The organism is Solibacillus sp. R5-41 (assembly GCF_002736105.1).
Classification (GTDB): Bacteria; Bacillota; Bacilli; order Bacillales_A; family Planococcaceae; genus Solibacillus.
The window spans coordinates 3,814,178-3,905,000 of record NZ_CP024123.1 but is presented as its reverse complement, the minus strand read 5'-3'; the positions used below and the strand labels follow the sequence as shown (position 1 = coordinate 3,905,000).

Genomic DNA, 90,823 nt, shown 5'->3' with positions numbered 1-90,823 from the left:
CTGTGGATGCATCCGTATGGATGCGTGGTAGGAGAGCGTTCTAAGGGCGTTGAAGTCAGACCGGAAGGACTGGTGGAGCGCTTAGAAGTGAGAATGCCGGTATGAGTAGCGAAAGACGGGTGAGAATCCCGTCCACCGTATGACTAAGGTTTCCTGAGGAAGGCTCGTCCGCTCAGGGTTAGTCGGGACCTAAGCCGAGGCCGATAGGCGTAGGCGATGGACAACAGGTTGATATTCCTGTACCACCTCCTCACCGTTTGAGAAATGGGGGGACGCAGTAGGATAGGGTAAGCAGAGCGTTGGTTGTCTCTGTTCAAGCAGTAAGGCGTGTGTGTAGGCAAATCCGCACACTGATACGTTGAGCTGTGATGACGAGTCCGTATGGACGAAGTTCCTGATTTCACACTGCCAAGAAAAGCCTCTATCGAGGTGAGAGGTGCCCGTACCGCAAACCGACACAGGTAGTCGAGGAGAGAATCCTAAGGTGTGCGAGAGAACTCTCGTTAAGGAACTCGGCAAAATGACCCCGTAACTTCGGGAGAAGGGGTGCTCTTGAGCGTGCAAGCGCACGAGAGCCGCAGTGAATAGGCCCAGGCGACTGTTTAGCAAAAACACAGGTCTCTGCAAAACCGTAAGGTGAAGTATAGGGGCTGACGCCTGCCCGGTGCTGGAAGGTTAAGAGGAGTGGTTAGCGCAAGCGAAGCTACGAATTGAAGCCCCAGTAAACGGCGGCCGTAACTATAACGGTCCTAAGGTAGCGAAATTCCTTGTCGGGTAAGTTCCGACCCGCACGAAAGGCGTAACGATCTGGGCACTGTCTCAACGAGAGACTCGGTGAAATTATAGTACCTGTGAAGATGCAGGTTACCCGCGACAGGACGGAAAGACCCCGTGGAGCTTTACTGTAGCCTGATATTGAATTTTGGTACAACTTGTACAGGATAGGTAGGAGCCAGAGATCTCGGAGCGCCAGCTTCGAAGGAGGCGTCAGTGGGATACTACCCTGGTTGTATTGAACTTCTAACCCATGCCCCTTAACGGGGTAGGAGACAGTGTCAGGCGGACAGTTTGACTGGGGCGGTCGCCTCCTAAAGAGTAACGGAGGCGCCCAAAGGTTCCCTCAGAATGGTTGGAAATCATTCGTAGAGTGTAAAGGCATAAGGGAGCTTGACTGCGAGACCTACAAGTCGAGCAGGGTCGAAAGACGGGCTTAGTGATCCGGTGGTTCCGCATGGAAGGGCCATCGCTCAACGGATAAAAGCTACCCCGGGGATAACAGGCTTATCTCCCCCAAGAGTCCACATCGACGGGGAGGTTTGGCACCTCGATGTCGGCTCATCGCATCCTGGGGCTGTAGTCGGTCCCAAGGGTTGGGCTGTTCGCCCATTAAAGCGGTACGCGAGCTGGGTTCAGAACGTCGTGAGACAGTTCGGTCCCTATCCGTCGTGGGCGTAGGAAATTTGAGAGGAGCTGTCCTTAGTACGAGAGGACCGGGATGGACACACCGCTGGTGTACCAGTTGTCTTGCCAAAGGCATCGCTGGGTAGCTATGTGTGGACGGGATAAGTGCTGAAAGCATCTAAGCATGAAGCCCCCCTCAAGATGAGATTTCCCATTACGCAAGTAAGTAAGACCCCTGAAAGACGATCAGGTAGATAGGTTCGAGGTGGAAGTGTGGCGACATATGGAGCTGACGAATACTAATCGGTCGAGGACTTAACCACAATTTATTGCACAATTTCAATGAAACGTTTATCCAGTTTTGAAAGAACAATCTTTCATAGTGAAGTGATGATGGCAAAGAGGTCACACCCGTTCCCATACCGAACACGGAAGTTAAGCTCTTTAGCGCCGATGGTAGTTGGGGGCTTCCCCCTGTGAGAGTAGGACATCGCTTCGCAAAAATAAAAAGACTCAAAGCATAACGCTTTGGGTCTTTTTTTATTGTAAAAAAAAATGTTTATGGAAAAATAAAGAAAGTATAAACTTTGAAAATTCATAAAAATAACCTGTTATATTGATAATGGAGGGAATAAAGATGTTGCAACAAATATTATTAATAGAAGATGACTTTGAAATAGCAAGAATAATAAAAGATACGCTAAATAAAGAAGGTTATCATGTTGTCTTGGCGACAACAGGTTTAGAAGGACTACATGATTTTAAACAGGATCATTTTGACTTAGTGCTAGTAGACTGGATGATGCCAGAAATGGATGGTCTCACATTAATCGAGCATATACGTTTCGAAAGTGACGTCCCAATTATTATGATTAGTGCTCGCAATGCAGATGCTGATAAAGTACAAGGTTTGCAGGGGGCTGATGATTATTTAGCCAAACCATTTTCGTTAGAGGAGTTAAAGGCACGAGTTACTTCCCAATTACGTAGGTGGCAACGGTACAATAAAGTACAACAAATAGCAGAGATGGATGTTTATGTACAAGGATTAAAAATTAACTGGGCAACCGACTTGGTAGAGTTGAATGATTTCGAATTAGCGTTGACACAAAAGGAATTTGCGCTTCTAAAAGTATTAGCTCAAAATGCTGGGCAAATACTCACAAAAGAACAATTGTATCTACATGTGTGGCAACAATCAAGCTTTATGGATACGAACACTGTGACAGTCCATATTAAATCTTTACGAGAAAAATTGCAGGATCCTGTGAAAACACCGCATTTCATTCAGACGGTGTGGGGAAAAGGTTATCGGTTCATTGGTGAGATTTTATGAAAATAAAAACGTGGTTACTGCTTACGTATTTACTCGTAATGCTACTGCCTTTAGCTGGAGTGTATGGACTTTATTTATCAATTAATGATTATTACAAGGATAAACAGGTCACGGAATATTTTGAAAAACATTCGACACTCAATAAAATAAAAAAGGTTGTTAGTCAATATGAACTGTATCAGCGAGATGCAGATTTTACTGAACTAGAGGTACTAGTATCGAATGAAGTACAAATTACTCTTTATGGAGGAAATGGCCAAATTTTTTATACATCTAATCCAATAATTTCACAAGTTGGAAGTTATGAAAGTAAAAAGATATTGTTTCAAGGTTTATATGAGTTTAAGCAAAATTATCGTACCTTTACATACAAGGAACCCATTTATGTAAAAGGGAGAATAGTGGGCATTTATGAAGTCGTCTTGCTACGTACAGAATGGGTTGAACAGGTAAATAAGCAAACCTATTTAGTTGCAGGCGGCATTGTCCTATTTCTTGTAGTAATCTATGGAGGGGTAATTTTCTTTTTAAACCGTCGATTAAATCGCCCAGTGAAGGAGCTCATCCTTCAAATGAAGGCATTTGCTAAAGGTGAGAAAGTCCCTTCGAAATTGCATGAAAAGAAAGATGAGCTAGGTGAACTCGCGTGGAGCTTCCTTGTGATGCAGCAGGAAATTGAACTGGCACGTAAGCAAATTCAAGAGGAACAAGGACAAAAGGAATTTATGATTGCGAGCCTTTCGCATGATTTAAAAACGCCACTAACATCAATTCAAGCATATGCAGAAAGCTTGAAAAATGGACAGCTATCAAATGAGGAGAAACACGACTATTTAAAAGTAATTTTAACTAAATCGGATTTCATGAAACAAATGTTAGATGATTTAATGATGTATACATTGTTACAATCGCCTTCTTATGAATTGCATCTAGTGGAAGTAGAAGGTGAAGAGTATTTTGACATGCTACTCTCCGACTATGAGCAGGTAAGTAGGGAGAAGGGATTCTCGGCAAGTACGCTCATACAAATCGAGGGCATGTATGAAGTGAATCCAAAGCAATTGATGCGGGTAGTGGATAATCTATTAGCAAATGCTTGGAGATATACAGAAACGGGTGGTCGGATTGAAATTTATGCCTTTGAGCCACCTTTCATACCGACTGATTGTAAAAAATGGGTAAGATCTCATCTGACAAAACAAGAAGGCTTATATATGATTGTTCAAAATAGTGGAAAAGGGATTCCGGCAGAACAATGCCAGCAATTATTTGAGCCGTTGTATCAGCTCGATCAGGCACGTAGTCAAAATGGACAGCGAGGAGCAGGGTTAGGGTTAAGCATCGCACAGCAAATTATCGAGAAGCATGGTGGGAAAGTAGGAGTTGCTTCGCATGAAAAACAAGGAACAGCCATTATCTGTTGGATACCAAAAAAGGAGGAATAAACGAATGAAAAAATTAATATGCGCTGGTACGTTAGCAATGGGGTTATTATTAGGTGCTTGTAGTGAGGAAATGAGTAATTTATCGCCTCAGGAAATTTTAGATCAAGCTGTACAGGAAACAACAACACTACAAACCTACTATGGTGAGTATGTGATGGATATAGGAGATGGGCAGTCATCGACGGTTAAAGAATGGGTGAAGGATGGTAAACGTCGTGTGGAATTACAAGGCAGCGATAATGAACATATTATTACAGTGAATGATGGTCAGAAAATAATGATGCTAGATGTAGATAAAAATATTGTAAATCAATTTGATTTTTCAGATGAATCTAAACCTTTCGTAACCCCATCACTAAAAGAACAAGCTACAATGATGCTAAATATGATAGAAGACACGCATGACATTAAAGTTGCTGGTGAGGAAAAAATTGCAGGGCGTGATACCTATCATATTGTAGCAACAACAGAAGAAAAAAGTTTAATTGGTGATTTAGAAGTTTGGGTGGATAAAGAAAATTGGATGGTCTTAAAATCAATTACTAAAAGTGCAGACTTGGAGATGGTGTCGGAATATAAAGTAATTGATCTTTCACCTACCTTAGAGGATGAATTGTTTGTGCTGGACATTCCTGAAGGTGCTGTGGTAGAGCATCAAGATACGGATATTACTTTTGAACAAGTAGAGCTAGAGAAGGTAATTGAAAAGCTTGGCACATTTTTAATATTTACGGATGAGGATTTGACACTTGAAACAATTCAGGATTATGGCTCTGAAAAACGTCCGGAATTTGCATTTAATTATAGTAAAGATGGATCGAATTGGCTGGTGTTATCAATTTTACCTAAAGTACAAGTCGATGATGAAGGATCGCTAGGTGAAGAAAAGATAACGGTGCGAAATATAGAAGGTGAACAAATAGAGATGGGTAATTTCCGCTTAATTCAATGGTCAGAAGATAACTTAACATACAATGTTATGATCGAGAACCCAGATACTACATTTGAAGAAATATATGCGTACATTGAAAAGATGGAGCTTGTGCAATAGGAAAAAGCGTATTTGTCATTTTATAAATGATAAATGCGCTCTTTTTGTTTTGTCTATTTCTTGTTCTTTAGTTGAGGGCGGGGGAAAAATAGATAGACGCATGTTATAGTAAAGAAAATAAAAGAAAGACGGAAGGAATGAGTCATATTGTCTAAAAAACAGATTTGGTATGAAGTGCAAGAAAACGAGACAATTGAGCAATGTTTGGAAAGAATGAAGAAAGATGGTTATTTGCCATTTGGACGAAAAGAAGAACCTGTTTTTCATCTAGTAGATGGTGAACCGACTTATTTACGTCAAAAGATTATGTTTAAAGGCATTTTAAGCGAATAATTTAAAACATGTTACCAAAATCCGAACAATATCATTACCGAAAATTGTAACGTTCGCATTTTATCGTTGCTTTTCTTGTGAACCCTTGTTAAAATGACTAAAGGAAAAACATTAAACCCCACATATATGCTAGATAATATGGCTCTAGCGTTTCTACCCGAAACCTTAAATTTCGGACTATGAGGGAAAGCAACTTTTGGAAAAATTAGCAAAGGGTGTGTCTTCGAATGAAGTTATGTGCATATTCTTTCATCTTTAGGTCCTCAAGTGATTTGCTTTCTTTCAAATAGAGAGTAGATTATTTGGGGATTTTTTTTCAGTATAATACTGAATAAAGAAAGTTGTTTTAAAGGAGAGCAAAATGATGAATCCGAAAATCGGTGTTATTATGGGCAGTTCTAGTGACTGGGAAACAATGAAACATGCATGTGATATTTTAGATGAATTAGCAGTTCCTTATGAAAAGAAAGTTGTATCAGCACATCGTACACCAGACTTAATGTTTGAGTATGCAGAAGCAGCTCGTGGGCGCGGTATTCAAGTTATTATTGCGGGTGCGGGTGGCGCAGCACACTTACCAGGAATGGTCGCTGCGAAAACGACATTACCTGTCATCGGAGTTCCTGTACAATCACGTGCGTTAAATGGACTTGATTCATTATTATCAATTGTTCAAATGCCAGGTGGTGTGCCGGTAGCGACAGTCGCAATTGGTAAAGCAGGTGCAACAAACGCAGGTTTACTTGCAGCACAAATTTTAGGAGCGACGGATCAAGAACTAGCAAATAAGCTAGATGCTCGTCGTGAAGCAACGAAGGCACAAGTTTTAGAAAGCACAGGTGACCTAGTGTGACGAAGATGATCTATCCTGGGCAGACAATCGGCATTATTGGTGGCGGTCAGCTTGGTCGAATGATGGCAGTTGCTGCAAAAGAGGCAGGCTATAAAGTTGCTGTACTAGAGCCTACTATGGATTCACCATGTGGACAAGTTGCAGATATTCGTATAGTAGCACCATATGATGATGAAGCCGCATTAGAAGAATTAGCAGAAGTAAGTGATGTTATTACTTATGAATTTGAAAATATTGATTATGAAGGTTTAAAGCGTTTAACGGAAATTGCTTATGTTCCTCAAGGGGCTGAGTTAGTACGCATTACGCAAAACCGTGTAACAGAAAAAGCTGCGATAGTCGAAGCAGGCTGTCCAGTAGCACCTTATGTAGTAGCAGACACTTATGAGCAACTATGTGAGTCAATTGAACAAATTGGCTTCCCTTGCATCATTAAAACAGCTCGAGGTGGCTATGATGGTAAAGGACAGCAACTTTTAAAAAGTAACGATGATTTACCATTTGCCAAAAGTCTATTTGACCATTCACAATGTATTGCTGAAGGCTTTGTACCATTTACGAAAGAAATTTCGGTCATTGTTCAGCGTAACGGGCATGGCGAAACATACTGCTTACCAGTTGGAGAAAATATTCATGTAAATCATATTTTACATGAAACGATTGTGCCAGCTCGTATTACACATGACACAGCGACATTAGCCGAAGAGGCAGCGATGAAAATTGCGGATTATTTAAAGCTTGTCGGAACATTAGCAGTCGAAATATTTGTATTAGAAGATGGCAACATTGTTATTAATGAATGTGCACCGCGACCACATAATTCTGGTCATTACTCGATTGAGGCGTGCAATATTTCACAATTCACACAGCATATTCGTGCTGTATGCGGATGGCCATTACGTAAACCAAGACTGTGGGCACCATCGATTATGGTAAATGTACTCGGGCAACATGTTGTAGCATTAACAAACTCTATTTCAAAATATCCTGATTGGTCCATTCATCTTTATGGAAAAACTGAAGCAAAAGTAAATCGTAAAATGGGACATGTCACAATCATGACAGATGATTTAAATACTGCATTACAAAAAATCAAAGAATCTGGTATTTGGCCAGAATAGAAGGAGAATAATACGATGATTGAACGCTATACACGTCAGGAAATGGGTGCCATTTGGACAGAGGAAAATAAATATCGAGCTTGGTTAGAAGTAGAAATTTTAGCTTGTGAAGCATGGGCTGAAATTGGCGATATACCAAAAGAAGATGTTATTAAATTACGTGCGAATGCCGATTTTGATATTGAGCGTATTTACGAAATCGAAAAGGAAACGCGCCATGACGTAGTAGCGTTCACTCGCGCTGTATCAGAAACGAAAGCCTTAGGTGAAGAACGTAAATGGGTTCATTATGGCTTAACTTCAACAGATGTTGTCGATACAGCTCTTTCATATTTAATAAAGCAAGCTAATGAAATTCTTCGTAAAGATTTAAACAAGTTTATACAAATTATTGCCAAAAAAGCAAAAGAACATAAGAAGACCGTGTGCATGGGACGCACTCATGGCGTGCACGCTGAACCGACAACTTTTGGTTTGAAGCTAGCATTATGGCATGAAGAAATGAAGCGAAATATTGAGCGTTTCGAAGCGGCAGCAGCTGTGATTGAAGTGGGTAAAATGAGTGGTGCTGTTGGCACATATGCGAATATCGACCCTCGTGTTGAAGCATATGTATGTGAAAATTTAGGTTTAGCAGCAGCGCCAATTTCAACACAAACATTACAGCGAGATCGTCATGCACAGTACTTCTCGACATTAGCATTAATCGCAACTTCGATTGAGAAGTTTGCAACAGAAGTGCGTGGCTTACAAAAGTCAGAAACTCGTGAAGTTGAAGAAGGCTTTGCAAAAGGTCAAAAAGGTTCTTCAGCAATGCCACATAAACGTAACCCAATCGGTTCTGAGAACATGACAGGTATGGCTAGGCTGATGCGCGGTTACATGGTCACAGCATTTGAAAACGTGTCGTTATGGCATGAACGTGATATTTCACATTCATCTGCAGAGCGCGTCATTATCCCAGATGCAACGATTACACTGAACTATATGTTAAATCGTTTTAGCAATATTATTGAAAACTTATCAGTATTCCCAGAAAATATGAAGCGTAATATGGAGCGTACTTTCGGGTTAATTTACTCGCAACGTATCCTACTTGCACTTATTGGTAAAGGTTTAGTTCGTGAAGAAGCGTACGATACGGTTCAACCGTTAACAGCACGCTCATGGGATGAACAAATTCAGTTCCGCCTATTAGTAGAAGCAGATGAAAAGATTACTTCTTATTTATCACCAGAAGAAATTAATGATTGCTTCGATTACAACTATCACATTCAAAACGTCGATTTAATATTTGAACGTTTAGGTCTTAACTAATCAACTACTAACTTTTTGGAGGAATACGTCATGAATAAAGGTCAACTTTTGTACGAGGGTAAAGCGAAACGATTATATCAAACGGAGGATCCAGAAATCCTTTTCGTTGAATATAAAGACAGTGCGACTGCGTTTAATGGTGAGAAAAAAGCCGAAATCTCTGGAAAAGGGAATTTAAATAATCAAATTACGACATTAATTTTCGAAAAATTACAAGCAAACGGAATTGCGTCACATTTCGTGAAACGTATTTCAAGTAACGAGCAGCTTGTACGAAAAGTCGATATTATTCCAATTGAAGTTGTTACGCGCAATGTTGCTGCAGGTAGTTTAGCGAAACGTCTTGGCAGTGAAGAAGGTACACCATTAAAACGTCCAATCATTGAATTTTATTTTAAAGATGATGCGTTAGGTGATCCGCTGATTACAACAGAACATATTGAAATTTTAGAAATCGCTACACCAGAAGAAGTACAAGATTTATATGACAAAGCCTTACATGTGAATGAAGTGCTACGTCCAATCTTTACAGAAGTTGGTGTAACATTAGTCGATTTTAAATTGGAATTCGGTCGTGATGCAGAGGGCAATATCCTACTAGCAGATGAAATTTCACCGGACACTTGTCGTTTATGGGACGCAGAATCAAATCAAAAGCTGGATAAAGATGTATTCCGCCGTGATCTAGGCAGTATTACTGAAGTATACGAAATTATTTTAAACAAACTTGGAGGCAAATAAGTCATGAAGAAAGTTAAAATTTACGTAACATTAAAAGAAAGTATTTTAGATCCACAAGGTTCAGCAGTACAAGGTTCATTAACGAAAATTGGTTTCGGTGAAGTAACGGATTTACGTATTGGTAAATATTTAGAAGTAACAATCGCAGATACAGACCGTGATATCGATACAATTGTAAAAGAAATGTGTGAAAAAGTGTTAACAAACACTGTAATCGAAAACTACCGTTACGAAATCGAGGAGGCATAAGCAATGAAATTTGCAGTACTCGTTTTCCCAGGGTCTAACTGTGATATCGATATGTATCATGCAATTAAAGATGAACTGGGCGAAGAAGTAGAATATGTTTGGCATACTGAAACAGACTTAAGTGGTTTTGACGGAATTTTAGTTCCAGGTGGCTTCTCTTATGGAGATTACTTACGCTGTGGTGCTATGGCCAATCAATCTAATATCATGGTAGAAGTGAAGAAAGCAGCTGAAGCGGGCAAACCAGTGCTTGGTGTATGTAATGGATTCCAGATTTTAACGGAAGCGGGATTACTTCCAGGTGCCCTTTTACGTAACAAAAACTTAAAATTCATGTGCCGTACTGTTACTTTAAAAGTTGAAAATAACAACACGTTATTTACAAATCAATATGAAGCAGGCGAAGAAATTCAAGTGCCAATCGCTCACGGTGAAGGGAACTACTACTGTGACGAAGAGACATTAGCAAAATTAAAAGCGAATAACCAAATCGTATTCACATATGCAGGTGACAATCCTAATGGTTCTTTAGAAGATATCGCAGGAATTACAAACGAGCGCGGTAATGTACTTGGAATGATGCCTCACCCAGAGCGTGCAGTTGATGCACTTGTAGGTGGCGCGGACGGATTAAAGGTATTTAAATCAATTGTTAAGCAGTGGAGGGAACAACATGTCAACAACTAATTTTGAGCCATCACCAGAGCAAATTAAAGAGCAACGTCTTTATGCGGACATGGGGATGTCAGATGCAGAGTTTGATTTAGCAATAGAAAAATTAGGTGGACGCCTACCGAACTGGACTGAAACTGGTCTTTTCTCAGTAATGTGGTCAGAACACTGCTCTTACAAAAAATCAAAGCCAGTATTGCGTAAATTCCCAACAAAAGGTCCTCAAGTTCTACAAGGACCTGGTGAAGGTGCTGGTATTGTTGACATCGGTGACGAGCAAGCTGTTGTATTCAAAATGGAATCACATAACCATCCATCTGCAATCGAGCCATACCAAGGTGCAGCAACAGGTGTTGGTGGTATTATCCGTGACGTATTCTCAATGGGTGCACGTCCAATCGCAATGCTTAACTCACTACGTTTTGGAGAACTAAAAACAGCGCGTGGTAAGTATTTATTTGAAGAAGTTGTTGCAGGTATCGCAGGCTATGGTAACTGTATCGGTATTCCAACAGTAGGCGGCGAAATTCAGTTCGACCCTTGCTATGAAGGAAATCCACTTGTTAACGCTATGTGCGTGGGCTTAATCGACCATAAGGATATTCAAAAAGGGATTGCCGCTGGTGTAGGTAACACAGTAATGTATGTTGGTGCAAAAACTGGTCGTGACGGGATCCACGGCGCGACATTCTCTTCTGAAGAATTATCTGAAGATACAGAAGAAAGCCGCTCAGCAGTACAAGTTGGTGACCCATTCATGGAAAAACTTCTTCTTGAAGCGTGCCTAGAAGTGGTTAAATCTGACGCATTAGTTGGGATTCAAGATATGGGTGCTGCGGGTCTTACATCATCTTCAGCAGAGATGGCTTCTAAAGCTGGTACTGGTGTAGAGATGAACTTAAACTTAATCCCGCAACGTGAAACGAACATGACAGCATACGAGATGATGTTATCTGAATCTCAAGAGCGTATGTTAATCGTTGTAAAAGCAGGTCGCGAGGAAGAGATTAAAGAGATTTTTGAGAAATATGATTTAGATGCTGTAGCAGTTGGTCATGTGACGGATGATAAAATGTTACGCTTAATCCACAACGGTGAGGTAGTAGCGGAAATTCTTGCTGATGCACTTGCTGAAGATGCACCGGTGTACAATATGCCAGATGCAGAACCAGCTTACTTTGCTGAGTTCCAAGCAATGGAAAATGTTGAACCAACTGTAGCAGATTACAAAGAAACATTAACGGCACTACTTAAAGCACCAACTGTTGCTTCTAAAGAGTGGGTTTATGACCAATATGATTACCAAGTACGTACAAGTACGGTGGTAGCACCAGGTTCTGATGCAGCAGTGGTTCGTGTACGTGGCACAAATAAAGGTCTAGCGATGACAACAGATTGTAACTCTCGCTACATCTATTTAGATCCAACTACAGGCGGGAAAATCGCGGTTGCTGAAGCAGCACGTAATATCGTATGTTCTGGTGGACAACCACTTGCAATTACAGACTGTTTAAACTTCGGTAACCCAGAGAAACCAGAAATTTTCTGGCAAATTCAAAAGTCAGCTGATGGTATTTCAGAAGCATGTTTAGCATTAGATGCACCAGTAATAGGTGGTAACGTATCAATGTATAACGAGCGTTCTGGTGAAGCAGTTTACCCAACACCAACAATTGGTATGGTTGGTTTAATAAAAGATTTAGCACACGTAACAACACAAGAAGTGAAAGCTGCTGGTGACGTTGTGTATGTAATTGGTGAAACAACAACAGAGTTTGGTGGTTCTGAATTACAAAAATTAATTAACAACGGTAAAATTTCTGGGAAAGCACCTGCAATTGATTTAACAGTAGAAGCAGCTCGCCAAAAAGCAATCTTAGAAGCAATTCAAGCTGGTTTAGTTCAATCTGCACATGATGTTTCTGAAGGTGGCGTAGCCGTGGCTTTAGCTGAAAAAACATTTAGCGCAAAAGGCTTAGGTATTCAAGCAACAATTGAAGGTTCAGCAGTTACCGCTTTATTCGCTGAGTCACAATCTCGTTTCATCTTAACGGTTAAAGAAGAAAATGCAGAAGCATTTGAAAAAATCATTACAGATGCGAAAAAGGTTGGCGTTGTAACAGAAGACGCAAGCATTAAAATCAATGGTAACCAAGGAGTATTAGTTGAAGGTACTGTGGATGAATTCCGTTCGGCTTGGAAAGGAGCAATTCCATGCTTGCTGAAATCAGAGGCTTAAATGAAGAATGTGGTGTATTTGGTATTTGGGGTAATCAAAGTGCAGCTCACTTAAGCTACTATGGCTTACATGCGTTGCAACATCGTGGACAAGAAGGAGCTGGTATCGTCACAACTGACGGTAAACAGCTTCAGGCTGTACGCGGAGAAGGACTTGTTAATGATGTATTTAATGAAGATAAATTATCTAAAGTTACGGGTCATGCAGCAATTGCCCATGTACGTTATGCAACAGCAGGTGGTAAAGGAATAGAAAACGTTCAACCGTTGTTATTTCGTTCATCAACAGGTTCATTAGCGATTGCACATAACGGTAATCTGGTAAACGCAACGCACTTAAAGCAATATCTGGAGCGCTCTGGTAGTATTTTCAACTCGACTTCAGATACGGAAGTAGTCGTGCATTTGATTAAAAAATCATCGCATTCACCGTTCCGTTCAAAAGTGAAAAATGCTCTATCTTTATTAAAAGGTGCCTTTGCAATTATTTTATTAACAAATGATAGCATGATTGTGGCGCGTGACCGTAACGGATTACGACCGTTATCATTAGGTAAATTAGGCGATGCATACGTGGTAGCTTCTGAAACATGTGCATTTGACTTAATCGGAGCTGAATATGTTCGTGAAGTAGAGCCTGGTGAATTATTAATCATTTCAAACAATGGCTTAGAAGTAGATAGCTTTGTTGAAAAAGATAAACGTACTATGTGTGCAATGGAGTATGTCTACTTTGCACGTCCTGATTCAAATATTGACGGCATTAATATTCATATGGCACGTAAACGTATGGGCAAAGAGCTTGCAAAAGAATGCGCACATATTGAAGCAGATGTTATAACGGGTGTTCCGGATTCATCGATTTCAGCAGCAATTGGTTTTTCTGAAGAGAGCGGAATTCCATATGAGCTTGGACTTATTAAAAACCGTTATGTTGGCCGTACATTTATTCAGCCAACGCAAGAGCTGCGCGAGCGTGGAGTGAAAATGAAGCTTTCACCAGTTGTTCAAGTTGTAAAAGGCAAGCGCGTAATCATGGTAGATGATTCAATCGTACGTGGGACAACTTCTAAGCGTATTGTCCGTATGTTAAAAGAAGCGGGTGCAACAGAAGTACATGTTGTCATTTCATCTCCACCAATGACAGATCCTTGTTTTTACGGAATCGATACGTCAACACATGAGGAGCTAATCGCTTCAAGTCATTCGGTTGAAGACATAAGAGTAGCAATTGAAGCGGATTCATTAACATTTTTATCAGCTGATGGCTTAGTTCGTGCAACAGAACGACCATTTGAAGACGAGAATGCTGGTCTATGTATGGCATGCTTCACAGGAAAATATCCAACAGAAATTTTTCCAGATACAGTTTTACCACACGAAAAAGAATTTTAAGAAGGTTACCTAGTTGACAAAAAGTGTTAATCGACCTTAGTCGACATAAGTAAGAATATCGTCTTGTGCTAATTGGTACAAGACGTGTCTTTCTAAAGGAGGAGCAAGTACATTATGTCAAAAGCATATGAACAAGCAGGCGTAAATATTGAAGCAGGTTATGAAGCAGTAAAGCGAATGAAATCACACGTTGATCGTACGAATCGATTAGGTGTGATGGGGACATTTGGTGGTTTTGGCGGCATGTTCGATTTGTCTGTACTGAACTTAAAAGAGCCGGTTCTTATTTCAGGTACTGATGGTGTTGGAACAAAGCTAAAGCTTGCTTTTATGGTGGATAAGCATGACACAATCGGTGTTGATTGTGTAGCTATGTGTGTAAACGATATTGTTGCACAAGGTGCAGAGCCACTATACTTCCTTGACTATGTTGCGGTAGGTAAAGCAGTGCCTGCAAAAATCGAGCAAATCGTAAAAGGTGTAGCAGATGGCTGTGTACAATCTGGTGCAGCACTAATCGGTGGCGAAACAGCAGAAATGCCAGGTCTTTATGAAGAAGATGAGTATGATTTAGCTGGCTTTGCAGTAGGTGCTTGTGAAAAGTCAGATATCGTTACAGGTGAAAAGATTGTAGAAGGAGACGTACTAATTGGTCTTGCTTCAAGTGGCGTTCACTCAAACGGTTACTCATTAGTGCGTAAAGTTGTATTTGCAGATAATGAGTATGCAGTAGATGCAGTTGTAGAAGGTTATGAAGATCTTGGTCCAATCGGCGAAGCGCTTTTAGTACCTACTAAGCTTTACGCAAAACCTGTATTAGCAGCTTTAAAAGCAGCAGACGTTCATGGTTGTGCACACGTAACAGGTGGTGGTTTCTATGAAAACTTACCACGCATGATGCCAAAAGGTTTAGCAACAGAAATTGACTTAGGTTCTTGGCCAGTATTACGTATCTTTGACTTTTTAAAGGAAAAAGGTGCTTTAGCAGACAAGGATTTATATAACGTTTTTAATATGGGAATTGGATTTGTAATGGCTGTTCCTGCAAGTGAAGTGGATAAGGTGATCGCAGCAGCTGAAGCAAATGGCGAAAAAGCTTATACAATTGGTCGCGTAGTAAAAGGTGAAGGCGTTATTTTCAACGGTGACCACGACGGGAGTTTAGTATAATGGTAGCCAAAATCGCAGTATTTGCTTCAGGCAGTGGCAGTAACTTTCAAGCAATTGCCGAAAGCATTGAGCGCGGCGAATTAACAGCAAACATCGGGCTTGTTATTACAGACAAGCCAGGTGCCTTCGTCGTAACGCGTGCCGAAAAAATGGGCATTCCAGTATTGGAATTAGTGCCAAAAACATTTGAATCAAAGGCCGCTTACGAAGAGAAGATTATTGAAGTGCTACAAGAAAAGAATATTGAATGGGTTATTTTGGCGGGGTACATGCGTCTTGTTGGTGAGACATTATTGTCCGCGTTTGAAAATCGTATCATAAATATTCACCCATCTTTACTACCATCATTTCCAGGCAAAGATGCAATTGGACAAGCAATGGAGCATGGTGTGAAAATTACGGGTGTAACAGTACATTATGTAGATGCTGGTATGGATACAGGGAAGATTATTGCACAAGGCGTTGTCGATGTTGTAGAAGACGACCGCGTTGCAACGGAATCTCGTATTCACCAACTAGAGCATGAACTGTACACAAATACATTACAGCAGTTATTCAACAGCTAATTTTCGTTTGAGCCGCTCTTGTGTGGGATGTGCTCACGGAAAAGATTATTGAAATTGAAATTAATTGGAGGACCTAATCGTGACTAAACGCGCACTTATTAGTGTTTCAGATAAAAGTGGTATTTTAGAATTTGCAAAAGAATTAGTAGCTCTAGGCTATGAAGTATTATCAACTGGTGGTACAAAACAATTACTTCACGATAACAATGTACCAGTAACAGCAGTGGATGAAGTAACAAAATTCCCAGAAATTTTAGATGGCCGTGTTAAAACATTAAACCCAATGATTCACGGTGGTCTTTTAGGGAAATTTGACGAACCAAGCCATGTAGCACAAATGCAAGAGCATGGTATCGAGCCAATCGAAATCGTATGTGTAAATCTTTACCCATTCGTTGAAACAATTTCTAAGCCAAATGTTTCTTGGGATGACGCGATTGAAAACATCGATATCGGTGGTCCAACAATGCTACGTTCTGCAGCAAAAAATCATGATTATGTAACTGTAATCGTGGATGCAAATGACTATGCCACTGTTTTAGAAGAGCTAAAAGTAGATAACAAAACTACATTAGAAACACGTCGTCGTTTAGCGGCTAAAGTATTCCGTCATACAGCTGCATATGATTCGTATATTTCAAATCATCTTTCAAGTGCAATTGGCGAAGAATTCCCGGAAAACATGACATTAACTTATGAGTTGAAACAAACGTTACGTTACGGTGAAAACCCACACCAAAAAGCAGCATTTTATGCAAAACGTCTAGGCTCTGACTTCTCAATCGCTTATGCCAATCAATTACATGGTAAAGAATTATCTTACAATAACATCCAAGATGCCAATGCTGCATTACAAATTGTAAAAGAATTCAAAATGCCAGCAGCAGTTGCTGTAAAGCATATGAATCCATGTGGTGTTGGTACAGGTGAAACAATTGAAGAAGCATTCAATAAAGCATATGAAGCAGATCCAACATCTATTTTCGGAGGCATTATCGCACTAAATAAGGAAGTAGATGCTGCGACAGCAATGAAATTAAGCGAAATTTTCTTAGAAATTATTATTGCACCTTCATTCACAGAGGAAGCACTTGAAATTTTAACGAAAAAGAAAAATATCCGCTTAATGACAATTGACTTTGCACAAGCGAAGCAAGATCAATTCAATGTGGTATCGGTAGAAGGTGGCTTACTTGTTCAAGAGCCAGACCGCTATGGTTTTAACGAAGCAGAAATTAAAGTCGTAACAGACCGCGAACCAACTGAAGCGGAGTGGAACGCATTAAAACTTGGCTGGGCAGTTGTGAAGCACGTAAAATCAAATGCAATCGTAGTAACAGACGATCAAATGACATTAGGCGTTGGTGCTGGTCAAATGAACCGTGTTGGTGCAGCGAAAATTGCCTTTGAGCAAGCGGGAGAAAAAGCAAACGGAGCAGCACTTGCATCGGACGCATTCTTCCCAATGGGTGACACAGTTGAAGCTGCTGCTAAAGCAGGAATTAAAGCAATTATCCAACCAGGTGGCTCTATTAAAGATCAAGAATCAATCGACGCAGCGAATAAATACGGTATTGCGATGGTATTTACTGGGGTTCGTCATTTCAAACATTAATTGAAAATTCATCACTATGTATAGTATAATAGAATAATGTTTCACTAATGCTCTGGCCGGGCATTAGCAGAAGCGTTTGCAAATGCTTTCTTCACTATTCTTTCTGGCCGGAAAAATAGTGAAGAAGACCGAATGGATGACCTTGGCCGGGTCCTCCGTTCAATAAATTGTTAACAAACATCCACTTTGGTCGGGGGATGCCTGTTAACAACCTTTATTTATAGGGGACGCAGCAGTACTATTCTGGTCGGATAGCATTGTTGCCACTTTATTAATAAAAACGCTCGCCTGCTTTTGGCGGGCGTTTTTTTTTTCTACTATACAAAAAATACATAGTGCTTAAAACTAAATTCAAAAATTAGACGCAATTACGCCGAGGCGTAATTGATAATAAAAGGAGAGCAAAAAAATGAATATACTTGTAATCGGTAGTGGTGGTCGTGAACATGCGATCGCTAAGCAATTTAATAATGCCCCTTCAGTACAGAAAGTATTTGTTGCCCCAGGCAATGATGGGATGAAGAATGATGCAGAAATCATTGCAATTGAAGCATCTGATTTCACGAAATTAGCGGAATTTGCAAAGGGAAATGAAGTAGCTTTAACATTCGTAGGTCCAGAGCAGCCATTAGCTGAAGGGATTGTAGATTACTTTAATGAGCAAGGCTTAGTAATCTTTGGACCAACAAAAGCAGCAGCACAAATTGAAGGCTCAAAATCGTATGCCAAAGATATTATGAATAAATATAATATTCCAACTGCAGCACATGAAACGTTTACTGAAGCCGATAAAGCTGTGGCGTACATTAAAGAACAAGGTGCACCAATCGTTATTAAAGCAGATGGACTTGCAGCAGGTAAAGGTGTAATTGTAGCAATAACCGAAGCAGAAGCAATTGAAGCGGTAGAGGATATGATTGGAAATCAACGCTTTGGTGACTCTTCTTCTCGCGTAGTAGTTGAAGAATTCCTTGATGGGGAAGAGTTTAGCTTTATGTCATTTGTTCACAAAGGACAAATTTATCCAATGGTTATTGCACAAGATCATAAACGTGCTTATGACGGCGATAGAGGACCGAACACAGGTGGTATGGGTGCCTATTCACCAGTGCCACAAATTTCAGCGGAAATTGTAAAAGAAGCTTATGACACAATTGTTGAACCAACAGTAAAGGCAATGGAAGCTGAAGGCGTATCGTTTACAGGTATTTTATATGCTGGATTAATTTTAACTCAAAAAGGTCCGAAAGTAATCGAGTTCAATGCGCGTTTCGGTGACCCAGAAACACAGGTCGTTTTACCACGCATGGCATCGGATTTTGGTGAATTTATGCTCGCATTAATGAACGAAAAGCCTTTCAATCTACAATGGAAAGAAGAAGCAATTTTAGGCGTTGTCGTAGCTGCTGAAGGTTATCCTGGAGATGTAGTAAAAGGGAATACGCTTCCTAATTTAAACGATTCAGCACTTCCGATTTATCACGCAGGTACAAAGCTTGTAGATGGCCAATTTGTCGGAAATGGCGGCCGTGTCATTTTAGTTGCTGCGGAAGCGAAAGATTTAAAAGCAGCGCAAGAAAAAGTATATGCTGAACTTGCCAAAAAGGAATGGTCGAACTTCTTCTTCCGTCAAGATATTGGCTGGAGAACATTTGAATAATAGAATGAAGTTTTGCTGATTATTCGTCAGAGAAAGACGTAGCAGTCGTTGGGAAGTACGGTAGAAATATGACTACCGTACTTTTTGAATTGTAATTTTTTTCTATAATACTTTGCTTTATGAAAGTGCTATGATACGATAAAAATAAGTTCGAAAATGAAATATTTTCATCGATTTAAGGGTAATTAATAAAAATTCTGGTAGTTGAGAGGAGCGTTTATTGTGTCTGAAATCAAATGGAAATTAAATAATATTCGTGAACAAGTAAGTATTATTGATGGGAAGGTATCCCCTAGCATCGTGCTACAAAATGCAAAATACTTACATAGTATTTATAAGCAATGGTTGACGGGAAATATTTGGATTTCTGGTGACCGCATTGTGTATGTTGGAAAGGAAATGCCAGCTAATTTAGAAGGCACAGAAGTACTAGATATGACGGGGAAAACAGTTGTACCTGGCTATATTGAGCCACATGTACATCCATTCCAACTTTATAATCCATATAGCTTTGCGCAGTTTTGTGCACAATCGGGTACGACGACATTTATTTCAGATAATATGTCCTTTGTTTCCATGTTTGAAAATAAGAAAGCGTTTTCTTTTTTAGATAAATTAAGTCAATTGCCATTTTCATTTTATTGGTGGGCGAGATTTGATTCACAAACAGCGCTTGAAAACGAAGGGGAGCTTTATTCGAATGCTTCGGTATGTGAATGGTTAGATCGTCCGGATGTGCTTTTAGGTGGCGAATTGACAGGCTGGCCACGTTTAACGCGTGGTGATGACCAAATGCTATATTGGATTCAAGCAGCGAAGCATAAAGGTAAGAAAATCGAAGGCCATTTCCCTGGTGCATCGGAAAAAACATTGGCAAAAATGCGTTTATTTGGTGTTGATGGAGATCATGAAGCAATGACAATTGAAGATGTAGAGGCGCGCATTTTACATGGCTATGCCGTGACACTACGTTATTCTTCCATTCGCCCAGATTTACCGCAAATATTAAAGGGCGTTGTTGAGCGAGGATATCCAATTTTTGACCATTTAATGATGACAACGGATGGCTCAACTCCAAGCTTCCATCAAGATGGTGTTATTGATAAATGTATTCGTGCTGCAATAGAAGCAGGTGTTAGTCCAATTGACGCGTACAACATGGCATCTTACAATGTCGCGCGCTACTATGATATGTCCAATTTACATGGAATTATTGCGACGGGACGTTATGCAAATATTAATATTTTGCCAGATGAATACTCACCAACTCCAGAATCTGTTCTTTCAAAAGGAGTTTGGTTGAAACGTAATCATGTAGATCAACAAGCATTCCCAACAATGGATTTATCCGATTTTGGAAAATTAACGATTGATTTTGATTTAACAGATACAGATTTCCAATTTTCAATGCCAATCGGTATTGAGATGGTTAATGATGTGATAACGAAACCATACAGCGTTACAAATAAAGGAAATAAATTGTCAACAGACCATGACGAAAGCTATTTAATGCTAGTCGATCGCGATGGAGCTTGGCGCATTAATACAATGCTGAAAGGCTTTGCCACGCACGTAAAGGGCTTTGCTTCCTCATATTCAAATACAGGCGATATCATCTTAATAGGAAAGAGTATGGAAGATATGAAGCATGCTTTTGAAGAATTAAAGAAAATGAATGGCGGCATCGTATTAGTGGAGAATGGACAAGTTGTGACATCCCTACCGTTAGCATTTTCGGGTTCGTTCTTTGATGGGAAAGTGGAGAACGTTATTTCACTAGAGCTAGATTTAAAGGCAGCTTTAAAGGACCGTGGCTATCACTATACTGATGCAATTTATACATTACTATTTTTACAATCAACGCATTTACCTTATATCCGTATAACACCAAGAGGGATTTTCGATGTCCTGAAAAATACAGTCATGCTACCATCTGTAATGCGTTAACCAAAATAGGAGGAGAACAAAATGAGGATGCGCGGTTTATTTATTGCAGCTATTATAAGTGCAGCGGTCGTTTCAGGTTGTTCGGATAAAGAACAGGTGGAGCAACCGGAAGTAGAAATTGAAGAAAATGAGAAACAAGAGGAAGATGTTAACGTTGAAGAGGCGGTACTGCCATTTGTTGCGCCGTTTACGGGTGAGCCAATTGCCGAGGAAATAACGCAGCGTCCTATTATTGCGACGATTAATAATCATCCATTAGCACGTCCACAATCGGGTTTAGCGCAGGCAGATGTCGTTTATGAAATGCTTGCAGAAGGCGATGTAACGAGATTTTTAGCATTGTATCAGTCGAAAATTCCAGAATCTATCGGTCCAATTCGAAGTGCACGATCTTACTTTATCGATATTGCGAAAGGTTTAGATGCATTTTATATAGCGCATGGCTATAGTCCAGAGGCGAAATCTATGCTAGATAGGAAAGTGGTAGAAGGGATTAATGGGATGAAATATGATGGCATTTATTTCAAACGTTCCTCTGAGCGAAGAGCACCACATAATTCCTATATTTCAGGCGAAAATGTACTTGCAGGAGCGGAAAAAATTGGGGCTTCACTACTTTATCAGAAAAAAGTATCTTATCCTTTTTATGAAGGCGAAGATAGTGTTAAAATAGGAACACAGGCTAGTGAAGTAGCGATAAACTATAGTACGAATGGGAAATTTAATAGCCAGTATGTATTTGATTCAGAGGCAAATAGCTATACAAGATTTTCTGCTAATGTCCAAACAGTAGATTATGTAACGCAGCAGCCAATCGAATTAGCCAACGTTTTATTTTTTGAAATGCCCCATCAAACGATTGATAACGAAGGTAGACGCGAAATCAATATTAAAGGTGGAGGGAACGCATATGTTTTTCAGGGTGGAATGATGCGTGAAGTAAAATGGAAAAATACAGATGGTTTTTTAATTGCCATAGAAGAAGATGGTTCTGAAGTGAAGCTAGTACCAGGGCAAACGTGGGTTCATTTTGTACCAACGTCACCAGGGCTCGCGTCATCTGTTACATATTCACAATAGAGAGGAAGAGGGGGGAACTATATGCAAATCGAAAAAATTCGCGGTCATCAAACAGAGCAGTTATTTAAGGCGGTCCTTGAATTAAACGATATTGAAGAATGCTACAAGTTTTTTGATGATTTATGCACAATTAGTGAAATACAATCATTAGCACAACGCTTTGAAGTAGCACATTTATTACGTTTAAAGAAAACGTATGAGACGATCAAAAAAGAAACAGGTGCTTCAACAGCAACAATTTCACGTGTTCGCCGCTGCTTTGATTACGGGAATGATACGTATGATGAGATGCTGGGACGCTTGTATCCTGATGAGAAACCATTTTCACCAAAGTAAGATTGAACGGGGCTCCTCGACATATTGGGCTAGGGCTTAAAATAAAATTGTGTGAAAAGGCTGGGCATTTTATTTGCTCAGTCTTTTAATATTTCTAGAAACTTCGCTATACTTATAGTTGAAGATTAAAGTATAAATTGATGAATGAACAGGTGGATATAAAAATGGAATATTTAAATTGGCAACATGTGTTTAAATTAGACCCTGCAAAAGAGATTTCTGATGAAGCACTGGAGCAAATTTGTGAATCAGGAACAGATGTTATTTTAGTTGGGGGCACGGATGATGTCACGTTAGATGGGGTATTAGACCTTTTAGTACGTGTGCGTCGTTTTTCAGTGCCGATTGCTTTAGAAATTTCAAATTTAGAAAGTATTACACCAGGCTACGATTATTATTTCATTCCGACGGTATTAAATAGTACAGAGACGCGTTGGGTAAAAGATTTGCATCATGAGGCGATAAGAGAATATGGCGATATTTTAATTTGGGAAGAGCTAGTTGCAGAAGGCTATGTTGTGCTAAATCCAGATTGTAAAGTAGCGCAATTGACAAATGCAAAAACAGATTTAACGGAGGAAGATGTTGTTGCCTATGCACGCATGGCGGAGAATCTTTTTAAACTGCCAATTTTTTATTTAGAATATAGCGGAACTTATGGCGATACTGAAGTGGTAAGAGCGGTAAGTGAAGTATTGAGTGATACGAAGCTGTTTTATGGTGGTGGCATTACATCACCTGAGCAGGCGAAAGAAATGGCTGCCTATGCAGATACGGTCATTGTCGGAAATATTGTATATGATGATTTAAATACAGCGTTAAAAACAGTACAAGCAGTGAAAAATGAAACAAAATGATATACAATAAGAACAAATGTTCTTTTGGATTGGAAGGTGTAGTATGGATCATATTGCAAAAAGTTTAGTAACAGGCATGAATCCACAGCAAGCAGAAGCAGTAAAAACAACAGAAGGACCACTACTTATTATGGCTGGTGCAGGTTCAGGGAAAACCCGCGTTTTAACACATCGCATCGCCTATTTAGTTGTTGAGCGGCAAGTATATCCTTCGAAAATTTTAGCGATCACATTTACGAATAAAGCCGCACGTGAAATGCGTGAACGAATTGATGGCATACTTGGCAACGGTACAACAGAGGGTATGTGGGTATCGACGTTCCACTCAATGTGTGTGCGAATTTTACGTCGCTATATTGATCGCATTGGCTATACGAAAAGCTTTTCTATTTTGGATAGTACAGACCAGTTGACGGTTATAAAAAATATACTAAAGCAGGATAATATTGACCCGAAAAAATACGATCCACGCGCGCTCTTAAATACGATTAGTTCGGCAAAAAATGAATGCATTACGGCCCCGCAATTCGAAGCCAATGTAAATCCGCACAATCCGTTTGAAAAAATTGCGGCACAGGTGTATAAAGGCTATCAAAAGCGTTTAAAGCAAAATCAAAGTCTCGATTTCGACGATTTAATTATGCTGACAATCCGTCTATTTGAGCAGGCACCAGATGTGCTCGAATTTTACCAAAATAAATTCCAGTATATTCACGTGGATGAGTACCAGGATACAAACAAAACGCAGTATCTTTTAGTGCAAATGTTGGCTAAAAAATTCCGCAATATTTGTGTTGTTGGGGATTCTGATCAGTCGATTTATCGTTGGCGTGGCGCGGATATTACGAATATTTTATCGTTTGAAAAGGATTATAAAGAGGCTAAAGTAATCATGTTAGAGCAAAACTATCGCTCGACAAAACGTATATTACAGGCAGCAAATAGCGTCATTGAAAAGAATAAAAATCGCTATAAAAAAGTATTGCGTACAGACAATACCGATGGCGAAAAAATTCAACTTTACAAGGCTGGCAATGAGCAGGATGAAGCGCAATATGTCATTCGAACAATCCAAAAGCTCATGAAAGATGAAAACTATCAGCTCAATGATTTTGCCATACTTTATCGTACGAATGCGCAGTCACGTGTAATTGAGGATGTACTCGTAAAATCGAGTATGAACTATCAAATTGTTGGCGGAACAAAATTCTATGACCGTAAAGAGATTAAAGACTTACTTGCGTATTTACGTTTAATTGCGAACAATGATGATGATTTATCGCTCGCACGTATTATTAACGAGCCAAAACGAGCAATAGGAGCGACGTCATTTGATAAGATGCTCCAATATGCAATCGAGCAAGACCGTTCGATTTTTGATGCGATGAGTGAGCTAGTCTTTATGGGGTTAACAGGGAAGGCATCAGCATCAGCTGAACAATTTTACAATATGATTCGTTCATTTACTGAGCGACAAAATGACTTGTCAGTGACTGAGCTTGTAGAAGAAGTAATCGAAAAATCAGGCTATCGTAAAATGCTAGAAGCTGAAAAATCAATTGAAGCCGAAAGTCGACTTGAAAACATTCAAGAATTTTTAACGGTAACACAGGCTTTCGAAAAACGCAGTGAAGACCAATCACTTGTTGCCTTTTTAACGGATCTTGCATTAGTAGCAGATATTGATTCTTTAGATGAAGAGGAGAAAGCGAAGGGCTCCATTATATTAATGACGATGCATGCTGCGAAGGGACTGGAATTCCCAGTTGTTTTCATTATTGGCATGGAGGAAAACATATTCCCGCATTCACGTTCATTAGAAAATGAAGAGGAAATGGCAGAAGAAAGAAGGTTAATGTATGTCGGCGCGACTCGTGCAGAACAGCGATTGTACTTAACATGTGCAGGCTCGCGAACAATCTTTGGACGGACTGGTTATAATGCACCTTCTCGTTTCTTGCGTGAAATTGACGAGGATGTGATTGAGCAAGTATCCAAGTCAGGTGGTGCATCTTACCGCGATACCTCTTTACCTTTCGCATCGAATCGTTATGATCGTGCGACGACGAAGCGTTCATTAGGTGCTGTTCAAAGTCCAGCAGCGCAGACTTCCCGTCTTGCAAACACAGGTGGCAGTCAATTTGAATGGAAAATTGGAGATAAAGCCGCCCATGGAAAATGGGGTATTGGCATGGTCGTTAGTGTGAAAGGTGAAGGAGACGGAATGGAGTTGGATATTGCATTCCCAGCACCTACAGGTATTAAACGCTTATTAGCAAAATTCGCACCGATCCAAAAAGCTTAGGAGGAAATAAAAATGCATGAAATTGAACAAAGAATAGCTGAGCTCAATCAGCTTCTTCATGAGTATGGCTTTGCGTATTATGTACAAGACAAGCCTTTAGTGGCAGATAGTGTTTACGATCAGCTGTTGCACGAATTAATTGCACTAGAAGAAGCGAATCCACAATTCATTTATTCCGATTCTCCAACGCAACGTGTCGGTGGAGCGGTTGTTGAAGGCTTCCAAAAAGTAACGCATCAAACAGCGATGCTCAGTCTTTCGAATGCGTTTAATGAAGGGGATTTACGTGATTTTGACCGGAAAATACGCCAAGCAATTGGAGACGCTTTTTCATATGTATGTGAGCTTAAAATCGATGGTCTAGCCATTTCATTACGCTATGAAAACGGTGTATTTATGCAAGGCGCAACACGTGGTGACGGATCTGTTGGTGAGGATATTACGATGAACTTAAAGACGATTCGTGCCATTCCACTACGCTTAAAAGAACCATTAACGATTGAAGTACGTGGTGAAGCGTATATGCCAAAAAAATCATTTGAAAAGCTCAATGAAATGCGTCGTGAAAAAGAGGAAGAACAGTTTGCCAATCCACGTAATGCAGCAGCGGGTTCTCTTCGTCAGCTTGATCCGAAAATAGCAGCAAGTCGTAATTTATCAACGTTTATTTATTCGATTGGCGGCGATGGAGAGGCATATGGTATTGATGGTCATGGTGAAATGCTCGATTATTTAGAGCGTCTTGGTTTCCCATCGAATAAAGAAAGACAAGCCTGTGCAACAATTGAAGAGGTTTTAGCGTTTATAGAAAAGTGGACAGAAGCACGTCCTAATTTACCTTATGAAATTGATGGAATCGTTATTAAAGTGAATTCATTTGCACAACAGGATGAGCTTGGTTTTACAGCAAAGTCACCACGTTGGGCAATTGCGTATAAATTCCCTGCCGAAGAAGTGGTAACAAAGCTTGTAGATATCGAGCTGACAGTAGGGCGTACAGGCGTTATTACACCAACTGCGCTATTAACACCCGTTCTTGTTGCGGGAACAACAGTGAGTCGTGCATCCCTTCATAACGAGGATTTAATTCGTGAAAAGGATATTCGCATTAATGACACTGTAATTGTAAGAAAAGCAGGTGATATTATTCCGCAAATTGTTGGCGTCGTGCTTGAACAACGCCCAGAAGATGCGATTCCATATACGATGCCAACCCATTGTCCTGCATGTGATGAGGAAGTTGTTCGAATTGAAAGTGATGTCGCATTACGTTGTATTAATCCATTATGCCCTGCGCAAATTGCAGAAGGTGTGAAGCATTTTGTTTCACGTAACGCGATGAATATTGATGGCTTAGGTGAAAAAGTTGTCGAGCAGCTATTACGTGAAGGCTCTATTAAGGATGTGGCTGACCTTTATTTACTAACAGTTGAAATGCTGATTGACCTTGAGCGTATGGGGCAAAAATCAGCAACCAATTTAATCGCGGCAATTGAAAAATCTAAGGTGAATTCATTAGAGAAACTATTATTTGGTCTAGGCATTCGTCATGTGGGCGAAAAGGCAGCAAAAATTCTCGCACAGCATTTTGAAACGATTGAACCATTAATGGAAGCAACAGAAGAACAACTAACCGCTATCCATGAAATTGGTGACAAAATGGCTGAATCCATCGTTGCCTACTTTGCAAATGAACAAATTCAACTATTAATAAGTCGTCTAAAAGATGTCAATGTCAATATGAATTATACAGGTAAAAAAGTAGTCGTTGAGGTCGGTGCCAATCCATTTGCCGGAAAAACGATTGTTCTTACAGGGAAACTTCAACAATTGACACGTAATGATGCAAAGGCGAAAATAGAACAGTTAGGCGGTATTATTGCAGGAAGTGTAAGTAAGAAAACAGATCTTGTAATCGTTGGAGAAGATGCCGGCTCAAAGCTAGAAAAAGCACAAAGTCTAGGCATTGAAATTTGGGATGAAAACCGCCTAATAGAACAATTACAATAGTAAAGGAGACTCGTTCTCATGAAAAAATACCGCTGGTTACCGGCGATGGTAGCAGCTTTGCTTCTTACTGCGTGTGCACCGAAGATTACACCAGAGACAGAGCTCACTCAGGAATCTGATTCAACAGAAGAAGTTGAGACAACCATTATCCCAAATAAGCAAATAAATGATAATTACTATAAAACATTGATCCCGTATAAAGAAAGTGCGAGCCGAGGATTAGTTGTTTCGAATATTTATACAAAATATGATATGAAAGAAGCCGAATTAGGTTTAATGCGCATTTCGCAAAATAAATTTGATACCGAAAATTACTTCTTTCAAGAGGGGCAATATTTATCCGAGGACACATTAAAAAATTGGCTAGCCCGTCCAAATCAAACAAAAGATGAAGGACCTGAAAATCAGGGACTAAATCCTTCGAGCATTGATGAGGCAACAGGGCAAGAGATGGACCCGACGATTAAAGCAACTGAAGCACCCGTGTACTTAGCCCATATAGTGGAGCAAAATTACTTAACAAAAACAGACAATAATAAAGTAAAGCTATCGGGTATTTCCATTGGTTTGGCATTAAATTCAGTTTATTACTATCAAAAAGAGAAATATGGAGAGTTTTATGAGAAAAAAATCCCGGATAATGAGTTAGAAAAAGAAGGGAAGAAAATCGCGCAGGAAGTCATAAATCGACTAAGAGCACGTTCAGAGTTAGCTGATGTACCGATCGTCATTGCGCTATTTAAGCAAGAAGAGCGTAATTCAATTGTTCCAGGTACTTATTTTGCATATAATTCAGTTGATGCTAACCAATCGGCTTTAGGGGATTGGGAAGATGTTCATGAGAAATATGTGAAATTCCCGATGTCCACACCCGATGATGTGACCCGTGAGATGAATACGAAATTCCTAAACTTTAAGCAAGATGTCGATAAATATTTCTCGAACTTCACAAGTGTATTTGCAACAGGTTTTTATCAAGATAATGAAATACAAAAACTCGATATCGAAATCCCAATCCAATTTTATGGGACAGCTGAAATTACAGGCTTCACACAATATTTATCAGGGTTAATGCTGACTCATTTACCGCAAGATTTATTAATTACGATCAGCATTACTTCAGTAAATGGACCAGAAGTATTAATTAAAAAAGAGCCGAATGAAAAAGAGCCAATTATTCATATTTATGAATAACTAAAACATATAAAACATCAAACCATTATGTTGATTTTTTTTGATCAACATGATGGTTTTTTCACATTATATAGACTAAAAAAACACGTTAACACTTTAACTTCTTTCAGCGGATGTCCAAACACCCGCTGAAAGGAGTTAAGCTCCCGGCGGATTCCGGACGCAATTATGCCGAAACATAATTGGTTACTTTAATTTTCCAAAAAACGGCCAAACCTTCCTGCTGTTTGCTGAAACTTTCGGTAAAATTGTGATTTTTACAGGGAAAAATGGTATGATTATTGGCATGGTTAATTCGAATTTGGAGGTGTAGGAAATGGCAAAAATATCTAAAGAAGAAGTAAAACACGTAGCACACTTAGCTCGCCTTGCTATTACAGAAGAGGATGCAGAGAAATTTGCTGAACAACTTGGCAAAATTACAGACTTTGCAGAGCAGCTAAATGAATTAGATACAACTAACGTAGAACCAACATCACATGTTTTACCACTTGTAAACGTAATGCGTGAAGACGTAGCTAAAGAAGGCTTATCAATTGAAAAAGTAATGCTTAATGTAAAGAACCAAGAAGCTGGTCAAATTAAAGTACCATCAATCATGGAATAATTTAAGGAGGGACATGTCACATGACAGTATTTGAGCGCACATCAGCACAATTACAAGAAGCTTTAAAAACGCGTGAACTGACAATTACAGACTTAACAAGCGAAGCATTTGCCCGCGTGGAAAAGTTGGACGGCGATGTTCAAGCATTTTTAGCTTTAAATAAAGAAGAAGCAACGGCTCGTGCAGCAGAGCTAGATCAAGTTCCTTTCGAGGAGCGCGGACCACTTTTCGGTATGCCGATTGGGGTTAAAGATAATATCGTAACAGAAGGTTTAGAAACGACTTGTGCTTCTAAAATTTTAGAAGGCTTCATGCCAATTTACGATGCAACAATCGTAAAAAAACTTCGCGATGCGGGTATGGTAACAATCGGTAAATTAAATATGGACGAATTCGCAATGGGTTCTTCAAACGAAAACTCAGCGTACAAAACAACAAAAAACCCATGGAATCTTAACCACGTACCAGGTGGATCTTCAGGTGCATCTGCAGCAGCAGTAGCAGCCGGCGAAGTGCCATTCTCGTTAGGTTCAGATACAGGTGGTTCAATCCGTCAACCGGCAGCTTACTGTGGTGTTGTAGGGATGAAACCTACATACGGTCGTGTGTCTCGTTTTGGATTAGTTGCATTTGCATCTTCATTAGATCAAATCGGACCAATTACACGTAATGTAACAGATAATGCATTATTACTAGAAGCAATCTCAGGTGTGGATGAAATGGATTCTACTTCTGCAGATGTGCCAGTACCAAACTACGCAGCAGCACTTGATGGCAACATTAAAGGCTTAAAAATTGCGGTACCTAAAGAGTTTTTAGGTGAAGGCGTTGGCGAAGCGGCGAAAAAATCTGTATTAGATGCATTAGAAGTATTAAAAGCACAAGGTGCGACTGTAGAAGAGGTTTCACTTCCTCACTCTAAATACGCATTAGCTGCTTATTATATTCTTTCATCATCAGAAGCTTCTTCTAACCTTTCTCGTTTCGATGGTATTCGTTACGGTTACCGTTCAGAAAATGCGACAAACTTATTAGAGCTTTACAAACAATCTCGCGCTGAAGGTTTCGGCGATGAAGTGAAACGCCGTATTATGCTTGGTACTTATTCATTATCAGCAGGTACGTATGATGCGTATTACAAAAAAGCACAACAAGCACGTACATTAATCAAAGCAGATTACGACAAGGTTTTCGAAAACTACGATGTAATTGTTGGACCTACAGCGCCAACACCAGCGTTCGAAGTGGGTGCAAACATTGAAGATCCAATGACAATGTACGCAAATGATATTTTAACAATTCCTATTAACTTAGCAGGTGTACCAGCAATTTCTGTACCATGTGGATTTGAAAATGGTTTACCACTAGGTTTACAAATTATCGGTAAACACTTCGATGAAGAAACAATTTACCGTGTAGCTTATGCTTATGAGCAACAAACAGACTTCAACACACAAACTCCAGCATTATGGGAGGTAAAATAAGATGAACTTTGAAACAGTAATCGGTTTAGAAATTCACGTTGAATTAAAAACTAAATCTAAAATTTTCTCGGCTTCACCTAACCACTTCGGCGCAGAGCCAAACACAAATACTTCAGTAATTGACCTTGGTTACCCAGGTGTTTTACCAGTATTAAATAAGCAAGTAGTAGACTATGCAATGCGTGCTTCTTTAGCGTTAAACATGGAAATCGAACAAGAAACAAAGTTCGACCGTAAAAACTACTTCTATCCGGATAATCCGAAAGCTTACCAAATTTCACAATTTGATAAACCAATCGGTAAAAATGGTTGGGTTGAAATTGAAATTGAAGCAAAAGACGGCAAACCAGGTTACAAGAAAAAAATCGGTATTACACGTCTTCATATGGAAGAAGATGCTGGTAAATTAACGCACGCTGATGGCTATTCTTTAGTAGACTTAAACCGTCAAGGTACGCCACTTGTAGAAATCGTATCTGAGCCAGACATCCGTACACCGGACGAAGCATATGCCTACCTTGAAAAAGTAAAATCAATTATCCAATATGCGGGCGTTTCTGACGTACGTATGGAGGAAGGTTCTTTACGTTGTGATGCGAACGTTTCATTACGTCCATATGGTCAAGAACAATTTGGTACAAAAGCCGAGCTGAAAAACTTAAACTCATTTAACTTTGTACGTAAAGGTCTTGAGCATGAAGAAATCCGTCAAGCTCAAGTGCTAATGTCAGGTGGCGAAATTGAGCAAGAAACACGTCGCTATGATGAAAAGACTGGTAAAACATTGCTTATGCGTGTTAAAGAAGGTACGGATGATTACCGTTACTTCCCAGAGCCAGATTTAGTACACCTATCTATTTCAGATGAGTGGGTTGAGCGCATTCGCCAATCAATTCCTGAATTACCGGATGCACGAAAAGCACGCTATGTAGAAGAGTTAGGCTTAACTGCATATGACGCGGCAGTACTTGTAGTGAACAAGGAAATTTCTGATTTCTTCGACGCAATGACTGTTGCTGGAGCAGACGCAAAACTTTCTGCAAACTGGTTAATGGGCGATGTTTCAGCTTACTTAAACGCAGAGCAAAAAGATTTAAAAAATACAGCATTAACACCAGAAAACTTAGCAGGCATGGTGAAATTAATTTCTGATGGCACAATCTCATCTAAGATTGCGAAGAAAGTATTCACTGAGCTAGTAGAAAACGGTGGAGACGCTACGAAAATCGTGAAAGAAAAAGGCTTAGTTCAAATTTCAGACCCAGCTGTTATTCTTGGCTTTGTTACAACAGTACTTGATAACGATTCAAAATCAGTGGAGGATTTCAAAGCTGGTAAAGATCGTGCAGTAAAAGCACTTTTAGGCCAAATTATGAAAGCCTCAAAAGGACAAGCTAACCCACAATTAACAAACCAAATTTTAATGGAAGAAATTAATAAACGTTAATTTCTTAGAGGAAAAACGATGGCATAACGCCATCGTTTTTTTTTGTTTGCTGAAATAATTTAAAAACTAGCACAATCCGTTTTTGAAATAAATCCCAAATATGATATTCTAGCAATATATGGGAGGCAATGAAATGAAATTGATTAAGGGTGACGAAATTCGTAAAAATGAGCAACTGATGAAAAGCTTCTTTCAATTTAGTGAAGAAACGTTTCAACTGCAATTTGAACAATGGGCACAGCTAGGTTATTGGAATGATAGTTATTGTTGCTATGCGTTTGAAGACAAAGGTGAAATTGTCGCGAACGTTTCTACTAGTATAGGTACGATGATTTTAGAGGGACAAGCGTATCAATCGGTGCAAATCGGGACGGTTATGACGAAGCCGGGCTATCAAGGGCAAGGTTTATCTCGAAAGCTAATGGAAGCTGCATTAGAAGATGTACAACAGGCTCAGTTTGTTTATTTGTTTGCAAATGCATCGGTTCTTCAGTTTTATACTAAATTTGGTTTTGAAAAAAGAAGGCAGGCAACCTATCATGTGAAAACGGCTGATTTTAAATTACAGTTAACAGAAGTAAAGAAGCTTGATATGAATGAGCCAAAAGCACGTGAATTATTGTATGAAACGATTATGCACCGATTGCCAATTAGCATGAAAATGAGCATGCTTCAAAACGAAGATATTGTCATGTATCATGCATTAACACAATATAAGGATTGTATTTACTATGTACCAAAGCTGAAGGCAATCATTATTTGTCAGGAAGAAGATGGTGTACTCGAACTGATAGATGTCATTTCAAAGTATCCAATAGGTGTCGTAGATGTATTACAAAACTTGCCTATCACAGCACCATCTATTCAACTTTGCTTCACACCAGATGAACTAACGATTCCGGTTGTACAAGGTATTTTTGAAGATGATGGCGCGATGTTTGTGAAAGAGCAATCTAAAATGCATTATCCGAATAATGTGCTATATCCGTATAGTGGCTTAGCGTGAAAAAGGTGGGCAGGCAAATCAAGCCCTGTTTACTCTTTTATTTAAATGGACTTGAGTTTATTACCTTTTTATGTAATCTAAAGTAAATGACGATTACATTTCAAAAAATGCAACGGGGATAGGTTCGACAGTTGGCTTTATTATAAACTTTTTTGAAAAGCATGGTTATAAAATTTGGCAACAGTACGGTATTTTTGTAAAGCAGGTGAAGTGTATGTGGATTTTAAGTGGTGATATAGGTGGGACAAAATTAGCGCTCGCAATATCGAAAGTAGAGGAGCCGGAAAAGCTCGTTAAACAAATAGAAGTGAAAAGCCCGCAGCAATCTGATGCGTTATTCAAGGCAATGATTGATGGTTTTCAGAGCATGCTTGAAAATGAGTTAGGTGACGTGACAAAGGTTTCAGTAGGTTTACCAGGTGTCCTCGATATTGAGAAGGGACTCGTCATCTATCAACAAAATTTACCGTGGCGTCAATTCCCGCTCGTCGATAAATTGCAGGCACACTACCCGAATGTGGAAATTAAAATGGAAACGGATATGACCACAGCAGCAAATGGTGAATATAAAATCCGTCATTTTCAGAAAGAAACGATGATTTATATGACCATTAGTACCGGAATTGCTTGCTGTACAATTCATGATGGGAAGATTTTGCGCGGCGCAGGTATACCAGGAGAAGTTGGATTTTCCTTAACGCGTGAAGGAGAGTATTTAGAGTGGATGGGATCAGGACCTGCACTACAAAAAATGATGCAAGAAAAAACAGGTGATGATGCAACGCTCGAACAATTTTTCGAGCGCTATTATAAAAATGATCCGCTTATTATGCCGGTTATCCAAACTTGGCAAGAAGAGGTTGCACATAAAATTCATACGTTTTTAATGTTACTCGACCCCCATGTTATTGTCCTTGGTGGAGGTGTTATGAACCATCATCCACAAATGGTAAAGGAAATTGCGGAGAAGGTGGATGCTTACTTCACATTGCCCTTTTTTGAACATAAAAAAGGACGCATACAAGCAAGTATAAACAAAGGAAATGCTGGTTTAATAGGGGCAGCGTTATTTTAGAAAAATGGTGGTCTTGACGCATTTGCCACAAGCCCACACTTCATAAGAATCTTCATTAAAAAATAAAAAGAGTATTCACGGCTCCATTTCGAAAGCCGATGAATACTCTTATTTCAAAAATACTATTCGCGTTCTTGTTTTAAAATGCGTTGTGTTTCTTCAAACTCTTGTTCAATTTCTGCATTATGTTTATAAGTAGCTAAACTTACAATAAAGGCAACAATTAAACAAATGATGAAGCCAGGTACGATTTCGTAGAGCATGCTAGATAAGCTTGGTGTACGACCCCAGATGAATGCCACTAATGCACCCGCAACCATACCTGAAAGTGCTCCGTAATTCGTCAGCTTTTTCCAGAATAACGATAGTAAAATAATTGGACCAAAGGCAGCACCGAAACCAGCCCATGCAAATGCAACAAGCCCTAAAATAGTACTCTCAGGATTCCAAGCAACGAAAGAAGCGAAAATAGAAACTAAAAGTACAGCCATACGACCTAAAAATACATAGTGTTTATCCGATGCAGACTTATTAAATAATGCTTTATATATGTCCTCAATAAGTGCAGAAGATGTCACGATCAATTGAGAAGAAATCGTACTCATAACAGCCGCTAAAATCGCCGCTAAAATAACCCCTGCAATAAACGGATGGAATAAAATTTGTCCTAATACGATAAATACAGTTTCACTATCCTTTAATTCGATTCCTTGTTGTTGGAAGTAAGCAACCCCTACTAATGCAGTCGATAGGGCACCAAGTAAACTGAAAATCATCCAGCCAATTCCAATGCGACGTGCACTTTTCACTTCTTTAACGGAAGAAATCGCCATGAAACGTACGATAATATGAGGTTGACCAAAATAACCAAGACCCCAAGCAACCGATGAAATGATACCGGCAGCAGTAGCAGTAGCTGGTAATAAACTTAGCATATCTGGATTTACTTCTTTAATCGAATCTAGTGTATCACCAAGGCCACCTGTTAAAAATATACCGAATACAGGAACGGCGATTAATGTGATGACCATGATTAGTCCTTGGATAACATCGGTATAACTAACCGCTAAAAAGCCACCAAATAAAGTATAGGCTACAACAACAGCTGAAACGAATAATAGCCCTGTATGATAGTCCATTCCAAATGAACTTTCAAAAAATTTCCCGCCTGAAACCATTCCGGAAGATACATAGAAAGTAAAGAACACTAAAATGATAATTCCAGAAGCGATACGCAGTAGTTTCGTATTATCGCGTAAACGGTTGTCTAAATAACTCGGTATTGTAATCGAGTCATTTGAAACTTGTGTATAGACACGTAAGCGAGGTGCTACAAGTAACCAGTTTAAATAAGCTCCAATTGTTAAACCGATTGCAATCCATGCTTCAACTAAACCCGAAACATAAATGGCACCAGGTAAGCCCATTAAAAGCCAACCCGACATATCCGCCGCCCCTGCGCTAAGTGCGGTAACAGTAGCACCAAGCCCACGACCACCTAACATATAATCTGTTAAACTACTAGTTTTACGAAATGCATACCAGCCAATTCCAAGCATGGCAATCATATAAATGATAATAGCTAAAAGTTGATAGCTATATTCTGACATAATAACAGCTCCTTAAATATTAATAAGAATCTGCTAAGTGTATCATGTATCTTTATACCCGTTCAACGCAAAATTTAGTAGCACCCAGCTGCTATTTTTTTCTTTTTGTCATGCGTCCTAGCAAGAAGGCACCAGCTGCAACAGCAAGGATTGTATTCGATTTTTTATTGAAAACTTGCTTTGAAACAAGCGAAAGATTTTGCGGGCGCTCAGCAAGTCGACGCATAAAGTAACCGTACCAATCATGACCAAAAGGAACATACGTACAGAAGTTATAGCCTTCTTGTGCAAGTTCTAGTTGTAGCTCTTTACGGAAACCATAAAGCATTTGGAATTCAAATTTTTCATTTGGAATATTATGTTTTTTTACAAACTGTTTTACATGATTAATGACATGGTGATCATGCGTTGCAATGGATGTAAATTTCCCATGCAATAAATGATATTCAATGTGCTCGATATATTTACGATCAATCTCTTCCTTTGCTTGATAGGCAACAGAGTGATCTTCTTTATAAGCACCCTTTACAAGTCGTAAACGGTAGTCTTTATAGCGATCTACGTTTTCATCTGACTCGAAGAAATACGACTGAATAACTGTACCAATGTTATTATAGTGCTCGCTTAATTTTTCAAGTAGCTGGAAAGAAGGGTGAAGACGTGCATAGTTTTCCATGTCGAAATTGACAAAAATTTGATAATTATTTGCGGCCGAAACAATCTCTTCTAAGTTTTCAAAACAAAAATCATAATCAATATCTAAGCCTAGTTGTGATGGTTTTAATGAAATATGAGCTTGTAAATTTTCAGTATGAATGCGATCGATAACCGCTAAGATTTGTTGCTTCGCCTCAAGTGCAGCAGATTTTTCAAAAACAAATTCACCTAAATTATCAACCGTACATGAAATACCTAGTGCATTTAATTCTTTAATGCTTTCGACCACTTCGTCGATATTTGTACCTGCAACGACACTTTGCGCTCCAAGTTTAAAACCATATTTTTGAGCAACAGAATTTAAAGTTTGGTTCTCTGAAAGTGCGATAAAAAAATCTTTTAACGTCATATTTAAGCAACCCCCTATGATTTTAATGTTATGTTAACGTTGAAGTGAGTATATAGTAAAAAAATAAAAAAAGGAAACACTAATTTAGAATTTTCTAACTTCAATATGGAGAAATTGTGTAATATCAAGGGGTTTTTTAGTGTATTTTTTTTTACTGGAATAATAAAGAATGGGAAATGTCGTAAAATTAAGAATTGATGCAAAGAAATTTTGCAGTTCTAAGTAAAAGTGTTGTTCTATGACATAAAAATTACTTCGAAACGCAAAATAAAATCAACATTTTGACCTAAATCAAAATGTTGATTTTATTAATGCGAAACAATTTATTTTCGTTTCAAGCGATATTGTAAGCCTTGGCGGTGAATGCCGAGGGACTTGGCTGTTTGAGAAATATTGCCGTCATTTAATTGCAGTGCATATTGGATATAATGATCCTCCACTTTTCGCATATATTCATCAAGGGGCTGTAATTCTTGATGAGAAAAGTCAAAAAGATTGGCTGTATCATGTGAAATCGGCTGTGCTTTATTCAGTTTCCATTTGAAATAAGCAGGAACGAGCGTCATATCAACAAAATCCTCATTTGTCAGCAATGCGCTAATATCATCTAGTAAAACCTCAAGCTCTTTTAAATTGCCTGGCCAATCATATGTAAGAAAGAGCTCCTCTACTTCCGGTGCTAAACCTTTTATATGAATGCCGTAGTTACTGCGTCGACGGGCAAAATAATCATCGATAAACGGCTTAATATCTTCGCGACGTTCACGCAATGATGGGACTTGAATGGTTAAGTTAGAAAATAAATAATAAAGGTTTTTAGAAAGGCGTCCATTTTGAATTAAATCGATTGGATCCTCACCAATGCTAGCAATGAATACATGATGGCGATCTTGGTAGGATTCTAATAATTCAATAATGCGTTCCTGGGCAGGCATGGATAAATATTCGATTCTTTCAGCAAAGAACGTATATTTCTTTTCTTCTGCAATATATTTTTCTATTTGTGTAAGTAGCGTTTCCTCGTTGCGACGGCAAATGAGCGTAATAAAGCGATCGTTTTTTTCGACAAGCTCATGATGAATGCCCTCTGCAATCATATCTTTTCCTGTTCCTGATTCCCCAACAAGCATAACAGGAATTCTGCCGAAAGCCGCAATTTTCGCCTGTTGAATGACTTGCTTCATCGATTTTGAAACAGCGGTAATAATATCAAACGTTAATGGGGCACCATAACGGCTGAGCGGTCTGTCCATTAAAAATTCCTGTTGCGTCACATCACGTGAAAATTGGATGGCGATTTTCGTCCCGTCATTAAGGGTAAAAGGATAATAATCATTAATCAGGGATACTTCTTCACCGTTTTCATTCCAAAAAGTTTGCTTCACGTGACTAATTGCCTGTCCAGAGGCAAAAACCTTTTGCAGCATGTTTTGCTCTAAATTAAAGTCAAGTGATTGCGAGACAAAGCGGTGTGTCACTTGCTCGAGTGACTCACCTGTAAGTTCGCGCATTTTTTTGTTGAAGACGATAACACGACCACTATCATCAATCGCACAAAGCCCCATGTCGATTTTTTCTGTAATAAATTCAAAAACATTTGTAATATCAAGTTGTTTCATACGGTGCAACCCCCTTACATATATCTTAGCATGGAGTATCTAGAGTAAGACAATTTTAATTAATCAGAAAAATATATTGATTTAAGCAATGAAATATTGCACAATTAAACTTGTAAGCGTTTTATAAGGCGCAAAAAAATAATGCACTAACCATCGGAGGTAATGATAAATGATAGATTACAAACATGAACCATTTACAGATTTCTCGGTAGAAGCACATAAAAACGCATATTTAGAGGCATTAGCAAAAGTAGAATCACAATTAGGTGCGGAATATCCACTCATTATTGGTGGCGAGCGCATTACAACTGAAGATAAAATCGTTTCATATAACCCAGCAAATAAAACTGAAGTAATTGGTTCTGTTTCGAAAGCTTCACAGGATTTAGCAGAAAAGGCAATGCAAGAAGCCGATAAAGCATTCCAATCATGGAAAAAGGTAAAGCCTGAAATTCGTGCGGATGTTTTATTTAAGGCAGCAACGATCATTCGTCGACGCAAACATGAATTTTCGGCATGGTTAACAAAAGAAGCTGGGAAACCTTGGAATGAAGCAGATGCTGATACGGCAGAAGCAATTGATTTCCTAGAATATTACGGACGTCAAATGCTAGCAATGAAGGATGGTCGTAAAGTAGAAAGCCGTCCAAATGAATACAATCGTTATGATTACATTCCACTTGGGATTGGCATTGTAATCTCGCCTTGGAATTTCCCATTTGCAATCATGGCTGGCACTACTGTTGCGGCAGTTGTAACAGGGAATACAGTATTATTAAAACCAGCTTCTACAACACCAGTAGTCGCTTATAAATTTATTGAAGTGCTTGAGGAAGCGGGCTTACCAGCAGGGGTTGTTAACTTTGTCCCAGGAAGTGGCGCTGAAGTAGGGGACTATTTAGTAGATCACCCGAAAACACGTTTCATTAGCTTCACAGGTTCACGCGATGTCGGCTTACGCATTAATGAGCGCGCATCTAAATTAAATGAAGGTCAAATTTGGATTAAACGCGTCATTGCTGAAATGGGCGGGAAAGATACGATGGTTGTGGATAAAGAGGCGGATTTAGAGCTTGCAGCACAATCAATTGTCAAATCGGCATTCGGCTTCTCAGGCCAAAAATGTTCTGCTTGTTCACGTGTTGTCATTGTAAAAGATGTGTACGACCAAGTAGTTGCTCGCGTAGGAGAGTTAACGAATGAGCTTACAATTGGTGACCCAGTCAATCCATCGAACTTTATGGCGACAGTTATTGATGCTGCAGCGTTTAAAAAGATTAATGAATACATTGAAATTGGTAAAAATGAAGGGCGCCTTATTGCAGGCGGCATTTCAGATGATACAGTGGGCTATTTTGTTAATCCAACTGTATTTGCAGATGTTGATCCAAAAGCACGCATTATGCAGGAGGAAATTTTCGGTCCAGTAGTAGCGATAACAAAGGCGGATACGTTTGAAGAGGCGATTGCAATTGCAAATAACACTGAGTACGGTTTAACAGGTGCAGTCATTACGACAAATCGTATGAATTTAGAATATGCGCGTGATGAGTTCCATGTTGGGAATTTATACTTTAACCGTGGCTGTACAGGTGCTATTGTAGGTTATCAACCATTTGGTGGCTTCAATATGTCAGGCACGGATTCAAAAGCAGGCGGTCCAGACTACTTAACATTACACATGCAAGCAAAAACAACTTCAGAAACATTCTAATACAAAAAGAAAATATCTCGTATAACACGAGATGTTTTCTTAACTTTATTTAGCGGATGTTTGAAAATCAGCTAAATAAAGTTGAAGCCTCCGGCTGATTCCGAACGCAATTACGCTAAGGCGTAATTGATTACAGTAAAAAGAACACATCCCGTTTTACACGAGATGTGTTCTTTTTATTTAGCCCATTCTTTCGCTTGTGCTTCTGTACCGAAGACGAAGTGACCAGGGCGAGCTTCAATTACTTTTGCAGCAGGATCGTGCTCGGTATGTTTGTAAGGAATACGTACACGATTGCGCTCATATTCAGGGTTTGGCTGAGGAACCGCTGATAGTAATGATTTTGTATAAGGGTGAATTGGATTATTGTAAATCTCATCCGCTTGGCCAAGCTCTAAAATTTTACCACGATACATTACCGCAATACGATCTGAAATGTATTTTACCATTGATAGGTCATGGGCAATAAATAAGTATGTTAAGCCGCGCTCTTTTTGAAGTTGCTTCAATAAGTTAACAACCTGTGCTTGAATCGAAACATCCAGTGCTGAGATAGGTTCATCCGCAATGATAAAGCTAGGATCTAAGCTAAGGGCACGGGCAATTCCGATACGCTGACGTTGACCACCAGAAAATTCATGGGCATAACGGTTTGCATGCTCACGCGTTAAACCTACTGATTCAAGTAATGAACCAACTTTCTCGCGACGCTCTGCTTTATTTTTATAAAGGCCATGAATATCAAAGCTTTCTGCAATTAGTTCACCAGCTGTCATACGAGGGTTTAACGATGCATATGGATCTTGGAAAATCATTTGCATTTCACGGTTAAATTGTAGTAAATCTTTGCGTGATTTTAGCTCTGAAATATTGCGACCTTTGAACATAATTTGGCCTTCTGTAATGTCATAAAGACGGATAATAGAGCGACCAGTCGTTGATTTACCACAGCCAGATTCTCCAACTAATCCTAATGTTTCCCCTTCATATACATCAAAGCTAATGCCGTCAATCGCTTTAATCGGTTCTTTTGCTGTACCGAAATGTTGCTTTAAGCCTTGTACTTCTAAAATCTTATTTGCCATTTGTTTTGCCCTCCAGTTCATAGCCTTCGATGCGGCGTGCTACTGCATCAGGAAGTGGAAGTTTTGGTGCATCTGGATGTAAAAGCCATGTTTTTGCAGAATGAGTATCCGATACTTTAAACATTGGCGGTTCCATTTCAAAGTCGATTTTCATTGCATGTTCATTACGAGCCGCAAATGCATCGCCTTTTGGTGGATCGATTAAGTTTGGTGGAGAGCCTGGAATCGCACGTAGTAATTCATCTGAGCTGTTGTTTAAATCCGGCATCGAGCCAAGTAAGCCCCAAGTATAAGGATGTTTTGGATTGTAGAAAATATCCTCTACTGTTCCGTACTCGACAATTTGTCCTGCATACATAACGGCTACGCGGTCTGCGATATTCGCGACTACACCTAAATCATGAGTAATGAAAATAATCGACGTGTTCGATTTCTTTTGGATTTCTTTCATTAACTCTAAAATTTGTGCTTGAATCGTTACATCTAAAGCTGTTGTTGGTTCGTCCGCAATTAATAGCTTCGGATCTGCAGCAAGGGCTATCGCGATGACAACACGTTGACGCATCCCACCTGATAATTCATGTGGGTATGCTCGGTAACGTTTGTCTGGGAACGGAATCCCTACTTGATCTAGCAATTCAATCGCACGTACTTTTGCAGCGTCACGTGAAGTCACTTTTTTATGTTTTAATAAAACTTCCGTAATTTGCTTACCGATACGCATTGTTGGGTTTAAAGCAGTCATTGGATCTTGGAAAATCATCGCGATATCATTTCCGCGAACGGCCATCATTTCTTTTTCAGTTAAAGGAATAATGTCTTTGCCATTGAAATTAATTTGCCCGCCTGCATAAATACCAGGAGGCTGTGGTATTAATTTCATTAAGGCGTTACTCGTTACAGATTTACCAGAACCAGATTCTCCAACGATTGCTAAAGTTTCGCCTTCGAATAATTCAAAGCTTACACCTCGTACGGCTTGGACCACACCAGCGTACGTTTTGAAATTAATACGTAAGTCATTTACTTCTAATACTTTTTTCTTCATAGCGTACACTCTCCTTATTTACGTAATTTCGGATCAAGTGCGTCACGGAGCCCGTCACCAACTGCGTTAAACGCAAAAATTGTTACCGAGATTAACAGGGCAGGGAACAATAATCGCCACGGGGCAGATGTTAAAGCCTTGAAACCTTCAGAGGCCATTGTACCCCAGCTGGCTAATGGAGCTTGAACACCTAAACCTAAATAACTTAGGAAACTTTCTGTGAAAATTGCACTTGGAATTGTCATTGTCATCGTTACTAAAATCGCACCCATCGCATTTGGGATAAGATGGCGTTTAATAATATGCCAATTGTTCGCACCTAGTGTACGAGCTGCAAGTACGTACTCTTGGTTTTTAATTTTTAATACTTCACCTCGAACGATACGTGCCATATTCACCCAGCCGGTAATCGATAGGGCAATAATCATTGGCACTAAACCAGGTTCCATAACTACAAGTAAAATAATAACAACAAGTAAGTAAGGAATGGCAGTTAAAACGTCAGCAATACGCATCATAATATTGTCGACACGGCCACCTGCAAGACCGGCAATACTCCCCCATAAAACACCGATAATTAAATCAATGATAGCAGCGGTAATACCGATAAATAGTGAAATTCGAGCGCCTTCCCATGCACGAACAAATATGTCACGAGCAAGGTCATCTGTACCAAACCAGTGTGTAGCAGATGGTGCACTGTTATATAATCCCACGCTTTCTTCGTAGTTAAAAGATGAAAATATAGGAGCAAAAATGGCCATTAATGTAATGAAGATTAATATGATTGAACCAACAATCGCCAGTTTATTATGAGAGAAGCGATAAAATACTTCCTTCCAAAAGGACACTTGTTTTTTTGCGAGTGCGTCAGTTTCTTGAGTTTGATTACCGACAACTTCAAACATTTCAGGTGCAATTTTTGGAATTTGCTGTTTGTCTAAATTCATTACTTTTTCGCTCCTTTCAATTTAATACGTGGGTCAATTACGCTATATAAAATATCCACAATTAATACAGCAAATAATAAAATAAGTGAATAGAACACAGTAGTTCCCATAATTACTGTATAGTCACGGTTCGTAATACTTGTTACGAAGTGGCGACCAAGTCCAGGAACGGCAAAGATTTGCTCAATTACGAAACTTCCTGTAATAACTCCTGCAAAAAGAGGTCCTAAGTACGTCACAACTGGTAATAATGCGTTTCGTAATGAATGCTTGAACACAACTGTCCATTTTCCAAGACCTTTTGCACGAGCTAGTTTCACGTAATCACTATTATTTTGCTCCAGCATACTTGAACGCGTTAGTTTAGCTATGAAGCCTGCGTGTGTAATCGCAATCGCAAATGCCGGTAAAATCGTATAAGAGAAGCCTTTCCAACCACTTACTGGGAATAACCCCATCTTGTAAGATAAATAATATTGGAGCAGTCCAGCTAAAATGAATGACGGAACCGAAATCCCCAAAATGGCGATAATCGTTGCTGCATAGTCTGGAAACTTATTGTGATACAGTGCCGAAACAACCCCTAGTAAAATCCCAATCCCAATCGCCAAGATCATTGCTTGAAGACCTAAAGCAAGGGAAACAGGGAAACTTTCAGTGATAAGGTCATTTGTTGATCGTCCTGTGTACTTCATTGATTCACCAAAATCAAAAGTCATCGTGTCGACTAAATAATCTTTATATTGGATATACCAAGGATTATCCAGCCCATATTTTGCGTTTAGTTGCTCTTCAATTGCAGGTGGTAGGTCACGTTCACTCGCGAATGGACTACCTGGTGCAAGCTGCATTAAGAAGAATGTCGCTGTAATAATTAAATACATTGCTAGGACGATATATAGTAATCGTTTAATAATAAATTTTAACAATGTCCATACCTCCTTTTTTAATTATGCCACGGCTAGCTTTAGTCTAGATTTTTATCAAACATGCACGATAAAATCTGTGACATCCGCCGGGGTTTGGGACCTAACAAATTAAGTTTAAATATTTAGAATATTTTCATATAACAGGAAAGGCTGCTTGAAACAAATGAATGTTTCAGCAGCCTTCATACTTGAAAAAGACAAGCATCTCATGTGTTCGCATGAGTTTTTGTATGAAGTTTACAAGATGTTATTTAACGTCAACGTATTTAAGGTTGATGGTACCTTTTGCATCTGGTACCATGTTTTCTACTTTATCCGAAACAACATTTAAGTTTGTTTGGAAGTAGATAGGTGCTACTGGCATGTCTTCCATAATAATAGCTTCTGCTTCTAATAATTTTTCTAAACGTTTAGCAGAATCTGTTTCTGTTGTAGATTCTTTAAGTAATTTCGTATACTCTGCGTTGCTCCAGCCAGTTTGGTTATTTCCATTTTCTGCTGAGCTGTACATTTCTAAGAACGAGTATGCATCGTTGTAGTCAGCAGACCAACCCATACGACCTACTTGGTAATCGCCACCGTTGATTTTGTCTAAATATACTTGCCATTCAGCATTATCAAGCTTAATCTTGATGCCTAAGTTTTTCGTCCAACCTTGTTGGATGAATTGTGCGATTGCAGCGTGTGCTTCTGAAGTGTTGTAAGAAACTTTAATTTCTAAGTCAGCAGCGCTTGCAAGACCTAATTCTTTAAGACCAGCGTCTAAATACTTCTTCGCTTCTTCATAGTTCGCATCTTGGAAGTAACCTTCGTCATCGCCGAAACCTGCAACAGAGTTTGGAACAATACCAAGTGCTGGCTCTTGCTCACCTTTAGTGATGTTTTTAACTAACCCTTCACGGTCGATCGATAATGATAACGCTTTACGAATGTTTTCGTTTTGCATTACATCATCTTCCGTATTGAATTTATACCAGTAAATACCTGATAAATCAGATACGTTTAACTTATCTTCAGATTTTAAGCGGTCAATTGAATCAAGTGAAATTGTTCCAAATGGTGCACCTAAGAAGTCCACTTCATTATTGTCAAACATCGTCATTTGTGTCGTTTCAGACTCAACCATTGCAACGTTTACTTTTTCGATATCTACATTTTCAGCATCCCAATACGTATCACGTTTCTCTAATACCATTTCACTTGAGTGAGCCCAAGAAGCTAAGTTGTATGGACCGTTTGATACATAAGAATCTGCTTCTGTGAACCAATTTGGATTCGCTTCAGCTGTTGCTTTGTGAATCGGGAAGAATGTTCTGAAAGCTGTTAACTCTAAGAAATAAGGTGTAGGAGCTTCTAGAGTAACTTCAAGTGTTTTTTCATCGATCGCTTTAATACCTACTTCTTCAGCAGTACCTTGTCCATTGTTATATTTTTCTGCACCTTTAATTGCATAAAGGATTGATGGATATTCAGAAGCGTTTTCTGGATTTAATCCCCATAACCAAGCAAAAGCAAAGTCTTCAGCAGTCACTTTATCGCCGTTTGACCACTCTGCATCACGCAACGTAAATGTGTAAGTAAGTAGGTCATCAGAAACTTTGTAATCTTCGGCAGCTGCTAAAATAGGCTCACCATTCACCATTGTTGTTAAACCTTCAAATGCGTTTCCGATAATTGCTCCAGAAGTTGAATCTGTCGCTAATTGTGGGTGTAATTTAGGTGGCTCAGATGTAATTAATAAGTTTAATTCTTTTGCTGCGTCACCTGATGCATTTTTGTCTGTGTCTTTCGTCGTGTCATCGCTGCCACATGCTGCTAAAAATGCAGACAGAGAAAGAGCCATTGCTGGTAATACTACTTTGTTATACTTCATTAAATAGTCCCCCCTAGAAAATCATGTAAATTAAATTTTCTGATAATATTTTGATGCGTTAATTCAATATATCAAAATATTATTGAGAAAAATAGACTATTTTAAAAAAAAATTTAAAAATAAAATAAGTAAAATAATTTAGAATATTCATAGATTTTTAATAAATTACAGAATATGTTATGCGCATAGTAAAAAAGAAATGGATTACTTTGAATTCGAGGTAAAAACGCAAGTGAAAATTGTTAGTTTTGAATTATACGAATAATTTGATTTGTCACAAAATGGACACATTTAATCTTACTTAGAGTGTGTCATGAGGAAAGAAAGGAGCTTTTTGTTCTAGTTTAACTTGATTAATCCCTCGGCGGATGTCATAGATTTTTAGAGTAACTTTTCGAGCATGCTCGAAAAAAATATAAACTAAAGTTAGCTGAGGCGTAATTGATTGCGGTATTCGGACGATGTGGAATAATTATCCTTTCATTTCTTCGTAAAAAGCGTCAAAATGGATTTATACGAATAGGGAGGTAATCGAAATGAAAACAGAGCAGCATTATTTTGAAGAAAGTAAAGACATGGGAAATTACATGGAGGATATGTCTCAGCTAAAAGAATATAGTTTTTCTATTTATGAAAATTTTGAAGTGGCACAGGATGATGCCTTTATTGAAAAGTTAAAAAATGCAAATGTTCATATTTTGGCGATTACAGAAGATTGGTGTGGGGATGCGATGCTAAACAATCCAATCATCCGAAAAATTGCAGAAGCAGCTAATGTCGAAATTCGCACAGTATTGCGTGATGCAGATACGGATTTAATCGATCGCTATTTAACAAATGGCGGAAGAGCAATTCCGATTTATATCATATTAAATGAAGCCGGAGAAGTACTAGGGCATTGGGGGCCACGTGCGCCACAATTACAACAATTCGTTATGGAAAGTCGCGCGCAGCTTCCGGATAAAGAAGATCCAAATTTTGAAGAAGCACAAAAAGCGATGTATGGAAATATTAAGACGCAATATACAGAATCACCTCAAATGTGGTCTTATGTGTACGAAGATTTTAAAAAGACAGTGGAAGCTGTTTTATAAGCGGAGTATACCGTGTAAAAAAAGTTCTTACTATTAATAATAGTAGGAACTTATTTTTGGAAGGAACGTATAATTGAAGAGAATCTAATTAAGCTAATATACAAGCGAGAGTTGCATTCTTGAAACAACCAACAGTATACTTTTAACATGGTAAAAAATAATAAATCAGGATGAGATAATGATGAAAAGAGCACGAATTATTTATAATCCAACTTCTGGTCGAGAAACTTTTAAAAAACATTTACCAGAAGTATTAGAAAAACTAGAAATAGCAGGTTATGAAACGTCTTGCCATGCAACAACAGGAGCTGGAGATGCAACAAAGGCGACGATCGATGCTGTAAATCGCCAATTTGATATCGTTATTGCTGTTGGTGGAGATGGTACATTGAATGAAGTTGTCTCAGGCGTTAGTCAATGTGAAAACCGTCCAAAAATTGGATTAATTCCAATGGGAACAACGAATGATTTTGCACGTGCGGTTCATATCCCACGGAAAATTGATGAAGCACTAGACATTATTATTGCAGGAGAAACGATTCCGGTGGATGTTGGAATATTAAATGAGGAACGCTATTTCATTAATATTGCCGCGGGTGGACGTATTACAGAGCTGACATACGAAGTGCCGAGCAAAATGAAAACGATGCTCGGTCAATTAGCTTACTATTTAAAAGGGATTGAAATGATTCCTTCCATTAAAGCAACACAAATGACAATTGAAATGGACGATGAAGTATTTGATGGCAATGCGATGATGTTCCTATGTGGTTTAACGAACTCTGTAGGTGGCTTTGAAAAAATTGCCCCAGATGCAACGATTAATGACGGATTATTTACCGTGATGATTTTAAAGGAATGCAATATCGCGGACTTTGTTCGAATCGCATCCCTTGCTTTACGGGGCGAGCATTTAAATGATGAACGCCTTATTTATCGTAAAGCGAGCCGCGTCAAAGTTACTTCTGAGGCAGAGGTACACTTAAATTTAGATGGTGAGTACGGTGGAGATGCCCCTGCGGTATTCCAAAATTTAAAACGTCATATCGAAGTATTTGTACCAATCGATGAAATTCGTGAAGAAGATAAAATGTAATACATTAATTGATTAAAGCATGTAAGGACACAATGTCTTTACATGCTTTTTTGTCTAGAAAAGAATTATGGCCCAATACCAAAATATGTTTAAAAACTTTTACGCTAGCCACATATACTGCCTGATCCATCTCACGGCATGTTCTTGGCACTATATTTTCGTTAAGCTGGCTAGTTTGTCTATAAAAATTAAGTGTGAAAATGTAAGTTGATTGGAGTGGAGGCCTAACTAAGAATACGCCGCCTTCCACGTTTGCTGCTCTCTAAATGCAGAAAGCTTCAGAATAGGAAACATTTATAGAGGCTGTCCCTGCACAAAGCAGTGTAGCTCATGTGCTTAGCCAGTCTCACAAGCACATACTTTATTTGAATCAATATTAGAAGAACCGCACCAAAATCAATCGAACAGAAATGAAATTTAAGCGTTCGAAATGTCATGAGATGGGTATAGTAATAGAATGAGTACTATTTATCTTCGTTCAGTATGCATTTAAAAGCCTGTTGAATGAAAATGATGCCTCCAGGCGATATCACAGATTTTGAAGGAGGCCTGCACGATGCTGGTCAGTTAGCACAATTCAAAATTGGAATCAATTACGCCGAGGCGAAGTTGATTCGATTTATGAAAGGAGAAAATAAAGTGATCAATGATTCTGCGGTATTTTGGAGCCGTATTTTAACAGAAGTTACGCTATCATTTCATATTATTTACGCCACAATTGGCGTTGGTGTTCCAATTTTGATTATGATTGCCCAATGGATTGGGATTAAAAATAATGATGAACACTATATATTAATGGCAAGACGCTGGGCAAGAGGTTTTGTGATTACCGTTGCGGTTGGCGTAGTGACAGGCACTGTAATCGGTCTCCAATTATCGTTATTATGGCCGAACTTTATGCAAATGGCAGGTCAATTAATTGCCTTGCCGCTGTTTTTAGAAACATTTGCTTTCTTTTTCGAGGCGATATTCTTAGGTATTTATTTATACACATGGGATCGTTTTGAAAATCAAAAAAAGCATATGCTGTTACTTATTCCGGTAGCGATAGGGGCATCAATGTCCTCGGTGTTTATTACCGTTTTAAATGCGTTTATGAATGCACCACAAGGCTTCGATATTGTCGATGGGCAAGTAATTAATATTCAACCACTTGTTGCGATGTTCAATCCAGCAATGCCAACGAAAGTAGCACATGTATTATTGACTGCCTATATGACATGCGCGTTTTTATTAGCATCCATTGCAGCGTATCGTTTATTGCGCGGGTCAAAGCATGAATATCATAAGAAATCGCTTTATTTACTGATGAAATTAGGCTTTATATTTGCGGTTGCTACGGCTATTGTTGGTGACTTTTCGGGCAAATATTTAGCGGAATACCAGCCAGAAAAGCTTGCAGCAGCAGAATGGCATTTTGAAACCGAGCCGAATGCACCGCTTATTTTGTTTGGTGTACTAGATGATGGGGAAATAAAATATGCATTGAAAATTCCCTATGCTTTAAGTATTTTGGCACATAGTAATCCAACCGCAGAGGTGATTGGGCTAGATAAGTTTCCCGTAGACGAACATCCCCCATACTATATTCATTATTTATTTGATGGAATGGTGATGATCGGAATGTTTATGGTGGCACTTTCCCTCTTATACTTACTTGCACTGTGGCGTGGTTGGGCGTTTATTCAAACAAAATGGTTTCGATGGATTGTTGTAGCGGGAGGACCACTATCAGTCATTGCGATAGAATTAGGGTGGTGGCTAGCTGAGGTAGGAAGACAACCTTGGCTATTACGAGGAATTATGCGTACAGAACAGGGCGCAACAACGAGTGAATACGTCGACTTAATGCTGATTTTGTTCTCGGCACTTTATTTTGTTCTAGCTATGGGTAGTATTATCACATTGCACCGCATGTTTAAAAAGAATCCAATAGAAAATGAAATCGCAAGAAGGAAAGAGAGGGACGTCATATGAGTTTAGAGCTTATTGGAATTTGCGTGCTTTGGGCATTTCTTTTCGGCTATGTCATTATCGCCTCCATAGACTTCGGTGCTGGATTTTATAATGCGTATAGCGTGTTAACGAATCGCTCGGATATTTTAAGTGATGTCATTAAACGTTATTTATCACCTGTTTGGGAAGTAACGAATGTCTTTCTCGTATTTTTCTTTGTTGGCATGGTGGGCTTTTTCCCACAAACCGCCTTTTATTATGGAACGCTTTTACTTGTGCCAGTCAGCATTTCATTAATACTTTTATCCATTCGAGGTGCCTATTATGCGTTTGAATCGTATGGAGTGACGGGGCATAAAGGGTATGCCACAGCTTACGGTTTAGCTGGATTATTAATACCCGCCTCACTGTCAGTAGTATTTACCATTTCAGAGGGAGGCTATGTGGAAATGGTTAGCAACTACCCCCAGCTTAATTATAAGGCGTTGTTTACGAGCCCGTTAACTTGGAGCATTGTCGTTTTAAGTATTGTTGCTGTGCTTTATATTTCAGCGGTTTTTTTAACATGGTATGCGTTTAAAGCAAAAGATTATAAAGCATCGAATTTAATGCGGAAATTTGCGTTAATTTGGTCTGCACCATTGGCAATCGCTGCGATTGGAATTATTATTGAGTTTCGTGGGCATAATCCATTCCGTTTTGAAAATATGGTGGATGTGTGGTGGCTATTTGCCATTTCGGCTATTCTCTTTTTCATTACGACATGGCTATTATGGACAAAGAAAAAATACGGCTTGGCGGTCATTTTACTATTTAGTCAATTTGGATTTGCCTTCTTTGCTTACGGCATCTCGCATTATCCGTATTTATTGTATCCGTATTTAACGATATACGATGGCTTTACCAATAAAGAAATGGCTATTGCATTAATTATCGCGTTTATATTTGGCGCGGCTTTATTAATTCCCTCACTTATTTTATTGTTCAAACTGTTTGTATTTAACAAAGACTATGTTCGAGGAATACATGATGAGCATGTATAGGAGGAAGCAACAATGAGCGGATTTCTTATTTTTGTCGCACCATTTATTGTCGTCGTGCTCACGTTATTTATTGCATTTTATACAGCACCTAATGATAAGTTAAGTAAGAAACAATAATAATCGCCTTCCTTCACGCACGAATCAGGTGCTAAAGGGAGGCGTTTTTTATTTGTATTAAGCGGAAAATTACAGCCCATAATGTGAGTTAAACGTGCAAAAGGTCATTCACATGTTACAATAAAAGAATTGAAAAACGAGAGGACGAATATGAAATGACTGCACCAATTAATAAAAATGATCGAACGACTGTTTATATAGAAGATTTAACACATGATGGCAATGGTGTCGCAAAAATAAATGGCTACCCACTATTCATCCAAGGGGCATTGCCTGGTGAAACGTTGGAAGTGCATGTAGTAAAAACGTTGAAAAATTATGGCTTTGCTAAAATCATAGACATTATCGAAAAATCACCGGACCGAGTAGATGCACCATGTGAATACTTTGCACAATGCGGAGGCTGCCAATTACAGCATCTTTCTTATGAAGGGCAATTAAAGTGGAAGCAAAACATGGTTGCCAATGTGATGAAGCGTTTAGGGAAAATTGATGCGCCCGTACTTCCTGTCAAAGGGATGGAGGAGTCTTGGCATTATCGTAATAAATCACAAATTCCTTTTGGACTAAGTGAAGCGGGACAAACAGTGGCAGGTTTTTATAAAATGAAATCCCATGCCATCGTCAATATGGAACGCTGCTTAATTCAAACAGGTGAAGCCGATGTCATGATGGCTGATTTTAAAGAAAAATTAACAACTTTAGGCATTCGACCTTATGATGAGCAATCTAATAGAGGATTGCTACGCCATGTTGTTGTACGTAAAGGACGCGCTACTGGGGAAGTGATGATTGTGCTTGTAACAAAATCACGCAAATTACCACAAGCAGAGGCAGTGATTGAAATGCTTCGTACGCTTGTACCGAATGTCACGTCGATTGTCCAAAATATCAATGGTGAAAAAACAAATGTTATTTTTGGTAATGAAACATTCACGCTTTGGGGGAAGGATACGATTGAAGACACGATTGGTAATGTACGCTTTGAAATTTCGGCACGTTCCTTCTATCAAGTAAACCCACTTCAAACAGAGGTGCTATATAAGCAGGCGCTTGACTATGCACAGCTTACAGGAAATGAACGTGTCATTGATGCATACTGCGGCATCGGCTCTATTTCTTTATTTTTAGCGCAGCAAGCAGGGCATGTAATGGGCGTTGAAATAGTGCCACAAGCAATTGAAGATGCAAAGCGCAATGCAGAACTGAACGGTTTTACAAATACGTATTTCGAGGCTGGCCCAGCAGAAGAAGTCATCCCTCGCTGGTATGAAGAAGGAAAAGAAGCTGATGTTTTAGTTGTCGATCCCCCACGTAAAGGGTGTGACGAGGCATTGCTTCAAACTATCATCGAGCAAAAACCAAAACGCGTCGTGTACGTTTCCTGCAACCCCGCAACTTTAGCTCGCGACCTCCGCATTTTAGAAGATGGCGGCTATAAAACAAAGGAAGTACAGCCGGTTGATATGTTCCCACATACGACGCATTGTGAAGCGGTGGCTTGGTTGGAGCTAAAATAATAAACAAAACCCTTAAGAATGTGGATTTAACAGCATTATTAAGGGTTTTATTGTTCGTGAAAGTAAAGTTACTGGCGAAATTTACGTGTGTTTTTAAGGGATTATGGAATTACAAGCCCGAAGAACTAGACACTCGTGCACAATTTGTGGTATTTATGTAGCGATAGAAGTAGACTTAATACCGATTCTTTTGAACTGCACCTATAATGTTAGTTGGTGCTACAACAATTGGGGTGCAGTTCATAATTACGTGACACTAATTTCTTCTATATCCTTGACCACATGAATATATTTCATATTATCGAATCAAGTGTAGAGTATGGGAGGAATTGAGAAAATGGAGGATTCTTCAACTGGTTCTTTACTAGTTACAAGTAACGCGCCAAGTATGCAAAGGGTTAATAACTTTATCGCTTTTTTCCGTGAAGTAAATGAGCTTCTTGAGAAGGAAACAGATATTTCACCTGCGAATCAATTGGTAGCGGAGGTATTCAACCATCTTTTACTTCAGTTGCGTTCCCACTTTTTGCCACAAGAAGTACAAGCTATTCTAAACAACGAGTATATTCAAATAAATCAACAAAAGTTACGGGATAAGTTGTCAGAAATCGAATTTCTTGTAGAACTTAGAGATTCTCATGAGATCTGCAAATTAGAGGGATCAGCCTTAGATATCGTAAAAAGTTTGACTAATTGGAACAGTTACTTTTCCCTAGTTAGTCAGGAATTGCAAATGATTCGTCAGCACATGCGGCAGAATCGTAACACAGAAAAGTTGCCCATTATCTTTGTAGGCAGCGGTCCAATGCCGATAAGTTCTATTATTCTACACCTGCTCAGTGATGCGAAGGTTATCTGTTTGGAGATGAATGCTGTCGCCTATGACGCATCATGCTACTTGCTGGAGCACTTAGGCCTAGGAGATAAAGTTACTGTCGTATTGAAGGATGGATCTGAGTTCGACTACAGCTCTTATAGTCAGATCTTTGTCGCTAGTCTCGTTCGAAACAAGCAGGCGGTGCTTGAAACCATTAGCAGAACTTCCGCAGATCCTTTAGTAGCCGTCCGCACAGCAGAGGGGATGAGGAGAATCATGTATGAAGCGATTGATGAATCTCAGTTGAATAACCAGGGGTGGAGGATTCTGGGGAGAACTTGTCCTGAAGAAAAACTGGTCGTCAATTCGACTTTGTTTCTTGAACGTGTAACTAATTCTTCTGTGCCGAATTAATATCGGACCGTGTCCACCAAACTTTAGGGGAAATCTGCAAGTATGATCATTGCAAGAATCTGTCAGCATCGAAACTAAACATAGTGAGTGAGCCAAAGGTACCTAATTCCAAAGCCCGAACTTCGGAGTTCGGGCTTTTATTAATATTGCACACCATGAGAGATTATAAGTTGTTTAATCAGGATTCTGTCAAGCAAAAGGGGATTTATAAACTTTTCAATTATGAACTTAATGATATATAGCTAAAATATGGATTCGTCAACACATGTCGGGTGCTGTTCACTGCTAGTACAGAAGGACAAATAAATCGGAGATGCATTGGCAGAAATAGCAAAGAGGGGCGGTGAACCCCTCGTTTACACGGAACATTGAGGGCAGCAACTAGAACATATCTAGTGAAACCATCAGATGATGATAAGGAAAGCGATATAGAATACTTTTATACTTGAATGAAGAAAACCAGATCGAATATTGGGCTATGGTTAAAAACGGAAAGACAATTAGACCATATAAAACAGAAGGTGGTTAATTAAGATGAATTTGAAAATAATAAAGGGTCAATTTAGTTCTTTCAAACAATTAGTAGATGGTATAAATGAAATTTCTAAAAAGGAATCTACACTTTTGATTGCGATAGACGGTTGTGGCGGTTCTGGAAAAAGTACATTTGCTGATAAAATAAAAGAAGAATTTCCTAATGTAACGATTGTTCATAAGGATGATTTTTACCTTCCTTCCTCACAAATTATAAAAACACATCCAACAAAAAAACCTATTGGTGCTGATTTTGATTGGAAGCGTCTTTTAAATCAGGTGCTGGAACCAATAAGCCAAGAAAAAGAGGGACATTATCAACGGTATGATTGGGAAACGGATAGCTTAGCAGAGTGGCATACTGTTCCTGTCGGTGGAATTGTAATAATCGAAGGCGTATATTCTATTCGAAAAGAATTAGTAGATAAATACGATGTTAAAATATGGGTTGATTGTCCAAGAGAAAAACGTCTTTCAAGGGGGCTTCATAGAGACGGAGAAGAAGCTCGTGAAATGTGGGAAAATAATTGGATGATTTCAGAAGATATTTATGTTGAAAAACATAAGCCTTATGAAAGTGCTGATATTGTTGTTGATGGAACTAAATAAAAGAGAAATTATTCAACTAACGGGCAGTTTTCTCATTGTTAATACTAGAATTTGAAACAGGATATTGCAAAATAACAGGAACATAGGAGGTACGAAATTTGAAGATACAAAGAATAGATCATGTGGGTGTAATCGTAAATGATCTCTCTGCCGCTAAAGAGTTTTTTCTCGATTTTGGACTTGAGGTGAAAGGGGAATGGGAAATGGAAGGAGAGTTGATGGGATATGCAGTTGGGCTTAATGACGTTAAAGTAGCGTGTGTAGGATTGGGAATGCCAGACGGTCAGACATGGATAGAACTAATTAAATTTTATTCGCCGTCAGATGAAAAAGATATTCAGCAAACCTTTGCAAATTCACTGGGTATCCGACATATTGCATTTACTGTTGAAGATATTGAAGCTGTTGTTGCCAAATTGCAAAAGAAGGGTACTGAAATCTTTAGTAAGATACAGCAATATGAAGAAAGTTATAAATTATGCTACGTTCGTGGTCCAGAGGGGATTATTTTGGAGTTGGCTGAGGAAATCAAATAAGTAATGCTAATTAAAATGAAAGTACGACTATTTGTTACTTTCTATTGGTGAAAAACAAGAACATTATTTATACAGTTTTTTATTCATAAAAGATAAAATTCAATGACCACAAGGGTTTAGGAGAATTATGAGCAATGCTGAAAAATCTCAGTTATTCCATAGTTCTTTGTATATTTATTAGCTTTGTAAGTCCACAAAAATCTGCCGTCTTGCTTGTTTAAAAAATAAAAAGCAGAGGGATTAGAGGTGCTGATATCGCAACTCTAAACCCTCTGCTTTAACTGTTATTTCTGTACCAATGAGCCACAACTCTAGAGTAGTAATAATAAATTCTAACATTTAAGCACCACCTTTGTATTATTTTTACAAATATTCAAATAAAAAGGTTATAATATATCTAAAAGAATAATTTGGTGATTATATGAGTAATTATGGCAACGTTATAAAAGAGATTCGAGATGGAAAAGGATATTCACAGCAATATGTGTGTGAAAATATATGTACACAAGGTAACTATTCAAAATTTGAAAAGTGGGGAAATAGAGAAGTAAAAGTCTCTATATTGAATGATTTTTTAGAGCGACTAGAGATGTCATTTGAGGAATTCAATTACATAAGCAACAATTATGAAATGCAAGATCGACAAAAAATATTACATCAGTTTTATAATCAAACTTATAATTCTGTGAGTGCATTATATAAATTAAAAAATGATTGTGGTGTTTATGTACTAATGAATCCTAAAGATAATTTATTAATAAAAATTAATACAGTTCTAGAGGGTATGATAGTTTTAGCAAAATCCAATGATTTCATAAGGGCTGCTGAAATTTTATCGCCACTTTGGGAGGATCTATCCCGTAGAAATTCATTATACTTATCTGATATTTATTTGCTAAATGCTATTTTATTTATTTTTCCGATTAATACTGCAACCAAAATAAAAGAATTTGTTTTCCGTCATCTTGATAAATATAAAGGCTATCAGAACATAAACAAATTAAAAATAAACTTTTTAGTCAATCTATCACTTATTAATATAAAAGAAAAGGACTTTGAAACAGCACTACGTCTAATAAATGATGCAATCGAGAAATGTAAAACGGAGCAACTTTTTATCAATCTATCTATCTGTTACGTGAGAAAAGGCATTTGCTTAAACAATTTAAAGAATGCTGATGAATGTTATGTTGAAAAGGGATTATCTATTCTTAAGCAAATTGAACAAGTAGAACTGATAAACATTTTGGAGAAAGAGGTTAAAAACTATTTACTTGATTAGTTTTTAATATCCTGTGCTGGGAGACGCTTGGAACTGCGTTATCAGAGGAAATTTCTTATACTCATATTGATACAGACGACTATTTTTGAATAACTAAATTTACAGAACAAAGACCATTACCTGAAAGAAGAGAAAAGCTAAAACATGATTTATCGATAAATCAAAACTGTTTTCTTTCGGGGGCAATATGTGGTTGGGGTGACTAATTTAAAACCTATTTTGACTTAGTAATATTTTTATGGATTCCCCAAAATTAAGACTTGAGAGATTGCAACAAAGGGAAATTCAAAGGTATGGGAAATAAATATTAGCTGGTGGTAGTAAACACCACCAATCAAAAGCCTTTTTGGAGTGGGCCTCTTTATATGATGAAGCAGGAATGGAAATTAGAAGTAAAATGTTACACGAACATTGGATGTCGGACTTAGTTTGTCCAATATTGAGAATAGAAGGAGACTATACGGTAAAAGAGCGAGTGAATTTAGTCCTCAATTATTTAAGTTCCAACTAAAAAATTTATTAAACTAACGGGGCTTAATTTCTTTAAGGAATTAAGCTTTTTTCTTATTAAGCTAAAATAGCAGGATTGATTAATAAGAATTGAAAAGTAGGAAATACTAATAACTGAAAGTTCGAATAGAATTGAGGTAGAAAATTGGTATTTTTGATACGTTTAGTAATTGTCCTAATCCTGCTAAATGGTTACCCAATGATAATTATGGCTAAAGAAAAAAAGTATAATCACAATAGCAAAACTATACCCGAAATACAGAGCGAAGTTAATTTTACCGTTTTAACCCCCAAAAAAATTCCTGCTTAAATACTGTATTTGTCGTACTCGTATGCCTTCTGGCATACTTTTTTTTCTATTAACTATTGAATAGCTAGTAAAAAAACTGTTATAGTGGAATTGTTTGTCTGACGTCTGACTGCTGTTCTTCATGTATTGATATAGGAACATAATGAGCGAATGAATGGCTTTGTAGTCTTGCGGTCGAACGCCAAAAAATTATCATAATTATGGAGGAACTTATGAGATACTTAATATCTTTTTGTGGATTGCTACTTGTTTTTGGTTTAGCTCTGTTAATGAGTAAAAACAAAAAAGAAATAAAATTTAAAAATATAATTATGATGTTAATCATCCAATTTCTATTGGCAGCATTACTGCTAAATACAAAGTTTGGTTATGTTCTAATCAAAGGAATAACAAATGTATTTGATTATTTATTGTCTTACGCAAATACGGGCATAACATTTGTTTTTGGTGGTTTAGCGAATAAAGGAGAGTATTCCTTCTTTCTAAATGTATTATTACCGATTGTCTTTATATCTGTATTGATAGGGATCTTGCAGCATTTTAAAATTCTTCCTTTCTTTATGAAGTGGATAGGATTACTTTTAAGCAAAGTAAATGGTATGGGGAAATTGGAATCATATAATGCTGTAGCTTCTGCAATGGTAGGTCAATCTGAAGTATTCATTACTGTGAAAAAACAATTAGATAAGATTGCTCCACAGCGTATGTATACATTATGCGCATCTGCAATGTCGACCGTTTCTATGTCAGTTGTTGGAGCATATATGACTATGATTGAACCGAAGTATGTAGTAACGGCAATTGTGTTGAACTTGTTTGGTGGATTTATAATTGTTTCAATCATTAATCCGTATAGTGTAGAAGAAGGTGAAGATATCTTAGCGATTGAAGATGAGCATAAGCAATCTTTCTTTCAAATGCTTGGAGAATATATCATGGATGGATTTAAAGTAGCCATCATTGTTGGTGCTATGCTTATCGGTTTCGTAGCATTAATGGATTTAATCAATTCACTATTCGAAATGATTGTTGGTATATCTTTCCAAGGTGTATTGGGTTATATTTTTGCACCTATAGCTTTCCTAATGGGTGTACCATGGGCAGATGCTATTTCTGCCGGAGGAATTATGGCAACCAAATTAGTGACGAATGAATTTGTTGCAATGATAAGCCTTGGAGAAGTAGCTAATTCAATGAGTGAACATACACTAGCTATTATTTCTGTCTTTCTTGTATCCTTTGCAAACTTTTCATCTATCGGAATTATTGCGGGAGCAGTAAAAGGTTTGAATGAAAAGCAAGGGAATATAGTTGCTCGTTTTGGCTTAAAGTTGTTGTATGGAGCCACACTCGTTAGTATCTTAACGGCTACAATTGTTGGTTTCGTTATTTAATTTAGAAAAAAGAAGCAGTTGTTGCTATATATTTTGAGCTGCACCCCAATTGTTAGATTCATCTATGGGGGTGCAGTTTTTTATGACTAAAGTGCTTGTTTTTTGCGTTTAGTTGAATAAGGAAGATTCCTAGTTTGTATAGAAATAAGACGTTTAGGTGCTTGATTATAAAAGTCAACTAGAAAGTGCGTTTAAAACACAAGCCGTAAAGACAAAGACCAAGATGGCTTAATTGTCATCTTGGTCCTATGTTACGTTTTACTGAAATAACAATACAGTCTCAAAACGTATAATAAAAAAGTCTCTAAATTGTCTAACTAGCAGCGAATACATATATCACCATTTAGTGTGTAGAGGATTAGGTGGCCCCGCAAATTGTGACTTTCTTTTATGCTAGCTCTAGCCAATTACTTAATCCCACTATCACCCATGTGATGCCACATACACTTGATAAATTGCGAAACTGTGGCTTGGTTGGAATTAGTATAGTTAATTTAAAGGTCGATTTCTTCATGGGGGAAATTGATTTTTTTTTGTTTAGGAGATGGGTATTCCTTATCCTTTTTACCTGGGAAAATGGCAGCGCGTTCAGAACGATTAATTTTATTTTTCTCTACAGCCTGATGGAAACCTAAATTCAAACAACGTTTTTTAATTGGAGTAATGCAAGCCGCGTGTTCAATTTCTTTTTCAGTTAAAAATTTTAGGTTAAGTTTTTTTAGTTTTAATTGTTTTATTTTAGCTGCTGGAATTTATTTAATACGTCCGTCTTCATGTGACGATCGAAACAAAGCCTTCATAAAACGTAACCTCAACTACATGAATTAATGATATTCAACTCATACTAACGTAAATAATTGATTTGAAGGTGAGGTCATGAAACGAAAAATAATAATCATGCTTATTATCTTTATTGTCATCTGTATTGGTCTTGTACTAGCAATTTCTATATCTCCAATAAATGAGGTGGAAGAGATCACAATAAACTCAACAAAGAAACCCATTATACTAATAATTGTAGATTCATTAATGAGTGAACCATTACAAAAAGCAGTAAAAGAAGGAAAAGCACCAGCCTTTGCATTTTTGATTAACAATGGACATCTTAATGAGGAAATGATTAGCTCTTACCCGACGATGTCTGTCACCATTGATAGTACGTTACTAACCGGTACGTATCCAGATCAACATAAAGTTCCAGGATTGATTTGGTTTAAAGAAGATGAATATCGAATGATTAGTTATGGAAGTGGGATCAGTGAAATATGGAATAATGGGGTGAGAAATGTTGCACTGGACAGTGTTGTTCATCTCAATAAAAACCATTTAAGTAAAGAGGTTCAAACTATCCATGAAGAGCTAGCGCATCTTCAACTTTCATCTGCTTCGATTAATGGTCTTTTATACCGTGGAAGTTTTGAACATCAACTAAAAGTCCCAAAACTTGTTTCAATGGCCAATCTTTTGCCAAAAGAAATTGAAATAAATGGACCAACACTGTTTTCGCTTGGTACGTTATCTAAATATAATCCAGAGAATAATCGTTATAGATTTATATGGAACCGTATGGGGGTCAATAATAAATTCACTCGAAATGAGTTAAAATACTTAATCGAACAAAATAAGTTACCCTCCTTTACACTGGGCTATTTACCAGATTCGGATGCTTCCGTACACATACATGGTCCGGAAGATTTAAAGGGTATTGAAAAAGCAGATCAGTCGCTTCAAGACATATTAAATAACTTTTCATCTTGGGAAGAAGCAATTCAAAAGATAACACTGATTGTACTAGGGGATAGCGGCCAATCAATCATAAATAAAGATAAAGAAACTTCTTTAATTGATTTAAATAATTCATTGAAGAGTTATACGTTTTGGAAAAGAAAAAAAAAGAATGCCCAACTTGCTATTGCGATTAATGAGCGAATGGCATACATTTACGTAAACGATCCACACGTTGAATTATCTGAAATTGTGAACACTTTGAAAGAGGACGAGCGTATTGGCTTTATCGCATGGAAAGATGAACATACAAACTACGTTGTAAGCCCACTAAGTAATGAGGGATTAACATTTTCACCAAATGGTACGTATGTTGATGATTATGATCAATCGTGGCGAATTGCTGGGAATGAATCAGTCTTAGATTTGAAGGTAACTACTGGAGGACGCATTCAGTATCAAAATTATCCAGATGCCCTTGCAAGGCTACACGGAGCGCTTCATTCACATGAAGGGCGTGTCATTATCGTGGATGCCAATCCATCTTATGAGTTTATAGAAGAGCATAGTTACGACCATGCGGGAGGCGGAGCGCATGGTTCTCTTCATAAAGTAGATTCCATTGTTCCGATAATTATTACTGGAACGAATGAATTCCCTGAATATAATCGACTTGTTGATGTGAAGAAGTGGCTTCTCCAACTATTGAGCGGTTCATAATTATGAAGTCACTCAAGTTTAATAATGTGGAATTAGAAGTTTAAAGCTAAGTTGTTTTGTTCACATCCTTCCATTTATGAAAGGTTAAAAGAAAACGACTTGTCTGAGATAGTTAGAATTTTTGAACAGAATGCTACAGAAGATTGATTGTCTATAAAATTTCCCCTATATATAGTTCGAGCAACTGTTTAATTTTTTCCTACCTTCGTTAGGGGGTTAATATAGTTACTTTTAGGGTTCACTTTATTAACAAAGTGAATCCTTTATTTGTACAGGAAAACTTGCAAGTTATCATTTTGATCGATTGTCGCTAATATGACATCTTTAATTTCTACGTTATGTGTCGATGTAAGATTATTTTTTAGCCAATCCACAGAAAACTTAGATTTGTTCAACTCATGGTAATCAATTTTACCTTCTTTAATGAGTACAGAAAGGAGAGAAAAAGGCTCAGGTACTATATTTAAATCTGCCCGCGTTGGAGTTTGGTGTTGTGGATAAAGAAAACTTGAAATAGATCCGTCTGGTTCCCATAATGCGAGAGCGATTTTTTGAATATCTTCCACCTTTTCTTTTCTTAACTCTGATAAAAGAAAATCTACAGAAATCCGTGCCTTTCGTAAGTTTGCGGAAACAATTTGCCCGTTTTTAACAAGCGGTATCGGAGGTGGGTCTATAAAATGTCGAAACGGTATCCATTTTAAACTCAAAAAAACTCCAAGCATATATAAAATAATTAAAACCGACATAGTAATCATGGAACCCTTTAAACCTAATTCTTCATCGGACAAGGGATGCGCGATGATATTACCAAGAGTTATAGCCATAGCAAAATCAAGTAATCCCAACTGAGCAATAGAGCGCTGCCCCATAATTTTTGTCGCCATGAGTAAAAAGAAAAAAGTAATGACCGCTCTTAGAATCCATTGAATTTCTGTAAGTGATTCCTGACCATGAAAGAAATCCACAATGTTACATCCTTTCCCGTTAAATTTATATTTATTAACTCCTTTAACATCATTATTATGTGTTTTTCACAAAAGGTTATTCACGACAAATTCTTTTGTGAGGAAGCTATAGTAGATTTTTTATGGTAACCCTAAAACCTATGAATCTGGGGATAAAATAAGTGAAAAATACAAAATAACTAAAAGGCTAGGTCCTACTTTAGAAGGGACCTAGCCGATCACTTAAACCAACCAGCACCCTTGTGTTACCACATACACTCGGCTCGACATATTGCGAAGCGGTGGAGTGGTTGGAGTTAGTTTGATTTAATAAAAAAGGATGTACCGAAAATTCAATTTTTATTGGGATTTTTAGCACAACTTTTTAAATTGTAGATAATAGGCAGGATTGTTTTTTGCACTAGGTGCAGAGAACAATTGGAATGGCACTTATAATTCCCGTAATAGTCGGTGATTTTCTGTCTTTAGGGTATACTTATGTTGACATCTATGGACTTAAACCAGGTGATACAGGTGAAGGAATTCCTTTTTAGCAGGATTTATGAATCAAATTTGGAATCAGAAGAAAATAGTATTAGTGAGTGCCGCTAGATTTATTTAGATCTTGAAGATGCATAAGATTCTGAAAGGTTTTTTTCTGGAATATGTAAAAGTAATGCTGAATGTAAAACCTCAAATTAGAACGCATATTAGAAGGCACAATATGATTTATGACTAAATAAAATGACGAAAATAAAAGAGTTCCCTGACTCAAGTTTTTGCAAACATACACCCTACACACCTTTCAGATTTAGTACCTAGAAATATTTACCTATCTGTTTAGTGTGGAATGAAAATTAAGAAATTATAATGACCACTGCTGATAATTGGAGGAACAAAACATTGTTAATAACAAGTCAAACGGAGATTCAAGCCCCTATTGAGGTAGTATTCTCTTATTTAGAAGATAATGATAAACAAAAAGAATGGATGACAGGATTAGAAGGAACTGAGTATTTAACGAAGTTAGATATTAGTAATCCAGTTGGTGTTAAGTTTAAACAAAGGTTAAAAGAAGGAAATCGTATTCAAGAGTATGAAGGACAAGTTACTGAATACAATAAAAATAATAAATTAAGTATTCAAATGAATCATCCTTCTTTCTTAATCAATGTTTCATATAACCTTCAAGAAATTAGTCCTAATTCCAGTATTCTTAATATTACAGAAGAAGTGACAGCTAAAACTGTTTCAGGAAAGATATTAAGTATCCTTTTTCGTGTATTTATGAAAAAAGGTTTAGAGAAACAAATGAAGGCATTGAAACAGTGTGCTGAAAGACAATTTTAATATTTTTAGCATGTTCACTTAAAGTAAAGGAAGCTTTAGGTGAGATTTTCAAAAAGAAAAAACACAGTTTTCGGTAAACCTGCCAGCACCCATGTGTTTCCACATTCACTCCTAGCACTGTGAACCGGAGGCATGGTTGGAAAATAGATGTGCCGAAATACTTCAATTTTAATTGGAATTCTAGGCACAGCTTTCTTTATTTTTATAATTTATATTGAACGAAATTTAAAATTAATTATCTAAATTGTATTTGCACAGGGTGCAGGTAGTTATTCGACAATTTTATCACGGTACCTTTTTTAGGTTATTAACATAAAAATAGGAATAATAAGATGATGGAAGGATGACGTTTTGAGTGGTGCAATTACCCATTTCTTTGGGCAGGCAATGACTGGGCAAGGCATAAAAAATGTATATAAGGAAGTTATGAATGAAGCAAAAACAGTGTATCTTCTTAAAGGTGCACATGGGTTTAAGATTTCTGAGCTACTCCAAAAACTAGGCACCTACTATCATGATAAAGGTGCTGAAATCGAATATTTTCATGACCCTTTGTTTGAACAGTCAATTGAAGCGACATTTGTAAAAGCACCTTTTGCAATTTTATTTCTTGCTGCAACAAATCCAGTGATTGAACCAATAATTATTGGTGATCGGGATCAGGTCGTTTCCCTCTATGATTGTTTGGATGAGCAAAAGGTTTCTTCAAATATTCCGATGCATTCGATAACTGAATTAAAGCAAGCATATTATGATAAATGCTTTGACTCACTTTCAAAAGCCATTCACATTCACGATGATTGGGAAGTTGAGACGAGAAAAAGTATGGATTGGAATGGATTAAATCAACAGTATGCTGATTTAACAAAGCAGCTTTTCGGAGAGAACCAACTAGAGAAGTCCGCAAAGTTAACACATCGCCTGCTTGGAACATTAACACCAGCAGGGGCTCGTGATACAGTTCAAAGCATAACGCAAAATCTTGAAAAACGATTGTTCATCAAGGGCTATCCAGGTACAGGAAAGTCTTCTATGATGAAAAAAATTGCAAACGAAGCTTTGCAGCGGGGATATGACGTACAGCTTGTGTGGTGTGGGTTAGACTCCAATTCAATTGATATGGTGATTTTGCCTGAATTAAAGTTCTGTATATTTGATAGCACAGAGCCACATGTTTATTTTCCGGAAAAAAACCGTTCCGGCGATGAGATTTTTGATATCGCCAAGCATTGTCACCCAACAGAAGTAGAAGAAAATAATATTAAAGAAATTGTTGCTAAATATAAAGCTTCAATAGCTGAGGCAACACGTTTCGCAAAGTTATTTGCCGACGAAGAAAGAAAAGTTCGGGAAGCGATTGATGCTGCACTAAATATAGATGAATTTAATAAACGAACAGCAAAGTTATTTCAACATTTATAAGATATAAAATATAGAACAGCCGATTTATCTGCACTGTGAAGCATTAGCTTAATTACAAATAGTTTGAGTTATTAAGATGAGCTGTGCCAAAAATTCCGATTTTCATCGGATTTTGGTGCGGTCTTTTTTATGTAAAATATTTTCGAAGTTATTTTTTCAATCTATGAAGAATACCTAATTGTTTTGTGCATCAACAATCACCATACTGGGGAGCTATCTCGTGGTTGAAGTAAAATAATAAAACAAAACGAATTTCCGAGGGGAAATTCGTTTTTTTGTTGTTCTAATATTTCAGGTTTTCCACCAAAAGAAGCAATCAGAAATTGGGCTATAAAATACGCCCTTTACGAAGATTATTAAAATTCATTGTACGGGACTATGAGATTTGCGGACTTCTTTAAACCTCGTGTTGAACCAACTGAAATTAGAAAGCACATGCCTGTTTTAAAATCAGTTAAAATAATGAAATTATTTTTTGGAAAATATTATAGGGGTTGACAATATTTTTAAATTCGGTATTCTTAAATAGGGTATTGAAATTGATAATCATTATCACTTAGGATGTTATTGTTTTTGTGTCGTCACAGTGCACTATGTGAAAAAAATTGTTTTATTTAAATCGCGCATAAAAATATAACATAGATATTATTTTTATCAACTCAATAAACTGTTTGTCTATAAAGTTTACACATAAGGAGAGAGGTATAAGAAAATGAGAAAGTTTAAATTAACTGTAATTATGGCAATATTTGTTTTGGTGTTGGCAGCTTGTTCAAATTCAAGTAATGAACCTGCTAAAACTGAACCTAAGGAGAAAGAAAAAGAAACTGCAGAGGTTACAACAGTTGAAATCACTGATGCTCATGGAACTGTTACGGTTCCTGTAAATCCTAAGAATGTAGTTGCTTTAGATAATAGAACGTTTGAAACTTTAGCTGATTGGGATATTGAGTTAGCGGCTGTTCCAAAGGGTGTAATGCCTGCAGATTCACCATATGTAGCTGATGAAAAAGTTCAAGATATTGGGAATCATGGTGAACCAAAACTTGAAATTATTGCAGCTGTAAATCCTGAACTTGTAATTGTTGGTCAAAGATTTGGTGACTATTATGAGGATATAAAAAAATTAGTACCAAATGCAGCTGTTATTGATCTTAGTTTTGATGTTTCTGAGGAAGCTGGTGCACCTGGAGAAAACTTAGTAAATGGACTTAAAGGTGCAACAATTACTTTGGGACAAATTTTTGATAAAAATGAAGAGGCTAAAAAAATGACAGCTGATTTTGATCAAGCTATCGAAAAAGCTAAGTCTGCATATAACGGAAAAGATAAAGTTATGAGTATTATAGTTTCTGGAGGAGATATTGGTTTTTCAGCTCCACACTCTGGACGTGTTTGGGGACCAATGTATGACATTTTTGGATGGACTCCTGCATTAGAAGTTGAAGATTCTTCTACAAACCACCAAGGTGATGAAGTTTCTGTTGAAGCTATTGCACAGAGTAATCCTGATTGGCTATTTGTACTAGATCGTGATGCTTCAATAAATTCTACAGACGAGAAAATTCCTGCTAAGGATGTAGTTGAAAATTCACCTGCTCTTCAAAACACAAAGGCAGTTACTGAAGGTAATATCATTTATGCACCAAATGACACTTACACAAATGAATCACTGCAAACTTTTATAGAGTTATTTGACAACATTGCTAACTCTTTAGCTAAGTAGTGTAAAGGAGTATAACATAGTGCCGAAAAATGTCATAACCGGGGTTGAGAATTTTTCTCAGCCCCAGTTTTATACCTATAATAAAATATGGACAAAACCTTTTATATTAGCAGTTATCGTCGTAATTATTTTAGGGGCGATATCACTGTTTACTGGAGTTTATGATATACGTGGCCAAGAAGATGGAATGGAAATGTTTTTCATCACTCGTGTTCCAAGAACTGTAGCACTAATGCTTACCGGAGCTGCTATGGCAATGGCAGGACTCGTAATGCAACTTATAACACAAAATCGTTTTGTAGAACCTACCACAACAGGAACAATTGAATGGGCAGGCTTGGGACTCCTCATTGTGTATTTAGTATTTCCAGCACCAACTTTAGTGCTTAGAATGACGGGTGCAATCATTTTTTCTTTTATAGGAACTATGATTTTCTTTTTATTCTTAAGAAGAGTTAAACTTCGCTCGTCTTTAATTGTCCCAATCATTGGATTGATGCTTGGAGCAGTCATTTCTGCAGTGTCAACTTTTATGGGACTCTTTTTTCAAATGACACAAGTTATTGAAAGTTGGTTTGTTGGTTCTTTTGCGGGTGTTCAAGTTGGAAGATATGAATATTTATGGGTCATTGTTATTGTTACTATCCTTATTTTCATGTATGCGAATCGATTGACTTTAGCTGGACTAGGGGAAGATGTTGCAACAAGTCTTGGCGTAAATTATAACAGGCTCATTCTTTTGGCTAATGGTCTTATTGCTGTTGCAGTTGGAATTGTTGCGGCTGTTATTGGAAACCTACCTTTTTTAGGTTTAATCGTTCCAAATATTGTTTCAATGTTTAGAGGGGATGATCTTAGAAGTAATTTGCCATGGGTATGTGTGATCGGAATGGGCACTATCACTCTTTGTGACATAATTTCTCGAACAATAATTATGCCTTTTGAAGTACCTGTCTCTTTAATACTTGGAACAGTGGGAGCAGTCGTATTTACTACTATTTTATTGAGACAAAGAAAACCAAGGAGGCTAAGATGAACGCATTGGAATATAGAAATAAAGAAAATGTCCAAATCGAGACTAGCCTTCATAATGAAAAGAGATCAGCTAGAGCTTTTCGTTCTAAAAAAGAGGAAAAACGTTATTGGATTTTGCTAATAACATTACTTGCTTTAGGTGGTCTTTCTTCGTATGGTCTTTTAGTTTATAACAATCCAGTTCCAGTAGATTCCCCTTCTTTTATCCCAGTTGTTATGAGAAGGATAGTAGCCCTTGTGGCAATGATTATTGCAGCGATTTGTCACAGTTTATCGACCGTTGCTTTTCAATCAATTACGAACAATAGGATTATAACGCCTTCTCTGTTAGGTTTTGAATCACTCTATTCAACAATTCATACTAGTACAATGTTTTTCTTTGGTGCTAGTGCATTGGTTGGCTTTAGTGGTATTGGATCATTTCTATTTCAAGTTATTGCGATGGTCATGATGAGTTTGATCCTTTATGGGTGGTTACTTTCAGGAAAGTATGGGAATTTACAACTGATGCTTTTAGTTGGAATTATTATTGGGACTGGGCTAAATTCTGTGTCAACGTTTATGAGAAGGCTTCTTGCGCCGTCAGAGTTTGATCTTTTACAGGCAAGATTATTTGGATCTGTCAATAATGCAGATGCGGAATACTTTCCAATCGTTATTCCAATGGTAATAATTGTAGCAATATTAATTTTTGCTTATTCTAAGAAATTAAATGTATTGTCACTTGGAAAAGATGTGTCTACTACTTTTGGCGTTAAATATCAATCCAGTATAATTTATACCCTTATATTAGTTGCTATTTTGATGGCAATTTCAACGTCTTTGATTGGACCACTTACTTTCTATGGATTTTTAGTTGCAACTTTGAGTTATCAAGCGGCTCCAACTTATGATCACAGATATATCTTTCCAATGGCTCTTGCTATAGGATTCTTTATACTTACGAGTGCATATTTTTTAATGTATCATGTATTCGATTCTCAAGCTGTAGTGTCAGTTATTATTGAACTGTTTGGTGGAATACTATTTTTAATTGTAATATTAAGGAAGAGGTCTCTATGATAAAGATTAATAATGCTAGAAAGATATATACTGATAACGTCAAAATAGGACCATTGAATATAGAAATACCAAAAGCGGGTTTTACTTCATTAATTGGACCAAATGGTGCTGGGAAATCTACGACACTTATGATGATTGGCAGACTTTTGGATTTGGATGAAGGACAAATTATGGTGGCGAATATGGATGTGTCTGAATCTAAATCAAAAGACTTGGCGAAAATTATTACTATTTTGCGACAAGAAAATCATTTTGTAACGAGGCTCTCTGTTAGGCAGCTAGTTGGATTTGGGCGTTTTCCTTATTCAAATGGTAGATTAACGAAAGAGGATGAGACCATTATTTCTAAGTATATTGATTTTTTAGATTTGACTGATTTAGAAAATAGATACTTAGATGAGCTTTCAGGTGGTCAAAGGCAAAGGGCATATGTTGCAATGGTTTTGTGCCAAGAGACTGAGTATGTACTTTTGGACGAGCCTCTGAACAATCTTGATATTGCTCGTTCTGTTCAAATGATGGAGCATTTAAGACAGGCTGCAAATGAATTTGGAAGAACTATTTTGACCGTGATGCATGATATAAATTTCGCAGCAAAATATTCCGATAGAATTTGTGCTATGAAAGATGGACAAATTGCGGCTTTTGGAACAGTGGAAGAAATTATGGACCCAGAAGTTTTGACAAATATTTTTGAAACGAAAATAGAAATTCTCCAGGGTCCATATGGGCCAATAGCAGTTTATTAGTCATAAATTTAAAAAAAGTGAAGCATCTCAAAAATTGAGTGACATAAAGAAACCGAATTGAAAATTAGATTATTTACCTCAGCTTACACAGATCATAACAGCTATTCAGTTTGAAGTGATTTAGAAGAACATTCAATTTGTTTATGAGATACGTTCTCTTGAGCTTCATAATTGTTAGTATCAGTTCAATCGATTTATTTAATTGAGAAACGTTTTCAATTGTTGTATATTAGATAGCAAAGAGAAATATAATTGAGGAGGATAAATAATGCAAGTATATTGGACTAAAATAAATAAGATTATTGAAGAAACGCCTGAGGTTAGAACGTATCTACTCGACTGTCCACGAGACTTTACATGGGAAGAAGGCTCCCACACCCACTTCGCACTGGAGGGTTTTAATGCCGGAGATAAACCAAATCGCAGCCTGATTCGCCATATGTCAATCTCCACTTTACCGCATGAAGATGCGATTGGAATTACAACACGCATCAAAGAACAATGCTCTGAGTTCAAAACGATTTTAAAAAATCTTGAAGTTGGTAATGAAGTTGCAATATTTAAAACACATTCAAATGTACCGCTGAAAAGAGAAGGGAAAAATATTTACCTGTTGTCATCAGGTGTCGGCTTGGCAACTTTCAGACCGCTTGTACTTGATTATTTTAAACGTGCTGACAACATCAATCGAATTCATTCCTTAAACATCGATTCATCAAGAGATTTCTTATTTACCGATATTTTTGAAACAGCACCTGATAAGAAGTTTACATCACAGTTCGCCGATAACCGTAAAGACTACTATGAAGAAGTGAAAAATCTTGCTGGAGACAAGGATGGGCTCTTCTATGTTGTTGGCAGTGACGAATTCCTTGTGCAGAACATTGAAGTACTACGTGAGCAGGGCATCAAGGCGGAACAGATTATGCTCGATAAGCATGAACAACAATTGACTGAGTTTTTCTCATTCGAATTGTCAAATTAAGCGAGACAAAATATTCTACGATATTTCAAGACTTGAATTAGTTTTCAGAGAATTTAGTGACATCTTTAGAGGTAAGCTAACAGGTCTTGTAATTGTAATGCATCTAGAAATTTCAACAATCGACATATTGTAAAATAGTTGCTATCGTTGGAGTTAGTTTGATTAATTCATAAAAATAGCTGTGTTGAGAAATTCAATTTTCATTGGAATTTCCGCCACAGCTTTTCAAATTGGATTTAATTGTTAGAATCGTTTTGCCCCCGGTACAGAAGGGGAATTACTGCAAAATCTCTCGGTAAAGTTGTTTTAGTTCTTCTGGAGCACTGTCAATTACTATTGCAACTGGTTTATTAAAACAAACGCCCCAAATGGTATAACATACGTTTTGCCAGACGTAGTCAATCATTTCATCGAGTTCATCTTTCCAATCTTCTTTTTGGCTTTCACTAAGATAATCTACAAAATTATTTTTGCATGTTAATAGCAGTTCTAAACTGGCTTTATTATTCATTTTCTCCTCAAAAACAGCATGAGGTTCATGTTCTTGTACAGAAAGCACGCAACTAATGAATACAGGCAGTGTTTCAGAAGTAAATCCGAATTTTTTGATAAATTCTGGTGTGAAAGCTGTTTGGATGGATGAGTGTTCTTCATCACAAGTTTCCATGTATGTTTGTACTAATGGCCAGTATTCTGAGGAAACTAAACCTAAACCTAATACGGCAAATGTGGAAGGCATAGCACAATCCTCGTCTTCTAAATCCGCATACCATTCATATGTTCTCATGGCTTTTTCAGCGTATGATTTAATTTTCGAATGCAGCTCCGGATACTTAAGTGCATTGGCAAAAAAATTGTGAACAGGCACATGAGGTAAATTTTCAATTGGCAAGTACCCATTTTTAGAACTTGCAAATTGAATTTGATAACTTCTTGGGAAGTCTAAATCTAGTAATTGAATAATAAAATCCAAAGACTTTCCATATGCTTCCGATTTTTCGTTCTTAATTTTAATAACAATAATGGCAAAAGCATCATTCGCAAAACAATCAACATCATTGTCACTATAAGAACTTTCGCTTATTGAAAGATCCCCCGAACCATTTTCTCTTAGTTTTGCGACTTTGTTTGATCCAGTTGCTTCCACCAAGTTAAAAAGTCGCTCCGCTGAAATGGAATCAAAATTAGCACCAAACTTCATGTAACAAATAGCTACATAGCATACAAAATCTAGCAAATCCTCATGAATATACACTAGCTCTATTCCTTCTATTAATGTATATGTAGTTTCCCAATTTCTCTCTTCGGTAGAGAAATATGGCTGCTGAATATTTTTTTCAATCCAAACTTGCAAAGTATAACGAATCGCTTCGAATCCTATCTTCTGTCGTATTTTTTCACAAAAAGCTCTCGATTCAGTATAACTAAATGGTGTCGATAGTTGATTATTTAAGTAAAACTCTAAGGCAGCAGTAACTAAAATACTTTCCCCCGTAGATAACTCAATTGTGGTAGGGTACTCTTCAATAAATTTACAGCGGTCCGTTTGAATTTCAGTGATTGCTTGTTGAAAGGTTGCTACATGCGTAGTGAAATTGGAAGATTTTAAGTAATTCATTTTTCATCCCATCCTTTTTGGTTAGTATTTTCATATTGAATGCACTTATCTAAATCATTTTGTGCTATCCAAGATAAGAAAGCTGTATCTGCTCCACCGATTTCAACAACGCGGTCTTTATAAAGCATTGCGCCAAAAGCATGTTCGTCATCCCACTTGCAAGAAAAAATACATCCGAAATATGGAGAACCATCCTTTGATACATCCAAAATATACATCGTCAATGGTGAAAGTAAGGATGAAAAGTTTCGAATATGCGAAACATCAGGCATATATTCTTTTTTTTCCTCTTCGTCATAGCCGTATTGTAGCTGCATTTTAGGGTATTGTTTCAGAAGTTCATTCAAAATGGCATGTAGCATTTTCGTTTGATTATGGAGGATATAGTTATACCCATTCAAATGTTCTGGCAATAATTCTTCTAAAATAGTATCTTCCTCAAGTAGAATTGATAAACAAATGGAACTTTCGCAATTAAAAAAAGCATTCCATTCATCTAATAAAATCTCTCCCTCTAGTAAATCCCCATCCATTTCAAAATCCTCTATACGAATCGTTTCAGATCTACTTTTCTTCATAGCACATCAGCTCCATTTTCAAATTCTTTTCTTTGTCCTTTGGATGTAGTTTATGAGCTTGTTAAAACATAAATCTATTACAGCATTATACTTCTAAAAATCACCAACATCTCAACTAAAAATAATTGTCAAACGCTTTGTACGGGTCTGCTATGAACTGTTGGAATGATCCAATTTCATGTAACTCTAAATGCTCTTCATCATAAAAATACAATTTCTTTTTAGATGGATGCCAAAGAATTAATAAATCTGAATAGTTATCTATAATTCTACTTATTTGAATAAACTTTTTCCGCTTTACTTGGTACCAAAAAGTACTTATAGCTGGTAGAAACTCAATATATGAAATTTCCAGGTCACTTTCTGGAAGTTCAACTTTTAATTGATCACTTAAAAGAAAGGAAATCATATCTCCAGACATATTTGCTTTTCTTAATTCATACAGTTTATTTTCCCAATCATGATATTCATCAGGCTCTAACGACTTTAAATAAGCTGCAATTTCTTCTTTTTGCTCTATAACTGCTACTGTATAAGGACGTTCTCCATTTTTATTAGGCTTCATAAAATCAGCGCCTTGTTCTATTAAATACATTACTAAATCTGGAGAATGATTATATCTAATAGCTACTTCAAGTGGCGTCGGTCCCCAAGGATAAACCATATTAGGCTTGTTATAATTAATATCTACCTTATTTTCAAGAAAGAAATCAACTGCATTTTTATTGAAATTAGATACAACGTTTCTAAATGCAGAGCCGCCATATTTTTCGACAGATAGCCCTAGTGATTTTACAAGTGCTAATTTATTGAATTGCCCACTATAGACGGCGGCATCGTAGGCATTTTTCTTTAAACGATCTTGTAAATGAATTTTTGCACCATGCTCAACTAAATACCTTATATCCGATTCACCCAGATATTGTACTGCCGCTACAAATGCTGGCGAATCTTTGTCATTTAAATTTGCCCCTTGCTCTACCAACCAACGAATTGCTCGTGTTGCTTGACTTTCAATTGCAAACTTTAGTGGTAATTCCGGTGTATAGGCCGCTTCATAACAAAGTATTTTCTCATTAATTTTCCAACTATTTGTCGTATATTTTTCTAGCACAGTTACATTACTATCTTTTATCGCTGTTACTAGTTCCTTATCAAACATATGCACGGCTCCTCTTTAGATGATTTATGCACAATCTGCATATAAGCAATATTTTCCGCATTCTAAACATTGGAATAAATAGCCTTGTAATTCGCCATCATTTATTAAGTAGTGTTTTAAGTCCTCTATAGTCATGTCTGTAAAATTTTCTATCTCACTTTCAATCCCTCTTTCAACTAATTCGGCCCAACCTACATATCCAATAAACTTGCAATAATCCGTACAATGTGCAAACCAGTTATTACCTTGCCAACTCACATAACCTGGTGTTCGATGTAAAATTTCATCTACAAACGACTCATTCACTACTTGTTCATCATTAAATAAATCCGATTGAAATGTGCCATTATACTTCTCTGCTGCTTTTCCATTACTTATACAGTTAGGGCAAAGGTATTCGACGGATTCTATTGCATATAGTCCACTTTCAATATAAATTTCCACTTCTTGTTCACAACAATCACAGACCACTTTTTTGTCTGTTTTAAAAATACCTGATTTAATGGGATGCTCTATATATTTAAATTTAGGTAATTTTAATTCCAATTCTTCAACTGTTTTTTTACACATACTGAATTCTCCTTATCCTTTATATTTGAAAATCTTGAAAAAAGAGTGCCATCATTACAACTAGGAGTTGACCATATAAAGATTCTATAATTTTACATTAAATTATAAAATAAAAGCGAAAACTTATGTATCGTAATTGTTACTGAGACAAATCACAATAGGAGTTTTCGCTTTGTACGCTAAGTTTATCAAATTGATTTCACTGTTACCATCTTTTGGGTAATTTATTTTCCAAGTGGCTTTTGTTTTTCATGAGTGTATTTCACAGAACTTCAGAAAACATTGGATTTTCAACACAGCTTTTTGAATTGGAGTTAATCGTCGGAGTGTTTTTGCTACTGCAGCAGGTCGTAGTATTACTTTTATGACAAAAAACGAATGCATTTCTCTAATTTTATATAATATTATTAATCTATTCGTATTTTATATAGACTTAATTATTTTTATAACCTATAATAATCCCTATTCTCCAATAAATGCGAACGTTAAGGTGGATTTTATGTCTAAATATACGCGAATTTTCAGAGGTACTGCTTTTACAAGTAAGTCACCTAAAGAAGTACAAGTGTTAAAAGATTATCTGTTTTGTATTAATGCTGACGGTATGATTGAAAAAGCCGTTGCACCTGAACATGCTGACTATCAATCATTATTAAATACATACCAAGAAAAAGAAAATTTTCATCAATTAGAGGACGGACAGTATTTCTTACCAGGCTTTATTGATTTACATGTCCATGCACCGCAGTGGGCGCAATCTGGAACCGCGTTAGACATTCCTCTATATGATTGGTTGAATACGTATACTTTCCCGATTGAATCTAAATTTGCAGATTTGGAATTTGCTAAGGAGGTCTATGAAGACTTAGTTAGTACGTTATTAGCGAACGGCACAACGACATCACTTTATTTTGCAACGGTTCATAAAGAAGCTAGCTTATTATTAGCTGAAATTTGTGCAGAAAAAGGCCAACGTGGTCTCGTGGGGAAAGTTGTGATGGACGATCCTGAACAAACGCCTGAATTTTACCGTGATGCTAATACGCAATCGGCAATAGCTGATACCGAGGAATTTATTTTAGCTGTTAAAGAATTGGCGAAGTCGACTAAACAAGGGGTTTATCCTGTTGTCACACCACGCTTTATACCAAGTTGTACGGACGGTGCTTTGAAGGGTTTAGGAGAATTAGCTGCTAAGTACGATACGCACATCCAGTCTCACTGCAGTGAAAGTGATTGGGCTCATGGTTACGTACAAGAGAGATTCAATAAAAATGATGCGTTTGCTTTAAATGATTTCGGACTATTGGGTGACAAAGCTGTCATGGCACATTGCAATTTTTTAAACGATGAGGATGCAGAACTATTTGCCGAAACAGGCACTGCTATCGGTCATTGCCCGATTTCAAATGCTTACTTTGCCAACAGTGTTCTTCCAGTTGCACATTTACATGCAAAAGGCGTCGATATTGGTTTAGGTACAGATGTTTCGGGTGGTTTTTCACCAAGTCTTTACGACAATGCTCGCCAAGTAGTCATGTCATCTAGAATGTTAGAGGACGGTGTAGACCCGAATCTTCCTGCTGAAAAGCGCGGTTTACCAAATTCACGTATGACAATTAATGAAGCATTCTATTTAGCAACTGCTGGTGGTGGGGAAAGTTTAAGCCTGCCAATCGGACGTTTACAAGAAAGCTATACATGGGATGTACAAATTATCGATACAAAATTACCATCGGCAAAGCTACCGATTTTTGATGGGAACGAAGATTTACATGATATTTTCCAAAAAATGATGTATCTTGTGCGACCAGAAAACATTCGTGAAGTATGGGTTCAAGGCACCAAAGTTCACAACAGAACTAAATAATAGATCATTACCCTATATCGTCGAACATTCATATAGAAAAACTATAACTTTGAGGTGTGCAATTCAGTGGAAACGCAAAATAACATGCAAGCTAACGATAAAAGCAATACTCAACGATTAACCGTTTTACCCGATGAAAAAGTTTCATTTGGTCAATCAGCCCTTCTCGGTTTACAACATGTAATGGCGATGGACGTCTATGTAGTACCTTTCCTTATTGCGATGTTAATCGGTTTACAATCAGGACAATCAACGGCACTAATACAAGCGACCTTTATTGCGGCAGGGGTTGCAACCATCGTTCAAACTTACTTCTGTATGAAATTACCAATCGCGCAAGGTCCATCTTATGTTCCACTTGGCGCCATCGTTGGTATTTATGCCGCTAGTGGTGGTGGTGAACTTGGTTGGAGTACCGTATTAGGTGCAAGTTTAATTGGTGCTATTTTAGTCATCATTTTAGGTTTTACAGGTCTTTTTAATAAGATTGTAAAAACTTTCATTCCACCAATCGTTGGAGGTACAATTATCTTTGTCGTTGGTCTTGCATTAATGCCAGTCGGTTTAAGTAGTAACATCTATAACGGTGCAGGTGCTTCAATTAATCAAAACATCTATTTAGCGCTGATTACAGCTACTGTATTAATCGTTTGTGTTATGCTAGGTTCCTTCTTCGGTCAGAAAGGTCGCGTATTTCGTATTGGATCGGTCCTGATTGCGTTAATCGTAGGGAGCATTGTAGCTAAATTTATGGGAATTTTAGATTTATCGGCTGTTTCACAAGCAAAATGGTTTAGCATGCCACAAATTCCTTTTGCAGACTTTGGTTTCACTTTTAATATTTCTGCTATCGTAACAATGGTCATCATTTATATTGTTTTAATGGCTGAAACAACAGGTACTTGGTTTGCTGTTAGTAATGTTATCGATAAACCATTAACAGACAAACAAGTGAATCGCGGGGTTATTGGTGAAGGGATTGGTTGCTTCACTGCTTCATTACTCGGGTCTACACCAGTAACAGGGTACTCAACAAATGCAGGTGTTATTTCAATTACAGGTATTGCAAGTCGACGTGTTTTTGTAGCTGCAGGAATTTGGTTTGTATTATTCGGATTTTCAGGTAAGCTAGCTGCCTTAATCTCTGCCATTCCATCAGCGGTAATTGGTGGTGTGTTCGTTATCGTTTGTGGCATTATCGCGATTAGCGGTTTGCAAGTCATAAAAAATGAACGAATCGGTGAAAAAGAAATGTACGTTATTGCTGTTCCAATGATTTTAACTTTAGCAGTAACATTACTACCTAAGGATTTCTTATATACTTTACCGACAACCGTACAATATTTATTCGGCTCCCCAATAGCAACAGCTGCGATTGTAGCGATAGTGTTGAATAAAATATTGCCGAGTGCTAGGTAATTCATAATATTAACAAAATAAAAAACTAGTTAGAATTAATATTCTAGCTAGTTTTTTCGTTTTCATTCAATTGTTGTCTTTTCAAAGTCGCATAGATCTATCCATTTTTGAATCGACTTAATGACTTCTTGGAATGCTATGCCGTTTGGTGTTAACTCATATTCCACTTTTTTTATAGAAGAGTCGATGAATTTCTTCTTGATTAAACCTGCATTGACAAGTTCATTTAAACGTTCTGTTAATAAACGATCAGAAATTCCTGGGATAGCCGAGTGAATTTCGTGATACCTTTTTGGCCCTGGCAACAAGGTATATATAATCATACCCATCCATCGTTTCCCTATAAATTCAATCGCTTGATGATAGCTACTGCAAGTATGTGTACAATTCGGTTGAGTCATGTCATAACCTCCCGCATGTGAATTCATTTTCATACATTGTAACATAGAACATTTTTTATTTGACGGACAAACTTACTAATGATAAGATTCTATTTATTAACTTATCATTAGTAAGTTTACTAGGAGGAAATAAAATGACAACTACAACTAAAGATTTATATACAATTATGCATGAAAGAAAATCTGTTCGCAGATACGAACCTACTTTTAAAATGACGCAAGCACAACTTGAGGAAATCATTAAAGAAGCGACGAGTGCACCATCTTCAAGTAACCTGCAACCATGGCGTTTCCTTGTCATTCAAGATGAAGAAACGAAAAAAGAACTCCGTACAATTGCCAACAATCAAGAACAAATAGAGACATCATCAGCAGTTATTGCCGTTTTAGGTGATGCTGAAATGTATAAAAATGTAGAAAAAATCTACACTCAAAACGTAACAGAAGGCCATATGGATGATACATCAAAGGATTTAATGATTGGAAATACCCATCGTTTATACCCATCATTACCTTTAGCGGTAAGACAAAACATCGCTTCATTTGATGCAGGTCTTATTTCAATGCAGCTTATGCTAATTGCAAAAGAAAAAGGTTTTGATACAGTAACAATGGGTGGCTTTGACAAAGTGAAATTTGCGGAGCGATTTGAATTACCAGAAAATCAATTCCCTATCGTACTGATTGCTATTGGTAAATCAGCTGCACCAGCGTACGGTTCATCACGTTTACCATTAGAAGATATTGCTCGTTTTATCTAAATTATTGGCTACTAAAAAAGCAGCAGAATCCTATGTGATTCTGCTGCTTTTGCGTTTTATTACTATATAATTCAAGCTACTATTGTTGGGTGAAAGTAATCAAAAGTTTAAAGTGAAAACGTGATTTTTTCTACTGTTCCTTAGCAAAAAATATCGCCGTCGAGGACATTGTTGAACATAAATGAATAAAGCTAGGTTATAATTTAAAAATCTAAGGAATTTCCAAACTCAATCCTATCAAATTAGGTGTAGATGGAATTCATTTATTAATTTTAAGACGAGCATTTGACTATGTACCAATAATGAGAGGATTTGAATATATATGAAAGAAAATTTTTGGAACGATTTACCGAAACCGTTCTTTGTACTTGCTCCGATGGAAGATGTGACTGATGTTGTTTTTCGTCATGTCGTAAGTAAAGCAGGAAGCCCAGATGTGTTTTTTACAGAGTTTACAAACACGGAAAGTTATTGTCATCCAGAGGGCATGAAAAGTGTGCGAGGACGTTTGATTTTTACAGAAGATGAACAGCCAATTGTTGCGCATATATGGGGAGATAAGCCCGAAAATTTCCGTCAAATGAGTATAGGTATGGCAGAACTTGGGTTTAAAGGCGTAGATATTAATATGGGGTGCCCTGTACCAAATGTCGCTACGAGAGGAAAAGGGAGCGGTCTTATTTTACGTCCAAACGTTGCCGCTGAAATTATACAAGCAGCAAAAGCTGGAGGGCTGCCTGTAAGTGTGAAAACAAGACTTGGTTACTCGGATTTAGAGGAGTGGGAGGAATGGCTAACGCATATATTGAAACAAGATATTGCGAATCTTTCTATTCATTTGCGTACTAGAAAAGAAATGAGCCAAGTTGATGCGCATTGGGAGCTGATTCCGGAAATCAAAGAATTACGTGACCGTATCGCACCAAATACGCTACTAACAATCAACGGAGATATTCCTGACCGTCAAACGGGTCTTGAGCTTGCAGAAAAATACGGTATTGATGGTGTGATGATTGGGCGCGGTATTTTTAAAAATCCGTTTGCCTTTGAAAAGGAACCAAAAGAGCATAGTAGTGATGAATACCTGGATCTCTTAAGATTGCAGCTAGATCTTCAAGATAAATATGCAGAGGAATTACCACGTTCAGTCACAGGGCTGCATCGATTTTTCAAAATTTATGTCAAAGGATTCCGCGGGGCAGGTGAATTAAGAAATCAATTGATGAACACAAAAACAACCGATGAAGTAAGAGCGTTGCTGGATGCTTTTGAAGCAAACATTGTCGATTGAAAAAACGACGATTGTTATTTGAGATTTTATTTGCATAAAAGTTGTAACACTACTTTATTTAATGATTCCCCTTGATCAACATCCACCATAATTAGAGGCTGTCGTGGAGTTGGGGAAAATCCAATATGAAAAGAACGAATTTCTGATGGCGAAATTCGTTCTTTCTGTTGTTCAAAAAAGGATTAAACGTATTTTTGGTGAAGTTATTGAACAAGTGTGTCTGTTTAGTTTAGGGATATTTAAAATAGTAAAATATGAAACCTGACTACAATAAAATTCTAAAAGGAAGGAGGGCATTTGATGGGATGGTTACTATTGCTTGTAGTTTTTATTTCGTTTATTTTATTTATACGTAAAAAGCTTTCATTTAAATTTGGTTTATCTCCAAATACATTAGATATAAAACCAATTAAAGGATTAAAAAAGTTAAGTGAAAATCTGGAGCAAGCCCTTAAAAAAAATTATATGGGAACCGTAGAAGATAGGGTAAGGGAAAGAAATAGGAATAGGTTAAAAGAAAATGAGTACGAGTGGCGTCTCCTGGATTTAAAACGTTATTTTATTTTGACTTTTCTTTTAAAAGAGTCACCTATGTTTAGTAAGAAAGTTGATGAACTGTGGCATCAGATGCTCATGTTTACCCGTGAGTATGAAGATTTTTCAAAGAAATATTTAGGGACATTACTTCACCACAGTCCAAATGTTAATGTTGAGCCTGATCCTGATTTGCGCGGATTTTTTGATTGGGTATATGCAGAGCTATTTTTCATAAGAAATGAAAATATCCATCTTTATAAGGGGTTTTTCAAATACCCAGTAAATCCAAATGTGATAGATGAATTTAGAAATTTATCAGTAGACGAACTAATAGATATTTATTTTAAGCGCAATACCAAATATATGCCTCCTCTCCTCGCACTGATTTCTTCCATGAAAAAATCAGCAAACAGAGTTAAAAACTATGAGAAAAAGCTCATACATGAAATGATGAGAAAAAGAAAAAAACAGCAAAATTACAATGCGATGCTCGTACCTTTTTTATCTGTTTCTTTTTTTCATTATGATGAATTTTCAAGTTATATGAAATTAAGCAACAACGGTTCATCAAGTTGTTCAAGTTGCGGGTCGGGAAGCTCCTGTAATTCTTGCTCGTCCGGTAGTTCCTGTTCAAGCTGCGGTGGGGGAGGAGATTAATAAAAATAGCTGTGCCGAAAAATCCGATTTTCAGTGGAATTTACGGCATGGCTTTTTGAATTGTAGTTAATTGCCAGAATGGTTTTTGCGTCCAGTACAGGTTATAAATTAGAAAATAATGCTAAATTATTCTAATTAAATGTATTTAAGTCTTGAAACTGACAACCCTGTCACTTTATAATAATGACAGAGTTGTCATTTTTTTGATTTTATTTCATTAATGGGGGAATAAGGATGACTAGTGGTTCGGATTCAAAACGTCTATATAAAAATAAAGCTTTTTTGTATTTGATTGCATCTCAAACTGTTTCGGCTATTGGAAACTGGTTGGATATTTTAGCTGTAATCACTTTAGTTGCTGTAAAGTGGAATGCTTCACCACTAGCAGTTTCTGGTGTAATGCTCGTGTTTGTAGGTCCTATGGTTTTATTAGGTCCTTTTAGCGGTGTGCTAAGTGATCGGTTTGACCGGCGTTTAATTATGTTGATTTCTGATTTGTTCTGTGTGGTTCTTGTTTTAGGAGTGGCATTTTCAACCCAACTATGGCATGTATATGTCTTGTTATTTTTAAAAAGTTCGTATGTAGCATTATTTATTCCCGCAAAAAATGGTAAATTAAAAGAAATCGTAGAAGATGATCAAATGCAGGCAGCAATCGGCATTAGTGGGATGATTGATAATGGCGCAAAAATTATTGGTCCAGTACTAAGTGGAATGATTGTTGCGACTGTAGGCATCCAATGGGCATTTTATATCGATGCTATTACATTTGCTTTATCAGCATTATTTTTACTTGGCGTTCCAAAGGACAATCGAAAGGTTAAGGTTAAGGTTGAAAAAAACGAACAGCAAAAAATGAATTTCATTTCAAATTTACTAACAGATATGAAAGGAGGTTTCTCTTTCCTAAAAAGCATTCCTATCATTTTAATTAGTTTAATTATTACCACTTTTTTGCTTCTCGTTTTACAAATCGCCGATACTCAATTCATGGTACTGTTGAGGGATATCTTTAAAGATCCTGTAACCGTAGCGGGATATAGTATGGCTGCTAGTGGAGGTGGTATGTTTTTAGCGTCAGCTATCTTTACAAAAAAGCATATTCGTTCGACATTAGATTGCATGTTTTTCGGAGCGTTAGGACTTGGAATTTCACTTGTAGCGCTTGCTCTTATGTCTCAACTTCCCCCTTCATTTCTTTCAATTGCATATCCCATACTTTTTTTTCTAGCTGGCTTTTCTTTTGGATCTGCCATTATACCTTTAAATATAATTGTACAAAAAAGTACCCCAGTAGATAAAACTGGTCGTGTTTTCGGAATAATCAACAGTATGACTACACTTGGGACATTGATAGGGATGGTTTCGGGTGGAATTCTTTCCGAATTATTTGGTGTTGTTATGACATTTATTGTATCCGGCACATCTTTGATTGCAGTCAGCTTATTAACAATCATAATAAAATCTCCTATTGAAAGAAGGTTCCAAATGTCACCTAAAGTAACTAAACAGTACAAAGAAAATCGAAAGTTTGAAATATTGAAGGCAGCTGAAACTGTGTTCTGTCAAAAGGGTTTCGAACCTACAACTATGAAAGACGTTGTTGAAGTATCTGGAATGAGTCGGGGCGGTGTATATCAATACTTTTCTAGTACAGAAGAGATGTTAAAGTGCATACTGAATGAAAGGGATGAACAATTTGAAAAGAAAATTCATAATCTTATTCAAAGTAATCAACCTGTTTGGGAAACTATAGAGTCTATTTTAGATGAGTACAATAAAGATTCATTTAATAAAATTAGTGCAGTTACTTATGAATATTTCGTTACAGGATGGCGTAGCGAAGGAATAGAGCGAATTCCGTATTTACTTACACGTTTTAATCGTGCAAGGGAGAACTTTATCAAAATGCTTCAAAAAGGAGTAGACACAGGGGAATTTTCTCCAGAACAGCCCCTTCATACGATTGCCACCTTTATTATAAATGTTACAGATGGTATTTTATTGGAGACAAATCTTGCTGGAAAGAAAGAAGCTGATACAGAAGGACAGATAAATGCCTTAAAATTATACCTCAAAACTGCACTGCAAATTTAAACTAATCCCTAGAAACAGGCGCATTTCCATATTAGGAATAGCGTCTTTTTTATGTTTATTTTTGTACCCGGTGCAGAGTGTTGAAGCCGCGGTAATTCTTTTCTGCACCTAATAGCAATCATGTACAAAGGACGAATGGCATGGTGAAGTTCGGAATCCCATATGGTATAAGCCATGTCGTGACAGTGGCAGTGAGTGGCATACTTTAACACGCTCCGATAATCCCCGTTAGATAGCCTAGACGAGTATTAGAATCTTTTAAGACAACAGATACAGCAAGAATAGTAAACCCCATTAAATCCGTAAAGTCTTGCATGTACCAATTCATGTGCCCCACCTAGTGCAAAGGCAGTTGAAATTGCAAATACGTTTCCAATTAACGCAAATACGCCAAATTTCCAACCTGTAAAAACTAATCTAATATAAAGTGAAATGGCTGAAAAGGGGATTTGTAGGAAAAAGCTTATTCTAAACTATTCAACATCGCTTGTAACCAACTTACTGTACCTTCAGTTTCTAAGTCCAATGTGATCGATCTTAAGGAGTTAAATTGGGTGATAATTGAATGTCGTCAAATTGATATGATGCCAATAAGGTAAACCAACTTACGATAATAAATTGAGAGTATAAATGTTCCGTGTAAATAAAAATTCCTTTTAAATCCCCTAAGAAAATAGATCATCTCTTTAAATCAGTTTACAACAGGAATCATCCATGGAATAGAAAAAACGATGTTAATAAGGTTTTTCAAGCTTAAGAAGAGACAAAAAAACTCGTTAAAACTTAAACGAGTTTTAATTCCAATTACATTGTGCTTTTAACATAAAACGACAATACGATACGGTGTAGTTTGAGCCGGAATACTTCTTGTAGTAGGGCCGTAATATACAACTAAATCGCGGTTTCCTGGATGGCCTGAAAAGTATTGTCCATTTGTTAAGACGATGTGGGTATTAGTAGATATATTTAACTGTAATTGCCCATCACTGCTTTGCAATTGGTTATTAAAAAAATCAACTTTTACATTTTGATTTGGGTTATCCTTTACCATAACAAGCGCTTGATATTGTGGAGGGTAAATAAGTATAGCTGGTGCATCTCCATCATAATATCCTGTAACGCGATCTCCCACTACTAGCATTTCATGATCAACGAAGTAAGTTGAAGGTGAAACGACGAAATTTACGATTACCCCCATATTATTTCTTACTGTAAAAAGTTTATAACAACCCTTTTTTCCGCCTTGACCTGCATTAAAATTAGTAATCTCCGTTATCGTTCCATGAAAAGAATGAAAACTTGTCATATAATACCTCCATAATTTAATTAAAAGATAATAGACTTCTTACCGTGCCAATTTTTTATCAAGTTAAGAAAATCATGTAAAAGCTCCATTAAATTAGCTCCTCAACATTATATGTTAGAAAGAAAAAAAGGACCCTTCACTTAGGCATCCGTAAGTTAAACAATTGCTTTTCCCCCATTGCAAATCATCACATCCATATCTCCCAATATACAAGCTATACAAAAACAGTGAGTTATTAGGTATAATTAAAAATTGAAAATGAAAGACGAGGTTCGTATATGAAGACAGTTAGCCAAGAAACACAAAAGTTGTCTATTAATTCCTTGGAATCAACTTTAAATAAGCTTTCTAATGCTTTTAAAAGCATGACCGAAAAGGGTTCAAATACAACACTTGTCAAAAAGAGGCGAGACGCCATAAAAGTTGGTTTGAAAAGTCTTATAGAAGTTTGGGATGGAGGAGATTTCCCCTATGACGAAGAAATCATTTTGACTTCTAAAGATGTTTTGCAAAGTATCATTCCATCAATCGAAAAACAGTTAGCAAAGGCAAAGGAAGGCAGCGCTCAAAAAACATTAAATGAACGTCGATTAATTGCGATTAAACTGGCAATCAAATCCTTAGAGAACCGCCTTTAATCAACTTTGCAAAGTGTTCCAATTTGGCTGAAATTAGAGGTATATTGCCTATTAAAGCCGATAAATTAAAGCTTGTAACGAAAGGAAGACAAACCTGAATTGACAAATAAAAATAAAACGGTTGTCCGCTCAATGGACATCTTAAATCTATTTATCGATCATACAGAACTGTCATTTCAAGAAGTAATTGAATTATCAGGAATCCCTAAAACGACTGCATTCCGCATGCTAAAATCATTAGAGGAAATGGAGTTGTTAGAAAAGGGAACTGATGCAAAGTATAGGTTGGGTATTCTATTCCTAAAATTTGGACACTTAGTTTCCATGCGTTTAGATGTACGGAAAATTGCATATCCGATTATGAATGAGATACATAATGATACAAAAGAAGCAATTAATTTAATTGTGCGTGATGGTGACGAAGCCATTTATATCGAGAAAGTGGATTCGAAGCAAAAAGTTCGCCTTTATACAGCAATAGGTAGAAAAAGTCCTCTTTATGCAGGGGCATGCTCTCGTGCTGTCTTGTCTTTTTTACCAGACAGTGAAATAAAGGAATATCTTGAATCAATCGAACTTACACCATTTGCAAAGGGAACGATTACCGATAAGGAAGAGCTTTATGAAGCAATTGTACATGCAAGAAAACATGGTTATACAATTAGCCATTCAGAATTAGAAAATTATACATCCGCTATTGCAGCGCCGATTTTCGATCATAAAGGTGAAGTCATTGCAGCTATGAGTATCGCAGGTTTAGAAGCCAATTATCGAGAGGGCAATGCTGAAATCTTCGTTGAGAAACTAAAAAAGGCCACAACTGAAATATCTAGACAATTGGGTTATGAGCATATTAAAAAAACGGGGCGTCTCAAATTCAATTGAGACGCCCTATTTTACTCACAGTTGATGTAATCTTTTTATACGTAGCCCAAATGCCAAGTCATTCATTTCTTTCTCTTGATGTATTAATGCCCACTGCGCTTCTTCAAGTGTAACCTCTTTAAAAAATACCTGACCATTTGCTTGCATTTGTGCTAAGGATGGTAAATCGGCAGAAATGACTTGTCCTATTTTAGGATAGCCACCAGTCGTTTGACGATCAGCCATTAAAATAATGGGTTGGCCATTAGAAGGTACTTGAATTGTTCCAAACGTAACCCCTTCAGATAATAATTCAAACGGCTCTTTTAATTGGACATTTTCTCCTGCCAATCGATAGCCCATTCGATCGGAGTGTGTTGAGATTGTGTAAGGCGTTGAAAAGAATTTTTTTAAACATTCTTCATCAAACCGCTCATATTCAGAGCCTCTGATGATACGGATTGTTTGCGTTTTTTTGAATGTAACAAAGGGTGTGTAATGAACTGACCAAGAAAGGTAAGAGGTTTTCTTTTGTAATAGATTAAAAAGATCCTCGCCTGATTCTGTTCGTGTATTGCATTCAAAAACATCATTCTTTTGCAGTTTTCTTCCTTGAAAGCCTCCAATGCCAGCGCGTATGTAGGTACTCTTACTGCCCATCACTTCAGGTATTTGAATGCCACCGCTAAATGATACATAAGCGCGGCTACCGCTAATCGCAGCATTAAATTTTAAAACCGATCCTTTTCGAATTAGAAGAGGTTGCCACATTGGAACTTCCTTTCCATCTAATGTCGGTTGTAGATTCCCACCTGTAATTGCAACTAGTTCATCACTTTCAAATAAGAGGCTAGTTCCGAAAAGTGTAACCTCTAGAGCGCCTTCTCCTTCAGCATTCCCAACGAGTAGATTGGCAATTCGTAAGGAATTTGAATCCATTGCTCCTCCTACGATAACGCCATACTTCTGCAGTCCATATCTTCCTAAGTCTTGAATGGTTGCCAGCATACCTGGCTGCAATACCTTTACTCCCATGTTTTCATCTCCCAATCTTTCGTATAGTCTTCCAATGAAATGGGGACAAATTGAATACGATCACCTGGTTGCAATAAGGTCGGAGGGGATTGTTCTGGTAGAAATAAACGGGATGGTGTTCTTCCGATAATCTGCCAACCCCCTGGTGTTTCTAATGGGTAGATTCCTGTTTGACTACCTGCGATTCCAACAGATCCAGGTGCAATTGCCAAACGTGGTGATTCTTTTCGTGGTGTTGCAATTTGTTTGTCCATCCCGCCCATAAAAGGAAAACCTGGAGCAAAGCCCAACATGTAGACAAGGTATTCCGCGGAAGAGTGGATTTTAATAACTTCACTAGGTGTTAAACCATTATAAGATGCTACAAATTCTAAGTCTGGTCCCATCTCACCACCATATGCTACAGGTATCTTTACTAAACGTTCCTTCGCCATTTCAACGATGTGAGATTGGTTCATTAAGGACAGGATTTTTACTTTCACATTTTCGTAAGGCGTTTGAACACCTTTTTCTAAATTTGAAAAATATACATCAATGGGGTTGTAGTAAACCGTCACACTGTTATAGGCAGGCACAGCTTCAATAAAACCTCTAAATGGATTTTTTTCTAATAAATTTAATATCGTTTTTACTTTTGTATGCGTAACCTCATTGATTCCTTCACCCATTTGAATCACAAGTGCAGAATCGCTCAGAGGTCTTATTTGTACAGATATTGTTAAATTTGACATGGAACCAACCTCCTTAAGTTTCGTATTTCGGTATTAAGGTTTTAAATTACGGATTATAAATATTATATTTTAATAATAAACAAAAACAAGCAGAATGTTAGTAAAAATGAAAAAATTATATTATTTCTTAAAATTTGAAATTATTCCTTTCCTACAATAATAAAATATGCTAAAATTTTTTTACAATTCAAAACTTAAGTTCCGAATGTCGGTACCGAATAATTGGAAACGTATTCATTATCGTGCGATTGTGAAAAGAAAGTGGGGGAACAAGATGTTTCGTGTTGATTTAAACTGTGATCTAGGCGAAAGCTTTGGTCGTTATCAACTTGGAGAACAAGAAGAAATTTTAAAATATGTAACATCTGCTAATGTTGCTTGTGGTTTTCATGGTGGAGATCCAACGGTTATGCGTGAAACTGTAAATCTAGCCATTGCTAATGGTGTGAAAATTGGGGCACACCCTGGATTACCGGATTTAATTGGCTTTGGGCGACGTGAGATGAATATCTCTGCACAGGAAGCTTATGATATGGTCGTATATCAAGTTGGAGCATTGCAAGGTTTTTTATCAATTCACAATGAAACGATGCAGCATGTTAAGCCACATGGAGCGCTTTATAATATGGCGGCTAAAGATCCAGCAATTGCAGAGGCCATCGCACAAGCCGTGTATGATATTTCACCTTCAATTGTGTTATTTGGTTTGTCAGGTAGTGAGTTAACGAAAGCCGGAGAAAAAATTGGGCTTCAAACAGCTCATGAAGTGTTTGCAGATCGTACTTATCAGCAGGATGGTTCGTTAACGTTTCGTAAACAATCGGATGCATTGATTACGGATAACGGACAAGCTGTCGGGCAAGTTGTGAAAATGGTGAAAGAAGGTAAAGTACTGTCACAGCAGCAAATCGAAGTCGCTTTACGAGCAGATACTGTTTGTATTCATGGAGACGGGGAACACGCTGTAGAGTTTGCGAAAGAGATTCATGCAAAATTAATGGAACAACAAATATCAGTATGTGCAATCAAGGAGGAACTAAATGGAAGCTAATAAAATCAAAGTGAGCAAAGAAGAGCTCGAGCAAAAGAAAAAAAATAAGTTTGCGAAAAAGACAGCAAGTAAAAGTGTATTACTAGGCGCAGCATTTTTAATGGCTACGTCATCTATCGGACCAGGTTTTTTAACACAAACAACGATATTTACACAGCAATTAGCCGCTAGTTTTGGATTTGTCATTTTAATTTCTTTAATTTTAGATATTGTCGCACAGGTTAATGTTTGGCGAATCATTGCTGTTTCTGGCTTACGTGGACAAGAGATTGCCAATAAGGTATTGCCAGGGTTAGGTGTTGTCCTTGCCATCATGATCGTTATTGGTGGTTTAGCATTCAATATTGGGAACGTTGCTGGAGCTGGTCTAGGATTAAATGCCATGATTGGTTTAGATCCGATTACCGGAGCAGTCGTAAGTGCATTGTTTGCTATATTTATCTTTGTTTATAAAGAAGCAGGGAAGGTAATGGACAAAGTAGCACAAATAGCTGGCGGTATTATGATTTTACTTATGGTATTTGTTGCTTTTAAAACTTCACCACCTGTAGGGGAAGCGATTGCGAGTACGTTTATGCCGCAAGAAATTAGCTGGTTTGCAATCGTGACGTTGGTCGGTGGATCAGTTGGCGGATACATTATGTTTGCTGGTGGTCACCGTTTGTTGGATGCAGGCATTAAAGGTCAAGAATCTTTGCCAGAAGTAACAAAAAGCTCTGTAACAGGGATTTTGATTACAGGAGTTATGCGTATTGCATTATTTTTAGCGGTACTAGGCGTGGTATCACAAGGTTTAGCTATTGACCCGGAAAACCCACCTGCATCTGTATTCCAACTTGCTGCTGGTGATATCGGTTATCGCATGTTCGGTATGATTAT

General features: G+C 37.5%; 76 protein-coding genes, 2 rRNA genes, 2 pseudogenes and 1 riboswitch (2 of these 81 cut by a window edge). Of the genes and pseudogenes, 61 read left to right on the top strand and 19 right to left on the bottom strand.

Annotation, left to right across the window (positions count from 1 at the left end; genetic code table 11):
• The 30 genes from CSE16_RS19325 to CSE16_RS19180 form a co-directional block, all read left to right on the top strand.
• Positions 1-1,724: ribosomal RNA gene (locus tag CSE16_RS19325) — 23S ribosomal RNA — on the top strand (it extends 1,203 nt beyond the left edge of the window).
• A 60-nt stretch (positions 1,725-1,784) separates the two neighbouring features.
• A 5S ribosomal RNA gene (rrf, locus tag CSE16_RS19320) occupies positions 1,785-1,900 on the top strand.
• 138 nt (positions 1,901-2,038) lie between these two features.
• Positions 2,039-2,737: a response regulator transcription factor gene (locus CSE16_RS19315; RefSeq protein ID WP_099425385.1), complete on the top strand. Its 699-nt coding sequence runs from the start codon at positions 2,039-2,041 to the stop codon at positions 2,735-2,737.
• On the top strand, positions 2,734-4,182 hold the full coding sequence (locus CSE16_RS19310) for a HAMP domain-containing sensor histidine kinase (RefSeq protein WP_099425384.1): 1,449 nt from the start codon (positions 2,734-2,736) through the stop codon (positions 4,180-4,182). Before CSE16_RS19315 ends, CSE16_RS19310 begins: the two co-directional genes overlap by 4 nt.
• A 4-nt stretch (positions 4,183-4,186) precedes the next feature.
• A complete protein-coding gene (locus CSE16_RS19305) occupies positions 4,187-5,233 on the top strand; it encodes a LolA family protein (RefSeq protein ID WP_157764864.1) in 1,047 nt (348 codons plus the stop codon).
• A 147-nt stretch (positions 5,234-5,380) separates the two neighbouring features.
• Entirely contained in the window at positions 5,381-5,566 is a 186-nt protein-coding gene (locus CSE16_RS19300) for an NETI motif-containing protein (protein ID WP_099425382.1), read from the top strand.
• Positions 5,567-5,666: 100 nt separating this feature from the next.
• A riboswitch (purine riboswitch) is annotated at positions 5,667-5,766 on the top strand.
• 164 nt (positions 5,767-5,930) lie between these two features.
• The gene (purE, locus tag CSE16_RS19295) at positions 5,931-6,419 is read left to right on the top strand and encodes a 5-(carboxyamino)imidazole ribonucleotide mutase (protein ID WP_099425381.1); all 489 of its coding nucleotides are present in this window, start codon (positions 5,931-5,933) and stop codon (positions 6,417-6,419) included.
• Positions 6,416-7,540, top strand: coding sequence for a 5-(carboxyamino)imidazole ribonucleotide synthase (purK, locus tag CSE16_RS19290; protein WP_099425380.1), 1,125 nt, complete (start codon positions 6,416-6,418; stop codon positions 7,538-7,540). Before purE ends, purK begins: the two co-directional genes overlap by 4 nt.
• A 15-nt stretch (positions 7,541-7,555) precedes the next feature.
• Entirely contained in the window at positions 7,556-8,857 is a 1,302-nt protein-coding gene (gene purB, locus CSE16_RS19285) for an adenylosuccinate lyase (RefSeq protein ID WP_099425379.1), read from the top strand.
• A gap of 30 nt (positions 8,858-8,887) precedes the next feature.
• Positions 8,888-9,598: a phosphoribosylaminoimidazolesuccinocarboxamide synthase gene (purC, locus tag CSE16_RS19280; RefSeq protein WP_099425378.1), complete on the top strand. Its 711-nt coding sequence runs from the start codon at positions 8,888-8,890 to the stop codon at positions 9,596-9,598.
• A gap of 3 nt (positions 9,599-9,601) precedes the next feature.
• Complete coding sequence (gene purS, locus CSE16_RS19275; protein ID WP_099425377.1) at positions 9,602-9,847, top strand: phosphoribosylformylglycinamidine synthase subunit PurS; 246 nt, start codon at positions 9,602-9,604, stop codon at positions 9,845-9,847.
• Between the two features lie 3 nt (positions 9,848-9,850).
• The gene (purQ, locus tag CSE16_RS19270) at positions 9,851-10,534 is read left to right on the top strand and encodes a phosphoribosylformylglycinamidine synthase subunit PurQ (protein ID WP_099425376.1); all 684 of its coding nucleotides are present in this window, start codon (positions 9,851-9,853) and stop codon (positions 10,532-10,534) included.
• Positions 10,521-12,758 carry a phosphoribosylformylglycinamidine synthase subunit PurL gene (gene purL, locus CSE16_RS19265; protein ID WP_099425375.1) on the top strand — a complete coding sequence of 746 codons (2,238 nt, stop codon included), beginning with the start codon at positions 10,521-10,523 and terminating at the stop codon, positions 12,756-12,758. Before purQ ends, purL begins: the two co-directional genes overlap by 14 nt.
• Positions 12,734-14,152, top strand: a complete 1,419-nt coding sequence (gene purF, locus CSE16_RS19260) for an amidophosphoribosyltransferase (RefSeq protein WP_099425374.1) — start codon at positions 12,734-12,736, stop codon at positions 14,150-14,152. The genes purL and purF overlap by 25 nt, the downstream gene beginning before the upstream one ends.
• A 114-nt stretch (positions 14,153-14,266) precedes the next feature.
• The gene (gene purM / locus CSE16_RS19255) at positions 14,267-15,322 is read left to right on the top strand and encodes a phosphoribosylformylglycinamidine cyclo-ligase (RefSeq protein WP_099425373.1); all 1,056 of its coding nucleotides are present in this window, start codon (positions 14,267-14,269) and stop codon (positions 15,320-15,322) included.
• Positions 15,322-15,888, top strand: a complete 567-nt coding sequence (gene purN, locus CSE16_RS19250; protein ID WP_099425372.1) for a phosphoribosylglycinamide formyltransferase — start codon at positions 15,322-15,324, stop codon at positions 15,886-15,888. The genes purM and purN overlap by 1 nt, the downstream gene beginning before the upstream one ends.
• Positions 15,889-15,967: 79 nt before the next feature.
• The gene (gene purH, locus CSE16_RS19245; RefSeq protein ID WP_099425371.1) at positions 15,968-17,503 is read left to right on the top strand and encodes a bifunctional phosphoribosylaminoimidazolecarboxamide formyltransferase/IMP cyclohydrolase; all 1,536 of its coding nucleotides are present in this window, start codon (positions 15,968-15,970) and stop codon (positions 17,501-17,503) included.
• Between the two features lie 409 nt (positions 17,504-17,912).
• On the top strand, positions 17,913-19,163 hold the full coding sequence (gene purD, locus CSE16_RS19240) for a phosphoribosylamine--glycine ligase (RefSeq protein ID WP_099425370.1): 1,251 nt from the start codon (positions 17,913-17,915) through the stop codon (positions 19,161-19,163).
• Between the two features lie 222 nt (positions 19,164-19,385).
• Positions 19,386-21,110, top strand: coding sequence for an adenine deaminase C-terminal domain-containing protein (locus tag CSE16_RS19235; protein ID WP_099425369.1), 1,725 nt, complete (start codon positions 19,386-19,388; stop codon positions 21,108-21,110).
• A 21-nt stretch (positions 21,111-21,131) separates the two neighbouring features.
• Positions 21,132-22,190 (top strand): DUF3048 domain-containing protein, encoded by a 1,059-nt coding sequence (locus CSE16_RS19230; RefSeq protein ID WP_099425368.1) that lies wholly within the window; start codon positions 21,132-21,134, stop codon positions 22,188-22,190.
• A 21-nt stretch (positions 22,191-22,211) separates the two neighbouring features.
• The gene (locus CSE16_RS19225) at positions 22,212-22,526 is read left to right on the top strand and encodes a YerC/YecD family TrpR-related protein (RefSeq protein ID WP_099425367.1); all 315 of its coding nucleotides are present in this window, start codon (positions 22,212-22,214) and stop codon (positions 22,524-22,526) included.
• A 164-nt stretch (positions 22,527-22,690) separates the two neighbouring features.
• A complete protein-coding gene (locus CSE16_RS19220; protein ID WP_099425366.1) occupies positions 22,691-23,383 on the top strand; it encodes a heptaprenylglyceryl phosphate synthase in 693 nt (230 codons plus the stop codon).
• 43 nt (positions 23,384-23,426) lie between these two features.
• Entirely contained in the window at positions 23,427-25,688 is a 2,262-nt protein-coding gene (pcrA, locus tag CSE16_RS19215) for a DNA helicase PcrA (RefSeq protein ID WP_099425365.1), read from the top strand.
• Positions 25,689-25,700: 12 nt separating this feature from the next.
• Complete coding sequence (gene ligA / locus CSE16_RS19210; RefSeq protein WP_099425364.1) at positions 25,701-27,698, top strand: NAD-dependent DNA ligase LigA; 1,998 nt, start codon at positions 25,701-25,703, stop codon at positions 27,696-27,698.
• Between the two features lie 18 nt (positions 27,699-27,716).
• Complete coding sequence (locus CSE16_RS19205; protein WP_099425363.1) at positions 27,717-28,892, top strand: CamS family sex pheromone protein; 1,176 nt, start codon at positions 27,717-27,719, stop codon at positions 28,890-28,892.
• A gap of 316 nt (positions 28,893-29,208) precedes the next feature.
• Positions 29,209-29,499 (top strand): Asp-tRNA(Asn)/Glu-tRNA(Gln) amidotransferase subunit GatC, encoded by a 291-nt coding sequence (gatC, locus tag CSE16_RS19200; protein ID WP_099425362.1) that lies wholly within the window; start codon positions 29,209-29,211, stop codon positions 29,497-29,499.
• 20 nt (positions 29,500-29,519) lie between these two features.
• Positions 29,520-30,983, top strand: a complete 1,464-nt coding sequence (gatA, locus tag CSE16_RS19195) for an Asp-tRNA(Asn)/Glu-tRNA(Gln) amidotransferase subunit GatA (RefSeq protein ID WP_099425361.1) — start codon at positions 29,520-29,522, stop codon at positions 30,981-30,983.
• Position 30,984: 1 nt separating this feature from the next.
• The gene (gene gatB / locus CSE16_RS19190) at positions 30,985-32,430 is read left to right on the top strand and encodes an Asp-tRNA(Asn)/Glu-tRNA(Gln) amidotransferase subunit GatB (protein ID WP_099425360.1); all 1,446 of its coding nucleotides are present in this window, start codon (positions 30,985-30,987) and stop codon (positions 32,428-32,430) included.
• 133 nt (positions 32,431-32,563) lie between these two features.
• Positions 32,564-33,436, top strand: coding sequence for a GNAT family N-acetyltransferase (locus CSE16_RS19185; RefSeq protein WP_099425359.1), 873 nt, complete (start codon positions 32,564-32,566; stop codon positions 33,434-33,436).
• Between the two features lie 214 nt (positions 33,437-33,650).
• Entirely contained in the window at positions 33,651-34,511 is an 861-nt protein-coding gene (locus CSE16_RS19180; RefSeq protein WP_099425358.1) for an ROK family protein, read from the top strand.
• Between the two features lie 122 nt (positions 34,512-34,633).
• On the opposite strand, the gene putP is transcribed toward CSE16_RS19180, so the two are convergent.
• The 3 genes from putP to CSE16_RS19165 form a co-directional block, all read right to left on the bottom strand.
• Positions 34,634-36,121, bottom strand: a complete 1,488-nt coding sequence (gene putP, locus CSE16_RS19175) for a sodium/proline symporter PutP (protein ID WP_099425357.1) — start codon at positions 36,119-36,121, stop codon at positions 34,634-34,636.
• Between the two features lie 91 nt (positions 36,122-36,212).
• On the bottom strand, positions 36,213-37,187 hold the full coding sequence (locus CSE16_RS19170) for a proline dehydrogenase family protein (RefSeq protein ID WP_099425356.1): 975 nt from the start codon (positions 37,185-37,187) through the stop codon (positions 36,213-36,215).
• Between the two features lie 323 nt (positions 37,188-37,510).
• Positions 37,511-38,806, bottom strand: a complete 1,296-nt coding sequence (locus CSE16_RS19165; RefSeq protein ID WP_099425355.1) for an AAA-type ATPase lid domain-containing protein — start codon at positions 38,804-38,806, stop codon at positions 37,511-37,513.
• Positions 38,807-38,975: 169 nt separating this feature from the next.
• Here CSE16_RS19165 and pruA point away from each other — a divergent pair, with 169 nt between their 5' ends.
• Positions 38,976-40,520 carry an L-glutamate gamma-semialdehyde dehydrogenase gene (pruA, locus tag CSE16_RS19160; RefSeq protein ID WP_099425354.1) on the top strand — a complete coding sequence of 515 codons (1,545 nt, stop codon included), beginning with the start codon at positions 38,976-38,978 and terminating at the stop codon, positions 40,518-40,520.
• 176 nt (positions 40,521-40,696) lie between these two features.
• Here the strand turns inward: pruA and CSE16_RS19155 are convergent, their stop codons facing one another.
• The 5 genes from CSE16_RS19155 to CSE16_RS19135 all read right to left on the bottom strand — a co-directional run bounded on the left by CSE16_RS19155 (position 40,697) and on the right by CSE16_RS19135 (position 46,405).
• Positions 40,697-41,605, bottom strand: a complete 909-nt coding sequence (locus tag CSE16_RS19155) for an ABC transporter ATP-binding protein (protein ID WP_099425353.1) — start codon at positions 41,603-41,605, stop codon at positions 40,697-40,699.
• Positions 41,595-42,653: an ABC transporter ATP-binding protein gene (locus CSE16_RS19150; protein WP_099425352.1), complete on the bottom strand. Its 1,059-nt coding sequence runs from the start codon at positions 42,651-42,653 to the stop codon at positions 41,595-41,597. The genes CSE16_RS19155 and CSE16_RS19150 overlap by 11 nt, the downstream gene beginning before the upstream one ends.
• A 14-nt stretch (positions 42,654-42,667) precedes the next feature.
• On the bottom strand, positions 42,668-43,603 hold the full coding sequence (locus tag CSE16_RS19145; protein WP_099425351.1) for an ABC transporter permease: 936 nt from the start codon (positions 43,601-43,603) through the stop codon (positions 42,668-42,670).
• Positions 43,603-44,532 carry an ABC transporter permease gene (locus CSE16_RS19140; RefSeq protein WP_099425350.1) on the bottom strand — a complete coding sequence of 310 codons (930 nt, stop codon included), beginning with the start codon at positions 44,530-44,532 and terminating at the stop codon, positions 43,603-43,605. Before CSE16_RS19140 ends, CSE16_RS19145 begins: the two co-directional genes overlap by 1 nt.
• Positions 44,533-44,779: 247 nt before the next feature.
• On the bottom strand, positions 44,780-46,405 hold the full coding sequence (locus CSE16_RS19135; protein WP_099425349.1) for a peptide ABC transporter substrate-binding protein: 1,626 nt from the start codon (positions 46,403-46,405) through the stop codon (positions 44,780-44,782).
• A gap of 536 nt (positions 46,406-46,941) precedes the next feature.
• On the opposite strand from CSE16_RS19135, the gene CSE16_RS19130 reads away from it, so the two are divergent.
• The 13 genes and pseudogenes from CSE16_RS19130 (at position 46,942) to CSE16_RS19065 (ending at position 62,082) form a co-directional block, all read left to right on the top strand.
• Positions 46,942-47,499: a thioredoxin family protein gene (locus CSE16_RS19130; protein ID WP_099425348.1), complete on the top strand. Its 558-nt coding sequence runs from the start codon at positions 46,942-46,944 to the stop codon at positions 47,497-47,499.
• 181 nt (positions 47,500-47,680) lie between these two features.
• Positions 47,681-48,595, top strand: coding sequence for a diacylglycerol kinase (locus CSE16_RS19125; RefSeq protein ID WP_099425347.1), 915 nt, complete (start codon positions 47,681-47,683; stop codon positions 48,593-48,595).
• Positions 48,596-49,234: 639 nt separating this feature from the next.
• Entirely contained in the window at positions 49,235-50,572 is a 1,338-nt protein-coding gene (locus CSE16_RS19120; RefSeq protein ID WP_099425890.1) for a cytochrome ubiquinol oxidase subunit I, read from the top strand.
• The gene (locus CSE16_RS19115; protein ID WP_099425346.1) at positions 50,569-51,594 is read left to right on the top strand and encodes a cytochrome d ubiquinol oxidase subunit II; all 1,026 of its coding nucleotides are present in this window, start codon (positions 50,569-50,571) and stop codon (positions 51,592-51,594) included. Before CSE16_RS19120 ends, CSE16_RS19115 begins: the two co-directional genes overlap by 4 nt.
• A 12-nt stretch (positions 51,595-51,606) precedes the next feature.
• Positions 51,607-51,711 carry a cytochrome bd oxidase small subunit CydS family protein gene (locus tag CSE16_RS22280; protein WP_371514512.1) on the top strand — a complete coding sequence of 35 codons (105 nt, stop codon included), beginning with the start codon at positions 51,607-51,609 and terminating at the stop codon, positions 51,709-51,711.
• A gap of 155 nt (positions 51,712-51,866) precedes the next feature.
• Positions 51,867-53,231 (top strand): 23S rRNA (uracil(1939)-C(5))-methyltransferase RlmD, encoded by a 1,365-nt coding sequence (gene rlmD / locus CSE16_RS19110; RefSeq protein WP_099425345.1) that lies wholly within the window; start codon positions 51,867-51,869, stop codon positions 53,229-53,231.
• 337 nt (positions 53,232-53,568) lie between these two features.
• Positions 53,569-54,462: a nicotianamine synthase family protein gene (locus CSE16_RS19100; RefSeq protein WP_157764862.1), complete on the top strand. Its 894-nt coding sequence runs from the start codon at positions 53,569-53,571 to the stop codon at positions 54,460-54,462.
• Between the two features lie 534 nt (positions 54,463-54,996).
• On the top strand, positions 54,997-55,605 hold the full coding sequence (locus CSE16_RS19095) for a uridine kinase family protein (protein ID WP_099425342.1): 609 nt from the start codon (positions 54,997-54,999) through the stop codon (positions 55,603-55,605).
• Positions 55,606-55,703: 98 nt separating this feature from the next.
• On the top strand, positions 55,704-56,141 hold the full coding sequence (locus tag CSE16_RS19090; protein ID WP_099425341.1) for a VOC family protein: 438 nt from the start codon (positions 55,704-55,706) through the stop codon (positions 56,139-56,141).
• A 421-nt stretch (positions 56,142-56,562) separates the two neighbouring features.
• Positions 56,563-57,423, top strand: coding sequence for a helix-turn-helix domain-containing protein (locus tag CSE16_RS19085; protein WP_099425340.1), 861 nt, complete (start codon positions 56,563-56,565; stop codon positions 57,421-57,423).
• A gap of 8 nt (positions 57,424-57,431) precedes the next feature.
• A pseudogene (locus CSE16_RS21985) lies at positions 57,432-57,934 on the top strand (hypothetical protein).
• A gap of 521 nt (positions 57,935-58,455) precedes the next feature.
• The gene (locus CSE16_RS19075) at positions 58,456-59,637 is read left to right on the top strand and encodes a NupC/NupG family nucleoside CNT transporter (protein ID WP_099425339.1); all 1,182 of its coding nucleotides are present in this window, start codon (positions 58,456-58,458) and stop codon (positions 59,635-59,637) included.
• 876 nt (positions 59,638-60,513) lie between these two features.
• Positions 60,514-62,082 carry an alkaline phosphatase family protein gene (locus CSE16_RS19065; RefSeq protein WP_099425337.1) on the top strand — a complete coding sequence of 523 codons (1,569 nt, stop codon included), beginning with the start codon at positions 60,514-60,516 and terminating at the stop codon, positions 62,080-62,082.
• A 263-nt stretch (positions 62,083-62,345) separates the two neighbouring features.
• Here the strand turns inward: CSE16_RS19065 and CSE16_RS19060 are convergent, their stop codons facing one another.
• Positions 62,346-63,050, bottom strand: coding sequence for a DUF421 domain-containing protein (locus CSE16_RS19060; RefSeq protein ID WP_099425336.1), 705 nt, complete (start codon positions 63,048-63,050; stop codon positions 62,346-62,348).
• A gap of 882 nt (positions 63,051-63,932) precedes the next feature.
• On the opposite strand from CSE16_RS19060, the gene CSE16_RS19055 reads away from it, so the two are divergent.
• The 7 genes from CSE16_RS19055 (at position 63,933) to CSE16_RS19025 (ending at position 71,358) form a co-directional block, all read left to right on the top strand.
• Complete coding sequence (locus CSE16_RS19055) at positions 63,933-64,379, top strand: SRPBCC family protein (RefSeq protein ID WP_099425335.1); 447 nt, start codon at positions 63,933-63,935, stop codon at positions 64,377-64,379.
• Positions 64,380-64,730: 351 nt separating this feature from the next.
• Entirely contained in the window at positions 64,731-65,801 is a 1,071-nt protein-coding gene (locus tag CSE16_RS19050) for a nucleotide kinase (RefSeq protein ID WP_253896124.1), read from the top strand.
• 712 nt (positions 65,802-66,513) lie between these two features.
• Entirely contained in the window at positions 66,514-67,527 is a 1,014-nt protein-coding gene (locus CSE16_RS19045; protein WP_099425334.1) for a siderophore ABC transporter substrate-binding protein, read from the top strand.
• Positions 67,528-67,546: 19 nt separating this feature from the next.
• Positions 67,547-68,563, top strand: coding sequence for an ABC transporter permease (locus tag CSE16_RS19040; RefSeq protein WP_099425333.1), 1,017 nt, complete (start codon positions 67,547-67,549; stop codon positions 68,561-68,563).
• Positions 68,560-69,624, top strand: coding sequence for an iron chelate uptake ABC transporter family permease subunit (locus CSE16_RS19035; protein ID WP_099425332.1), 1,065 nt, complete (start codon positions 68,560-68,562; stop codon positions 69,622-69,624). Before CSE16_RS19040 ends, CSE16_RS19035 begins: the two co-directional genes overlap by 4 nt.
• Entirely contained in the window at positions 69,621-70,373 is a 753-nt protein-coding gene (locus tag CSE16_RS19030) for an iron ABC transporter ATP-binding protein (protein ID WP_099425331.1), read from the top strand. The genes CSE16_RS19035 and CSE16_RS19030 overlap by 4 nt, the downstream gene beginning before the upstream one ends.
• A gap of 268 nt (positions 70,374-70,641) precedes the next feature.
• Positions 70,642-71,358, top strand: a complete 717-nt coding sequence (locus CSE16_RS19025; protein ID WP_099425330.1) for a ferredoxin reductase domain-containing protein — start codon at positions 70,642-70,644, stop codon at positions 71,356-71,358.
• 277 nt (positions 71,359-71,635) lie between these two features.
• Here the strand turns inward: CSE16_RS19025 and CSE16_RS19020 are convergent, their stop codons facing one another.
• The 4 genes from CSE16_RS19020 to CSE16_RS19005 form a co-directional block, all read right to left on the bottom strand.
• The gene (locus CSE16_RS19020; RefSeq protein ID WP_099425329.1) at positions 71,636-72,976 is read right to left on the bottom strand and encodes a DUF6138 family protein; all 1,341 of its coding nucleotides are present in this window, start codon (positions 72,974-72,976) and stop codon (positions 71,636-71,638) included.
• Positions 72,973-73,554: a DUF6985 domain-containing protein gene (locus CSE16_RS21685; RefSeq protein WP_216641125.1), complete on the bottom strand. Its 582-nt coding sequence runs from the start codon at positions 73,552-73,554 to the stop codon at positions 72,973-72,975. Before CSE16_RS21685 ends, CSE16_RS19020 begins: the two co-directional genes overlap by 4 nt.
• 115 nt (positions 73,555-73,669) lie before the next feature.
• Positions 73,670-74,716 carry an ankyrin repeat domain-containing protein gene (locus tag CSE16_RS19010; protein WP_099425328.1) on the bottom strand — a complete coding sequence of 349 codons (1,047 nt, stop codon included), beginning with the start codon at positions 74,714-74,716 and terminating at the stop codon, positions 73,670-73,672.
• Between the two features lie 24 nt (positions 74,717-74,740).
• Complete coding sequence (locus CSE16_RS19005) at positions 74,741-75,286, bottom strand: CbrC family protein (protein ID WP_099425327.1); 546 nt, start codon at positions 75,284-75,286, stop codon at positions 74,741-74,743.
• A gap of 499 nt (positions 75,287-75,785) precedes the next feature.
• Here CSE16_RS19005 and guaD point away from each other — a divergent pair, with 499 nt between their 5' ends.
• Together guaD and CSE16_RS18995 are read left to right on the top strand one after the other, a co-directional pair.
• Positions 75,786-77,156 carry a guanine deaminase gene (gene guaD / locus CSE16_RS19000; protein ID WP_099425326.1) on the top strand — a complete coding sequence of 457 codons (1,371 nt, stop codon included), beginning with the start codon at positions 75,786-75,788 and terminating at the stop codon, positions 77,154-77,156.
• A gap of 84 nt (positions 77,157-77,240) precedes the next feature.
• Complete coding sequence (locus CSE16_RS18995; protein ID WP_172954453.1) at positions 77,241-78,575, top strand: uracil-xanthine permease family protein; 1,335 nt, start codon at positions 77,241-77,243, stop codon at positions 78,573-78,575.
• A 62-nt stretch (positions 78,576-78,637) separates the two neighbouring features.
• On the opposite strand, the gene CSE16_RS18990 is transcribed toward CSE16_RS18995, so the two are convergent.
• On the bottom strand, positions 78,638-78,976 hold the full coding sequence (locus CSE16_RS18990) for a winged helix-turn-helix transcriptional regulator (protein WP_253896123.1): 339 nt from the start codon (positions 78,974-78,976) through the stop codon (positions 78,638-78,640).
• Positions 78,977-79,110: 134 nt separating this feature from the next.
• On the opposite strand from CSE16_RS18990, the gene CSE16_RS18985 reads away from it, so the two are divergent.
• The 4 genes from CSE16_RS18985 to CSE16_RS18970 all read left to right on the top strand — a co-directional run bounded on the left by CSE16_RS18985 (position 79,111) and on the right by CSE16_RS18970 (position 84,319).
• Complete coding sequence (locus CSE16_RS18985; RefSeq protein ID WP_099425324.1) at positions 79,111-79,737, top strand: nitroreductase family protein; 627 nt, start codon at positions 79,111-79,113, stop codon at positions 79,735-79,737.
• A gap of 322 nt (positions 79,738-80,059) precedes the next feature.
• Complete coding sequence (locus CSE16_RS18980; protein WP_099425323.1) at positions 80,060-81,028, top strand: tRNA dihydrouridine synthase; 969 nt, start codon at positions 80,060-80,062, stop codon at positions 81,026-81,028.
• Between the two features lie 300 nt (positions 81,029-81,328).
• Complete coding sequence (locus CSE16_RS18975; RefSeq protein ID WP_099425322.1) at positions 81,329-82,222, top strand: glycine-rich domain-containing protein; 894 nt, start codon at positions 81,329-81,331, stop codon at positions 82,220-82,222.
• Between the two features lie 234 nt (positions 82,223-82,456).
• On the top strand, positions 82,457-84,319 hold the full coding sequence (locus tag CSE16_RS18970) for an MFS transporter (protein WP_099425321.1): 1,863 nt from the start codon (positions 82,457-82,459) through the stop codon (positions 84,317-84,319).
• Positions 84,320-84,524: 205 nt separating this feature from the next.
• Here the strand turns inward: CSE16_RS18970 and CSE16_RS22095 are convergent, their stop codons facing one another.
• From CSE16_RS22095 to CSE16_RS18965, 3 genes and pseudogenes are all read right to left on the bottom strand, one after another.
• Positions 84,525-84,647 carry a hypothetical protein gene (locus CSE16_RS22095; protein ID WP_256376303.1) on the bottom strand — a complete coding sequence of 41 codons (123 nt, stop codon included), beginning with the start codon at positions 84,645-84,647 and terminating at the stop codon, positions 84,525-84,527.
• 1 nt (position 84,648) lies between these two features.
• Positions 84,649-84,741: pseudogene (locus tag CSE16_RS22275) on the bottom strand (hypothetical protein); the annotation flags it as partial.
• 395 nt (positions 84,742-85,136) lie between these two features.
• The gene (locus CSE16_RS18965; RefSeq protein WP_099425320.1) at positions 85,137-85,625 is read right to left on the bottom strand and encodes a hypothetical protein; all 489 of its coding nucleotides are present in this window, start codon (positions 85,623-85,625) and stop codon (positions 85,137-85,139) included.
• Positions 85,626-85,903: 278 nt separating this feature from the next.
• Between CSE16_RS18965 and CSE16_RS18960 the strand changes: the two genes are divergently transcribed.
• Positions 85,904-86,263 carry a hypothetical protein gene (locus tag CSE16_RS18960; protein WP_099425319.1) on the top strand — a complete coding sequence of 120 codons (360 nt, stop codon included), beginning with the start codon at positions 85,904-85,906 and terminating at the stop codon, positions 86,261-86,263.
• Positions 86,264-86,362: 99 nt separating this feature from the next.
• The gene (locus CSE16_RS18955; protein WP_099425318.1) at positions 86,363-87,148 is read left to right on the top strand and encodes an IclR family transcriptional regulator; all 786 of its coding nucleotides are present in this window, start codon (positions 86,363-86,365) and stop codon (positions 87,146-87,148) included.
• A gap of 15 nt (positions 87,149-87,163) precedes the next feature.
• On the opposite strand, the gene CSE16_RS18950 is transcribed toward CSE16_RS18955, so the two are convergent.
• Both CSE16_RS18950 and pxpB read right to left on the bottom strand, forming a co-directional pair.
• Positions 87,164-88,162, bottom strand: coding sequence for a 5-oxoprolinase subunit C family protein (locus CSE16_RS18950; protein ID WP_099425317.1), 999 nt, complete (start codon positions 88,160-88,162; stop codon positions 87,164-87,166).
• Positions 88,153-88,893 (bottom strand): 5-oxoprolinase subunit PxpB, encoded by a 741-nt coding sequence (pxpB, locus tag CSE16_RS18945; protein ID WP_099425316.1) that lies wholly within the window; start codon positions 88,891-88,893, stop codon positions 88,153-88,155. The genes CSE16_RS18950 and pxpB overlap by 10 nt, the downstream gene beginning before the upstream one ends.
• A gap of 274 nt (positions 88,894-89,167) precedes the next feature.
• Here pxpB and pxpA point away from each other — a divergent pair, with 274 nt between their 5' ends.
• Positions 89,168-89,944, top strand: a complete 777-nt coding sequence (gene pxpA / locus CSE16_RS18940) for a 5-oxoprolinase subunit PxpA (protein WP_099425315.1) — start codon at positions 89,168-89,170, stop codon at positions 89,942-89,944.
• Positions 89,934-90,823: the 5' portion of an NRAMP family divalent metal transporter gene (locus tag CSE16_RS18935; RefSeq protein WP_099425314.1), read on the top strand. Its footprint extends 364 nt past the window's final position; the window shows 890 of its 1,254 coding nt (coding positions 1-890); its start codon is at positions 89,934-89,936; its stop codon lies beyond the right edge, outside the window. Before pxpA ends, CSE16_RS18935 begins: the two co-directional genes overlap by 11 nt.

Bases quoted from the DNA above. Each gene is read 5' to 3' on its own strand.
- CSE16_RS19315 (WP_099425385.1), top strand. From the start codon at position 2,039: ATGTTGCAACAAATATTATTAATAGAAGATGACTTTGAAATAGCAAGA.
- CSE16_RS19310 (WP_099425384.1), top strand. From the start codon at position 2,734: ATGAAAATAAAAACGTGGTTACTGCTTACGTATTTACTCGTAATGCTA.
- CSE16_RS19305 (WP_157764864.1), top strand. From the start codon at position 4,187: ATGAAAAAATTAATATGCGCTGGTACGTTAGCAATGGGGTTATTATTA.
- purE (WP_099425381.1), top strand. From the start codon at position 5,931: ATGAATCCGAAAATCGGTGTTATTATGGGCAGTTCTAGTGACTGGGAA.
- purB (WP_099425379.1), top strand. From the start codon at position 7,556: ATGATTGAACGCTATACACGTCAGGAAATGGGTGCCATTTGGACAGAG.
- purC (WP_099425378.1), top strand. From the start codon at position 8,888: ATGAATAAAGGTCAACTTTTGTACGAGGGTAAAGCGAAACGATTATAT.
- purS (WP_099425377.1), top strand. From the start codon at position 9,602: ATGAAGAAAGTTAAAATTTACGTAACATTAAAAGAAAGTATTTTAGAT.
- purQ (WP_099425376.1), top strand. From the start codon at position 9,851: ATGAAATTTGCAGTACTCGTTTTCCCAGGGTCTAACTGTGATATCGAT.
- purL (WP_099425375.1), top strand. From the start codon at position 10,521: ATGTCAACAACTAATTTTGAGCCATCACCAGAGCAAATTAAAGAGCAA.
- purF (WP_099425374.1), top strand. From the start codon at position 12,734: ATGCTTGCTGAAATCAGAGGCTTAAATGAAGAATGTGGTGTATTTGGT.
- purM (WP_099425373.1), top strand. From the start codon at position 14,267: ATGTCAAAAGCATATGAACAAGCAGGCGTAAATATTGAAGCAGGTTAT.
- purN (WP_099425372.1), top strand. From the start codon at position 15,322: ATGGTAGCCAAAATCGCAGTATTTGCTTCAGGCAGTGGCAGTAACTTT.
- purD (WP_099425370.1), top strand. From the start codon at position 17,913: ATGAATATACTTGTAATCGGTAGTGGTGGTCGTGAACATGCGATCGCT.
- CSE16_RS19230 (WP_099425368.1), top strand. From the start codon at position 21,132: ATGAGGATGCGCGGTTTATTTATTGCAGCTATTATAAGTGCAGCGGTC.
- CSE16_RS19225 (WP_099425367.1), top strand. From the start codon at position 22,212: ATGCAAATCGAAAAAATTCGCGGTCATCAAACAGAGCAGTTATTTAAG.
- CSE16_RS19220 (WP_099425366.1), top strand. From the start codon at position 22,691: ATGGAATATTTAAATTGGCAACATGTGTTTAAATTAGACCCTGCAAAA.
- pcrA (WP_099425365.1), top strand. From the start codon at position 23,427: ATGGATCATATTGCAAAAAGTTTAGTAACAGGCATGAATCCACAGCAA.
- ligA (WP_099425364.1), top strand. From the start codon at position 25,701: ATGCATGAAATTGAACAAAGAATAGCTGAGCTCAATCAGCTTCTTCAT.
- CSE16_RS19205 (WP_099425363.1), top strand. From the start codon at position 27,717: ATGAAAAAATACCGCTGGTTACCGGCGATGGTAGCAGCTTTGCTTCTT.
- gatC (WP_099425362.1), top strand. From the start codon at position 29,209: ATGGCAAAAATATCTAAAGAAGAAGTAAAACACGTAGCACACTTAGCT.
- gatA (WP_099425361.1), top strand. From the start codon at position 29,520: ATGACAGTATTTGAGCGCACATCAGCACAATTACAAGAAGCTTTAAAA.
- gatB (WP_099425360.1), top strand. From the start codon at position 30,985: ATGAACTTTGAAACAGTAATCGGTTTAGAAATTCACGTTGAATTAAAA.
- CSE16_RS19185 (WP_099425359.1), top strand. From the start codon at position 32,564: ATGAAATTGATTAAGGGTGACGAAATTCGTAAAAATGAGCAACTGATG.
- CSE16_RS19180 (WP_099425358.1), top strand. From the start codon at position 33,651: ATGTGGATTTTAAGTGGTGATATAGGTGGGACAAAATTAGCGCTCGCA.
- putP (WP_099425357.1), bottom strand. From the start codon at position 36,121: ATGTCAGAATATAGCTATCAACTTTTAGCTATTATCATTTATATGATT.
- CSE16_RS19170 (WP_099425356.1), bottom strand. From the start codon at position 37,187: ATGACGTTAAAAGATTTTTTTATCGCACTTTCAGAGAACCAAACTTTA.
- CSE16_RS19165 (WP_099425355.1), bottom strand. From the start codon at position 38,806: ATGAAACAACTTGATATTACAAATGTTTTTGAATTTATTACAGAAAAA.
- pruA (WP_099425354.1), top strand. From the start codon at position 38,976: ATGATAGATTACAAACATGAACCATTTACAGATTTCTCGGTAGAAGCA.
- CSE16_RS19155 (WP_099425353.1), bottom strand. From the start codon at position 41,605: ATGGCAAATAAGATTTTAGAAGTACAAGGCTTAAAGCAACATTTCGGT.
- CSE16_RS19150 (WP_099425352.1), bottom strand. From the start codon at position 42,653: ATGAAGAAAAAAGTATTAGAAGTAAATGACTTACGTATTAATTTCAAA.
- CSE16_RS19145 (WP_099425351.1), bottom strand. From the start codon at position 43,603: ATGAATTTAGACAAACAGCAAATTCCAAAAATTGCACCTGAAATGTTT.
- CSE16_RS19135 (WP_099425349.1), bottom strand. From the start codon at position 46,405: ATGAAGTATAACAAAGTAGTATTACCAGCAATGGCTCTTTCTCTGTCT.
- CSE16_RS19130 (WP_099425348.1), top strand. From the start codon at position 46,942: ATGAAAACAGAGCAGCATTATTTTGAAGAAAGTAAAGACATGGGAAAT.
- CSE16_RS19125 (WP_099425347.1), top strand. From the start codon at position 47,681: ATGAAAAGAGCACGAATTATTTATAATCCAACTTCTGGTCGAGAAACT.
- CSE16_RS19115 (WP_099425346.1), top strand. From the start codon at position 50,569: ATGAGTTTAGAGCTTATTGGAATTTGCGTGCTTTGGGCATTTCTTTTC.
- CSE16_RS22280 (WP_371514512.1), top strand. From the start codon at position 51,607: ATGAGCGGATTTCTTATTTTTGTCGCACCATTTATTGTCGTCGTGCTC.
- rlmD (WP_099425345.1), top strand. From the start codon at position 51,867: ATGACTGCACCAATTAATAAAAATGATCGAACGACTGTTTATATAGAA.
- CSE16_RS19100 (WP_157764862.1), top strand. From the start codon at position 53,569: ATGGAGGATTCTTCAACTGGTTCTTTACTAGTTACAAGTAACGCGCCA.
- CSE16_RS19095 (WP_099425342.1), top strand. From the start codon at position 54,997: ATGAATTTGAAAATAATAAAGGGTCAATTTAGTTCTTTCAAACAATTA.
- CSE16_RS19085 (WP_099425340.1), top strand. From the start codon at position 56,563: ATGAGTAATTATGGCAACGTTATAAAAGAGATTCGAGATGGAAAAGGA.
- CSE16_RS19075 (WP_099425339.1), top strand. From the start codon at position 58,456: ATGAGATACTTAATATCTTTTTGTGGATTGCTACTTGTTTTTGGTTTA.
- CSE16_RS19065 (WP_099425337.1), top strand. From the start codon at position 60,514: ATGAAACGAAAAATAATAATCATGCTTATTATCTTTATTGTCATCTGT.
- CSE16_RS19045 (WP_099425334.1), top strand. From the start codon at position 66,514: ATGAGAAAGTTTAAATTAACTGTAATTATGGCAATATTTGTTTTGGTG.
- CSE16_RS19035 (WP_099425332.1), top strand. From the start codon at position 68,560: ATGAACGCATTGGAATATAGAAATAAAGAAAATGTCCAAATCGAGACT.
- CSE16_RS19030 (WP_099425331.1), top strand. From the start codon at position 69,621: ATGATAAAGATTAATAATGCTAGAAAGATATATACTGATAACGTCAAA.
- CSE16_RS19025 (WP_099425330.1), top strand. From the start codon at position 70,642: ATGCAAGTATATTGGACTAAAATAAATAAGATTATTGAAGAAACGCCT.
- CSE16_RS19020 (WP_099425329.1), bottom strand. From the start codon at position 72,976: ATGAATTACTTAAAATCTTCCAATTTCACTACGCATGTAGCAACCTTT.
- CSE16_RS21685 (WP_216641125.1), bottom strand. From the start codon at position 73,554: ATGAAGAAAAGTAGATCTGAAACGATTCGTATAGAGGATTTTGAAATG.
- CSE16_RS19010 (WP_099425328.1), bottom strand. From the start codon at position 74,716: ATGTTTGATAAGGAACTAGTAACAGCGATAAAAGATAGTAATGTAACT.
- CSE16_RS19005 (WP_099425327.1), bottom strand. From the start codon at position 75,286: ATGTGTAAAAAAACAGTTGAAGAATTGGAATTAAAATTACCTAAATTT.
- guaD (WP_099425326.1), top strand. From the start codon at position 75,786: ATGTCTAAATATACGCGAATTTTCAGAGGTACTGCTTTTACAAGTAAG.
- CSE16_RS18995 (WP_172954453.1), top strand. From the start codon at position 77,241: ATGCAAGCTAACGATAAAAGCAATACTCAACGATTAACCGTTTTACCC.
- CSE16_RS18990 (WP_253896123.1), bottom strand. From the start codon at position 78,976: ATGACTCAACCGAATTGTACACATACTTGCAGTAGCTATCATCAAGCG.
- CSE16_RS18985 (WP_099425324.1), top strand. From the start codon at position 79,111: ATGACAACTACAACTAAAGATTTATATACAATTATGCATGAAAGAAAA.
- CSE16_RS18980 (WP_099425323.1), top strand. From the start codon at position 80,060: ATGAAAGAAAATTTTTGGAACGATTTACCGAAACCGTTCTTTGTACTT.
- CSE16_RS18975 (WP_099425322.1), top strand. From the start codon at position 81,329: ATGGGATGGTTACTATTGCTTGTAGTTTTTATTTCGTTTATTTTATTT.
- CSE16_RS18970 (WP_099425321.1), top strand. From the start codon at position 82,457: ATGACTAGTGGTTCGGATTCAAAACGTCTATATAAAAATAAAGCTTTT.
- CSE16_RS22095 (WP_256376303.1), bottom strand. From the start codon at position 84,647: ATGAATTGGTACATGCAAGACTTTACGGATTTAATGGGGTTTACTATT.
- CSE16_RS18965 (WP_099425320.1), bottom strand. From the start codon at position 85,625: ATGACAAGTTTTCATTCTTTTCATGGAACGATAACGGAGATTACTAAT.
- CSE16_RS18960 (WP_099425319.1), top strand. From the start codon at position 85,904: ATGAAGACAGTTAGCCAAGAAACACAAAAGTTGTCTATTAATTCCTTG.
- CSE16_RS18950 (WP_099425317.1), bottom strand. From the start codon at position 88,162: ATGGGAGTAAAGGTATTGCAGCCAGGTATGCTGGCAACCATTCAAGAC.
- pxpB (WP_099425316.1), bottom strand. From the start codon at position 88,893: ATGTCAAATTTAACAATATCTGTACAAATAAGACCTCTGAGCGATTCT.
- pxpA (WP_099425315.1), top strand. From the start codon at position 89,168: ATGTTTCGTGTTGATTTAAACTGTGATCTAGGCGAAAGCTTTGGTCGT.